The organism is Fulvimarina fulva, from assembly GCF_039652615.1.
Classification (GTDB): domain Bacteria; phylum Pseudomonadota; class Alphaproteobacteria; order Rhizobiales; family Rhizobiaceae; genus Fulvimarina.
Genome location: NZ_JBDJAC010000004.1, coordinates 56,730 through 172,072 on the forward strand (window position 1 = coordinate 56,730; position 115,343 = coordinate 172,072).

The 115,343-nt window shown below is 62.0% G+C and carries 94 protein-coding genes (1 of these 94 only partly in view); 48 read left to right on the top strand and 46 right to left on the bottom strand.

Annotation, left to right across the window (positions count from 1 at the left end; genetic code table 11):
• Positions 1–7 precede the first annotated feature (7 nt).
• Positions 8–3,175: an efflux RND transporter permease subunit gene (locus tag ABDX79_RS07380; RefSeq protein ID WP_346219634.1), complete on the bottom strand. Its 3,168-nt coding sequence runs from the start codon at positions 3,173–3,175 to the stop codon at positions 8–10.
• Positions 3,172–4,578: an efflux RND transporter periplasmic adaptor subunit gene (locus ABDX79_RS07385; RefSeq protein ID WP_346219635.1), complete on the bottom strand. Its 1,407-nt coding sequence runs from the start codon at positions 4,576–4,578 to the stop codon at positions 3,172–3,174. Before ABDX79_RS07385 ends, ABDX79_RS07380 begins: the two co-directional genes overlap by 4 nt.
• Before the next feature lie 88 nt (positions 4,579–4,666).
• Here ABDX79_RS07385 and ABDX79_RS07390 point away from each other — a divergent pair, with 88 nt between their 5' ends.
• Both ABDX79_RS07390 and ABDX79_RS07395 read left to right on the top strand, forming a co-directional pair.
• Complete coding sequence (locus tag ABDX79_RS07390) at positions 4,667–5,275, top strand: TetR family transcriptional regulator (RefSeq protein WP_346219636.1); 609 nt, start codon at positions 4,667–4,669, stop codon at positions 5,273–5,275.
• A 231-nt stretch (positions 5,276–5,506) separates the two neighbouring features.
• Entirely contained in the window at positions 5,507–6,181 is a 675-nt protein-coding gene (locus tag ABDX79_RS07395) for a Crp/Fnr family transcriptional regulator (RefSeq protein WP_346219637.1), read from the top strand.
• 51 nt (positions 6,182–6,232) lie between these two features.
• On the opposite strand, the gene ABDX79_RS07400 is transcribed toward ABDX79_RS07395, so the two are convergent.
• From ABDX79_RS07400 to ABDX79_RS07415, 4 genes are all read right to left on the bottom strand, one after another.
• Entirely contained in the window at positions 6,233–7,516 is a 1,284-nt protein-coding gene (locus ABDX79_RS07400; protein WP_463671131.1) for an ABC transporter substrate-binding protein, read from the bottom strand.
• 146 nt (positions 7,517–7,662) lie between these two features.
• On the bottom strand, positions 7,663–8,694 hold the full coding sequence (locus ABDX79_RS07405) for a phosphotransferase family protein (RefSeq protein WP_346219638.1): 1,032 nt from the start codon (positions 8,692–8,694) through the stop codon (positions 7,663–7,665).
• On the bottom strand, positions 8,691–10,301 hold the full coding sequence (locus tag ABDX79_RS07410; RefSeq protein ID WP_346219639.1) for an AMP-binding protein: 1,611 nt from the start codon (positions 10,299–10,301) through the stop codon (positions 8,691–8,693). The genes ABDX79_RS07405 and ABDX79_RS07410 overlap by 4 nt, the downstream gene beginning before the upstream one ends.
• A complete protein-coding gene (locus ABDX79_RS07415; RefSeq protein WP_346219640.1) occupies positions 10,294–11,508 on the bottom strand; it encodes an acyl-CoA dehydrogenase family protein in 1,215 nt (404 codons plus the stop codon). Before ABDX79_RS07415 ends, ABDX79_RS07410 begins: the two co-directional genes overlap by 8 nt.
• 264 nt (positions 11,509–11,772) lie before the next feature.
• Between ABDX79_RS07415 and ABDX79_RS07420 the strand changes: the two genes are divergently transcribed.
• The 3 genes from ABDX79_RS07420 (at position 11,773) to cbiE (ending at position 15,531) form a co-directional block, all read left to right on the top strand.
• The gene (locus ABDX79_RS07420) at positions 11,773–12,519 is read left to right on the top strand and encodes an SDR family NAD(P)-dependent oxidoreductase (protein ID WP_346219641.1); all 747 of its coding nucleotides are present in this window, start codon (positions 11,773–11,775) and stop codon (positions 12,517–12,519) included.
• Positions 12,520–13,691: 1,172 nt separating this feature from the next.
• Entirely contained in the window at positions 13,692–14,327 is a 636-nt protein-coding gene (locus tag ABDX79_RS07425; RefSeq protein ID WP_346219855.1) for a precorrin-8X methylmutase, read from the top strand.
• Positions 14,317–15,531: a precorrin-6y C5,15-methyltransferase (decarboxylating) subunit CbiE gene (gene cbiE / locus ABDX79_RS07430; protein ID WP_346219642.1), complete on the top strand. Its 1,215-nt coding sequence runs from the start codon at positions 14,317–14,319 to the stop codon at positions 15,529–15,531. Before ABDX79_RS07425 ends, cbiE begins: the two co-directional genes overlap by 11 nt.
• Before the next feature lie 141 nt (positions 15,532–15,672).
• On the opposite strand, the gene ABDX79_RS07435 is transcribed toward cbiE, so the two are convergent.
• The 4 genes from ABDX79_RS07435 to ABDX79_RS07450 all read right to left on the bottom strand — a co-directional run bounded on the left by ABDX79_RS07435 (position 15,673) and on the right by ABDX79_RS07450 (position 18,769).
• Positions 15,673–15,822 carry a YjiS-like domain-containing protein gene (locus ABDX79_RS07435; RefSeq protein WP_346219643.1) on the bottom strand — a complete coding sequence of 50 codons (150 nt, stop codon included), beginning with the start codon at positions 15,820–15,822 and terminating at the stop codon, positions 15,673–15,675.
• A gap of 326 nt (positions 15,823–16,148) precedes the next feature.
• Complete coding sequence (locus ABDX79_RS07440) at positions 16,149–16,316, bottom strand: hypothetical protein (protein WP_346219644.1); 168 nt, start codon at positions 16,314–16,316, stop codon at positions 16,149–16,151.
• Complete coding sequence (gene cydB, locus ABDX79_RS07445) at positions 16,316–17,323, bottom strand: cytochrome d ubiquinol oxidase subunit II (protein ID WP_346219645.1); 1,008 nt, start codon at positions 17,321–17,323, stop codon at positions 16,316–16,318. Before cydB ends, ABDX79_RS07440 begins: the two co-directional genes overlap by 1 nt.
• 12 nt (positions 17,324–17,335) lie before the next feature.
• A complete protein-coding gene (locus ABDX79_RS07450; protein ID WP_346219646.1) occupies positions 17,336–18,769 on the bottom strand; it encodes a cytochrome ubiquinol oxidase subunit I in 1,434 nt (477 codons plus the stop codon).
• 527 nt (positions 18,770–19,296) lie between these two features.
• On the opposite strand from ABDX79_RS07450, the gene ABDX79_RS07455 reads away from it, so the two are divergent.
• Positions 19,297–20,862 carry an ATP-binding protein gene (locus ABDX79_RS07455; RefSeq protein WP_346219647.1) on the top strand — a complete coding sequence of 522 codons (1,566 nt, stop codon included), beginning with the start codon at positions 19,297–19,299 and terminating at the stop codon, positions 20,860–20,862.
• Between the two features lie 18 nt (positions 20,863–20,880).
• Here the strand turns inward: ABDX79_RS07455 and ABDX79_RS07460 are convergent, their stop codons facing one another.
• A complete protein-coding gene (locus tag ABDX79_RS07460) occupies positions 20,881–21,762 on the bottom strand; it encodes a DMT family transporter (protein WP_346219648.1) in 882 nt (293 codons plus the stop codon).
• Positions 21,763–22,235: 473 nt separating this feature from the next.
• Between ABDX79_RS07460 and ABDX79_RS07465 the strand changes: the two genes are divergently transcribed.
• Positions 22,236–22,826 carry a hypothetical protein gene (locus tag ABDX79_RS07465; protein WP_346219649.1) on the top strand — a complete coding sequence of 197 codons (591 nt, stop codon included), beginning with the start codon at positions 22,236–22,238 and terminating at the stop codon, positions 22,824–22,826.
• Here ABDX79_RS07465 and ABDX79_RS07470 read toward each other — a convergent pair whose 3' ends face one another.
• Genes ABDX79_RS07470 through ABDX79_RS07480 form a run of 3 tightly spaced genes read right to left on the bottom strand, consistent with a single transcriptional unit; the run spans position 22,827 to position 25,209 of the window.
• Positions 22,827–23,633 (bottom strand): fructosamine kinase family protein, encoded by an 807-nt coding sequence (locus tag ABDX79_RS07470; protein ID WP_346219650.1) that lies wholly within the window; start codon positions 23,631–23,633, stop codon positions 22,827–22,829.
• Positions 23,630–24,112, bottom strand: a complete 483-nt coding sequence (locus ABDX79_RS07475) for a low molecular weight protein-tyrosine-phosphatase (RefSeq protein WP_346219651.1) — start codon at positions 24,110–24,112, stop codon at positions 23,630–23,632. The genes ABDX79_RS07470 and ABDX79_RS07475 overlap by 4 nt, the downstream gene beginning before the upstream one ends.
• Before the next feature lie 53 nt (positions 24,113–24,165).
• Positions 24,166–25,209 carry an MBL fold metallo-hydrolase gene (locus ABDX79_RS07480; RefSeq protein WP_346219652.1) on the bottom strand — a complete coding sequence of 348 codons (1,044 nt, stop codon included), beginning with the start codon at positions 25,207–25,209 and terminating at the stop codon, positions 24,166–24,168.
• Positions 25,210–25,541: 332 nt separating this feature from the next.
• On the opposite strand from ABDX79_RS07480, the gene ABDX79_RS07485 reads away from it, so the two are divergent.
• Positions 25,542–26,930, top strand: a complete 1,389-nt coding sequence (locus ABDX79_RS07485) for an MFS transporter (RefSeq protein WP_346219653.1) — start codon at positions 25,542–25,544, stop codon at positions 26,928–26,930.
• A gap of 13 nt (positions 26,931–26,943) precedes the next feature.
• Here the strand turns inward: ABDX79_RS07485 and ABDX79_RS07490 are convergent, their stop codons facing one another.
• The 3 genes from ABDX79_RS07490 to ABDX79_RS07500 all read right to left on the bottom strand — a co-directional run bounded on the left by ABDX79_RS07490 (position 26,944) and on the right by ABDX79_RS07500 (position 30,151).
• Positions 26,944–27,678, bottom strand: a complete 735-nt coding sequence (locus ABDX79_RS07490) for an RlmE family RNA methyltransferase (protein WP_346219654.1) — start codon at positions 27,676–27,678, stop codon at positions 26,944–26,946.
• A complete protein-coding gene (locus ABDX79_RS07495; RefSeq protein WP_463671132.1) occupies positions 27,678–29,183 on the bottom strand; it encodes a Ppx/GppA phosphatase family protein in 1,506 nt (501 codons plus the stop codon). Before ABDX79_RS07495 ends, ABDX79_RS07490 begins: the two co-directional genes overlap by 1 nt.
• A gap of 479 nt (positions 29,184–29,662) precedes the next feature.
• On the bottom strand, positions 29,663–30,151 hold the full coding sequence (locus ABDX79_RS07500) for a MarR family winged helix-turn-helix transcriptional regulator (protein WP_346219655.1): 489 nt from the start codon (positions 30,149–30,151) through the stop codon (positions 29,663–29,665).
• A gap of 177 nt (positions 30,152–30,328) precedes the next feature.
• On the opposite strand from ABDX79_RS07500, the gene ABDX79_RS07505 reads away from it, so the two are divergent.
• The 12 genes from ABDX79_RS07505 to ABDX79_RS07560 all read left to right on the top strand — a co-directional run bounded on the left by ABDX79_RS07505 (position 30,329) and on the right by ABDX79_RS07560 (position 45,321).
• Entirely contained in the window at positions 30,329–32,377 is a 2,049-nt protein-coding gene (locus ABDX79_RS07505; RefSeq protein ID WP_346219656.1) for a M3 family metallopeptidase, read from the top strand.
• Between the two features lie 106 nt (positions 32,378–32,483).
• Positions 32,484–33,248, top strand: coding sequence for a CoA transferase (locus ABDX79_RS07510; RefSeq protein WP_346219657.1), 765 nt, complete (start codon positions 32,484–32,486; stop codon positions 33,246–33,248).
• 130 nt (positions 33,249–33,378) lie between these two features.
• Entirely contained in the window at positions 33,379–34,329 is a 951-nt protein-coding gene (locus tag ABDX79_RS07515; protein ID WP_346219658.1) for a 2-dehydro-3-deoxygalactonokinase, read from the top strand.
• 10 nt (positions 34,330–34,339) lie between these two features.
• Positions 34,340–34,948 carry a 2-dehydro-3-deoxy-6-phosphogalactonate aldolase gene (locus tag ABDX79_RS07520; RefSeq protein ID WP_346219659.1) on the top strand — a complete coding sequence of 203 codons (609 nt, stop codon included), beginning with the start codon at positions 34,340–34,342 and terminating at the stop codon, positions 34,946–34,948.
• A gap of 98 nt (positions 34,949–35,046) precedes the next feature.
• Complete coding sequence (locus ABDX79_RS07525) at positions 35,047–35,841, top strand: FadR/GntR family transcriptional regulator (protein ID WP_346219660.1); 795 nt, start codon at positions 35,047–35,049, stop codon at positions 35,839–35,841.
• A gap of 25 nt (positions 35,842–35,866) precedes the next feature.
• Positions 35,867–36,940 carry a multiple monosaccharide ABC transporter substrate-binding protein gene (gene chvE / locus ABDX79_RS07530; RefSeq protein ID WP_346219661.1) on the top strand — a complete coding sequence of 358 codons (1,074 nt, stop codon included), beginning with the start codon at positions 35,867–35,869 and terminating at the stop codon, positions 36,938–36,940.
• Positions 36,941–37,198: 258 nt separating this feature from the next.
• Entirely contained in the window at positions 37,199–38,731 is a 1,533-nt protein-coding gene (gene mmsA, locus ABDX79_RS07535; protein ID WP_346219662.1) for a multiple monosaccharide ABC transporter ATP-binding protein, read from the top strand.
• A 116-nt stretch (positions 38,732–38,847) separates the two neighbouring features.
• Entirely contained in the window at positions 38,848–39,978 is a 1,131-nt protein-coding gene (gene mmsB, locus ABDX79_RS07540) for a multiple monosaccharide ABC transporter permease (protein WP_346219857.1), read from the top strand.
• A complete protein-coding gene (locus ABDX79_RS07545; protein WP_346219663.1) occupies positions 39,975–40,910 on the top strand; it encodes a Gfo/Idh/MocA family protein in 936 nt (311 codons plus the stop codon). The genes mmsB and ABDX79_RS07545 overlap by 4 nt, the downstream gene beginning before the upstream one ends.
• 87 nt (positions 40,911–40,997) lie before the next feature.
• Positions 40,998–42,803, top strand: coding sequence for an IlvD/Edd family dehydratase (locus ABDX79_RS07550; RefSeq protein ID WP_346219664.1), 1,806 nt, complete (start codon positions 40,998–41,000; stop codon positions 42,801–42,803).
• Positions 42,803–43,738 carry a dihydrodipicolinate synthase family protein gene (locus ABDX79_RS07555; protein ID WP_346219665.1) on the top strand — a complete coding sequence of 312 codons (936 nt, stop codon included), beginning with the start codon at positions 42,803–42,805 and terminating at the stop codon, positions 43,736–43,738. The genes ABDX79_RS07550 and ABDX79_RS07555 overlap by 1 nt, the downstream gene beginning before the upstream one ends.
• Before the next feature lie 68 nt (positions 43,739–43,806).
• Positions 43,807–45,321: an aldehyde dehydrogenase (NADP(+)) gene (locus tag ABDX79_RS07560; RefSeq protein WP_346219666.1), complete on the top strand. Its 1,515-nt coding sequence runs from the start codon at positions 43,807–43,809 to the stop codon at positions 45,319–45,321.
• A 61-nt stretch (positions 45,322–45,382) separates the two neighbouring features.
• On the opposite strand, the gene betA is transcribed toward ABDX79_RS07560, so the two are convergent.
• The 6 genes from betA to betI form a co-directional block, all read right to left on the bottom strand.
• Complete coding sequence (gene betA, locus ABDX79_RS07565; protein WP_346219667.1) at positions 45,383–47,065, bottom strand: choline dehydrogenase; 1,683 nt, start codon at positions 47,063–47,065, stop codon at positions 45,383–45,385.
• 3 nt (positions 47,066–47,068) lie between these two features.
• Positions 47,069–48,532: a betaine-aldehyde dehydrogenase gene (betB, locus tag ABDX79_RS07570; protein ID WP_346219668.1), complete on the bottom strand. Its 1,464-nt coding sequence runs from the start codon at positions 48,530–48,532 to the stop codon at positions 47,069–47,071.
• A 79-nt stretch (positions 48,533–48,611) separates the two neighbouring features.
• Entirely contained in the window at positions 48,612–49,799 is a 1,188-nt protein-coding gene (locus ABDX79_RS07575; RefSeq protein WP_346219669.1) for a BCCT family transporter, read from the bottom strand.
• An 81-nt stretch (positions 49,800–49,880) separates the two neighbouring features.
• Complete coding sequence (locus tag ABDX79_RS07580) at positions 49,881–50,525, bottom strand: glutathione S-transferase family protein (RefSeq protein WP_346219670.1); 645 nt, start codon at positions 50,523–50,525, stop codon at positions 49,881–49,883.
• 4 nt (positions 50,526–50,529) lie between these two features.
• Positions 50,530–52,047 (bottom strand): choline-sulfatase, encoded by a 1,518-nt coding sequence (gene betC / locus ABDX79_RS07585; protein WP_346219671.1) that lies wholly within the window; start codon positions 52,045–52,047, stop codon positions 50,530–50,532.
• Positions 52,044–52,634 (bottom strand): transcriptional regulator BetI, encoded by a 591-nt coding sequence (gene betI / locus ABDX79_RS07590; RefSeq protein ID WP_346219672.1) that lies wholly within the window; start codon positions 52,632–52,634, stop codon positions 52,044–52,046. The genes betC and betI overlap by 4 nt, the downstream gene beginning before the upstream one ends.
• Before the next feature lie 138 nt (positions 52,635–52,772).
• Between betI and choX the strand changes: the two genes are divergently transcribed.
• The 10 genes from choX to cobT all read left to right on the top strand — a co-directional run bounded on the left by choX (position 52,773) and on the right by cobT (position 63,966).
• Positions 52,773–53,711: a choline ABC transporter substrate-binding protein gene (gene choX / locus ABDX79_RS07595; protein ID WP_346219673.1), complete on the top strand. Its 939-nt coding sequence runs from the start codon at positions 52,773–52,775 to the stop codon at positions 53,709–53,711.
• 86 nt (positions 53,712–53,797) lie between these two features.
• Positions 53,798–54,640, top strand: a complete 843-nt coding sequence (choW, locus tag ABDX79_RS07600; protein ID WP_346219674.1) for a choline ABC transporter permease subunit — start codon at positions 53,798–53,800, stop codon at positions 54,638–54,640.
• The gene (choV, locus tag ABDX79_RS07605; protein WP_346219675.1) at positions 54,637–55,686 is read left to right on the top strand and encodes a choline ABC transporter ATP-binding protein; all 1,050 of its coding nucleotides are present in this window, start codon (positions 54,637–54,639) and stop codon (positions 55,684–55,686) included. The genes choW and choV overlap by 4 nt, the downstream gene beginning before the upstream one ends.
• Before the next feature lie 266 nt (positions 55,687–55,952).
• Positions 55,953–57,080, top strand: a complete 1,128-nt coding sequence (locus ABDX79_RS07610) for a sirohydrochlorin chelatase (RefSeq protein ID WP_346219676.1) — start codon at positions 55,953–55,955, stop codon at positions 57,078–57,080.
• 11 nt (positions 57,081–57,091) lie between these two features.
• The gene (cobI, locus tag ABDX79_RS07615) at positions 57,092–57,895 is read left to right on the top strand and encodes a precorrin-2 C(20)-methyltransferase (RefSeq protein ID WP_346219677.1); all 804 of its coding nucleotides are present in this window, start codon (positions 57,092–57,094) and stop codon (positions 57,893–57,895) included.
• Positions 57,892–59,730, top strand: coding sequence for a precorrin-3B C(17)-methyltransferase (cobJ, locus tag ABDX79_RS07620; RefSeq protein WP_346219678.1), 1,839 nt, complete (start codon positions 57,892–57,894; stop codon positions 59,728–59,730). Before cobI ends, cobJ begins: the two co-directional genes overlap by 4 nt.
• A 10-nt stretch (positions 59,731–59,740) precedes the next feature.
• Positions 59,741–60,517, top strand: coding sequence for a precorrin-4 C(11)-methyltransferase (gene cobM / locus ABDX79_RS07625; protein WP_346219679.1), 777 nt, complete (start codon positions 59,741–59,743; stop codon positions 60,515–60,517).
• A 9-nt stretch (positions 60,518–60,526) separates the two neighbouring features.
• Positions 60,527–61,825 (top strand): cobyrinate a,c-diamide synthase, encoded by a 1,299-nt coding sequence (locus tag ABDX79_RS07630; RefSeq protein WP_346219680.1) that lies wholly within the window; start codon positions 60,527–60,529, stop codon positions 61,823–61,825.
• Positions 61,822–62,880, top strand: a complete 1,059-nt coding sequence (cobD, locus tag ABDX79_RS07635; RefSeq protein WP_346219681.1) for a threonine-phosphate decarboxylase CobD — start codon at positions 61,822–61,824, stop codon at positions 62,878–62,880. Before ABDX79_RS07630 ends, cobD begins: the two co-directional genes overlap by 4 nt.
• Positions 62,881–62,946: 66 nt before the next feature.
• The gene (gene cobT, locus ABDX79_RS07640) at positions 62,947–63,966 is read left to right on the top strand and encodes a nicotinate-nucleotide--dimethylbenzimidazole phosphoribosyltransferase (RefSeq protein WP_346219682.1); all 1,020 of its coding nucleotides are present in this window, start codon (positions 62,947–62,949) and stop codon (positions 63,964–63,966) included.
• A gap of 21 nt (positions 63,967–63,987) precedes the next feature.
• On the opposite strand, the gene ABDX79_RS07645 is transcribed toward cobT, so the two are convergent.
• Entirely contained in the window at positions 63,988–64,941 is a 954-nt protein-coding gene (locus ABDX79_RS07645; protein ID WP_346219683.1) for an alpha/beta hydrolase, read from the bottom strand.
• Between the two features lie 12 nt (positions 64,942–64,953).
• Complete coding sequence (locus ABDX79_RS07650; RefSeq protein ID WP_346219684.1) at positions 64,954–65,460, bottom strand: GNAT family N-acetyltransferase; 507 nt, start codon at positions 65,458–65,460, stop codon at positions 64,954–64,956.
• A gap of 342 nt (positions 65,461–65,802) precedes the next feature.
• Here ABDX79_RS07650 and ABDX79_RS07655 point away from each other — a divergent pair, with 342 nt between their 5' ends.
• The 3 genes from ABDX79_RS07655 to ABDX79_RS07665 all read left to right on the top strand — a co-directional run bounded on the left by ABDX79_RS07655 (position 65,803) and on the right by ABDX79_RS07665 (position 68,540).
• The gene (locus ABDX79_RS07655) at positions 65,803–66,087 is read left to right on the top strand and encodes a DUF4212 domain-containing protein (protein WP_346219685.1); all 285 of its coding nucleotides are present in this window, start codon (positions 65,803–65,805) and stop codon (positions 66,085–66,087) included.
• A gap of 24 nt (positions 66,088–66,111) precedes the next feature.
• On the top strand, positions 66,112–67,878 hold the full coding sequence (locus tag ABDX79_RS07660) for a sodium:solute symporter family protein (RefSeq protein WP_346219686.1): 1,767 nt from the start codon (positions 66,112–66,114) through the stop codon (positions 67,876–67,878).
• A 164-nt stretch (positions 67,879–68,042) separates the two neighbouring features.
• Positions 68,043–68,540, top strand: coding sequence for a hypothetical protein (locus ABDX79_RS07665; protein ID WP_346219687.1), 498 nt, complete (start codon positions 68,043–68,045; stop codon positions 68,538–68,540).
• A gap of 51 nt (positions 68,541–68,591) precedes the next feature.
• Here ABDX79_RS07665 and ABDX79_RS07670 read toward each other — a convergent pair whose 3' ends face one another.
• Both ABDX79_RS07670 and ABDX79_RS07675 read right to left on the bottom strand, forming a co-directional pair.
• On the bottom strand, positions 68,592–69,557 hold the full coding sequence (locus ABDX79_RS07670) for an AEC family transporter (RefSeq protein ID WP_346219688.1): 966 nt from the start codon (positions 69,555–69,557) through the stop codon (positions 68,592–68,594).
• 133 nt (positions 69,558–69,690) lie between these two features.
• Positions 69,691–70,695 (bottom strand): zinc-dependent alcohol dehydrogenase family protein, encoded by a 1,005-nt coding sequence (locus ABDX79_RS07675; protein WP_346219689.1) that lies wholly within the window; start codon positions 70,693–70,695, stop codon positions 69,691–69,693.
• A 270-nt stretch (positions 70,696–70,965) separates the two neighbouring features.
• Here ABDX79_RS07675 and ABDX79_RS07680 point away from each other — a divergent pair, with 270 nt between their 5' ends.
• Both ABDX79_RS07680 and ABDX79_RS07685 read left to right on the top strand, forming a co-directional pair.
• Positions 70,966–71,607 carry a LysE family translocator gene (locus ABDX79_RS07680; RefSeq protein WP_346219858.1) on the top strand — a complete coding sequence of 214 codons (642 nt, stop codon included), beginning with the start codon at positions 70,966–70,968 and terminating at the stop codon, positions 71,605–71,607.
• Positions 71,608–71,937: 330 nt separating this feature from the next.
• Positions 71,938–72,792 (top strand): DMT family transporter, encoded by an 855-nt coding sequence (locus ABDX79_RS07685; protein WP_346219690.1) that lies wholly within the window; start codon positions 71,938–71,940, stop codon positions 72,790–72,792.
• A gap of 100 nt (positions 72,793–72,892) precedes the next feature.
• Here ABDX79_RS07685 and ABDX79_RS07690 read toward each other — a convergent pair whose 3' ends face one another.
• The 3 genes from ABDX79_RS07690 to pepN all read right to left on the bottom strand — a co-directional run bounded on the left by ABDX79_RS07690 (position 72,893) and on the right by pepN (position 79,692).
• Positions 72,893–74,440, bottom strand: coding sequence for an undecaprenyl-phosphate glucose phosphotransferase (locus ABDX79_RS07690; RefSeq protein ID WP_346219691.1), 1,548 nt, complete (start codon positions 74,438–74,440; stop codon positions 72,893–72,895).
• A gap of 144 nt (positions 74,441–74,584) precedes the next feature.
• Positions 74,585–76,738: a PAS domain-containing sensor histidine kinase gene (locus ABDX79_RS07695; RefSeq protein ID WP_346219692.1), complete on the bottom strand. Its 2,154-nt coding sequence runs from the start codon at positions 76,736–76,738 to the stop codon at positions 74,585–74,587.
• Positions 76,739–77,043: 305 nt separating this feature from the next.
• Positions 77,044–79,692 carry an aminopeptidase N gene (pepN, locus tag ABDX79_RS07700; RefSeq protein ID WP_346219693.1) on the bottom strand — a complete coding sequence of 883 codons (2,649 nt, stop codon included), beginning with the start codon at positions 79,690–79,692 and terminating at the stop codon, positions 77,044–77,046.
• 135 nt (positions 79,693–79,827) lie between these two features.
• Here pepN and ABDX79_RS07705 point away from each other — a divergent pair, with 135 nt between their 5' ends.
• A complete protein-coding gene (locus tag ABDX79_RS07705) occupies positions 79,828–80,766 on the top strand; it encodes a DMT family transporter (protein WP_346219694.1) in 939 nt (312 codons plus the stop codon).
• A 13-nt stretch (positions 80,767–80,779) separates the two neighbouring features.
• Here ABDX79_RS07705 and ABDX79_RS07710 read toward each other — a convergent pair whose 3' ends face one another.
• Positions 80,780–81,643: a DUF1028 domain-containing protein gene (locus ABDX79_RS07710; protein ID WP_346219695.1), complete on the bottom strand. Its 864-nt coding sequence runs from the start codon at positions 81,641–81,643 to the stop codon at positions 80,780–80,782.
• Between the two features lie 227 nt (positions 81,644–81,870).
• Between ABDX79_RS07710 and ABDX79_RS07715 the strand changes: the two genes are divergently transcribed.
• Positions 81,871–82,701, top strand: coding sequence for a transglutaminase-like domain-containing protein (locus tag ABDX79_RS07715; protein WP_346219696.1), 831 nt, complete (start codon positions 81,871–81,873; stop codon positions 82,699–82,701).
• A gap of 773 nt (positions 82,702–83,474) precedes the next feature.
• Here ABDX79_RS07715 and ABDX79_RS07720 read toward each other — a convergent pair.
• Positions 83,475–83,819 carry an endonuclease domain-containing protein gene (locus ABDX79_RS07720; RefSeq protein ID WP_346219697.1) on the bottom strand — a complete coding sequence of 115 codons (345 nt, stop codon included), beginning with the start codon at positions 83,817–83,819 and terminating at the stop codon, positions 83,475–83,477.
• A gap of 827 nt (positions 83,820–84,646) precedes the next feature.
• Here ABDX79_RS07720 and ABDX79_RS07725 point away from each other — a divergent pair.
• Positions 84,647–86,599: an NACHT domain-containing protein gene (locus ABDX79_RS07725; RefSeq protein WP_346219698.1), complete on the top strand. Its 1,953-nt coding sequence runs from the start codon at positions 84,647–84,649 to the stop codon at positions 86,597–86,599.
• 46 nt (positions 86,600–86,645) lie between these two features.
• Here ABDX79_RS07725 and ABDX79_RS07730 read toward each other — a convergent pair whose 3' ends face one another.
• Complete coding sequence (locus ABDX79_RS07730; RefSeq protein WP_346219699.1) at positions 86,646–89,168, bottom strand: ligase-associated DNA damage response DEXH box helicase; 2,523 nt, start codon at positions 89,166–89,168, stop codon at positions 86,646–86,648.
• A gap of 157 nt (positions 89,169–89,325) precedes the next feature.
• Between ABDX79_RS07730 and ABDX79_RS07735 the strand changes: the two genes are divergently transcribed.
• The gene (locus ABDX79_RS07735) at positions 89,326–91,041 is read left to right on the top strand and encodes a mechanosensitive ion channel family protein (RefSeq protein WP_346219700.1); all 1,716 of its coding nucleotides are present in this window, start codon (positions 89,326–89,328) and stop codon (positions 91,039–91,041) included.
• Between the two features lie 55 nt (positions 91,042–91,096).
• Here ABDX79_RS07735 and ABDX79_RS07740 read toward each other — a convergent pair whose 3' ends face one another.
• On the bottom strand, positions 91,097–93,091 hold the full coding sequence (locus tag ABDX79_RS07740) for a TadE/TadG family type IV pilus assembly protein (RefSeq protein WP_346219701.1): 1,995 nt from the start codon (positions 93,089–93,091) through the stop codon (positions 91,097–91,099).
• Between the two features lie 464 nt (positions 93,092–93,555).
• Complete coding sequence (locus tag ABDX79_RS07745) at positions 93,556–94,263, bottom strand: YitT family protein (protein WP_346219702.1); 708 nt, start codon at positions 94,261–94,263, stop codon at positions 93,556–93,558.
• Between the two features lie 111 nt (positions 94,264–94,374).
• On the opposite strand from ABDX79_RS07745, the gene ABDX79_RS07750 reads away from it, so the two are divergent.
• Positions 94,375–95,385 (top strand): ligase-associated DNA damage response exonuclease, encoded by a 1,011-nt coding sequence (locus tag ABDX79_RS07750; RefSeq protein ID WP_346219703.1) that lies wholly within the window; start codon positions 94,375–94,377, stop codon positions 95,383–95,385.
• 145 nt (positions 95,386–95,530) lie between these two features.
• On the opposite strand, the gene ABDX79_RS07755 is transcribed toward ABDX79_RS07750, so the two are convergent.
• The 7 genes from ABDX79_RS07755 to gap all read right to left on the bottom strand — a co-directional run bounded on the left by ABDX79_RS07755 (position 95,531) and on the right by gap (position 104,424).
• A complete protein-coding gene (locus tag ABDX79_RS07755; RefSeq protein ID WP_346219704.1) occupies positions 95,531–95,794 on the bottom strand; it encodes a hypothetical protein in 264 nt (87 codons plus the stop codon).
• Positions 95,795–96,021: 227 nt separating this feature from the next.
• Positions 96,022–96,834, bottom strand: coding sequence for a DUF6030 family protein (locus ABDX79_RS07760; RefSeq protein WP_346219705.1), 813 nt, complete (start codon positions 96,832–96,834; stop codon positions 96,022–96,024).
• A gap of 296 nt (positions 96,835–97,130) precedes the next feature.
• The gene (locus ABDX79_RS07765) at positions 97,131–97,922 is read right to left on the bottom strand and encodes an SGNH/GDSL hydrolase family protein (RefSeq protein ID WP_346219706.1); all 792 of its coding nucleotides are present in this window, start codon (positions 97,920–97,922) and stop codon (positions 97,131–97,133) included.
• The gene (locus ABDX79_RS07770) at positions 97,919–99,115 is read right to left on the bottom strand and encodes a phosphoglycerate kinase (RefSeq protein ID WP_346219707.1); all 1,197 of its coding nucleotides are present in this window, start codon (positions 99,113–99,115) and stop codon (positions 97,919–97,921) included. The genes ABDX79_RS07765 and ABDX79_RS07770 overlap by 4 nt, the downstream gene beginning before the upstream one ends.
• 160 nt (positions 99,116–99,275) lie before the next feature.
• Positions 99,276–101,099: a potassium/proton antiporter gene (locus ABDX79_RS07775; protein WP_346219859.1), complete on the bottom strand. Its 1,824-nt coding sequence runs from the start codon at positions 101,097–101,099 to the stop codon at positions 99,276–99,278.
• Positions 101,100–101,301: 202 nt separating this feature from the next.
• Positions 101,302–103,173 carry an autotransporter domain-containing protein gene (locus ABDX79_RS07780; RefSeq protein WP_346219708.1) on the bottom strand — a complete coding sequence of 624 codons (1,872 nt, stop codon included), beginning with the start codon at positions 103,171–103,173 and terminating at the stop codon, positions 101,302–101,304.
• A gap of 243 nt (positions 103,174–103,416) precedes the next feature.
• On the bottom strand, positions 103,417–104,424 hold the full coding sequence (gap, locus tag ABDX79_RS07785; protein ID WP_346219709.1) for a type I glyceraldehyde-3-phosphate dehydrogenase: 1,008 nt from the start codon (positions 104,422–104,424) through the stop codon (positions 103,417–103,419).
• A gap of 185 nt (positions 104,425–104,609) precedes the next feature.
• Here gap and ABDX79_RS07790 point away from each other — a divergent pair, with 185 nt between their 5' ends.
• Positions 104,610–105,470, top strand: coding sequence for a YihY/virulence factor BrkB family protein (locus ABDX79_RS07790; RefSeq protein WP_346219710.1), 861 nt, complete (start codon positions 104,610–104,612; stop codon positions 105,468–105,470).
• A 4-nt stretch (positions 105,471–105,474) separates the two neighbouring features.
• On the opposite strand, the gene tkt is transcribed toward ABDX79_RS07790, so the two are convergent.
• The 3 genes from tkt to ABDX79_RS07805 all read right to left on the bottom strand — a co-directional run bounded on the left by tkt (position 105,475) and on the right by ABDX79_RS07805 (position 109,042).
• Positions 105,475–107,505 carry a transketolase gene (gene tkt / locus ABDX79_RS07795; RefSeq protein WP_346219711.1) on the bottom strand — a complete coding sequence of 677 codons (2,031 nt, stop codon included), beginning with the start codon at positions 107,503–107,505 and terminating at the stop codon, positions 105,475–105,477.
• 205 nt (positions 107,506–107,710) lie between these two features.
• Entirely contained in the window at positions 107,711–108,112 is a 402-nt protein-coding gene (locus ABDX79_RS07800; RefSeq protein WP_346219712.1) for a hypothetical protein, read from the bottom strand.
• A 3-nt stretch (positions 108,113–108,115) separates the two neighbouring features.
• Complete coding sequence (locus ABDX79_RS07805; RefSeq protein ID WP_346219713.1) at positions 108,116–109,042, bottom strand: hypothetical protein; 927 nt, start codon at positions 109,040–109,042, stop codon at positions 108,116–108,118.
• Between the two features lie 329 nt (positions 109,043–109,371).
• Between ABDX79_RS07805 and ABDX79_RS07810 the strand changes: the two genes are divergently transcribed.
• The 4 genes from ABDX79_RS07810 to ABDX79_RS07825 all read left to right on the top strand — a co-directional run bounded on the left by ABDX79_RS07810 (position 109,372) and on the right by ABDX79_RS07825 (position 111,771).
• Positions 109,372–109,653, top strand: a complete 282-nt coding sequence (locus ABDX79_RS07810; protein WP_346219714.1) for a DUF4164 family protein — start codon at positions 109,372–109,374, stop codon at positions 109,651–109,653.
• A 59-nt stretch (positions 109,654–109,712) separates the two neighbouring features.
• Positions 109,713–110,066, top strand: coding sequence for a cell division protein ZapA (locus tag ABDX79_RS07815; protein WP_346219715.1), 354 nt, complete (start codon positions 109,713–109,715; stop codon positions 110,064–110,066).
• 92 nt (positions 110,067–110,158) lie between these two features.
• Entirely contained in the window at positions 110,159–111,061 is a 903-nt protein-coding gene (locus tag ABDX79_RS07820) for an alpha/beta hydrolase (RefSeq protein ID WP_346219716.1), read from the top strand.
• Positions 111,058–111,771, top strand: a complete 714-nt coding sequence (locus ABDX79_RS07825) for a GNAT family N-acetyltransferase (protein ID WP_346219717.1) — start codon at positions 111,058–111,060, stop codon at positions 111,769–111,771. The genes ABDX79_RS07820 and ABDX79_RS07825 overlap by 4 nt, the downstream gene beginning before the upstream one ends.
• 76 nt (positions 111,772–111,847) lie before the next feature.
• Here the strand turns inward: ABDX79_RS07825 and ABDX79_RS07830 are convergent, their stop codons facing one another.
• Entirely contained in the window at positions 111,848–112,297 is a 450-nt protein-coding gene (locus ABDX79_RS07830; protein WP_346219718.1) for a hypothetical protein, read from the bottom strand.
• Between the two features lie 456 nt (positions 112,298–112,753).
• Between ABDX79_RS07830 and ABDX79_RS07835 the strand changes: the two genes are divergently transcribed.
• From ABDX79_RS07835 to ABDX79_RS07845, 3 genes are all read left to right on the top strand, one after another.
• Positions 112,754–114,364, top strand: coding sequence for a phosphoenolpyruvate carboxykinase (locus ABDX79_RS07835; RefSeq protein WP_346219719.1), 1,611 nt, complete (start codon positions 112,754–112,756; stop codon positions 114,362–114,364).
• 166 nt (positions 114,365–114,530) lie between these two features.
• Positions 114,531–114,962, top strand: a complete 432-nt coding sequence (gene arfB / locus ABDX79_RS07840) for an alternative ribosome rescue aminoacyl-tRNA hydrolase ArfB (protein ID WP_346219720.1) — start codon at positions 114,531–114,533, stop codon at positions 114,960–114,962.
• 378 nt (positions 114,963–115,340) lie between these two features.
• Positions 115,341–115,343, top strand: partial view of a fasciclin domain-containing protein gene (locus tag ABDX79_RS07845; RefSeq protein ID WP_346219721.1) — the start only. It continues 615 nt past the right edge of the window; 3 of the gene's 618 nt are visible here — the first part of the coding sequence; the start codon lies at positions 115,341–115,343; its stop codon lies beyond the right edge, outside the window.

Consider the following 115,343-nt stretch of genomic DNA (forward strand, 5'->3'; position numbering starts at 1 on the left):
AAGGCCGCTATTCGGCTGGAGACAGGGCTTCCTGATTGCCGCCATCGTCCCTGCGGTTTTCGGCCTCCCGCTTCTTCGCCATCGCCTTGTCGCTCGGCGACAGGAGTTTGTAGAAGAGAGGGATGAAGAAGATCGCGACGAAGGTTGCGAACAGCATTCCGCCGATGACGCCCGTGCCGATCGAGTGACGCGAGGCCGAGCCCGCGCCGGAGGAGATCGCCAGCGGCACGACGCCGAGAATGAAGGCGAGCGAGGTCATCACGATCGGACGAAAACGCAGCTTCGCCCCCTCGATCGCCGCATCGAAGGCGCTGAGGCCTTCGTCCCGTTTCAGGACCGCGAATTCCACGATCAGGATGGCGTTTTTCGAGGCGAGCCCCACCAGCGTCACGAGGCCGATCTGGAAGTAGACGTCGTTGTCGATGCCGCGCATGTAGATCGCGAGCAGCGCGCCGAACATGGCGAACGGCACCGCGAGAAGCACGGCGATCGGCAGCGACCAGCGCTCGTACTGGGCGGCGAGGATCAGGAACACCATCAGGATGCCGAAACCGATGGCGATAAGCCCCGTGCCACCCGAGGATATTTCCTGATAGGCCGAACCCGTCCAGGCGATGTCGTAGCCCTCGGGAAGCGTTTCTGCCGCCACCGCCTGCATCGCGGCCAGCGCCTGACCCGAGGAGAAGCCGGGAGCCGGATTGCCGGAGACCTTCGCCGATGTGAAGGCGTTGTAGCGCTCCAGAAGGTCCGGGCCGATGACGCGCTTGACGTTGAGAAGCGTGTCGAGCGGAATCATCGAGCCGTTCGAGGCTTGAACATAGACGAAGCGCAGATCGTCCGGCTTTTCGCGGAAATCGGCCTCCGACTGGAGCGAGACACGGAAGTTGCGCCCGAGCAGTGTGAAGTCGTTCACATAGAGCGAGCCGAAGGTGGACTGCATGGTCTCGAAGATCGAGGAAATCGGAACATTCAGCGCCTTCGCCTTCTGCCGGTCGACATCCACCTGATATTGCGGCACGCTTGCCGAGAAGGTGGTTCTGACGCCGGCAAGCTCAGGCCGCTCGGAGGCGGCGGCAACGAGCGCGTTCGTCGCTTCGAGAAGGTCTGCCGTTCCAGCGCCGCGCCGGTCCTGTACGAAGAGATCGAAGCCGCCCGTGGTCGACAGGCCCTGGATCGGCGGCGGGTTGAAGGCAAGCACCATGGCATCCTGTATGCCGGCATTCATGCCGATGAAGGGGCCAACGAGATTGCGCGCGTCGAGTGAGGGATCGGTGCGCTCCGACCAGTCCTTCAGGGAGACGAAGGCAACGCCAGCTGAAGATTTCTGGGAGCCGGAAAGAAGGTCGAAACCCGCGAAAGCTGTCACGTCTTCCACGGCCGGATGCTGCGAGAGGTTGTCGTAGACCTTTTGCATCACCTCGGTCGTGCGCGAGAGAGACGCTGCCGGGGGCAGGATGGCGACGACGAAGTTGACGCCCTGGTCTTCCTCCGGAACGAGCGAGCCGGGGATCGTCTGGAAGAAATAATACGAACCGCCGATCAGCCCGCAGAAGAGAACGAGCGCCAGGACAGCCCGCCGCATGATGAAGGCGACGCCAGCCCCATAGGCCTGGGTCAGCTTGTCGAACGCAGCATTGAACCAGCGGAAGGGGAGAATCGGCTTCGAGTGCTTGTTCTTCAGAAGCACGCTGCACAGCGCCGGCGTCAGCGACAGGGCGACAATGCCGGAGATCGAGACCGAAACGGCGATCGTGATCGCGAACTGGCGGTACATCGTGCCGGCGAGACCGCCGAGAAAGGCCACCGGAATGAAGACCGCACAGAGAACGAGCACGATCGCGATGACCGGTCCTGCGACCTCGCCCATCGCCTTTGCGGTCGCCTCCTTCGGTGACAGGCCCTCGGTCGTCATGATGCGCTCGACGTTCTCCAGAACCACGATCGCGTCGTCGACGACGATGCCGATGGCGAGCACCAGCCCGAAGAGGGTCAGAAGATTGATCGAGAATCCGAGCGCGAGAAGAACGCCGAAGGTGCCGATGATGGAGACCGGAACGGCAAGCATCGGAATGAGCGTGGCGCGGAAGGATTGCAGGAAGAGATAGACGACGAGGAAGACGAGGACCATCGCCTCGATGAAGGTGATGATGACCTCTTCGATCGAGGCTTCGATGAACTTGGTCGTGTCGTAGGGAATGGCATAGGAAATGCCGTCCGGAAATGATTGGGACAGCTCGTCCATGCGCGTACGCACCGCCGCGAGCGTGTCGAGCGCATTGGCGCCGGGCTGGAGATAGATGCCGATCGGCACCGCCGGGGTGCCGTTATAGGTTCCGTTGAACCCGTAATCCTGGGCGCCGAGTTCCACCCGCGCGACGTCCTTCAGGAGAAGCGACGAGCCGTTCGCGTCGGACCTCAGGATGATGTTCTCGAACGCCTCGGCGTCCGGCAGGCGTCCGGCCGTCGTCACCGAATAGGTGAAGGCGAGATCGGAATTGTTGGGTTCCGCGCCGAACTGGCCGGCGGCGAACTGGGCGTTCTGGTCGCGGATCGCGCCCGCGACGTCGCCGGGCGTCAGGCCGTACTGGGCGAGCGCATCGGGCCGCAGCCAGATGCGCATGGAATAATCGCGTGCGCCGAAGAGCTGCGCCTGGCCGATGCCGGGCAGGCGCTTCAGCTCGTCCATCACGTTGAGCAGCGCGTAGTTCGACACATAGGTCGCGTCGTAGCGCGGATCGTTCGAGGACATGGCGATAACGGCGAGGATCGAGGAGTTCTGCTTCGAGACCGTGACGCCAAGCCGCTGGACCTGCTCGGGGAGCGAGGCTGTCGCCTGCTGGACGCGGTTGTTGACGTTGATCGTCGCCTGATCAGGGTCGGTGCCGGCCGCGAAGGTGACGGTGATCGTCGCCGAGCCCGTCGAGGAGTTCGTGGACTGCATGTAGAGCATGTCCTCGACGCCGTTGATCTGCTGCTCGATCGGCGCGGACACTGTCTGGGCGAGGGTTTCGGCGGACGCGCCGGGATAGGTCGCGCGAATCTGGACCTGCGGCGGCACGAGCTGCGGATACTGCTCGATCGGCAGCGAGGTGAGCGACATCAGCCCGCCAAGCAGGATGAGGATCGAGATGACGGCCGCGAAGATCGGCCGATCGACGAAGAAACGGGCGCTCATTCAATCAGCTCCGCGCGTTTGCGTCCGGCCGGTTGCTGGGGCAGGGGGTTATCCTGAGCAGACCGTGCGGTGGCGCTGTCCGGCAAGGCGGTCTTCGGTACCGGCGGCCCGTCGGCGCGCGCCGTGTCCTGGCTCTCGTCGCCTGACCCGGCTTGCGTCTTTTCAGGCTGATCCGGCGTCCCGGCTTCTCCGCTTTCAGCGCTCGCCGCTCCGGCCTGCGGGGCCGTCTCGTCCAGCGCCTCGCCGCTCGCTCCGCCGTCCTCTTCAGTCTCCTCACCGTCAAGAGGTTGCGGATCGACCGGCGCGCCGGGCCGCACTTTTACGACACCCTTGATGATGACCCTGTCACCCTCCTTCAGGCCGTCAGAAATCAACATCGTCCCGTCGAGTTCACGACCGACCGAGACCGGACTCACCTCAGCGACGTTCTCCGCCGTGAGCGTATAGACGAAGGTTCCTTGTGGACCCTGCATCAGGGCTTCGGTCGGCAGGACGATCGCATCCTCGATCGAAAGTCCCTCGAGCATCAGCCGCACGAACTGGCCCGGCAGGAGCCGCTGGTCGGGATTGGGCAGGACCGCGCGCGACAGGATGGTGCCTGTCTGGCTGTCGATCGTCGTCGAGGTGAAGTCGATCGAACCGGTCTTGTCGTAGGTACTGCCGTCGCCGAAGCGGATCGAGACCTTCAGATCGCCAGGTCCGTTCGCGCCGCTAAGCGTACCGCTTTCAATGAGTTCGCGAATCGACTGCGCCTCCGTATCGGCGGCGGAGAAGTTGACGTTGATCGGATCGAGCTGATCGATGCGCGTCAACAGGTCGCCGCTCTGAAGGAGGCTGCCTTCAGGTACCTGCTCGAGGCTGGTGATGCCGCTCACCGGCGCCTCGACCGTTGCGTAGTCGAGTTGCAGGCTGGCGCTGCGCAATTGGGCGTTCGCCGCTTCGAGGCGCGCCTGGGCAAGTTCGCGGCCCGAGATGGCATCGTCGAGATTGGCCTGGGAGGATGCACCGCGCTGGGCGAGCGCGCGGGCCCGCTCCTCGCTTCGCCGCGCCTGTCCGAGATTGGCCTGGGCCTCCACCACCTGAGCGCGCGCCAGCGCGACCTCGGCCTCATAGGTCGCCGGATCGATCTGGAACAGGAGGTCTCCCTCTTCGACGCGCGATCCCTCATCGAAATCTCGTTGGAGCAGAATGCCGCCGACGCGGGCCCGGACCTGTACTTCGCGAGAAGCGGCGACACGTCCGGCATATTCATAGGCGACCGGAAGTGTCTCGGTGACGACTGTTTCCACGGTCACGGCCGGCGGCGGCTGCGACCCACCCGCCTGTGCGAGCGCCGTGCTGTTGAGGGCGAACAAGAGAACGGCCAGCGTCGCAGGGCCGGCCAACTTTCCGTATTCGAACATCGAGATATTTTTCCTGGTCGGGAGGCCGTAATTTTGTTGCATTGCACGATACATACATGCATGTATGTTCCCAAGCAAGGAGACCGCCGTGCGCCGCACGAAGGATGAAGCCGCACAAACGCGTGAAGCGATCTTGGACGCTGCCGAAGATCTGTTTTACGAAAAAGGTGTTGCTGGAACGTCTCTTTCGCAGATTGCGGCCGCTGCCGGCATGACGCGCGGCGCGATCTATTGGCATTTTGAGAACAAGCTCGAACTGTTTCGCGACATGGTCGATCGGGCCGGGCTGCCCCAGGAAGCCTTCTTCTATCATCAGCGGGCTGAGCCGGCCTCGGTTCGCGAACTCTACGACACGACCATCGAAGCACTCGCCTTTCTGGCCTCCGACGCGCGGACCCAGAGGGTGATGACGATCATGATGTTTCGCTGCGAATATGTCGGGGAAATGCAGACTGCGATGATCCGGCGCGAGAGTGCAGATGAGCATATGCGTGCCGAAATCGCCCGAATTTTCGATCACGCCCTGACGAATCGCAGGGATGGAATGGCGCGTTGCGACGCGCGGGCCATCGCGTCAGCCTATTTCTGTGCCGTCAGCGGTCTGATCAACACATGGCTGAGATCAGAGCATTCGTTCGATCTCGTGGATGTGGGAAGCCGATTGCTGGCAAAACTCGTCTCCGGCCACTTGGACTGACCATGCGCCGGCGCGACAAACGTTCTTGTTCTTGTCGGCTCATTCGGCACGTCCGTCTGCGCTCACCCGGCTGAAATTCGGCGGTATCCGCCTATATGGCGTTTATCGCATGCACGATTTGAACGGGCGCATGCGGCTGTGAGCGGACCGGCTTACGCCCCCGAATGGAGGGTGCAGCCTATCATCGATGACTTATCTTCATATTTTAAGATAAACGGGCTCCTGGCAAATATGGAGCCGGATGACCTTGCCGCGATCGGCAAGTATCTGACGCTCGTCGATCTGAAGCGTGGAGACACGCTGGTCCATCCCGGCACACCGATCGATACGATCATCTTCCCGGTCTCCGGTATCGTCTCGATCATCGCGGCGACCGAAGATAACTACAACGTGGAGATCGGCCTTTTCGGCCGCGAAGGTATGACCGATGGCTCGGTCCTTGCCGATGTCGACCGCGTCCCGCATGAGGTTTTCGTACAGATGGCTGGACAGGGGCTGAAGATCGAGGCGGCCACGCTCTATCGTCTGTCAGAAGAAAGGCCTTTTCTGCGCCGGCAGTTGATGCGCTGGGTCCATATCCTCGCAATTCAAACCGGACAGACCATCGTGTCGAACAGCGCTTTCAACGTCGAGGCTCGCCTCGCACGCTGGTTGCTCATGTGCCAGGACCGCATCGGAGGGAACCGGATCGAGCTGACCCACGAATTCATGGGGCTCATGCTGGCTGTGCGGCGGTCGACCGTTACCCTCACAATCCATGTCATCGAGGGTCTCGGGGCCATCAAGGCCGAGCGGGGTGTCATCACTATTCGTGACAGAGCGGCCCTCGAGGAACTCGCCGGCACCTCTTACGGGATCACGGAGCGCGAATATGAACGCGTGATCGGACCGTTCAAGTCGAAGTAACGCGGCGGGACAGCCCGCCGCGCGTTTTTGTCGATCGCTTCAGCGCTGTGTTTACTGCGCGCTGCCGCTTTCGCTCGATCCACCGGCATCAGAAGAGCCGTTCGAAGCGGCCATCTTCTTGGCCGCTTCACAGCTACCGTCTTCCAGAGACTGGAAGGCCTGATCGCCCGGAATCGTACGAATGATGTTGTAGTAGTCCCACTTGCCCTTGCTTTCCTCAGGGGTTTTCACTTGGGCAAGGAACATGTCGTGGACCATCAGCCCGTCCTCACGGACGCTGCCATTGCGCGCGAAAGCGTCCTCGATCGGCATCGATTTCAGCTGCTTGATGACCGTCTTGGTGTCGTCCGTGCCGGCTTCCTTGACCGCCTTCAGGTACTGAAGCGCGGAGGAGTACATGCCGGCCTGAACCATCGAAGGCTTGGCCCCGGTCTTCTCTTCGTATTTGGCGCTCCACTCGCGGGCTTTCTCGTCCTGATCCCAATAGAAACCGGTGGTCAGCGTGAGGCCCTGTGCGGCGTCCAGCCCGAGCGAGTCGACATCCGTGATGAAGAGCAGCAGCGAGGCGAGCTTCTGCCCGGCCTGGGTGAGGCCAAATTCCTGCGCCTGCTTCACAGCGTTCTGGGTGTCGGTTCCGGCATTGGCGAGGCCGACCACCTGGGCGCCCGAGCCCTGTGCCTGGAGCAGGAAGGAGGAGAAGTCCTGGGTGGGGAAGGGGGCTGCGACCTCGCCGACCACTTCACCGCCGTTCGCCTTCACCGCGTTGGCCGCTTTTTCCTGAAGGTTATGGCCGAAGGTGTAGTCCGCCGTGATGAAGTACCAGGACGTGTTGCCTTCCTTGACCATGGCAACCGCTGTGCCGTTGGCCAGCGCGTCCGTGTCATAGGTCCAGTGGAGACCGGTCTCCGGTGCGCAGTTCTCGTTGGTCAGCGCGTTGGTCGCGCCACCATTGTTGATATAGGCAACGCCCTTCTCGCTGGTGATCTCCTGCAGCGCGATACCGACGCCGGAGTTCGTGCCCCCGAGGATCATGTCGATATTGTCCTGATCGGCCCACTGGCGCGCGATATTGGACCCGATATCGGCCTTACTCTGATGGTCGGCAGACAGAAACTCGATCGGTGCGCCGTTGATCTCGCCGCCCATTTCGTCGATCGCCATCTGAACCGCGGCGATCGTGCCCTGGCCGTCGAGGGCGGAGTAGGGGCCGGACATGTCCACGATCGCGCCGATCTTGACGGCGTTGTCGCTGATCCCGCTGTTGTCCTGTGCATGGGCACCTGCTGCCACGAACGTCGTCGCGCCGGCCAAAAGCATGGTCTTCAACAATTTCATATAAGGGTCTCCTCCCAGAGATTGCGACTGACCGACAGTCATTGTCGGCCAAAGCCAAAGATATCCTACGCACGGCGCCGCATTTCGTCAGCGCCAGCCGGGCTTTATGGTGAACGAGGTTGCCTCTCCTGAAAAGGCTTCGCAGGCTATTTTCTTTCGATGACCTCAAGGGCCCTGATCGCAAGGCGTTTCGCAAGGGGGCCATATCGTTCGGCGTCCGGGTCGGCCGCGTTCCCCCGCCGCGCGCGGTCGGCGATCCCGACGAAGATGACAGCGAATCGGAAGAGCGCGAAGGCGATGTGAAACGCGCTTGGAGGCGGCACTTGCGGCATCGTCTCCCTGTAGCGGGCGATGAACTCGTCTTCCGTCGGGATGCCCAGTGCCGGGATATCGAGATCGAGAATGCCGCCATATTCATCCGAAGAAGTGTGCCAGGGCAGGCAGCAGAAGGCGAGATCCGCCAGCGGATGACCGATCGTCGAAAGCTCCCAGTCGAGCACGGCGACGATATCCGTCCCCTCCGGCGCATACATCATGTTCCCGACCCGGAAATCTCCATGGGCGATCGCCGAGAGGCCGTCGTCCTCCGGCTGGTTTGCCTTCACCCAGTCCGACAGCGTTTCAAGCTCGGGGATCGCCTCGCCGGTCGATGCCTCCAGCTGGCCGCTCCAGAGAGCGATCTGGCGCGCGAAATATTCGTTCGACCGGCCGAATGTGCCAAGGCCAACCGCCTCGTAGTCGGCGGCATGGAGCTTTGCGAGCGTATCGGCGAGCGACAGGTACATTTCGCGACGCGCCTTTGGAGACGCCCCGTCCATGGCCGCCGTGTGGAACACCCGGCCATCGACCTCGTCCATCAGGTAGAACGGCGTTCCCAAAAGCGCGTCATCTTCGTGGTAGAGGATCATCGCCGGCACGGGTACGTCGGTTTTCGAGAGCCCCTCCATCACCCGGTATTCCCGGTCGATCCGGTGGGCGCCCCTGGCGAGTTCGCCCTGCGGTTGCTTGCGCAGCACCATCCGGCGCGCGCCATGGCCGATGCGAAATGTCGGGTTGGACTGCCCACCGCTGATCCGCTTGATGGTGAAGGCGTCGGCGGCTCCGAAACGATCGTCGAGGAAGCGTTTGAGAACGTCCGGATCGATGCCGAGTTTTTCGTCGTCGTTCTGATCGCTCACGGCCTGCTACCTGTCTTTGTCCTGTCTGCCTCTTCGCGCAGCACGTATTTCTGGATCTTGCCCGTCGCGGTCTTCGGCAATTCGCAGAAGGCCCAGGCGCGCGGGATCTTGAAGCCGGGCAGATGGTCCCGGCAGAAGGCCTTGAGCGCGGCCGGTTCCGGCGAGGTGCCGGCCTTCGCTTCGATGAAGGCCATCGGGATTTCGCCCCATTTCTCGTCGGATCTTGCCACAACGGCGGCGATGGCAACGTCGGGATGCTTCGACAGCACGTTCTCAACCTCGAGCGACGAGACATTCTCGCCGCCGGTGATGATCACATCCTTCGCCCGGTCCTTGATTTCGATATGGCCGTCGGGGTGCCTGACCGCGAGATCGCCGGTATGGAAGCCGCCGCCGGAAAATGCCTTCTCGGTTTCCTCGGGATTGCGATAATAGCCGGCAAGCAGCGTGTTGCCGGTGAGAACGATTTCGCCGACCGTCGCGCCGTCCGCCGGAACCTCTTCACCCGCATCGTTTTTAACTCGGATGCGGTTTGCGGACAGATGCCGCACGCCCTGCCGCGCGAGCAGGTTCGCCCGCTCCTCGACGCCCAGTCTCTCTTCGTGTTCGCTCAATTCCCGGATCGTCGTCGGACCATAGCATTCCGTCAGGCCGTAGAGATGGATGAAGTCGAAACCGAGCGCGTCCATTTGCTTGATGAGAGAGGCTGTCGGCGCCGCACCGCCGGTTGCCACCGTGATGCGGCGGCGCGAATCGCGCGTCTCTTTCGCATCGGAATTGATGAGCATGTAGAGAACGACCGGCGCGCAGGAGAGATGTGTGACGCCGTATGCGTCCATCGTCTCGAAGACGGCTTTGGGCTCCACCTTGTCGAGGCAGATATGGGTGCCGCCCGCTGCCGTGATCGACCAGGTATGACACCACCCGTTGCAGTGAAACATCGGCAGCGTCCACAGATAGGCCGTCCGATCGTCGAATTTCAGAGCCGTGATATTGCCGATCGCATTCAGCCATGCGCCGCGATGATGCAGCACGACGCCTTTCGGATTGCCCGTCGTGCCGGATGTATAGTTGAGGGCGATCGGCTGCCATTCGTCGGTGATCTCGGCCATCAGGTCGATGGCCGGCGGCGTTTCGCCTGAAAGAAGCGCCAGCCCGTCTCCGTCATCGCCGTTGTCCGCGAACACCTCGACCGGAACGCCGGCTTCCTCAGCCGCTAAATGCGCCGTTTCAGCCGAGGTCGGATCGGCGAGTATCAGACGGCTTTCGGCATGGTTCAGAATGAAGGCGACGTCCTTCGCCCCGATGCGCGTATTCACCGAATTCAGCACCGCGCCGATCGCGGGGACGGCGTAATGGGCCGCCAGCATTTCCGGCCGGTTAGGGCACATGACCGATACGACATCACCCTTTTGGATGCCGCGGTCCTTCAGCGCTTCGGCGAGGCGGAGAACGATCCCGTGAAACTCGCACCAGGTCCAGCTTCGGCCACGCCAGATGACGGCGCGCTTCGTCGGAAGGGATTTCACCGCTTGGTCGAGGAAGTCGAGCGGCGTCAGCGGATTGAAGTTCGCCGGACGGGGTCTCAGATGCTCTTCATCACGCATCCTCTCCCTCCACGTCCCAGGCCCAGAAATCGGTGCCGAGATCGCCGAGATGACGGTTGAGCACCATTTTGTGCACCTCGTCCGCACCGTCGACCAGCCGGGCCTGCCGGGCATAGCGGTAGATCCATTCGAGGACGGTGTCCGCCGAATACCCCCGCGCGCCGTTGATCTGGATCGCCCGATCCGCCGCCGTGTGGATGAGATTGGCGACGTGGATCTTGGCCATGGAGATTTCCTTCTGACCATAGCGGCCCTGGTCGATCTCCCAGGCCGCCTTCATCACCAGAAGCCGGCCGACCTCGATCTGCATGGCAAGATCGCCGAGCATGACCTGCACGCTCTCGCGATCGATGAGCCTCACCCCGAAGCCCTCGCGGCGTTCGGCATATTCGGTCGCGATCTCGACGCAGCGCTTGGCAAGACCCAGCCAGCGCATGCAGTGGGTGAGGCGTGCAGGCCCGAGCCGCGTCTGAACGACCTTGATGCCCCGTCCTTCCTCGCCAAGGATATCGGAATGGGGGATGCGAAAATTCTCGAACTCGAGTTCGCAGTGCCCGCCATGCTCTTCCGGGCCCATGATCGGAATGCGCCGGACGATCCGCCAGTTGGGCCGGCTCTTGTGGAAGAGGAAGCAGGTATGGCCGCGCCGCTTGTCGTCGGCTGTCTTGGCAAGCAGCATGAAATGGTCCGCCGCTTCCGCGCCGGTGATGAACCATTTGCGCCCGTTGACCACCCAGTCGTCGCCGTCGCGAACGGCCCTGGTCAGCATCATGGACGGGTCTGACCCGCCGCCGGGCGCGGGTTCTGTCATCGCGAAGGCCGAGCGCACCTTGCCCTCCACGATCGGCTTCAGCCAGCGCTCTTTCTGTTCGTCGGTGCCGAGCGCTTCGAGCACCATCATATTGCCGTCGTCGGGCGCTGCACAATTGAAGACCACAGGGCCGAAGATCGAGCGGTTCATCGCCTCGTAAAGAACGGACATGCCGGTCTTCGAGAGGCCCAGACCACCGTTCTCGCGCTTCAGCTGCGGGCACCAGAGGCCAGCTTTCCTGGCCTTTGCGCGCAGGTCGGAGAGCAGCATCTCGTCGATATTGCCGTGTCCATCATAGGCGTCGGACCGCCCTTCCAGCGGCATGATTTCGCTCTCCACGAAATCCGCCACCTTTGTCCGCAGCTTTTCGAGCTCCGGCGAAATTCTGAAATCCATCGAAGCGCCTCCCAACGCGTTCGTATCGCGCGCCATCCAAGAAGCGCTGCGAATGCTGGCCGAAGGGTTCGGCCTTGATTTGCACAATAGGCGCTTGGCCTCGCCTTGCCAGTGAGTTCGTGATGAGGTCATGGGAACGGCCGAAGAAAAGGGCGGCTGTATTGCCCCTGTTGCGGTCCGCGCTTTGTCCTAGCTCGGCTTGGAAAGCATCGCGTTCGCGGATTGCGGACCACTCAATTCGATGCCGAACGGGAGGGCGCAGTCATGCATGTCGATCTCAGTGGAAAAACCGCGCTCGTGACCGGGGCCTCCGGCGGGCTCGGAGAGCATTTCGCCAAGGTTCTTGCCACGTCCGGCGCCGAGGTGACGCTGGCTGCGCGGCGGCTGGCGGCGCTGAAGGAAAATGTCGAGGAGATCACCGGCGCGGGCGGCAAGGCGAAGGCCGCCGAACTCGACGTGACCGATGAGGCAAGCGTCGCAAATGTCTTCGCGGAGGGACCTTTCGACATCGTGGTCAACAATGCCGGTGTCACCCTCACACATGCGGCGATCGAGGTCGAACCCGGTGAGTGGGACAAGGTGGTCGACACCAATCTGAAAGGGGCGTTTCTCGTCGCCCAGGCTGCGGCAAAGGCAATGCGGCAAGCCGAACGGGGCGGCTCGATCGTCAATATCGCCTCAATCCTCGGTCTTCGCGTAGCGGGCGGCGTCATGCCCTATTCGGTCTCCAAGGCCGGCATGATCCAGATGACCAAGTCGATGGCGCTCGAATGGGCTCGCTACGGCATCCGCGTCAACGCGCTCTGCCCCGGCTATATCGAGACGCCGCTCAACGCCGACTTCTTCGCCACCGATGCCGGCAAGGCGCTGATCAAACGTATTCCCCAGCGCAGGCTCGGCCGGAATACCGATCTCGACGGCGCGCTCCTGCTGCTCTCGTCCGATGCCGGAGCCTACATGACCGGCTCGGAACTTGTGGTCGACGGCGGTCATCTCGTCTCGTCTCTCTGAGAAGGTCTTCGCCCGATGCCGACGGTCAAGCTTGCCTCATGCTTGCACGATCGGGAAAGGAGGGCTCAAAGCCGTGGCAAATGTGGCGCTCGCGCTGGACTTTCGCCGCTTTTCCGTGATGCTGGCTTGGCTATGGAGCGCATGGGGACTCGCTATCGAAAGAGACCGGGATCTCCCCGAAAGACACTGCGCTAAGGGTCTGGGAAAACTGAAAGTTATACGGTTTGCCGCTTTTTGATGCCTACGTCGTCGTCGACTGGTCCGCCGCCAATGTGCCGGCGGTCGGCGCGAATTCGATCTGGATGAGCTTTGCCGAACGCGAGAATGATGCGGTGCGGCTGATCGAGACGATCAATATTTCGACACGCGCCGGCGCGATGGCGAAGCTCCGACAGTTCTTCCGCGAGAGGCTGGAGGCGGGACAGCGGATCTTCGCCGGGTTCGATTTTCCCTTCGGCTATCCGCGCGGCGCCGCCGAAGCGATCGCGGGAGAAGCATCCTGGCAGGCGCTCTGGGGTTATCTCGCCGGCAATATCCAGGACATGGATTCCAATCTCAACAATCGCTTCGAGATCGCAGGACGAATCAATCGCGACAAGCTCGCCCACGCGCCGATGTTCTGGGGGCGCCCGGAATTTCAGGATATTCCGGGCCTTTCGCCGAAGAAGCCCGAGCCCTATCCGGATATCTTTCCCGAGAAGCGCCTTTCAGAGGCCCGTACGGATCGCGCCCAGCCGGTCTGGAAGATGCATTACACCGGAAGCGTCGGCAGTCAGGCGATGACCGGCATTGCCCAGCTCGAGAAACTGCGGCGGGACGAGGAATTTGCCGAAAAGATCGCCGTCTGGCCCTTCGAGACGCGCTTTTCGGAGACGATGGACGCGCCGATCGTCCTGGCCGAGATCTATCCGAGCCTCTTCGAGATCGCACGGCAGGGCGGTCGCCCGCTCGATGCCGATCAGGTGGAAACGCTGGCTGAGATCTTCGCCAAGCGCGATGTGGAAAACCGCTTCAAATCCTATCTCTCAGCGCCCTCGGATCTTGCCGCCGACGAGATTGAAACCGTGCTCGCCGAGGAAGGCTGGATCGCCGGCCTTGGCTGGCAGCAGGCCGCTGGCACGGGGGCCTCGTCCTCGCAGGCCGGAAATGGCGGCAAACCGCGCCTCGACTATCTGCGTATCCCCGATCAGATCTATGCCGAGAGCTTTCGCCAGATCCGCGAGGCGGTGGATCTTGCTCCCTTCGACGAATCCGCCCACGAACTCGTCATTCGGATCGTCCATGCCTGCGGCATGCCGGAGGTGGCCGACGGCTTGACGATTTCGGACGGGGCCGTGGAGGCCGGTCGTGCCGCGCTTGAAGCGGGCGCCAGCGTCATCGTCGATGCCGAGATGGTGGCTCATGGCATCATCCGTTCATCGCTGCCAGCCGACAACAAGGTGGTCTGCCGGCTGAACCTTCCCAAGGTTCGCGAGATCGCCCGCCGCGACGAGACCACCCGGTCCGCCGCTCAGATCGATCTCTGGAACGATGTCGTCGAAGGCTCCGTGGTTGCGATCGGCAACGCGCCAACCGCGCTCTTCCGGCTTCTCGAAAAGCTCGACGAGGGCATGGCGAAGCCGGCGCTCATCATCGGCCTTCCGGTGGGTTTCGTCGGTGCGGCCGAGGCGAAGGCCGAACTCAAGGCCAATTCGCGCGGCGTGCCCTTTGTTACCCTCGATGGGCGTTTAGGCGGCAGCGCCATGGCGGCGGCGGCGGTGAACGCTCTTGCCAAGGGGCTGGGCCAGGGAGACAGCGATGGCGGCTGACGCGGCCTGGCTGACGATCATCGGGATCGGCGAGGACGGGCTCTCTACTTTGTCGGATGAGGCGCATATCGCGCTTGCAGAGGCCGATGCGATCTTTGGCGGTGAGCGTCATCTCGCAATGCTGGGTTCAACGCGGGCCGAACAGACCGCGTGGGCTTCGCCCTTCGAAGCCAATCTCGAAGCCATCGAAGACCTTGCCGGCGAGAATGTCGTCGTTCTCGCGACCGGCGATCCGCTCTGGTACGGTGTCGGGGCGACACTCGCCAAGCGTTTCGGGCCCGATGCGCTGCATGTCATCCCGTGGCTTTCCGCCTTTCAGCTTGCCGCTGCCCGCCTTTCATGGCCGCTTCAGGACTGCGCCTGCCTGACCGCCCATGGCAGGCCGGTCGAAAACCTGGTGCGGCACGCAGCGCCTGATGCCCGGCTCATCGTCTTGACCGGCGGGAGCGATGGCCCGCGAGAGATCGCCAAGCTTCTGACGGCTCGTGGCTATGGCCAGAGCAGGCTCGTGGTCTGCGAAAATCTCGGCGGTTACGAAGAACGGGTGCGCGAGACCCGTGCCGCCGACTTCCATCTTGCCGATGTCGGCCCATTGAACACGGTCGCGGTCGAGTGCCGCGCCGGGCTTGCCGCAACGCCGCGCCCGCGTGTTCCCGGATTGCCTGACGATGCCTTCGTCCACGACGGCAAGATGACCAAGCGCGTCATGCGTGCCCTGGCGATCGCGGCGCTTGCGCCCATTCCGGGCGATCTGTTGTGGGATGTAGGCGCCGGCTGCGGCTCGATCGGCATCGAATGGCTGCGCGCCGATGCGCGGTTGTCCGCAATCGCCATCGAGCCGCGCGAGGACCGTTGCGCAATGATTGCGGAAAACGCCGGCTCTCTCGGAGTGCCGGACCTCCAGATCATCTCCGGGCAGGCTCCGGCCGCCTTTGCGGGGCTTGAGGCACCGGACGCGATCTTCATCGGCGGCGGCCTGACCGACGGCATCTTCGATGACTGCTGGGAGAGTCTCAAGCCGGGCGGGCGTCTCGTCGCTCACGCCGTCACGCTCGAATCCGAAGCGATCCTGATCGATCTTCATGCCCGCTTCGGCGGCGAACTCTCCCGCATTGGCGTCGAAAACGCTCGGAAAGTCGGGCCCTACCGCGGCTTCAAACCGTCGATGACGGTCGTGCACTGGCATCTGACGAAGACGCTCTGATCTTTCTGTGTCGCCGGACGAACCCGGCGAGCGCTCGTTTCAAAACGACAAAGCCGGCCTTCGAAGGAAGACCGGCCATAAAGGCGTCGGTATCGTCTTTCCGCTGTGTTGCCTCAAGCCGCTATCGTCCATGAGGCCGTATCAGCGGCGACCCCAGCGAACGGCGTCTTCGATTTCGGTGCGAAGCAGCCCGATATCGGCAAGTTCACGGTCGCCCATCATGCGCAGCTTGCGGACATCGCGGGAACGGGTGCGCATCTGGGCGAATTGGGTGGCGAAAGCGCGGAACATGTGAGGAAACTCCTGTACTGAAAACGAGAACCCGACGCGTCCTCACGCATCGGCGGCAGCTCTTTGGCGAATGAATGAAAGTTCGAAGCGCGTGTCTCGGTCCCTTGAGGATCTTGGCCATCGCGTCGCTCTTGACTGTTTATATAAATAGCATTGGTGATGAAAAGAAGTGCAGTGAATTGCACATCAGATGTGCATTCTCGGCATGGCACGCGTCATCAAATTGCAAGCTTCATCAATTGTCGCCCGGGATGTCGGACCGGCACGCCATGCCTATTCAGGGATCTGATCGGTCATGCAGAGGACGCCTTTGAGGGCGTCAGGTCTTACCCGATCAGCACCGCCCGAATGCCGTAGGCGAGGGCCGAGACCGCCGCGATCCCGCCCAGCCAGAGAAGCACGAACCAGCCGAGCCGCTTGGCAAGCGTATCCGGCATGTCCGGATCGGGGCCCCTCTTTTCGCGCGTGTCTCGCGTCCCGTCCGAGTGCTGCATCAGTGATATCCCGTGTCCGCCGAGACCTTTCCTCGAAACACGTAGTAGGCATAGGCCGTGTAGATGAGGATGAGCGGGATCAGTATACTTGCCCCGACGAGCAGGAAGATCTGCGCGTTTTCCGGCGCGGCGGCTTCGTAGATCGTCACCGTCGGCGGGATGATGAACGGCCAGAAGCAGATGCCGATCCCCACATAGCCGAGGACGAACAGGGAGAGGGCCGAGACGAACGGCCGGATTTCGCCGCCTTTCAGCAGGGAATGAAACAGGCTGAACGCGGCGAAAGCCGTGAACAGCGGTACGGGCATCACATAGAAGAACTCCGGCAACGAGAACCAGCGCGCATAGAACCGTTCCTCCAGGAACGGCATCCAGAGTGAGACCCCGCCGATGGCGCACAGCGTGATGACGCCGAGAAGAACGGCGTAGCGGCGGGCGCGCGCGGCGACGTCACCTTCCGTTTTCATCACCAGCCAGGTCGCGCCGAGAAGGGCGTAGCCGAAGACCACCGCGAAGCCGGTCGCTATCGAAAACGGTGTCAGCCAGTCCCACCAGCCGCCGGCATAGGCCCGTCCTGCGACATCGATGCCCTGAACGAGGGTGCCGAGCGCAACTCCCTGAGAAAATGCGGCAAAGAGCGATCCGATGAAAAACGAGACGTCCCATAGCCAGCGGCCGCGTTCGGTCTTGAAGCGGTATTCGAAGGCGACGCCGCGAAAGATCAGCGCGAGCAGCATGATGATGATCGGCGCGTAGATCGCCGGCATGATGATCGCATAGGCAAGCGGGAAGACGGCGAAGAGGCCGCCGCCACCGAGAATCAGCCAGGTTTCGTTTCCGTCCCAGATCGGGGCGACGGAGTTCATCGCGATGTCGCGATTGGTCCGGTTGCCGAGAAACGGAAACAGGATGCCCGTTCCGAGATCGAACCCGTCGAGGATCACATAGGTGATCACGGCGAAGGCGATGAGAAAGGCCCAGATGACAGTGAGATCGACTGAATACATCTTCTGGTCCTTTTACTCAGCCGGAGTGGTGGTCGGATCCGGCCGCCGCTGGCTTTCGAGCGCCTGAACGGGCGTGATACCGGCCGTGCGGATCGGATGGCGGGCCGGCTCATCGAGATCCCAGGGCGAGGGCTCTCTCGACATCAGCCGAAGGATGTAGAACGTGCCTGCGCCGAACAAAATGAAATAAACGACGATAAACGCAATCAGCGATGTGCCCACCGCCTCCACGGCGACCGGCGAAACGCTGTCGCTCGTTCTGAGCAGGCCATAGACCGTAAAGGGCTGGCGCCCGACCTCCGTGGTGATCCAGCCGGCAAGCACCGCGACGAAGCCCATCGGACCCATGAAGACGCTCGCCCGCTGCAGCCATGTGCTCTCGTAGAGCGTGCCCCTGTAGCGTGCCCAGAGGGACCACAACCCGATGCCGAGCATGGCGAAGCCGAGACCCACCATCAGCCGGAAGGACCAGAAGACGATCCCGACATTCGGCCAGTCCTCGCGTGGAAACGCGTCGAGGCCTTTCACCTCGCCGTCGAGCGAATGGGTGAGGATGATGGAGCCGAGATAGGGAACGGAAACGGCGTGCTTCATCTCGCCGGCTTCCATGTCCGGAATGCCGAACAGGGTCAGGGGCATCGCGCCATCGGTGTTCGATTCGAAGTGCCCTTCCATCGCGGCGATCTTCGCGGGCTGGTGCTCGAGCGTATTGACGCCGTGCAGGTCGCCGGCGAAGATCTGGATCGGCGTGACGATCGCCGCCATCCACATGGCCATGGAGAACATCGTCCGGGCCGCCGCGTTGCTCCGGTTGCGCAGGAGGTGGAATGCGCCGACGCCGCCGACGACGAACGCCGTCGTGAGATAGGCGGCGAGCACCATATGGACGAGGCGATAGGGGAAGGACGGGTTGAAGACCGCCGCCCACCAGTCGGTGGCGACGAACTGCCCGACTTCGTTCATGGCGAAACCGGCAGGCGTCTGCATCCACGAATTCACCGACAGGATCCAGAAGGCCGATCCGAGCGTGCCGATGGCGACCACCCATGTCGCGATCAGGTGCAGCGTCGGCCCCACCTTCTTGCGGCCGAACAGCATGATGCCGAGAAAGCCGGCTTCCAGGAAGAAGGCCGACAGCACCTCATAGGCCATCAGCGGGCCGAGGATGGGTCCGGTCTTATCGGAAAAGACCGACCAGTTCGTGCCGAACTGGTAGCTCATGGTGATGCCGGAGACGACGCCCATGCCGAAGGCGATGGCGAAAATCTTCACCCAGTACCGGAAGATGTCCATGTAGACTTCCCGGCCGGTCGTTGTGTGGAGCGTCAGAACCACCGCGAGATAGGAGGCGAGCCCGATCGAGAACGCCGGAAAGATGATGTGGAACGACACCGTGAAGGCGAACTGGATCCGGGCAAGAAGGACGGGATCGAAACTTTCGAGCATGGCGGGGCATCGTCTCCGGAACTGAAGGGCCGGCGAAACACCTTTTGCGGCGCTGCACCATGATGGAACTAATCGCAAAGCGTCAGGACGTACAGACGTTTGCGACGATTTGGAGCAAGCCTTTCGTCTCGGTGACGCATCGTCGCAGAGCCATGTGCCTGAGGTTCCACGATGGGGAGAAGCCGCTCATTGTCCACAGCTCTTGTCTGTGGAAAGCGTTTTGCCGGCGAAACCAAAAGGCAAGTCGATGCTACAAGGGGTGCGTCGCTGGCGTGGTTGGTGGACCCCGTATCGTCTCTTCCTGACATGCGGAACGACGCAAGGTTTGACACCATTCGATCGACCCCTTCCGGACACCGAGACCGTCCGAAGGGGTCGTTTTGTGTTTGCGGTTTCCACCGGTCGACAATCAGCTGTGGATGGTCACGAAGGCGTTCCCGGACATGCGGCCGTCTCGTGCTAGAAGACGGCGCGCCGGGCTGTCGTCCGCCGGCAGAACCTTCGACCAACATGGAGCCATCAGTCTCGTGACAGTCGCCGTCGATCTCGGAACCACGCATACGGGCGAACCGGCGGAGCTCGATCTCGAAGAGCTCCTGTCGACGCGGCTTCTGGTGCAGGGCAATTCCGGCTCGGGCAAATCCCACCTCCTGCGCCGGCTTCTCGAAAAAAGCGCAGGCTGGGTGCAGCAGGCGATCATCGATCCCGAGGGGGATTTCGTCACGCTCGCCGATCGGTTCGGCCATGTCGTGGTCGACGCCAACAGGACGCCGAACGATCTGGCGCGAATCGCGAACCGCATCCGTCAGCACCGGGCATCCGTCGTCCTGACGCTCGAGGGTCTGGACGCCGATGTTCAGATGCAGTGCGCGGCCGCGTTTCTGAACGGGCTGTTCGAAGCCGATCGCGCCTATTGGTATCCCATGCTGATCGCCGTCGACGAGGCCCATCTCTTTGCGCCGGCCATGTCTGGCGAGCATTCGGAAGAAGCGCGGCGCGCCTCGCTCGGCGCGATGACCAATCTCATGTGCCGTGGCCGAAAGCGCGGGCTCGCCGGCGTCATCGCGACGCAGCGTCTCGCCAAGCTTGCCAAGAACGTCGCGGCGGAAGCCTCCAACTTCCTGATGGGCCGGACCTTTCTCGATATCGACATGCAGCGCGCCGCCGATCTCATCGGCATCGACCGGCGCGGGGCCGAACGCTTCCGCGATCTCGAAACCGGCAATTTCATCGCACTTGGCCCCGCGCTCTTCCGCCGGCCTATCCCGATCCGCATCGGGACCGTCGAAACCTCTGCGCGGTCCGGCCGTCCGACGCTGATGCCACTTCCCGATGTTTCGCCGGACGATCTCGCCGATCTCGTGCTGACGACGCCGGAGCCCGAGCGCACCGCCGAGCGAGCCCTGGCGCGTCGCCCGGAAGCGCGGGTCTCCCAGGCGGTGTCCACCTGTGAGACGCCGCGCGTGGAAACCTCCGAGCTTCTCACCCAGGTGATTTCATCGGGGCCGGCGAATGATGCCGGCGCCCCGATCGACGACGATCCCCGTTCGCCGGAAGAGCGCGCCGAGGCGGTCGACACGATCTTCGCCGAAATGCTGGAGGACCCGGATGCCGCGTTCCGCCCGGTGCCGGTGCTCTATCAGGAGTTTCTCACCCATTGCCGGCTGAAGCGGTTGCGCGGTGCGGAGACCGATATGGGGGCGTTCCGCCGCAGGCTTTCCCTGGCGCGCGCCGGGATCGCCGGTGACGAGACCGATGGCGAATGGGCTGATGTCGTCGCGGTGTCCTCGGAACTGCCCGAAGAGATGCAGGGCGTCTTCATGATGCTGGCGCGGGCGGCGCGCGACGAGGCCGAGTGCCCATCCGACGAGATGCTGGCAAAGGCCTATGGCAGCCATTCGCCGTCGCGGGGCCGGTTCCTTCTGTCCTTCATGGAGGAGCGGGGCCTGATCACCGTGGAAAAGGATTTTCGCGGCAATCGCATCGTCACGATCGCCGCCACCGGTTGGCGTACGAAGCTGCCCGAGGTGACACTCGACAGCATCGACGAAGCCCGCGCCCGCCGCGCGGCCCGGATGGCGCGCAAGGCCTGATCGTCTCGAGGCGCCCGGTCAGCGGTTGCGGATCAGCGGGTAGCGCTGCCACCAGCGCGTCTTCTTGCGCTCACGGATGAAGGTGAAGAGCCCCGAGAAACCGATCAGCGCCATCCCGGCATAGGCGATCGCATCTGGAAACTCGCCGAAGAAGAGGGCTCCGAGCACGGCGGCCCAGACGATCTGGCTGTACTGGACCGGCGCGACATGGGAGGCCGGCGCGAACCGCGTAGCGAAGACGAGCCCCGTCTGGCCAAGCCCGATGCAAAGACCGGCGAAGACGAGAAGCGCCATGACCGGCATCGGATCGGCATAGGTCGGCAGCATCAGCACGCCGTTAAAGACGACCGCGCCAAGAAGCACGCTGCCGATCAGCGTCACCCGCCGTTCGCTGGACCCGATCTTTCGCAATACGAGCACCGTACCAGCGCCGCAGATGGCGGCTGAGATCGCCGCGAGATGACCGGGTCTCAGCTCCTGAAAGCCCGGGCGGACGACGAGAATCACCCCGACAAGGCCCGCGATGACCGCGCTCCAGCGGCGCCAGCCGATCTCTTCCGTCAGGAAGACCGCCGAGAAGACGGTCACGAAGATCGGCAGGAGAAAGATCAACGCATAGGCTTCGGCGAGCGGCAGTGTCGTGAAGGCGACCACGGCGCTCAGCATGCCGACGACGCCGAAGGCGACACGCAACGCGAGAAGAAACGGCCGGTTGGGAATGAAGACGTTGCGCCAGTTGTCGTCCGGGCGCTTGGTGAAGAGCGCCGGCAGGAAGGCGAAGAGGGACGTGTAAAAGCCGATCTCGAAGATCGGCAGTCCGCTTCCGATAGCCTTCAAGGTGGCATCGCCGCAGGCAAAGGCGAAATAGCCGGCGAAAGCGATCAGAATGCCGATTTGCATGAAATTGATGCCACAAGGGAGGATAATCCGCGCCTCAATAGCGGTTTCACAGTCTGACATGAAGCGCGATCGCCTACACGAAGGCTTGATCGTTTCAAAAAGCCGACATCTTGCCGAAGGATCGCATTTTCCAGGCGCCAGACATGAAAAAGGACGGCGAGGGGAAGCCGTCCTTTTTCATCTGCGGGGTATTTGCGATCGGGGGAGATCGCTTGGGGTATATGCGATCGAGGGGGATGATCGCTTGGGGTACTTTGAGAACAATCGCCTTAAGAGTTGGTTCCGGTCGCTGCGAAAAAAATGCGATCCGCCCTCAACTTTTTTGGGGCAGCCGATCGTAGATTGATGCGCGCTCGGCGAATTTCGCCGTTCCGACCTGTTGAAAACGTTACTAAAGGTCGCTGACGATACTGTATTGTCAGAGCCGGATTTCTGCTATCCGAACCTCGGATAACGGTTTCTGGAAATCGCGAATGCCTGCATTGAAGACATCCGTGCTCGACAGCTCTGCGATGCCGGAATCCGCGGACGAGACAGGTCTTGCCAGTGAGAAGAACCGGCGTTTCTCGGCTGAGCTTCTCGTCAGGGGGCAGTCCGAAGCCCGGCGCAAGTTTCCCGAACTTGCTGCAACCCATGTAATTTCGATCAAATTGCCGGGGCACTCCTACCTTGGTCCGCGTGGCTTGAGCCCTGAGCATCAGTGTTTTGTCAGCTTCGACGATATCGACGACCTGAAGGCACCGAATGCACCCGATGTGGAGATGGTCGAGAGGCTTCTCACTTTCGCGCGCGGCATACCGGAAGACGGCAGGCTTCTTGTTCATGGCCTGCTTGGCGTCAGGCGTTCGACGGCGGTCGCGCTTGGTCTCCTGGCGGATCGGTTGCCGCCCGTGGAGGCCGCGCAGGCTCTCACGCCGCTCTGCAGCCAGCCGCCCGATCCCCAGCCGCTGGTGCTGAAGCTGTTCGACGAAGTCTTGGGACATAAAGGCGCCCTTTGCGAAGCTGCCGCGATGCGCTTCGTTCAGGGGCGTGGCGCGATAAGGCGGCGTGTCTCTGGCACCTGATCATACGCTTAGCTGATCGAGCAGACGCTCCGTGTGCCCGCGATATCCGCTGCCGAAAAGGCGAAGATGCACCAGCACCGGCCAGAGCGTATAGATCGCGCGCCGCTCCTCGTGGCCGGGTTCGAGTTCGCCATAGGCCGCGTAGAAGGTATCGCTTGGCGAGCCAAAGAGGTGGAGCATCGCAAGATCGACCTCCGAGTGACCGTAATAACAGGCCGGATCGATCAGGGCGCTGATCTCTGATCCCGAAACCAGCACGTTGCCGGACCAGAGATCGCCGTGAAGCAGGGAGGCTTTCGGCCTCGCCGGCAAACGGTCGGCGATCGTCTTCGACAGCCGTTCGAGGCGCCTGGCCATTGGGCCTGGAACATGCGGGCAGGTGTTGAGGAGCCTGTTCTCGGACCAGAAGCGCGGCCAGTCTTCAGACCAGTCGTTTCGGATTTCGACGGCGCCGAATGCAAAGTCGCAGTTCCAGCCATAACGCTTGCCGGTCGCGGCGTGGAGCGTGCGGACGGCGGCGCCGACGCTTGCCCATGCACTTGAGAGATGTCCGCCTTCGGGCATGATCTCCATGACGAAAGCTGTTTCGCTGACGCCAAGAACGTGTGGGGCAGGGGCGCCGCTGGCCGCGATTGCCTCCAGCATCGCTGCTTCGGCTTCAGGAGATGGCCCGCCCTTGACGATCACGGAGCGCCCGTCTTCAAGATCGATGGACATCAGTTGCGAGAGGCTGCCGCCGCCAAGCGATCGAGAGCCGGCAAGCGTTGCGCCGAGCAGTCTCGCACCTTCCTGCGCCAGGGCGTTCAAGGGGTTCGACCTGTCTTCGTCAGGCTTTGTGCGAGAGCTTGCGCCCCGGCCGTCACGTCCGCCCAGGTCGTCTCGAAGCCTTCCGCCCCGCCGTAATAAGGATCGGCGACAGCCTCGCCGCCACGCCCCTTCACATGATCGAGCAACAGGCTGAGCTTTGCCGTTCCGTCTGCCGGTCTCAGTCGCTCAAGATTGGCGAGGTTTTCGCGATCGAGCGCGATGATATGGGTGAAGTGGTGGAAATCCTCGGGCCTCACCTGCCGCGCGGCATAGTGCGAAATATCGACACCATTGCGTTTCGAAACGACCTGCGCGCGGCTGTCCGGCGGGTTGCCCACATGCCAGTCGCCGGTGCCCGCCGAATCGATTTCGACGTCGAGACCCAGCCGTTCGGCCTCAGCCGCGAGCGCCGCCTGGGCAAGGGGCGAGCGGCAGATATTGCCGAGGCAGACGAAAAGCACGGCGGGGCGATCGGCCATGGGATCTCCTCTCGGTGGGGTGTCTTGTGTGGTCGATGTCCGGCCGTGCGCTATTACGATTTCTCGGCCGCGACTTCCAGCTGATAGCTCTCGGGAATGAAGCGATACCCGCCGTCTTCCATCTTCTCGACGTAGCCCACGGCCGGGAACGGCATGTGATAGCCGATGAAGGGCAGCCGTTCCTCGGCGATCCTGTCGAACACCCGTTTGCGCGTCTCGACGGCCTTTTCCTTGTCGAGATCGAATTTCACATGCCATTCGGGCTTTTGAAGCGAAGCGACGAAGTGGTTCGCCGTATCGGCTGTCAGCATCAGCCGTTGGCCTTCCGATTCGATCTCGAAGATCATGTGGCCCGGCGTATGGCCGAAGGCGGCCATCGCAGTGATCCCGGTCACCACCTCCTCGCCATCGGCAAGGAAGGTGAACTGGTCTTTCAGCGGCACGAGGAGGTTGGCGACCAGTTCCGCATTGCCGGGTTGAGGGCCGTTTTCGGCTTCCCCGGAAGTCCAGTAATCCCATTCCGCACGGCCGGTGACATAGCGCGCATTCGGGAAAACCGGGCTGCCATCGCCCTTCACGAGCCCCTGAATGTGGTCGCCGTGCAAATGGGTCAGCACGACGATCGTCACGGCGTCGGTGCCGTAGCCGGCCGATTCCATGCGTTCCACGAGCTTTCCACGACCGTTTTCCCGGCCGCCTTCGCCGAAGCCCGTATCGAAGAGGATGAGATTGTCATCAAGCTCGACGAGGGTCGGTGTAAAATAGGATATGATGCGTTGCTCCGGCAAGAAGTTCGCCCGCATCAGCTCGGCCATCGCGTCCTGGCTCTGTTCCATCCCGAAGGTCGGGTGGGGACCATCGCCGGGCCGCAATCCGTCGAGCACGGTGGTGATCCGTGCATAGCCAAGGTCGAAGCGGCTCCAGCCGGGCGTCATCATCTGGGATTTGGAGATATCGGCCTCCACCTTTGTATTTGCCGCGTCGTTCGTATCCTGCGCGTTTGCGCCGCCGGTGAGCCCGGCGGTGGCCAAGCCCAGGGCAGAGCCTGCCGCGAGGGCCTGTCGGCGCGTCATCCGCTCTTTCGGTCTGTCGGCCATGGCGGCATGTCTCCCATCGAAATTCGCGTCCTGGTGAAACGGAGACTTTGGTCACGGCCGCCCGCCGGCAAGATGCGGCAATGTGATCGTGATGGAAGGGCGATCCAAAGCCCGCGCGGCACTTGAACGCTTTTTAAATTCGTTATCGCCGAGCGATCAGCGATCAGCGATCAGCGATCAGCGAATTTCGGATTAATCGTTTCGATCCGTTCAACGCTCGGTCACCCCTGCGAGCCGGTGAAGGAGCGCCTATGTTCCGGTTCCCGCTGCCCTTTCACGGCTTCTCTGATCCGCGTTCGCAGACAGCCTTTCCGACCATCAGGAGATGAGGATTGACCCGGATTGTTCCGATCGTGCTGGCCGTCGCGCTCTTTATGGAGACGATGGATGCGACCGTCATCGCGACCTCCCTGCCGGTCATCGCAGCGGATCTGAACACGAGCCCGATTGCGCTCAAGCTGGCGCTGACCAGCTATTACGTGTCTCTGGCGGTCTTCATTCCGATCTCGGGACGGCTGGCCGATCGTTTTGGCGCCAAGAACATCTTCCGGCTTGCGATCGCCGTCTTCATGGTCGGATCGCTTTGCTGCGCGCTTTCTTCCTCGCTCGAGGCTTTCATCGCTTCCCGCTTTCTGCAGGGCATGGGCGGGGCGATGATGACGCCGGTCGGCCGCCTGCTTCTGGTGCGCGCGGTGCCCAAGGGTGATCTCGTCAACGCCATGGCTTGGTTCACCATCCCCGCGCTGATCGGCCCGCTGATCGGCCCGCCGCTCGGCGGTGCCATTTCCACCTATTCCGACTGGCGTTGGATCTTCCTCATCAATCTGCCCATAGGGGCGATCGGCATTCTGCTCGCCACCCGGTTTTTGCCGTTCGTGGAGCGCGTGCGCGGGGTTTCCTTCGACGCGCCGGGCTTTCTTCTTTCGGGCTTTGCCTGCGCCGGTCTCGTCTTCGGCTTCTCGGTCATTTCGCTTCCGGCTCTGCCGCCCATCTTCGGCGTGTTCCTCGTGATTGCGGGCGCGGTGTCCGGCGCCTTCTACATCCGCCACGCGCGTCTGGCCGCGACTCCCGTCGTGCGCCTGAGCCTTCTCCGGATCGCGACCCTTCGTGTCAGCGTCGTCGCGGGGACGCTGTTTCGCGTGGGAACCGGCGCGGTGCCGTTTCTGCTGCCGCTGATGCTGCAACTCGGATACGGCTACACCGCTCTCCAGTCGGGGCTCGTCGCCAGCGCGTCCATGGGCGGTGCCATCACGATGAAGCTACTCGCCAAGCCGATTCTGAGACGCTTCGGTTTCCGCTCCACGCTGATCTGTTCGGCGCTGGTTGGCGGCAGTCTTATCCTTGCGATCGGTCTTGAGACACTGTCCGGCTCCATCATCGCGCTGGTCGCGCTGCTGCTGGTCGGCGGTTTCTTTCGCTCTCTCTTCTTCACCGGCATCAACACGCTGGGCTTTGCCGATCTGTCGACGCAGGAGACGGGCGATGCCACGGCCATGCTGGCCGCGACGCAGCAGGTCTCGATCGCCATGGGTGTCGCCATCGCCGGGATCGTTCTGGAAGCCGGTATGTCGATGATGGGCACGACGACGCCCCAGATCAGCGACTTCGCGCTCGCCTTCACGGCTGCGGGCGTGCTGATGATGATGGCGGCCCTGCCGTTCCTCTCGCTTTCCTCGAAAGCCGGCGACGAAGTTGCGGGACGTTCGGTTCCGGCGGAATGAACGACAGCCGCCGTCAGCCGAGCGGCCCGGCCTCCGGGTCTTCGGCCTTGTCCGCCCCTTGGCTCTCGCGCCTTCCCTTGAAATCCTTGGCGAGGATATAGAGCTCGACCGATCCGTCGCGGCTCGCCGGCGGCTTCACGTGGTGAACCGCCTTGAAATTGCGCTTCAGGAGGTCGAGGAGATCCCGCTCGGTCCCGCCCTGAAACGTCTTGCACAGAAAGTGCCCGCCGGGTCGCAGTGTTCGCACCGCGAAATCGGCGGCGACTTCGCACAGATGCATCGTGCGAAGGTGGTCGGTCTGGCGGTGGCCGATGGTCGGGGCCGCCATATCCGACAGAACGATATCGGGCGCGCCGCCGAGCGTCTCGATCAGCCGATCCGGCGCGTCATCATCGAGAAAGTCCATCAAGAGGATTTCGGTGCCTGAGACCGGATCGACCTCGAGAAAATCGATCCCGACCACGCGGATATCATCGTTCGACGATCCCACCCGCTCGACCGAGACCTGACACCAGCCGCCTGGCGCCGCGCCGAGATCGACGACGCGCTGCCCGGGCTTCAACAATTTGTACCGGTCGTCCATCTCGATCAGCTTGTAGGCCGCGCGCGAGCGATAGCCGTCTGCCTTGGCCTGCCGCACGTATGGATCGTTCAGCTGCCGTTCGATCCAGCGCCGGGACGATGCCTTCAGCCCGCGCTTCTTCTTCACCTTGATGTGGAGGCCGCGGGGATTGTTGGTCTTGGTCATCAGGCGCTCCGTCTGCCCTGCCGGTCCCAGACCCGGTCGGCAATCATCATTTCGATCAGCAAGCCTTCCCTGAGGCCTCGATCGGCGACGCGCAAGGCTCTCGCGGGCCAGACCCGGCGTATGCCTTCCAGAATCGCGCATCCCGCCAGCACGAGATCGGCGCGGTCGCTGCCGATGCACGGATTGGCGACGCGCTCCTCGAAGCTCCATCCGAGGATGCGGTTGACGAGGTCGTCCGCTTCCTGCCGGGTGAGCCAGAGCCCGTCCACCTGCCTGCGGTCGTAACGCTCCAGATTGAGATGGATGCCGGCGAGCGTCGTCACGGTGCCGGAGGTTCCAAGGAGATGGAATTTCGGGGTGTCGATCAGCTTGTCGAGACGATGACGGCCGGGAAAATCCGAGATCATTTCGGTGGTCTCGACGATCATCTTCTCGAACATTTCGGGGGTCACGTTCCGTCCGCCATGGCGTTCGGCCATGGTGACGACGCCGATCGGAAGCGAGGTCCAGGCAACGATCCGGCTTGCGAGCTTGCGTGTCGGCCCGTCTCTCAGATCGAGAAGCGCGATCTCGGACGAGCCACCTCCGATATCAAAGAGAACGGCACCGCGCGTGCTGGGGTCGACCAGTGAACCGCAGCCCGAGACTGCGAGCCGGGCTTCTGCCTCCTGGCTCACGATTTCCAGCTTCAGTCCGGTGTCGCGCTCAACCCGTTCGAGAAACTCGGCACCGTTCGCGGCTGCGCGGCAGGCTTCGGTCGCAATCAGGCGCATATGCGTGACATTGCGTGCCGCAAGTTTCTGAGCGCAGACGGAGAGCGCGGAGACCGCCCGGTCCATCGCGTCGCGCGACAGGGAGCCTGTTCGGCCGAGACCTTCGCCGAGGCGGACGATACGCGAGAATGCATCGACGACGCGGAACTGGCCGGGCCGTGTCGGTACGGCCATCAGCAGGCGGCAATTGTTGGTTCCAAGGTCGAGGGCCGCGTAAACGGGCGGCGGTCCGGCCTGTGTGCGGGCGCCGTTCGCACCGGAATGGCCTGCGACAGGCTTTCTCCCGTCGCCGTTGCGGGTACGAGCAACTTTCTGAGCGGGGTTTTCATGATCGACAGGTTTCGGATCGCTCTGCTGGCTTGGCGTATTGCCTTGCTTCTCAGTCGAACGCGGTTTGCGGCGGCGGATCTTGCGCATGCCCCGCTGGTTGGGCTCGTTCTTCTTCGCCCGCTGCTCCGGTGCTTGTTCGTGTGCGCTCGGATTGCCTGCTGTCTTCGCTGTCTCGCCGGTCTTCTTGTCTGCTGCCGCCTGTTTTCTGGCCGAGGCGCGCTTGCGCTGACGTCGTTTCTGGCGCTTGGACAGCCGTGCTGCCTCAGTACCATGGGCATCGTCGTTCGACGATTCCTCTGCCGCAGACCGCTTGTCGTTGTGGCGATTGATCGGTTTCTCTCCGGACGCGGAGCCGACTGACTGAGAATCAGCGCCTCGCTTTCCATCGAGCGATGTGGCCAAACCACTCCCGTCCGGATGCGGCTGAGCATGAGCCGACCACCCGTCTGGCGTCGAGTTTCGCCGACGGTCGGAATCGTCTTGCCGAGGCGGAGTGCGCGGATGATCGCGCTCTTCCGCTCCGGTTTGCTTCGTATACGGGCCGAAGGAAGGCTTCGCGTCCCGTTTCGATTTCACATGTGACGATCGACTGTGGCGGTTCCCTTCCTTCCCGCTATCCAACTGTTCTCTCCGGCGTCATCTCCGACAATGCCGGAGGGCGCCTCAACTGTTCTTGTGTCGCCTTCGAGTGTATCAAGCCATGGCCGCGAAACAAGGCCGGGTGATCAGCGTCCGGTAAGCCTTGCCGCAAGAGCCTTCGATATGGCCGAAGACAGTGTCTCGGATGCGGCCGGACGCAATGATCAGAAATGTTTCCGCGCGTCGTGCAGGTGTCATGCGAAAAGGTTTGAACCTTGCCGTCGTTTCTTGCGCGAGCCAGATCAGGCGATCGGCACAGCGCCCCGTTCGACGCCGTCCGCCGGGATGATCGGTTCCGTCGTCATGTTCTGACGGACGTGAGCGAGGAGCCGTTCGATTTCCTCGCGTTCGCCTTTGGTAAGCCCGCGTGTGACGCGATCGTAGACTGCGGTCGCGATCGGCCGTGCACTGGTAAAGACAGCGCCTGCCTGTTCCGTGGTATTGATGACCTTGGCGCGCCGATCGTGCGGGTCCGGCGAGCGCTTCACCAGTCCTCGCGTTTCGAGTCGATCCAGATAGGCCGAAAGTGTCATCGGCTCGACACCCATCCGCTCGGCCAGCACAGCTTGACGGCTGCCCTCGTGCCGCGCCACATGAGACAGGGCGCGGATCTCTCCAGGCGTCAGATCGAGGCCTGCTTCGATGACCGCTTTTTCCAGCTGCTGCCTGAAGAGTCGCGCGACGTCCGTCAGGAGAAAGCTCAGGGTGTTTCCGGCATCGTTACTAGGCATTGAATTCTCAAGTCGGTAGGGCGGCGCTGGGCCGACGGGACGGTTAACAAAAGCAGTACCAACTGACTTTTTGCCTGTGAAGTCTGTTTCCAACGTTAAGGTTAGAAAATGCGGGGGCGCTAATCCAGTGTCTTTTCCGTAAGGGAGCGAAATACACCAATGAGTGGAGGTAATGCCTTGAGTCTGAGCGATATGAAGCAGGAAGCAGAGCAGCTCCGGGATCTTCTCGTGCTGACGCAATCGCGAAACGCGGAACGATTTGAAGACGCTTTTAACGCCGCGATCAAAGCGCATTCCGAAGAAGTTGCTGCCATCGTCGCCGCGCCGGACACGCCAGGGTTCTCAAATACAATCAAGGCCCTGGAGGAATCCGGTACTGCGCTGTCAGAAATCTCCCGCGCATTTGCCGTCGTTGCGGGAGCGTCTACCACTGCCGATATTCAGGCGCTGGAACGCTCGATCTATCCTCGGTTGTCACGCCATCTCTCCGCGATCTCCCTGAATCCTGAGCTTTTCGCCCGCGTGGAAGAAGTGGCGGCTGATGAAAGTGCATTGAATCAGGTCTCGCCGCAAGCGCGGCGTCTCACGGAGCGGGTCTACAAGCGGATGGCGCGCTCGGGAGCAAGGCTTGAGGATGCGCAGCGCAAACGTCTCGCCGATATCGAAGCAAGGCTCTCCGAACTCTTCACCGCTTTCGCGCAGAACGTCCTCAAGGACGAGAACGACTGGTTCCTCGAGCTGACGGAAGACGATCTTGCCGGCCTGCGGGCCTGGCTTGTCTCGTCCCTTCGAAGCGCCGGCTCGGATCGCGATAAGGACGGGCCGGTCCTCACCTTGTCGCGCTCGCTGATCGTGCCGTTTCTTCAGCAGAGCGAACGGGCGGACCTGCGCGCGACGGCGTTCGACGCCTGGACGAAGCGCGGCGAGAACGAGGGCCCGTCGGACAACCGCCCCATCATGGCCGAGATACTCAACCTTCGCGACGAAAAGGCGCGGCTCCTCGGTTTCGAGACTTACGCCGCCTTCAAGCTCGACGACCAGATGGCCAAGTCGCCAGACCGGGTTCGCGATCTGTTGATGCGGGTCTGGGAGCCGGCACGGGCCCGCGCCGAGGCCGATGCCCAGATCCTGCAGGCAATCGCCCGTGAGGAGGGGACCAACCGCCCGCTCGCTCCCTCGGACTGGCGTTACTATGCCGAAAAGCGCCGCAGGGCCGAGCTCGATTTCGACGAGACGGCGCTGAAGCCGTATTTCTCGCTGGACCGGATGATCGCCGCCAGCTTCGATGTCGCGAACCGTCTGTTCGGCCTCGTCTTCGAGCCGATGGAGGACATGCCGGCCTGGCATCCGGACGTTCGTGCCTGGAAGGTGCTTCGCGCCGATGGAGCGCTGCAGGGTGTTTTCCTCGGCGATTATTTCGCGCGGTCCGGCAAGCGGTCCGGCGCCTGGATGAGTGTCTTGCGCTCCCAGCACAAGATGGGTGTGGGTGAGACGCCGGTCGTCTACAATGTGTGCAATTTTTCCAAGCCGGCGGCGGGCGAACCGGCGTTGTTGTCGCTGACGGATGCGACGACGCTCTTCCACGAGTTCGGCCATGCCCTGCACGGGCTCCTGTCCGATGTTGAATATCCAAGCCTTTCCGGAACGTCTGTCGCGCGCGATTTCGTCGAACTGCCCTCCCAGCTGTTCGAGCACTGGCTGACCGTTCCGGAAATCCTCGATCGGCACGCGACGCATATCGAGACGGGCGAGCCGATGCCGCGCGAACTCGTCGGCAAGCTGCTTGCGGCACGCACTCTCGATGCGGGCTTCGATACCGTGGAATACGCCGCCTCGGCCATCGTCGATCTCGATCTTCACGAAAAGGCGGGCGAGGATCCGAAGCCGCTCGAGACCGAGCGCGAGACTTTGCGCGAGCTCGGCATGCCCGAGGCAATCGTGATGCGACACCGGACACCGCATTTCGCCCATGTGTTTTCGGGTGAAGGCTATTCGGCAGGCTATTACAGCTATCTCTGGTCAGAGGTGCTGGATTCGGACGCCTTCGAAGCCTTCGGTGAGGCCGGCGACCCGTTCCATGCCGAGACCGCCGAGCGGCTTCTGCGCCATGTCTATTCGGCTGGCGACAGCGCGGATGCGGACGATCTCTACCGCAGCTTCCGCGGCCGCGAACCCGATCCTGCGGCATTGATGCGCAAGCGGGGTTTTGCGGAAAAGATCGCCTGATAAGAAATCCTTTTGATCGATCCGCGATCATGGATTTCCAGGGCGTGTCTCGCTCGCGCGAGACACGCGAAGCGGGCCGACGAAACGCCCGGTTGAGACGCGATAGATGTTCGATTGTCTCGGCTCTGCCGCGCTCCGCTGGCTCGAAGGCGGACGGGATGTCGTGCGCGCGCTCTCCCGCGAAGCCGAAATCCTCGTCGAGAATTTCCGGGTCGGGCGGATGGAGGAGTGGGGGCTCGGCTATGAGGCGCTCAAGGCGATCAATCCGCGCTTGATCATGGTTCGCGTGACAGGGTTCGGCCAGAACGTTACCCAATCGCTCGACCAGCTGCGCGCCATCGTGTCCGAGACGGGCAGGAAGGGCGCGGGCCTTCGCGTCGATCTCGCCACCGCCTTCGACTGCCCCATAGACGGAACTGTGCCGCTCGATGATGTGCGCAGGGTCTTCGCCGAGGCGTTGAGAATAGCGCCGAAGGCCGAGTTCGCCCTCTGCAATACGACCGGGAGGGCCGATCCGATGACGGTTGCAAAGCGCTTTAGATCGGTAATGACTGATGCGTCCGACGAGATCGTCTGGGCCTTTCATGGCCACGACACATTCTGGATGGGCGTTGCCAACGCGCTCTATGCCTTTGATGCCGGCGTCACGATCATCGAGGGCGCGGCGGCCGGGCCGGGCGGCTGTCCATTCGCGCCGGGGACGACCGGCAACACGGCAACCGAGGACCTGCAGTTTGCCTTCGAACAGGGCGGCATCAGCACCGGCATCGACCGCCGGAAACTGCTGGAAGTGGCCGATCGTATCGCCGCTCTTCCCCGCGGCAAGACTGCCATCCATCCGAGGATCGTGCCCCGCGAGCGGACCGTCTGATCGTCTCTGATTTCGTCTCAAGGACGCTTTGCGCTGCAGCGTGCAAGAGCACCGATGATCGGATAAGCCTCGCTTTCTCTCCACTTCGTTCAAGTGGATTTCGGGGTTAAGGGCGAGGTGGTTGACGGGCATGGCCGATGGAGAAGCAAGCGACGCGCTGAGGTCGGACAAAAATCTTAAAGCTGGGCCCGCATGGGTCGCCGTCGATTGGGGCACCACCCATCTCCGCCTCTGGTTGATGGGAACGGATCAAGAGATCCTCGATCACCGCACCTCCGATCGTGGCATGGGCTCACTGCAACGACATGAATTCGAACCTCTCCTCAGAGACCTCCTCGCGGATGCGATGCCTGGGTCCGGGTCGCTTCCCGTCGTTTGCTGCGGCATGGTTGGCGCGCGGCAGGGTTGGGCCGAGGCGCCCTATGTCGCCTGTCCGTGCAGTCCCTCTGCCATCGATCGCGCCGTTGAGATCGAGGCTGCCAATGGTCGGCTCTCCGTGTTCATCCTGCCCGGCGTCAAGCAGCTCGATCCGCCGGACGTGATGCGCGGCGAGGAGACCCAGATCGCCGGCCTGCTCGCCCATTCGCCAGATTTTTCCGGAGCCGTCTGCCTGCCCGGCACCCATTCCAAATGGGCGAATATCGAAGGCGGGCGGATCGAGACCTTCCGCACCTTCATGACCGGCGAACTCTTCGCGCTTCTTTCCGGACAGTCGATCCTGCGCCATTCCGTTGGCGGCGAGGAGCTGGACGAGGCCGCGTTCTCCAGGGCTGTGACGGATGCGCTCGAAAACCCCGCCACCCTTACGGGCGAACTCTTTTCGATCCGTGCCGCGACGCTGCTGAGCGACTGCGCCCCGCCCGTTTCTCGCGCGCGGCTGTCCGGCCTGCTGATTGGTGCCGAAATCGCCGGCGCTCGCGCGTTCTGGGCCGATCAGGAAACGATCGTCATCGGCGAAAGCGCTTTGTCCAAGGCCTATCTCAACGCTCTTTCTATTGCTGAGGCCGAGGCGCGAACCATGCCGGGCGACGGCCTGACCCTTTCCGGCCTCACCGCCGCATTCCGAAATCTGAAAATTTGAGGCTCGACCCATGAACAGGGAAATCATCGCCATTTTGCGCGGTATCCAGCCGGACGAGGCCGAGGCCGTGCTCGACGTTCTCGTCGAGGTCGGCATCACCAAGATCGAGGTGCCGCTCAATTCGCCCGATCCGTTCAAGAGCATCGCGAAAATGGTCTCGAGGGCCGGTGACACGGCGATCATCGGTGCCGGAACCGTGCTCGATGTGGAGGCAGTCGCTGAGCTGAAAGCAATCGGCGCGAAGATGGTCGTGTCGCCGGACGCATTTCCGGATGTGATTCGCGCGACCAAGATGGCCGGCCTACTCTCTTATCCGGGGGTCTTTACCGCGAGCGAATCGTTTTCCGCCCTGCGCGCCGGCGCCGATGGTTTGAAATTCTTTCCCGCCTTCAAGCTGGGAACGGACGGCTTTGCGGCACTTTCCGCCGTCCTTCCGAAAGGCACGAAGACCTACGCAGTCGGCGGCGTCGGGCCGGCGGATTTCAAGGCCTGGCGCGATGTCGGCATCGCCGGTTTCGGCATGGGAACCGGCATCTACAAGCCCGGCATGAGCGCTTCGGATGTTTCCGCAAGGGCGAAGGAGATCGTCGCGGCCTACGACGCCGCATACGCACAATAATCATACAAATAGGCTGACAAGCCTGATCCGACCTCTTGAAACGGCTCTCGTCTTCTGCAATGGTATGACGATTGAATTCGGGTGGGAGGCTCGTTTCCATGTCGAGCATCGCTCGCAAGACAAGCAGGACGGCGGACCTCGCTGGCGAATATGGTCGGCGCATAACCGCCGGGGTTCTCAAGCCGGGCGATCACCTGCCGGTCGAGGCGCAACTTGCGACCGAGTGGGGTGTGTCGCGCACGGTCGTCCGCGAGGCCATGCGGCTTCTTGCGGCCAAGGGACTTTTGCGCGTGGGGCCCAAAGTGGGCACGCGCGTCCTCCCCTTCGAAGAATGGAACATGCTCGATGCCGACGTCATGGCCTGGCACCTCCTGGCCGACGAGCGGCGCACCTTCGTCGAGGCCCTCTATGAAATGCGGCTCATCAACGAGCCTGCCGCAGCCCGTGCTGCTGCGGCTCGAATCAGTTCTACGGATAAGGCCCGGCTCGGCGAGGCTCTCGACGCGATGGGGCGTTACCCGCGCGGCTCCGACGAGCTGATCGCCGCCGATCTCGCCTTTCATCGTATCATTCTGGAAGCGACGGGTAACCCGATCCTGCGCTCGCTCGGTGCGATGATCGAGAAGAGCCTGTCGATCTCGTTCTCGCTTTCCTGGCGGCAGAACCCGCAGGAGGAGACCCTGCGCCAGCACAAGCGCGTCTTTGATGCGATCATCGCCGGGGACGGCGAAGCGGCCGAGCTCTTCATGCGTCGCCTGATCGAAAGCGCTTTCGACGACGTGACGACCGCGCTCTACGCGGAACACCAGAACCACGCGGCCACGCGTGAGGTCCGCACGGATCTCACGCGATCCGGTGAAAAACCCGCATTCGCCCCGGCGGCGGGTGCATGACTGTTCATCAATGGGAGGAAATTCGATGAAGCTTTTGAAGACACTGGCCATCGCTGCTGCAGCGGTCGGCATGCTGGCGGCCCAGCCGTCGGCGACCCTTGCCCAGGACAAGGGCACCGTGGGTATCTCCATGCCCACAAAGTCCTCGGCCCGCTGGATCGACGACGGCAACAACATGGTCAAGCAGTTCAAGGAAGCCGGCTTTGCGGCCGATCTCCAATATGCTGACGACGACATTCCGAACCAGCTGAGCCAGGTCGAAAACATGATCACGACGGGCGTCGATGCCTTGGTGATCGCGGCGATCGACGGCACCACGCTCTCGAACGCGCTTGCCAACGCCGCCGCCTCGGGTATCCCGGTCATCGCCTATGACCGCCTGATCCGCGATTCCGGCGATGTCGACTATTACGCGACCTTCGACAACTTCCAGGTTGGCGTTCTTCAGGGTCAGTCGCTCGTCGACGGACTGAAGGAGCGGTTCCCCGATCAGGAGACGTGGAACGTCGAGCTCTTCGGTGGCTCGCCGGACGACAACAACGCTTACTTCTTCTATGACGGCGCGATGAGCGTGCTGCAGCCGCTGATCGACGAGGGCAAGATCAAGATCGTTTCCGGCCAGACCGGCATGCAGACCGTGGGAACGCTGCGCTGGGACGGTTCGGTCGCCCAGGCGCGCATGGACAACCTTCTGTCGGCGAACTACACGGGCCAGCCGATCCACGGCGTCCTTTCGCCCTATGATGGTCTTTCGATCGGCATCATCTCCTCCCTCAAGGGCGTCGGTTACGGCTCTGGCGACATGACCATGCCGATCATCACCGGTCAGGATGCGGAAGTGCAGTCCGTCAAGGCGATCGAGCGCGGTGACCAGTATTCGACGATCTTCAAGGACACTCGGGAACTTGCCAAGGTCACGGTCTCCATGGTGGAAGCCCTGCTCAATGACGGCGAGCCGGAGATCAACGACACCGAGACCTATGACAACGGCGTCAAGATCGTCCCGTCCTACCTCCTGAAGCCGGTTCTGGTGAAGGAAGGCGACATCCAGTCGACCCTCGTGGACTCCGGCTACTACACCGAAGACCAGCTGAAATAAGTTTAGCTGCCAGCCTTAGAGGGAGCCGGTTCGACGGGTCGGCTCCCTTTCGAGGCGGTTCCCGCCGATTGGCCTGCGGCAGCGTCTCGGGCGGACCTACAGTTGACCGGCCCGCGGCTCGACATCGCGCGAAAAGCGAAACCCTCCGATCTCGCTCCGGGCATTTGCCTGTCCGCATGACGTTCTTTCAAAAGTCTCCGCAGCTCTTGCGACGACGTCATGCTCCAGCGGCTTTCATCCTCACGGGGAGTGCAACCCATGCAACCCATTCTCGAAATGCGCGGCATCACCAAGACGTTTCCGGGCGTCAAGGCGCTCGACGACGTCAACCTGAAGGTGGCCGAGGGCGAGATCCACGCCTTGTGCGGCGAGAACGGTGCCGGCAAGTCGACACTGATGAAGGTCCTGTCCGGCATCTATCCCTACGGGTCCTATGACGGCGAGATCGTGTTTCGCGGTGAGGAATGCCGTTTCTCCGGCATTCGCGACTCCGAACGCCTCGGCATCATCATCATCCATCAGGAGCTCGCCCTGATCCCGCTCCTTTCGATCGCCGAGAACATCTTTCTCGGCAACGAACGCGTTTCCAGCGGCGTCATCGACTGGCGCACCACCTTCGAGCGTACCGGCGAACTTTTGAAGCGAGTCGGCCTGAAGGAAAGCCCGCAGGAGCTCATCACCAATCTCGGGCTCGGCAAGCAGCAGCTCGTTGAGATCGCAAAGGCCCTGTCGAAAGAGGTGAAACTCCTGATCCTCGACGAGCCGACCTCATCCCTCAACGAGAAGGATTCCCAGGCGCTCCTCGATCTTCTCCTGGAGTTCAAGCAGCGCGGCATCGCCTCGATCATGATCAGCCACAAGCTGAACGAAATCGCGAGGGTCGCCGATTCCATCACCGTCATTCGCGACGGCTCCGCCGTCTCGACACTCGATTGCAGCGGCGGCAAGGTGTCGGAGGACGACATCATCCGCGACATGGTGGGCCGCTCGCTTGAGGATCGCTATCCGCCACGCGAGCCGAAAATCGGCGAGACGATGTTCGAGGTCCGGAACTGGACCTCGACCCATCCTCTCCATGCCAGCCGAAAGGTCGTCGACGACGTTTCCTTCAAGGCGCGCGCCGGCGAGGTCGTCGGCATCGCCGGCCTGATGGGAGCCGGGCGCACCGAGCTCGCCATGAGTGTCTTCGGACGGTCCTACGGCACTTATGTATCGGGCGAGGTGCTTCTGCACGGCAAGCCGGTGGATACCTCCACGGTCGAGCGGGCGATCAAGGCGGGCATCTGCTACGTGACCGAGGATCGCAAGGGCTACGGCCTCATCCTCGATGAAACCATCCGCCGCAACATACCCCTCGCCAATCTCGCCGGCATCTCCAACGGACTCGTCGTCGATGATCGCAAGGAAGCGCGGATCGCGAGCGAATATCGCGACCGGCTGCGGATCAAGTCGTCCTCGATCGCCCAGGAGACGGTGAATCTGTCAGGCGGCAATCAGCAGAAGGTGGTGCTTGCCAAATGGCTCTTCGCGGGGCCCGAGGTTCTGATCCTCGACGAGCCGACCCGAGGCATCGATGTCGGCGCGAAATACGAAATCTACGCGATCATCGGGGAGCTCGCCGCACAGGGCAAGGCGGTGATCGTGATCTCCTCGGAAATGCCCGAACTGCTCGGGATCTCCGACCGGATCTACGTGATGAACGAAGGCCGGTTCGTCGGTGAAATGCCGACGGCGGAAGCTTCGCAGGAAAAGATCATGGCGGCCATCATCCGCTCGTCGGGCCGCGGCTGACGCCGGCCCATTCGTTTCAGGGAGGAGACGGACACATGTCCCAGCAAGTCGCAGGCGATACTGACGCAAGCGGTCGCGGTGAGAAGGGTGGTCACCTGGCCTTCCTGCGCCGGCACATGCGCGAATACGGCATTCTGATCGCCCTCGTGGTGATCATGGCCTTCTTCCAGATCGCCACCGACGGCATTCTGATGAAGCCGATCAACCTCACCAACCTCGTGCTCCAGAACAGCTACATCATCATCATGGCGCTGGGCATGCTGCTGGTTATCGTGTCCGGCCACATCGATCTTTCGGTCGGCTCGGTTCTCGGCTTTGTCGGGGCGCTCGCCGCCGTCATGATCGTCCAGTGGGACATGAATTTCTTCGTCGCGAGCATCATCTGTCTCGCAGTCGGCGGAATCATCGGCGCGGCACAGGGCTACTGGATCGCCTATTGGAAGATCCCGAGCTTCATTGTGACGCTCGCCGGCATGCTGGTCTTCAAGGGCCTCACGCTCTGGCTTCTCGCGGGCCAGTCGGTCGGCCCGTTTCCCGCCGGCTTCCAGCTCCTGTCGTCGGGCTTTCTGCCGGACGTCGTCGACATTAAGCGCTTCCATCTCCTGTCCTTCGTCATCGGAGCGGGCGTTGCGGGCCTGATCGTCACGCTTGCGTTGAAACACCGTGTGCAGTCCCGCGCCAGCGGCCATGACGACGAGCCGTTCGGCTTCTTCATTGCGAAGAACCTTCTGATCGCCGCCGCCGTCCTCTACCTCACCTGGCTGCTTGCGACGTTCCGGGGCTTTCCGAACGTCCTTATCGTCATGGCGGTCCTGATCGCAGTCTATTCTTTCGTGACCTCGAAGACGACCATCGGCCGACGGATCTACGCAATCGGCGGCAACGAGAAGGCGGCCAAGCTGTCGGGCATCAACACCGAACGCCTGACCTTCCTCACCTTCGCCAATATGGGCATGCTCGCCGCGCTCGCCGGCCTCGTCTTCGCCGCGCGCCTCAACACCGCGACGCCGAAAGCGGGTCTTGCCTTCGAGCTCGACGTGATCGCGGCGGTCTTCATCGGCGGTGCGTCCATGGCCGGGGGCGTCGGCACCATCGTCGGCGCCGTCATCGGCGCGTTCATCATGGGCGTGATGAACAACGGCATGTCGATCCTCGGCATCGGCATCGATTATCAGCAGGTGATCAAGGGCCTTGTCCTTCTGATTGCCGTGATCTTCGACGTCGTGAACCGCTCGCGTGCGTCATGAGCGATATTCGTCTCGGCCTCGTCGGCGTTGGCAAGATCGCCCGTGACCAGCATTTTCCGTCGATCGAAGCGACCGACGGAATTGCCCTTGCCGCCGCAGCCAGCCGTTCGGCGCGCGTCGACGGCGTTCCGAACTATGCCGATCTCGCCGCGATGCTGGCGGGATCGGACATCGACGCCGTTGCGCTGTGTACGCCGCCACAGGTCCGATATGCCCTGGCGCTCCAGGCGCTGAAGGCTGGCAAGCATGTACTTCTCGAAAAGCCGCCCGGTGCGACGCTGAGCGAAGTCGAGGACCTCGCCGTGGTTGCCCGCGACAGGGGCGTGTCGCTCTTTGCGACCTGGCATTCGCGTTTTGCGCCCGCTGTGGAGCCCGCGAAAGAGTGGCTTTCGAAACGGATGGTGAAGCGCGCGGCGATCATCTGGAAAGAAGATGTCCGGCGCTGGCATCCGGGTCAGGAATGGATCTGGGAGCCCGGCGGGCTTGGCGTCTTCGATCCCGGCATCAATGCGCTGTCGATCGCGACGCACATCCTCCCCACGGCCTTCTTCCTTACCGGCTCGTCCCTGTCCTTCCCGAAAAACCGACAGGCGCCGATCGCAGCTCAGCTTACCTTCACCGACGCGGACGGCCTCGATCTGGCCGCCGATTTCGACTGGCGGCAAGAGGGGCCGCAGACCTGGGACATCAACGTCGATACCGAAGACGGCGGCCGCCTGGAATTGTCCGAAGGCGGCAAGAAGCTTCGGATCGACGGCAACGAGGTGGTCGACGAGCCCGATGCGGAATATCGCGGCATCTATCGGCGCTTCGTCGATCTCGTCGGCTCGGGCACGAGCGATGTTGATGTCGCGCCGCTCCGCCATGTGGCGGATGCCTTCATGCTGGGGCGCCGGGAGAGCGTTGACCCATTCCACGACGAAACCACCTGAACCCCGAACATCGTGCCGGGTTACGCATATATCGGAGGAGAGCCAAAAGGATCGGCCGCCTCCGCCCAACATTGAGAAGGGGTCATCATGTCCGACCGTTCGAACGCATCCGACCGTAAACTGCGCTCACGCGCCTGGTTCGACAATCCGGATAATCCGGACATGACGGCGCTCTATCTGGAGCGCTATCTCAATTACGGCATCAGTCAGGAAGAGCTGCAGTCCGGCAAGCCGATCATCGGCATCGCCCAGACCGGTTCGGACCTCTCGCCCTGCAACCGGCACCATATGGAACTTGCAAAGCGCGTGCGCGACGGCATCGTCGAGGCCGGCGGCATTCCGCTGGAATTCCCGGTGCATCCGATCCAGGAGACCGGAAAGCGGCCGACCGCGGCGCTCGATCGGAATCTCGCCTATCTCGGTCTCGTCGAACTTCTCTACGGCTATCCTCTCGACGGCGTCGTCCTGACGATCGGCTGCGACAAGACCACGCCGGCCTGTCTGATGGCGGCGGCGACCGTGAACATTCCGGCGATCGCCTTGTCTGTCGGCCCCATGCTGAACGGATGGTTCCGGGGCGAGCGCACGGGATCGGGCACGATCGTCTGGAAGGCCCGCGAGATGATGGCGGCGGGCGAGATCGATTATGCCGGCTTCATCAAGCTCGTCGCGTCCTCGGCGCCCTCCACCGGCTATTGCAACACGATGGGCACCGCTTCCACGATGAACTCGCTCGCCGAGGCCCTCGGTATGCAGCTTCCGGGCTCTGCGGCGATCCCCGCGCCCTATCGCGACCGCCAGGAAATGGCCTGGCGCACGGGCAAGCGCATCGTCGACATGGTTCATGAGGACCTGAAACCCACCGACATCATGACGCGCAAGGCCTTCGAGAACGCGATCCGCGTCAATTCCGCGATCGGCGGTTCGACCAACGCCCCGATCCATATCAACGCCATCGCCCGCCATCTCGGCGTTGAGCTCGATATCGACGACTGGCAGACCCTTGGCGAGGACATCCCGCTGCTCGTCAATCTTCAGCCCGCCGGTGAATATCTCGGAGAGGACTACTACCATGCCGGCGGTGTGCCGGCCGTAGTCAACCAGCTGATGGGCAAGGGCCTGATCCACGAGGACGTGATCACCGCCAATGGCCGGACGATTGGCGAAAACTGCCGGGATGCGGCGATCGAGGACGAGAACGTCATCAAGACCTACGACAATCCGATGCGCCCGCGCGCCGGCTTCCGCGTTCTGAAGGGCAATCTCTTCAACTCGGCCATCATGAAGCTTTCCGTGATCTCGGAGGAGTTCCGGAAGCGCTATCTCGAGAACCCGAACGATCCCATGGCGTTCGAAGGCAAGGCCGTCGTTTTCGACGGCCCCGAGGACTATCACCACCGTATCGACGATCCCGCGCTTGGCATCGACGAGCACACGGTCCTCTTCATGCGCGGGGCCGGGCCGATCGGCTATCCGGGTGCGGCCGAGGTCGTGAACATGCGAGCGCCGGATTATCTCATCAAGAAGGGCATCAAGTCGCTGGCCTGTGTCGGCGACGGCCGTCAGTCCGGCACGTCCGGCTCACCCTCGATCCTCAACGCTTCGCCGGAAGCTGCCGCTGGCGGCGGTCTTGCGCTGCTCAGGACCGGCGACAAGGTGCGCATCGATCTCGGCAAGGGAACGGCTGATATCCTGATTTCGCAGGAAGAGCTCGATGAGCGCCGCCTGAAGCTGGAAGCCGCCGGCGGCTTTCCCTATCCCGATCACCAGACGCCCTGGCAGGAGATCCAGCGCGGCCTCGTGGGCCAGATGGAATCCGGCATGTGCCTCGAAATGGCAACGAGCTACCGCGCCATCGCGCAGACCAAGGGCCTTCCGCGGGACAATCACTGATGACGCTTTCACTTTCAGCCGTGAGGCCTTTCCGGGGCGTCTTTCCTGTCGTCCCGACGGTCTTTCAAGAAGATGGCACGCCGGACCTTGAGGGGCAGAAGCGCGCGCTCGACTTCATGATCGATGCCGGGTCCACGGGGCTATGCATCCTCGCGAACTTTTCCGAGCAATTTCTGCTTTCGGATGCCGAGCGCGACGAGCAGCTTGCCCTCACCATGGAGCATGTGGCGGGCCGGGTGCCGGTTATCGTTACCGTCAGCCATTTCTCGACCGATATCACCATCGCGCGGGCGAAGGCGGCCGAGGCGTCGGGCGCTGCGATGATCATGGTCTTGCCGCCCTATCACGGCGCCACGATGCGGGTCGGCGAAGGTCAGATCTTCGCATTCTTCAGCGCGCTGTCGGATGCGATTTCGATCCCGATCATGATCCAGGACGCGCCGATCTCCGGCACGGCCCTGCCGCCGTCGCTCCTTGCCCGGATGGCACGAGAGATCGAGAATGTCGCCTATTTCAAGGTCGAGACGACAGGTGCCGCCTCCAAATTGCGCGAGCTCCTGTCGCTTGGCGGCGAGACGATCGAAGGCCCCTGGGACGGCGAAGAGGCGATCACCCTGATGCCCGATCTCGATGCCGGGGCGACCGGCACGATGACCGGCGGCGGCTATCCTGACGGGATCCGCCAGATCATCGATCCGTTCTTTGCCGGCGAGCGGGAAAAGGCGATGGAAGCCTATGCCCGCTGGCTGCCGCTCATCAATTTCGAGAACCGGCAGACGAGTTTTGCGACGGCCAAGATCCTCATGAAAGAGGGCGGCGTCATCGCCAGCGATGCCGTTCGCCGCCCGGTCATGCCGGCCCATCCCGATACGCGCGCCGGTCTGATCGAACTGGCGCGAACGCTTGACCCCCTGGTGCTTCGCTGGGGCCGATAACCGCCCGCAACGCGTTGCGCGAAAGCGGGTGCAAACCCGCAGACATGAAACAGAAGTGGATATTTCCCATGGCACTCGAACTGACAGGCAAACATCTCGTTGCCGGCGAGTGGGTCACCTCCGACCAGAGCTTCAAGTCCCAGCCGCTTTCGGCCGAGCCGCGCAGCTTTGCCGCCGGAACGCCCGAGCTGGTGGACCGTGCGGCGGAAGCAGCTGAAGAGGCTTTCTGGACCTACGCCTATTCCTCACGTGAAGCGCGTGCCGCCTTCATGGAAACCATCGCCGACGAGATCGAGACACGCGGCGACGAGATCACCGAGATCGGCACCGAAGAGTCTGGTCTTCCCGCTGGCCGTCTTGAGGGCGAGCGTGGTCGCACCACTGGCCAGCTCAGGCTGTTCGCCAAGCATATCCGCGAGGGCGCCTATCTCGACCGGCGCGTCGATCCGGCCTTGCCCGACCGGGCCGCAGGGCCGCGTCCCGAACTGAAGATGCTTCAGCGCCCGATCGGACCGGTCGCCGTTTTCGGCGCATCGAACTTTCCGCTCGCCTTCTCGACCGCCGGCGGTGACACGGCGGCGGCCCTTGCTGCCGGTTGTCCGGTGGTCGTCAAGGGTCACGAAGCCCATCCGGGGACAGGCGAGATCGTCGCCCAGGCGATCCATGCCGCGATCAAGGCGCACGACCTTCATCCGGGCGTCTTCTCGTTGGTGCAGGGGGGCAGCCGCGCGGTCGGCGAGCGCCTCGTCACCCAACCGCTGATCAAGGCTGTCGGGTTCACCGGCTCCCTCGGCGCTGGCCGTGCGCTCTACGATCTTTGTGCCCAGCGTCCCGAACCGATCCCGTTCTTCGGCGAACTGGGTTCGGTCAATCCGGTCTTCGCGATGCCCGAGGCGCTGAAGGCGCGCGGCGAAGCGATGGGGGCAGCCTGGGTCGGGTCGCTCACCATGGGGGCAGGGCAGTTCTGCACCAATCCCGGTCTCGTCTTCCTCAAGGATGGGCCGGAGGCCGATGCCTTCCTTGCTTCCGCCGTGGAGGCTGCGAAGGGCGGCGACAAGCAGGTGATGCTCACAGATGGCATCGCCGCCGCCTATCGCTCGGGCGCCGAGAAGGTCTCGCAGACGGAAGGGGTCAAGGCGCTGGTCGGCGAAGCCAATTCGAGCCGTCATGCCTCGCCCTATATCCTTGAAACCACCGGAGAAGTCTTCGAAGGCAACGAAGCGCTGTCGGAAGAGGTCTTCGGCCCCCTCGGCATCGTCGTCCGGGTCAAGGACGAGGCTGAGATGGAGCGGATCGCCAGGAAGCTCCACGGCCAGCTGACGATCACGCTGCAGATGGACGAGGGCGATGCTTCGGCCGTCGGCAGGGTGATGCCGATCCTCGAGCGCAAGGCCGGACGAATCCTTGCCAACGGGTTCCCGACCGGCGTCGAGGTCGCCGATTCCATGGTCCATGGCGGTCCTTATCCGGCTTCGACCAATTTCGGCGCGACCTCGGTCGGAACGCTCGCGATCCGGCGCTTCCTCCGCCCGGTCTGCTATCAGAACCTGCCAAGCTCGGTTCTTCCTGGCGATCTGCAGTAAAAACCAGCGGGCCTTCGAACGCTCTGTCTTCGAAGGCCCGCCGATATATTGCTTCGGATGCTCAGCGGTCGGAGGTCTTCCAGCGCGGGTTGATCCATGGCTCGGCTTCATCGCGCGGCAGGGTTCGTCCGAGAATATGATCGGCGGCCTTTTCACCGGTCATGATGGAAGGGCCGTTGAGGTTGCCGTTGGTGATGCGCGGGAAGATGGACGAGTCCACCACCCGCAGAGCTTCGACGCCGATGACACGGCATTCCGGATCGACGACGGCGTGAGGGTCATCCACAGCGCCCATCCGGCAGGTGCCGCAGGGATGATAGGCGCTTTCGGCCTCGTCGCGGATGAATTCGTCGATTTCCTCGTCTGACTGAACATTCTCGCCCGGCTGAATTTCCTTGCCGCGATATTCGTCGAAGGCCTTCTGGCCGAAGATTTCCCGCGTGAGGCGCACGCAGTGACGGAAATCCACCCAGTCCTCTTCGGTCGACATGTAGTTGAAGACGATTTTCGGCGCCTGGGAGGGATCGGCGCTGTTCAGTGAGACGCGGCCACGCGAGGGCGAGCGCATCGGGCCCACATGGGCCTGATAGCCGTGGCCTTCCGCCGCTGCCTTGCCATCATAGCGAACCGCGATGGGCAGGAAGTGATACTGGATGTCGGGATATTCGACGCCCGCCCGTGAGCGTACGAAGCCAGCGCTCTCGAACTGATTGGACGCGCCGAGACCGGTCTTGGCGATGGTCCATTCCGCACCGGCATAACCTTTGCCGAAGAGGTTCCAGTGCTTGTAGAGCGTAATCGGCTGGATGCAGGCCTGCTGGATGTAAAGCTCCAGATGGTCCTGCAGATTGCCGCCGACACCGGGCCGATCGGCAATCACTTCGATGCCGTGCTCTCGGAGATGCTCCGCCGGGCCGATGCCGGACAGCATCAGGATCTTTGGCGAGTTGATGGTGGAGGCCGACACGATGACTTCGCGGTTCGCCTTCACGAAACCTTCTGCGCCGCCCTTCGTCACCTCGACACCGACCGCGCGGCCGTTCTCGATCCGCACCCGGTTTGCGAAGCACTGAATAAGCTCGAAGTTGTCGCGCTTCATGGCGGGGCGCAGATAAGCGTTGGCCGTGGACCAGCGTCGGCCTTCCCAGACCGTCTGTTCCATCGGGCCGAAACCTTCCTGCTTCTCGCCGTTATAGTCGTCCGTCGCCTCGAACCCTGCTTCTATCCCGGCGTCGACGAAGGCCTTGAACAGGGGATTGGTGCGCGAGCCGCGACCGACGTGAAGGGGACCATCCTTGCCGCGCCATTCCGGATCGCCGCCATGGCCGCCATCATGCCAGTGTTCCAGCCGCTTGTAGTAGGGCAGCACGTCGGCGTAGCTCCAGCCCGTGGCGCCGGCTTCTTCCCAGTGGTCGAAGTCCTTGGCATGGCCACGCACATAGACCATTCCATTGATCGAGGACGAGCCGCCGATGACCTTGCCGCGCGGGCATGCAAGCCTGCGATTGTTCAGATGCGGCTCCGGCTCGGATTTGAAGCCCCAATCGTAGCGGCTCATGTTCATGGGATAGGAGAGGGCGCCGGGCATCTGGATGAACGGCCCGATATCCGTGCCGCCATATTCGAGCACGATGACCGAATGCTCGCCGCTCTCAGACAGACGATAGGCGAGAGCGGCACCCGCCGAGCCCGACCCGATGATGACGTAATCCGCCTCGGCGAGAATGGTTTGGTTGTTCGACATGGCTTAGTACGGGCTTTCGACAGGGCCCATCCCGACATGCACGGTCTTGAGCTGTGAATAAAATTCCATCGCCGCCTTGCCGTTCTCGCGGCCAAGGCCAGACTTCTTGACGCCGCCGAAGGGCACTTCGACCGGGGTCAGGTTGTAGGTGTTGATCCAGCAGATGCCGGCCTGCAGCTTTTTCGCGACCCGGTGACCGCGTGTGAGATCGTTGGTGAAGACGCCGGCAGCGAGACCGAAAGGCGTGCTGTTGGCGCGCGACAGCGCTTCTTCTTCGGTCTCGAACGGAAATACGGACATGACCGGCCCGAAAATCTCCTCGCGCGCGATCGTCATCTCGTCGGTGACATCCGCATAGACCGTCGGCTCGACATAGGCGCCATCGGCGAACTTTTCGCTACTCGGGATGCCGCCTCCGACGACGAGACGCGCGCCCTCGTTTTTCGCGCTTTTCAGGTAGCCCTTCACCTTTTCAAGCTGGGCGAAGGAGACCATGGGTCCGATCTGGGTTTCAGGATCAAGCGGGTCGCCCAGCTTGATCGCCTTCGTGCGCTCTGCAAGACGTTCGAGGAAGGAATCGTAGATGCCGCGCTGGACGAAGACCCGCGTTCCGTTCGAACAGATCTGGCCGGTCGAATAGAAATTGCCGAGCATCGCGCCGGAAATCGCGTCTTCGAGGCTTGCATCGTCGAAGACGAGGATCGGCGACTTGCCGCCAAGTTCCATGGTCACGTGGCGCATGCCTTCGGCGGCCGCCGCATAGACCTTCGGTCCGGTTTCGACCGAGCCGGTGAGCGAAACCTTCGCGCAGAGGTCGTGTGTGGTCAGTGCCGCGCCCACCTTGCCGAAGCCCTGGACCACGTTGAAAAGTCCGGCTGGCGCGCCGGCTTCATGCACGATCTCGGCCACCTTGAGGGCGCAGAGCGGCGTCATTTCGGAGGGCTTGAAGACCATCGCATTGCCGCAGGCAAGGGCCGGAGCGGCCTTCCAGCAGGCGATCTGGGTCGGGTAGTTCCACGCGCCGATGCCGACGCACACGCCCAAAGGTTCGCGGATCGTATAGGCGAAGTCCGCTCCAAGCGGCACGCTCTCACCCGAAAGCGTCGCAGCAATCGAAGCGAACCATTCCAGCGCATCCGCGCCGGAGGTCGCATCGGCGACGATCGTTTCCTGAATGGGTTTGCCGGTGTCCAGCGTCTCCAGTTCGGACAGGCTTTCGTTCCGCTCGCGGATGATGTCGGCTGCCTTGCGCAGCACTCTCGCGCGCTCGACCGGTGTCCATTCCGCCCATTCGGCCTGGGCCTTTGCGGCGGATGTCATTGCCTTTTCGATGATGTCGGGCGTTGCCGCGTGAAGCGTCGCAATCGTTTCTCCGGTCGCCGAATAGACGCACTCGAAGGTCTCGCCGTTCTTGTCTTCAACATAGGCGCCGTCGATGAAATGGCTGGCTGTGGGCTGGGCTCTCATGGGGTGTTCTGGTGTCCTGCCTGTCTGAATGGAAGCCGGGGCGCCATAAACCTCCCGGCGATTGCTGCGTGGGTTTGCGTCACAGGTCGAGTGCCTCCTTCTTATAGGCGCCCCTCGGATTGCTGATGACATCGCGTGCCTTGAAGACGATCATCGCGATGACCGAGACGTAGAGGGCGATGACGATGGCACCGATCCACTCGATCTCCAGCCATTGGCTTTCGAACATGATCGTCAGGATGAAGAGGACAGCCGTGTTGCCCGCGATGTAGGTCCACTTGCCGAACCGCTGGGCCGTCAGGCCAAGATTGTCGGTATACAGGCGGATGAGGCTGTCGAGGGAGTTGATGACGAAGGTGGTTCCGACGATCACCATCGCGATGTTGACGAGGCCCTCGGTCGTGAGATCGTTCAGATAGTAGTAGTAGAGGACCGCAAACCAGATCGCGAGCGGGATCGACGGAATGATCATTAGGGCGGCCAGCATGTGCTGGGTCTTCATGCCGCCAACGAAGCGCGAGGTGAACTGGCCGATCATCACTGACCAGGCGAACCACCAGAAGAGATAGAACTCGTGATAGTCGGTGATCGGCAGGACGAAACGGTGGATGTTTGCGAAATAGCCGCCGATGCCGGAGATCGACTGGCCGAATTCGCTGAACGACATGCCACCATAGATCCAGAGCCCGACGATCAGAAGCCCGAACATCACGGACGATCCGATCGACAGGACCCGGACATATTTGATGTCGGTCGAGGAATAGCTCGCGGCGAGAATGACCGCGAAGACGATGACGTAGAAGGTCGTGACGACGCTTTCCCCGTCGCCGATCGTCGGCAGATAATAGGGCAGGTAGACGAGGAAGAGAGAGGCCGTGAAGGCGCAGGTCGTGACGATGACGACGTTGTTGACGATTCGTACGACCGGGCGCTCAAAGAATTTCAGGCGCGGTTCGATCGCGCAGAAATAGAATGTCGTCAGGAAATAGAACGCCCAGATAAGGAAACCCCAGAAGCCGAATTCCAGCGCGAGCGGGTTGGTGAAAGAATAGGCAGGGTTCTCGCCGGTATTGGCGTAAAGAGGGAAGTCGAATGCCAGCGGAAACATGATGAGGCCGACATCGAGACCGGATGTAAAAAGAATAGCGATGAAGACGAACAGTGGTTGTGGGTCTGTTCCGATGAGGCGAAAATTCCACCACCTGATGGTGCAGAATATGACAAGTGCGAAGGCCAAGAGAACGCCAAACGAAATGAGATAAGTCACCGTGCATCTCCAATTGAAAGCGCGTCTTAAGGCAAGTGAAGCAATGCCCGGTCTCGCTGATTCAAGTACACTTGGCGCAGCTCAGGCAATTCGCAATGCTTCGTAAGACACCATGACATGCTCGGCATAGGCTGGACGCCGGGAAAGCCTTTCATAGTATGCGCTCAGGTGAGGGCGCTCTTTCCGGGACATCTCCACCGTGAAATAGCGGAAGAGAAGCGAGCCCAAGACGATGTCGGCGAGTGTGAAATCGGGACCTGCCAGATAGTCTTGCTGCGAGAGCTTCGCTTCCGCGATGTCCAGCCGGCGATCCAGCGCCGCGATCGCCTTTTCGAGTGCTGCCGTGTCGCGTGTTTCGGGCTTCGTTCGGATGATGCCCATGAACACGGGCACCTGAAACGCCGAGGCGACCTCGATCTTTGCCCATTCCGCCCAGCGGTCGACCTGCGCGCGCCTTCTCGGATCGTTCGGCCAGAACGCGCCACCATCGCCGTATCGCGCAGCCAGATAGCGCAGGATCGCGCCTGCTTCCGAAATCGGTTCGTCGTCGCCATCCTTGATGACCGGAACGAGTCCCATCGGGTTCATGGCGAGGAAGTCGGGCGTATCGGTGCCGCCGAAGCGCTGGCCGAAATCGAGGCGCTCATGAGAAACGCCAAGCTCCGCAATGAGCCACATCACCGGCTGGACGTTGTTGGAATCGGCGCGTCCGTAGACGGTCAGCATCGGCTCAGTCTCCCTTCGGATAGCGCTGTGAGGCTTCCAGGACGTTGAGATCCATGTGGTTGCGCATGTAGCGCTCGGAGGCGTTCTTCAGGGGCTGGAAATCCCAGGGGTAATAGTCGCCATTGCGAAGGGCCGGATAGACGATCCAGCGCCGCGCCTGGCTTTCGCGAACATCCGCGTCGTACCGCGCCATGTCCCAGCGCTCGCCGACCTCTTTCGCGAAGCGCTGCACGACGTCGGTATGGCTGGTGTCTTCTGCGAGATTCTTCAACTCGTGCGGATCGGCATCGAGGTCGAAGAGCTGGGGCGGGTCGAGCTCGCAGTGGTTGTATTTCCACTTGCCTTCGCGCAAGGAGACGAGGGGCGCCTCAGAGCCCTCGGCGGCATATTCCATACGCACGGGATTGGTGCGGTCCTTGCCGTTCGCCACGGGCAGGAGGCTCTCGCCGTCCGTCCACGGCATGATGCCGCCGAGATCGATCCCGGCGAGGTCGGCGAGGGTCGGTGTCACATCGATGGTCGAGACCGGCGTGTCGACCCGTCCCGCCGGCATCTGGGGCGCCGCGATCATCAGAGGAACGCGCGAAGAGCCCTCGTAGAAGCTCATCTTGAACCAGAGGCCACGCTCGCCGAGCATGTCGCCGTGGTCTGAGAGGAACAGGACGATCGTCTCCTCGTCCTGCTCGGTGCCTTCGAGTGCCTCGAAGATCTCGCCGATCTTGTCGTCGAGATAGGAGATGTTGGCGAAATAGGCCCGGCGCGAGCGGCGGATATCGTCCTCGCTGATCTCGAAGTTCGAGCGATCGTTCGCATCGAGAATGCGCTGGGAATGGCGGTCCTGCTCTTCGTAGGGGATTGCTGGAACCTTGGGTAGCAGATGCTCGCAGTCGTCGTAGAGATCCCAGTATTTCTTGCGCGCCACATAAGGATCGTGCGGATGGGTGAAGGAAACGGTCAGCATCCAGGGCCGGTCGTCTCCGCGTCGTCCCAGATCGTAGATCTTGCGCTTCGCTTCGTAAGCGACTTCGTCGTCATATTCGAGCTGGTTGGAGATCTCGCCGATTCCTGCGCCCTTGACCGAGCCCATGTTGTGGTACCACCAGTCGATCCGCTCTCCCGGCTTGCGATAGTCCGGTGTCCAGCCGAAATCGGCCGGATAGACGTCGGTGGTCAGCCGTTCTTCAAAACCATGCAGCTGGTCCGGCCCGACGAAATGCATCTTGCCTGCAAGCGTCGTCTGGTAGCCGGCCCGGCGCAGATGATGGGCATAGGTCGGAATGTCGGACGCAAATTCCGCGGCATTGTCGTAAACCCGCGTTCGCACTGGCAGCTGGCCCGACATGAAGCTCGCCCGGCCCGGCGCGCACAAGGGCGAGGCCGTATAGCTGTTGCGAAACCGCGTGGAGCGTGCCGCAAGCTTCTTCAGATTGGGCGTATGAAGGAAATCCGCCGGACCGTCCGGAAACAGCGTTCCGTTCAGCTGGTCAACCATCAGGATCAGGATGTTCGGCTTCTTCGTCATACGGCGTTCTCCGTTCTGAGGGCTTTGTCGAGATAATCGAGGACCAGCGCCGCTGCGTCCTGGCTTTTCGGGGCCCGCTCCTGAAGGGCGGAGCGGATGTAGAGGCCGTCGATCAGCGAGGCGAGGCCCTGGGCCGTTCGCCGGGCCGCCTCCTCGCTCATGAGCTGGCGCAGGGCGTGGACGAGGTTCGAATCGAGCCGGCGGGCATAGACCTTGAGAAGCCGCCGGGCGTTGGTGGAGCGGTTCGCCTCCACGTAGAAGGCGAGCCATGCCGAAACGATCGCCGGGTCGAACTGCTCAGCTTCGAAGGAGGCACCGATAATCGCCTCGACCCGGTCTCTCGGCCCCTTCGCTGCCCTAAAGCGCTGGAGCACGGACTGGCCGAAATCATCGAGGATCTGTCGCATGGCGGCGTAGAAGATCTTTTCCTTCGAGCCGAAATAGTGATGCGCGAGAGCGGAGGAGACACCGGCCCGGCGCGCGATGCGCCCGACGGTCACGTCGAGGGAGCCGGATGCGCCGATCTCGGCGATCGTGGCTGAGATGAGCGCTTCGCGCCGCACGGCCTCCATTCCGATCTTTGGCATCGATTCTCCATCACTGATGTAAATCTGGGCAGCCCATTTATGGTGCTGCTGTTTACATCAATATCGCAATCGGTTTTAATTGACTGATCAATCAAAAACAACCGGCGCCGATCCGCCGGCCTTTGACAGGGAGAATTCATGCGAAAGACTCTTGGAACGATTGCACTCGCGTTTCTTGGCACCACGGCGCTTGCCGGCGTGGCCAATGCGCAGATCTCTGAGGCCTGCCAGACGGTGACCATGTCCGATGTGGGCTGGACCGACATCACGACGACCACGGCCGCCACGAAGCATATCCTGGAGGGGTTGGGATATCAGGTGGACGTGAAGGTGCTTTCCGTTCCGGTGACTTTCGCATCGCTCGAGAGCGACGATGTCGATGTCTTCCTCGGCAACTGGATGCCGGCGCAGAATGCGGCGATCAGCCCCTATCTCGAATCGGGCGAGATCGAAACCGTATCGACCAATCTCGAGGGTACGAAGTATACCCTCGCCGTTCCGACCTATCTCTATGACGAGGGTCTCAAGACCTACGACGATATCGCGAAGTTCCGCGACGGGCTGGACGACAAGATCTACGGGATCGAGCCGGGCAACGAGGGCAACGCTTACCTCGTCTCGCTGACCGAAGAGGACAAGCACGGCCTGTCCGGTTTCGAGGTCGTCGAGAGCTCCGAACAGGGCATGCTGGCCATGGTTGGCCGTGCCTACGCCAAGAAGGAGCCCATCGTCTTCCTCGGCTGGGAGCCCCATCCGATGAACGCGAACTATGACCTCAAATATCTCACCGGCGGCGAAGACTTCTTCGGCGGCGAAGGCACGGTGCATACGGTTGCACGGAAGGGCTACATGGAAGAGTGCCCGAACGTCGCGAAGTTCCTGAAGAACGAGAAGTTCTCGCTCAAGATGGAAAACCAGATCATGGGCCAGATCCTCGACGATGGTGAGGAAGCCGGTGCTGCAACCGAAGTCTGGCTGAAGGAAAATCCGGGCGAGTGGGAAGGCTGGCTCGATGGCGTGACCACTGTTCAGGGCGAACCCGGTCTTCCGGCCGTCAAAAAATCGCTCGGAATGTAAGCCGGGTGGCTCGATTGAACCAGTTCAGCCCTCGTCGTTTCGGCGGGGGCTTTTCTTCAAGATATTGAGGGTGGGGGCGCTGGGGCGTGCACTGGCTGACTGACTACAAGATTCCGATCGGCAAAACCGCCGAGCATGTGTTCGACTGGCTTCAGACAAATGGAGGCTGGTTCTTCGACGGCATGGCCGATTTCGGGGGCTGGTTGATCGACTGGCTCCTCTGGGTTCTCCAGACACCGAATCCCCTCGTCGTCGTCGCCGTCTTCGGCGCGTTCAGCTTCTGGCTCCAGCGCAGCTGGAAGCTCACCCTGTTCGTCATTCTCGGGTTTCTCTTCATCATCAACCAGGGCTACTGGGAAGAGATGACCGAGAGCCTCACGCTGGTCCTGTCGGCCTGTATCGTCTGTATGGCGATCGGCGTGCCGATCGGCATCGCCGTCGCGCACCGACCGAAGCTCTATTCCTTTCTGCAGCCGGTCCTTGATCTGATGCAGACCCTGCCGACCTTCGTCTATCTCATTCCGGCGATCGTCTTCTTCGGCATCGGCATGGTGCCGGGACTCCTCGCAACCGTGATCTTCGTGCTGCCGGCGCCGATCCGCCTGACCTATCTCGGCGTCTCCTCCACGCCGAAATCCCTGCTCGAAGCTGCGGACGCCTTCGGCGCCACAGGTTCGCAGAAGCTCTGGAAGGTGGAGCTTCCCTACGCCCTGCCGCAGATCATGGCCGGGCTCAACCAGACCATCATGCTCTCACTGTCCATGGTCGTGATCGCCGCGCTCGTCGGCGCTGATGGTCTCGGGGTTCCGGTCGTGCGTGCGCTTAACCAGGTCAACACCTCACTCGGCTTTGAATCAGGCTTCATCATCGTCGTCGTCGCGATCATCCTCGATCGCGTGCTGCGTCTCGGTCAGAGGAAGAAGGCATGAGCCAGGCAATCCTGTTCGACGATGTGAACATCGTCTTCGGCAACCGTCCCGAAAGCGCGCTGCCATTGATGGATGCGGGAAAGACACGCGCGGAGATCCAGGCTGAAACCGGCCAGGTGCTGGGCGTCCATGCCTGTTCGCTGGAGGTGAAGGAGGCCGAAATTCTCGTCCTCATGGGGCTCTCGGGCTCCGGTAAGTCGACGCTCCTGCGCGCGGTCAACGGTCTCAACCCCGTCTGCCGCGGCCGTGTTCTCGTCAATGACGGCTCCGGGATGGCGGACGTCACCAACGCGTCGTCCAAGAAGCTCCGGGACATGCGTCTGTCGCGCGTCTCCATGGTGTTCCAGCAGTTCGGGCTTTTGCCTTGGCGCAACGTGATCGACAATGTCGCTCTCGGCCTCGAACTCTCCGGCATGTCGAAGAAGGAGCGTGAGGAAAAGGTTCGCAAGCAGCTGGACCTCGTGGGCCTCGGCGACTGGGCCGAGCGTAAGGTGGGGGAACTCTCGGGTGGTATGCAGCAGCGTGTCGGCTTGGCCCGTGCATTTGCCACCGACGCGCCGATCCTTTTGATGGACGAGCCGTTTTCGGCCCTCGATCCGCTGATCCGCAGCCGGTTGCAGGACGAACTTCTCGACCTTCAGAAAAATCTGAAGCGGACGATCCTTTTCGTCAGCCATGATCTCGACGAGGCCTTCAAGCTGGGCGACCGGATCGCGATCATGGAGGGCGGCCGGATCGTTCAGTGCGGTACGCCGTCGGACATCATCCAGAACCCTGCGGATCAGTATGTCGCGGACTTCGTGGCGCAGACCAATCTTCTCGAAATCCTGCGCGCGCGAGACGTGATGAGCGACGACGACGGGACGCCTGCGTCCGAAGGTGGCGCCGTTCAGCCCGACACGCCGATTCGCGAATTTCTGGAGCGGCTCGGCCGGGGCGCCGTCATTCGGGTGGAAGACGGGGGCAGGCCTGTCGGCCTCATCCGTCCCAACGACATTGTCGCGGCGGTCTCGCCCGGCGCCGGAAAGCGTGACGCCGCCGCCTGAAACGCGGCCGGTCGCCGCATGGCCTTCGCCCTGTGCGGCGAAGGTGCCTATCCCGGTTTGACGCGGACCGTCATTGCCGATAACCACGCTGCGAAACGAACGACGGTGCCCGGCCGGACCGGGCTGAAACGCATTCCGGTGCGGCTGACCCAAGCAGGGGGCCAAGACGGAGCTGTCGGACTGCATCTTACGGCCGCGCTGTAAAAGCGTGCCTCCGATCCTCCGGCATTGATTGCGGTGCGCAGCGCCGCGCCAGGAGGATGAGAATGAAAGCCTTGATGCTGTGCGGCCATGGCAGCCGCGACAAGGGTGCGATGGAAGAATTCGGCGGTCTCGCCGAAAAGCTGCGCCACAACCTCCCCGACTGGACCACCGAACACGGCTATCTCGAATTCGCCAAGCCCGTCATCCGTGACGGTCTCGACAAGCTCCGGGAAGCAGGCGCGCACGAGATCGTCGCCCTGCCTGGCATGCTCTTTGCCGCGGGCCACGCCAAGAACGATATCCCCTCGGTCCTCAACACCTACGCCGCGGCGAACGGCGTTACCATCCGCTACGGCCGCGAACTCGGCATCGACCTCAAGATGATCCGCGCTGCCGGCGAGCGCATCAAGGAATGTCTCCGCGCCGATGGCTGGAACGAGGGCGACCCCCTGCACGATACCATGCTGGTCGTCGTCGGGCGCGGTGCATCCGACCCGGACGCCAATTCCAACGTCTCCAAGGTCATGCGCATGCTCTGGGAAGGCATGGGCTTCGGCTGGGGCGAAACCGTCTATTCGGGGGTCACCTTCCCGTTGGTCGAGCCGGGCCTCACCCATGCCGCGCGCCTTGGCTACAAGCGGATCGTGGTCTTCCCGTATTTTCTCTTCACCGGCGTTCTCGTGCGCCGCATCTACGACCAGACAGACAAGGTCGCGGCGAGCCACCCGGACATTGCGTTCCTGAAAGCGCCCTATCTCGGCGCCCATGATCTGGTGGTGGAAACCTTCGTCGAGCGGCTTCACGAGGTGCTCGAAGGCGTCAACAACATGAACTGCCAGATGTGCAAGTACCGCGAACAGGTGCTGGGCTTCGAGGCGGAGGTCGGTCTCGCCCAGGAAAGCCATCATCATCACGTGGAGGGTGTCGGCTCCTCGGCCGACTGCCAGCTCTGCGACGATGTCTGCACCGGGGCCTGCCGCGCTGTGCCGGAGCCGGGTCCCGTGCCGGGGGGCGCACAGACCCACTCGCACGATCACGGCGATGGGCATACCCACTCCCACGGTCACGACCATTCCCACGAGCACAGCCATTCACATGGACATGGTCACAGCCATTCTCATGGGCACGACCACCACCATCATCCCTATCCCCATGCCGATCATCCCCTCGGCCCGAACTCGATGCGCTGACGCCGACCTTCATGATCGACGACACTCAGCCGAAGACCGGCATCCTCTACGGCCTCGGTGTCGGACCGGGTGATCCCGAACTTCTCACCCTGAAGGCCCATCGCATCCTGACCTCGTCCCCGGTCGTCGCGTATCCGAAGCCCGATACGGGGGAGAGCTTCGCGCGCGCCATCGTCGCCGGATTCCTGAAGCCCGAGCAAATGGAGATCGCCATCGAGGTCCCGATGCGCGTCGAGCGTTTTCCGGCAGCGGAGATCTATGATGGTGCGGCGACGAAGATCGCCGCGTGCCTCGGTGAGGGGAAGGATGTTGCAATCCTTTGCGAGGGAGACCCGTTCTTCTACGGCTCCTTCATGTACCTCTTCGAGCGTCTAGCCGGGTGCTTCGAGACGATCGTGGTGCCTGGCGTTTCCTCGGTGATGGCCGCAAGCGCTGCGTCGGCGCGCCCGCTTGCCGCGCGGAACGACCGGCTGACCGTCATTCCCGGCCCGCTGGGCGATGACGAACTGATCGCGCGGATCGAGAGCGCGGAGGCCTTCGCCATCATGAAGCTCGGCCGCCATTTTGCGCGGATTCGGAAGGTGATCGATCGCATGGATCTTACGGACCGGTGCCGCTATTGCGAACGCGTGTCGCTGCCGGAAGAAGTTGTCCTGCCGCTCGTCGAAGCGCCCGAGACCGCGCCCTATTTCTCGATGATTCTCGGTTATCGCGGCTCTGAGCCGGCGATCGTCAACGCTGCGATGCGGGCATACGAACAGGCTCGCGAAGCCCCGGACCCCAGCGTCTCCTTCAACCCGTGGAGGGGACAATGAGCGCATCGAGCCATTCGAACACGAGACCGGCGGTCGTCATCCTGTCGGACACCGCGAAGGACCTTGCGAGGACAATTGCCGAGGCGCTCGGTGGAGACGTTCACGGGACAACGCGGCGCGTTTCAGAACCTGCGGTTCCTTTTGATAATGCCGGCGATCACCTCCGTTCGCTCTTCCTGTCCGGCACCCCGATTGTCGCCGTCATGGCCGCCGGCGCCCTGATCCGCCTACTCGCGCCCGTTCTGTCGGACAAGATGTCCGAGCCGCCGGTGTTGAGCGTTGCGGAGGACGGAACGAGCGTCGTTCCGCTGCTTGGCGGGCATCACGGCGCGAACACGCTGGCCCGGACCATCGCACGCAGCACGAGAGGCCATGCGGCGATCACCACGGCGGGCGACCTTGCCTTCGGCATCGCGCTCGATGCGCCGCCGGAAGGCTATGTCTTGGAGAACCCGGCGGACGCCAAGGCGATCATGGCAGGCCTTCTGGCCGGGGCGTCGGTGACCATCGACGGCGAGGCGGACTGGCTTCGCGGCGCAAGGCTTCCGGTCTCTGACGAGGCCGAGTTCGCGCTGACGGTGACCAATGCCGACCGGCACGCGCGCGCGAATGAACTGCTCTACAGGCGCAAGACCGTCGTTCTCGGCATGGGTTCGGAGCGCGGCGCGCCCGCCGATGAGGCGATCGCGCTTGCCGAGCGCGCGCTTGCGGAGGCCGGCCTCAGCCCGCTGTCTCTGGCGGCGGTCGCCAGCGTCGACCTGAAAGCGGACGAAGCGGCGATCCACGCGGTGGCCGAACACTTTGGCGTGCCGGCCCGCTTTTTCACGGCCGATCGTCTGGAGGCTGAAAGCGAACGGCTTCAAAACCCGTCGGATATCGTTTTTGCCGAAATCGGCTGCCACGGTGTCGCCGAAGGCGTAGCGCTGGCCGGAACCGGTTCTGACAGCCGTCTGGTCCTGCCGAAAATAAAGTCGAGGCGCGTGACGGCGGCGCTCGGGGAGGCGGCTTCGCCGGTCGACCCGGACATGATCGGCCGGGCGCGCGGCACACTTTTCGTGGTCGGCATCGGGCCCGGTCAAACCGAATGGCGTTCGCCGGAGGTGAACCGCATGATCGCGGCCTCCACCGATCTCGTCGGCTATTCGCTCTATCTCGATATTCTCGGCCCACTTGCTGCTGACAAGACGCGCCACGACTTCGACCTCGGCGCAGAGGAGAAGCGCGTTCGTCACGCGATGGAGCTGGCAGGCGAGGGCAAGACGGTCTCGCTGGTCTGTTCCGGTGACGCGGGCATTTATGCCATGGCGACGCTGGTCTTCGAACTTCTCGACAAGGGTGATCTTTCCGATGGCGCGCGCCGTATCGCGGTTCAGTGTTCGCCCGGAATTTCCGCGCTTCAGGCCGCAGCCGCCCGCGCGGGCGCGCCGCTCGGCCACGATTTCTGCACGATCTCCCTCTCCGATCTGCTGACGCCCTGGGAGGATATCCAGCGCCGTGTGAAGGCTGCAGCGGAGGGCGATTTCGTCATTGCCTTTTACAATCCAGTGTCGAAGAAGCGTCGCACCCAGCTCGCCTATGCGCGCGACGAACTTCTCAAGCATCGTCCTGCCGATACGCCTGTAATCCTCGGCACCAATCTCGGTCGTCCCCAGGAGGCGATCCGGATCGTGCCGCTCTCAGAGCTTCAGGTCGATGATGTGGACATGCTCACGGTCGTTCTCGTCGGCTCGTCCAACACCAAGCTCGTGCGGACCGGCGACGGCAGGAGCTGGGTCTACACGCCGCGAGGCTACGCCCGAAAGGACGGAAGCCGGATTGTGACCAAGGCCTTATGAGGATGACAGTATGACAGTCCATTTCATCGGGGCCGGACCGGGTGCGCCGGACCTCATAACCGTGCGCGGCCTGCGGCTCATCGAAGCCTGTCCCGTCTGCCTCTATGCCGGCTCGCTGGTACCGAAAGAGGTGGTCGAGGCTGCGCCGAAGGATGCTCGCGTTCTCGATACGGCCCCCATGACCCTCGACGAGATCATCGCCGAGATGGAAGCAGCCCACGCGGACGGTCTCGATGTCGCGCGGGTGCATTCCGGCGACCCGTCGCTCTATGGCGCGACGGCCGAGCAGATGCGCCGGCTCGATGCCGCAGGCATTCCCTATGATGTGACGCCGGGTGTGCCGGCCTTCGCGGCGGCTGCGGCGGCTCTGAAGACCGAACTCACCGTGCCCGAGGTCTGTCAGACAGTCATCCTCACCCGCACGGCGATGAAGTCCTCGTCCATGCCCGAGGGGGAAGAACTGTCCACTCTCGCAAAGAGCGGCGCAACCCTCGCCATCCATCTGTCCATTCGGAATATCCCGCACATCCAGCGCGAGCTCATGCCGCTCGAAGCCTATGGCGCGGACTGCCCGGCGATCATCGCCTATCGGGTCGGCTGGCCGGACGAGACCTTCATCCGCGCGCCCCTTGGCGAGCTGCATCGCAAGGCCCGGGACGCGAAGCTCACCCGCACGGCGCTGATCTTCGTCGGCCGGGCGCTTGGCGCGAAGGATTTCATCGACTCCAAGCTCTACGACGGAAATCAGGTCCATCTCCTGCGCCCCAAGCGCAAGACGGTTGCCTGACGCGGCTTCATGAGCGGGCTTCTCATCGCCGCGCCGGCCTCGGGTGCCGGCAAGACCACCATCACGCTGGCGCTTCTTGCCGCGTTGAAGGCACGCGGCGTGAGGCTGGCTTCCGCAAAAGCCGGTCCCGACTATATCGATCCCGCCTTCCACTCGGCTGCCGCCGGGCGTCAAAGCGTCAATCTCGACCCCTGGGCCATGCGACCGGCGTTTCTTCGGTCTTTGGCGGCGGAAATCTCCAAGGGGGCGGATGCTTTCGTAGTCGAGGCGATGATGGGGCTCTTCGACGGCGCCGCGGACGGCGGCGGCTCTGCGGCCGATCTCGCCGAGCATCTCGAACTGAATACCGTTCTCGTCGTCGATTGCGCCAAGCAGAGCCATTCGGTCGCGGCCCTTGTTTCGGGCTTCGCGAATTATCGACCCTCGACACGCATCAAGGGTCTCATCCTCAATCGCGTCGGCTCCCCGCGGCATGAGACCTTGCTGAAAGAGGCGCTCGGGCCGCTCGAAATTCCGGTCCTTGCAACGATCCCTCGTTGCCAGGAGCTTGCACTGCCGGAACGCCATCTGGGCCTTGTTCAGGCCGGAGAACACGCCGATCTTGTGGAGTTTCTGGACCGGGCCGCCGCCATCTTCATAGAGCATGCGGACCTCGAAGCCTTGAGCGATCTCGCGCTTCCGGTCTCCGGCGAACCCTCGCCGCAACCAGCCCGATTGCCGCCACTCGGCCAGCGAATCGCCATTGCACGCGATGACGCCTTTGCTTTCATCTACCCGCATCTCCTGGACGGCTGGCGAGCAGCCGGTGCCGAACTCTCCTTCTTCTCGCCGCTTCAGGACGAGGCACCGGACGAGACCTGTGACGCGATCTACCTGCCCGGCGGTTATCCTGAACTCCATGCTGGCAGACTCGCAGCAGCAGCCCGCTTCAAATTCGGTGTCATGGACACGACCTTGCGCGGCGCGACGGTCTACGGCGAATGCGGAGGCTATATGACCCTTGGAGAAGGGCTTATCGATGCTGGCGGTCACCGCCATGAGATGCTTGGCCTACTTCCGCTCGTCACGAGCTTTGAAACGCGCAAGCTTCATCTCGGCTATCGCAGGGCAAATCCCCTTACGAATGAACCCTTCGCGGGGCCAATGACGGCCCACGAATTTCACTATGCGACGATTGTCGAACAGGGTGACGGCCCGGCACTCTTCGAAGCGCAGGATGCGCGCGGCGATCAGCTTGGGGTCTGCGGCCAGATCGCAGGCAATGTTTGCGGCTCTTTCCTGCATCTCATCGATCTGGCGGCGTCATGACAGGTGCAAAGCCTCTTCCCATGGTCCATGGCGGCAATCTCGACGCCGCGATCGCCCGCTTTGGTGGAACCCGCGCTGATTGGCTCGATCTTTCGACGGGCATCAATCCGGCTCCCCCGGTTCTTCCGGCAATGGAGCCTGCCGACTGGTCGCGCCTACCGGAGGAAGTCGCGGAGCACAGTCTGATCGAGGCGGCACGGGCCTTCTACGGCGCGCGGCAAGAGGCTGGCATTGTCATCGCCCCCGGAACGCAAATCCTCATATCGCTTCTGCCCTTCGTGCTCGATCGCGGGCCGGTCGCCATCCTTGCGCCCACCTATTCGGAACATGCTGAGGCCTTCGGGGCCGCCGGCCATGATGTCCGTCGTTTCGGTGATGTCTCCGAGATTCCCGCCGAAGCGCGCCTTGCGGTGCTGGTCAATCCGAACAATCCGGATGGCCGGCGCTTCGAGCCCGATGTGCTGCTGAGGCTGGCAGATCGGTTTGCGGAGAAGGGCGGCCTGCTCATCGTTGACGAAGCCTTCGCCGATACCGAGCCTGAAATCTCGCTTGCGACCCATATCGGCCGCGAGGGACTTTTGGTCTATCGCTCATTCGGCAAATTTACAGGGTTCGCGGGCCTTCGGCTGGGTTTTGCCCTGGCCACCCCTCGTCTTGCGCAACAACTCGCCACCCGGCTCGGCCCATGGGCGATTTCGACGCCGGCGCTGACGCTTGGCGAGACCATTTTGACCGATGGTGCGATGCTCTATCAGCTGAGGCGCGACATCGCCGCTCAGTCCGAGCGCCTTGGCCGCATTCTGGCTGGCATGGGCCTCGCCATTGTCGGGGAAACCGCGCTCTTCAAAACGGTTAGTCATCCCCATGCGCCGCGCCTGCACCAGGCGCTGTGCGAACGGCACATCCTGACACGCGCCTTCGACTACGCGCCCACCTGGTTGCGCTTCGGAAATCCGAGGGACGATGCAGCAGGAGAGCGTTTGGAAAAAGCTCTTGGCGAAAGTCTTGCCGAGATCGGCCCGTCACCGGGTGACGTATCTGCCGAGCCGGGATAGAACCCGACCCGATCTTAGTCCACCGCACCCGGCGCCAGCCTTTTCATATCCGCCTTCAGGAGCCCCATGTCCGCTTCCGGCCTTCCCTTCGATGATATCCGCGAACTCGTCGCCAATCTGCCCGCCGCCGATCGCAAGGCGATCCGAGCGAAGCGGGACCGCGAGGCGCAGCTGACCAAGCCGCAGGGCTCCCTCGGCCGGTTGGAGGAGCTGTCGGAATGGGTGGCTGCCTGGCGCGGTTCGCCAACCATTCTTCGTCCCGTCGTCACCGTCTTTGCGGGCACGCATGGCGTCACCAAGCAGGGCGTTTCACCCTATCCCTCGGAGGTCACCCAGCAGATGGTGACCAATTTCGCCTCGGGTGGCGCGGCGATCAACCAGATCTGCGCAGCCTATGATCTGGGGCTCAAGGTCTTCGATCTGGCCCTTGATTATCCGACGGGCGATATCAGCGTCGAAGCGGCGATGGACGAAAAGACCTGCGCTGCGACCGTCGCCTATGGAATGGAGGCGCTGGCCGGCGAGCCCGATCTCATCTGCCTTGGCGAAATGGGGATCGGGAACACGACGGTCGCAGCAGCTGTCTATTGCGCGCTTTTCGGCGGCGATCCGGCCGATTGGGTCGGGCCGGGCACGGGGATGGACGAGGCCGGCCTGAAACGTAAGGCGGAAGTTGTCGCCCGTGCCATGGACACCCATCAGGGCCACCTGAAGGACCCGCTGGAAGTGCTTCGCCGCGTCGGCGGCCGGGAATTCGCCGCCATGGTCGGCGCGATTCTCGCCGCACGCACCCAGCGCGTTCCGGTGATTATCGATGGCTTCGTCGCAACGGCCGCAGCGGCCGTCCTGCACAAGATGGAGCCCTCGGCTCTCGACCATTGCCTTTTCGCGCACGTTTCCGCCGAGCCGGGACATATCAAGGCCCTCGGCATGATGGACAAGGTGCCGCTTCTGGCGCTTGGAATGCGTCTGGGTGAGGGGACAGGTGCGGCGCTTGCCGCCGGCATGGTCAAGGCCGCGTGTCAGTGCCATACGGGCATGGCCACCTTCGAGCAGGCGGCCGTTTCCAACAAGGCCGGCTCGTGACACGTCAGCGCGATCTTGTTTTCAGCCGACCTGCTGATTCAGCCATGAGATGAAGCCGCGCACCGCCGGTTCCCTCATCGCTTTGGTTTCGTGGAAGGTCTCGTGTCGCGCGCCCTCGACGATCGTCAGGGTAACTTTGCTCAGGCCCTGGCTTTCAAGCCGGGCCTTCAGCCAGGACAGCGCTTTGCCGCCTTCCGTCGCCGGGTCCTCGGAACCGCCGAGAAGATGGATCGGCAGGCCTTTCGGCAAGCGGGCGATCGCCTCCTTGCTTCCGCCCATACGGACCATCGCGACCACGTCCTCCATCATCGAGACGGTCGGCGTAAACCCGCATAAAGGGTCCTCGGCGAAAGCGTCGACCGCGTCTGGATCGTGGGACAGCCAGTCCTGATCCCTGCGCCGGTTCTTGATGGATTTTTCCCAGGGCTCAAAGACAAGACGCCGGGAGAGCATGCTCGCGACATCCGAGCCCTTGAAGAACTTCTCAATGCCAAGGCCGAAGAGGCCGGCCTTTGTTTGCCAGCCGCCCCGAAGGTCCGAGTTCCAGACGGCGAGACCGGCGAGCCCATCGCCATGGCGCTGCGCAAAGTTCATCGCGACGAGCCCGCCCATGGAATGCCCGAACACGAAGATCGGAACGTCTGGATATGTGCCGCGGGCGTAATCCAGAACGTAGCGACAATCGCGCAGAACCGCATCCATTCCATCGTGTCGGGCGAAACGCCTAAACGGTGCGTCCCGCGCTGTCGTCGAGCCATGCCCGCGATGATCGTGCGCGAACACTGCAAAGCCTTCTACCGCAAGTGCTTCAGCAAAGGCTCGATAGCGCCCCGCATGCTCCGCCAGCCCGTGAAACACGAGAATAACGGCGCGCGGCTCTGTTGGCACAGTGCGATAGAGGTTAAGGGAAGCACCTGTCGGACTGTCGATCGTCAGGCTGTCGGATTCGATCATGGCGTCATGGGATTGCGCCATCACAGTTTCGGTTCACGCCCAGAGAAACGCCACTTTTCCAATCGTCTCGCCTCCAAAAATCTCGGTCCCCTGGGCCATGTCGGAGCCGCCGAGCGCCCGATAGAACATGATTGCCCGTTCGTTCTCTGCAAGCGTCCAGACCGCGCATCCCTTGCCGCATTCGCTCGCCAGCTGGTGACGCGCGGCTGCAAAGAGCCTGCGTCCAAGACCGACGCCTTGGAAGTTCGGATCGAGATAAAGTTCGTAAATCTCACCGTTCGCGGGCAGCGCGTGCGTCCGGTTGCGCCCAAAGGTCGCGTAACCGACGATACAGCCACCGAATCGGCAGACGAGAACGCGCGTCCCGGAATTGATCAGGCGCCCCCACCAGAGCGAATCGCGGCGTGCGATCATCGCGTTGAGGCTGCGAAAAGGGATGATGCCCGTATAAGCGTGACGCCACGACGCGCTGTGAACCCGTTGGAGACAAGCTGCGTCGATTTCCTCCGCATACCGGATATCGGTGATCGTTGTCGTCATCGCAGCTCTCGGACCAACGTACCGGGCCGTCGCGCTCCGGTTTGCAGATTTTCTTGGGCGGCTGATATCGTAGCGCCGGATGAGCCGGCTGTCAGCCCTTTATAGGACCGAGTGATCAAGGTTCGTCGTCGAACGCACCACCTCCACGGTCTTGGACTTTAGTCGAAATATCCGGTCGTCCGACATGGGAAAACAGTGGGATCAATGGATAGAGGCCGCTCATACGCAGGATAGCGCACTAAAAACCGCTGGTCTCTCCCCGGAATAAATACTTAAGGCATCTTTACTGATCGGGTCATCCTTATGCTAAAGACTGAGAAGTGTGAATGGGAGGAGTTTCACATGAGTAACTCGAATTCGTCGGCGAGCTCGCAGAGCCGCAACGCCGACGCATACTGGAAAGCCAATGTTCGCCTGATGACCGGCTGCCTGATCGTCTGGGCACTGGTGTCTTTCGGATTTGCGATCCTGCTGCGGCCGCTGGTCAGCAGCATCGGCGTCGGCGGAACCGATCTCGGTTTCTGGTTCGCCCAGCAAGGATCGATTCTCGTCTTTATCTTTCTGATCTTTTTCTATGCGTGGAGGATGAAAGCCCTCGATCGCAAGTTTGATGTCGACGAGCAGTAATCGGGAGAGGGAGGACACCACCTGATGGATCAATATTATCTCAATCTGATTTTTGTCGGCGCGACCTTCGCGTTGTATATCGGCATCGCCTTCTGGGCGCGTGCCGGCTCGACCGACGATTTCTATGCCGCGAACCGCGGCGTTCATCCCGTCACGAACGGCATGGCGACGGCTGCGGACTGGATGTCGGCCGCATCGTTCATCTCGATGGCGGGCCTCATCGCCTTCAACGGCTACGACGCTTCGGCCTATCTGATGGGCTGGACCGGCGGCTACGTGCTGCTCGCGCTTCTGCTTGCGCCCTATCTTCGCAAGTTCGGTTCGTTCACGGTTCCCGAGTTCATCGGTGATCGTTTCTATTCGAAGTCGGCCCGCCTGATCGGCGTTCTCTGCCTGATCGTTGCTTCGGTCACCTACGTGATCGGCCAGATGACGGGCGTCGGCGTCGCGTTCTCCCGCTTCCTCGAAGTGTCGAACACGACCGGTCTTCTGATCGGTGCGGCGGTGGTGTTCTTCTACGCCGTTCTCGGCGGCATGAAGGGCGTCACCTACACGCAGGTCGCCCAGTACATCGTGTTGATTTCGGCCTTCACGATCCCCGCGATCTTCATTTCGCTTCAGCTGACCGGCAACTTCCTGCCGCCGCTCGGCCTGTTCTCGGATTTCAAGGCGTCCGGACAGCCGCTGCTTGCAACGCTCAACACCGTTCTCGGTGATCTGGGCTTTGCCAGCTACACCGCACAACAGGATACGGATCTCAACCTCTTCCTGTTTACCCTGACGCTGATGATCGGCACGGCGGGTCTGCCCCACGTTATCATCCGCTTCTTCACCGTTCCGAAAGTGTCCGACGCTCGTTATTCGGCAGGCTGGGCACTGGTGTTCATCGCGCTCCTCTACCTCACGGCCCCGGCCGTCGGTGCCATGGCGCGCCTCAACATTATCGATACGGTGTACCCGAACGGTGTTGGCGAGCAGTCGCTCGCCTATGACGATCGCCCGGAATGGATCAAGAACTGGGAACTCACGAACCTGATCACGTTCGACGACAAGAACGGTGACGGCAAGATCCAGATCTACAACGACAAAAACCCGGACTTCCAAAGCCGGGCGCAGGAACTGGGCTGGAACGGCAACGAGCTGGACGTCAACAACGACATTCTGGTCCTCGCCAATCCCGAGATCGCCGGCCTTCCCGGCTGGGTGATCGCTCTCGTCGCTGCCGGTGGTCTTGCCGCCGCGCTCTCGACGGCAGCAGGCCTTCTGCTCGCGATCGCCGGCTCCGTGTCGCACGATCTCGTCAAGGGCGCGCTCGCTCCGAACATCTCGGAAAAGGGCGAGCTGATGACGGCCCGCATCGCCATGGCCATCGCAATCGCCGTCGCCACCTATCTCGGCCTCAATCCTCCGGGATTTGCCGCGCAGACGGTGGCACTCGCCTTCGGCATCGCTGCCGCCTCGATCTTCCCGGTTCTGATGATGGGCGTCTTCTCCAAGACGATCAACAACACCGGTGCGGTCGCAGGCATGCTGGTCGGCCTCATTACGACAGTTGTCTATATCTTCCTGCACAAGGGATGGTTCTTCGTTCCCGACACGAACAGCTTCACGGATGCCAATCCGCTGTTCCTGTCCGTGAAATCCACCTCTTTCGGTGCGATCGGCGCGCTGTTCAACTTCGCCACGGCCATCATCGTGTCGAAGATGACCGCAAGCCCGCCGCAGCGCATCCAGGAAATGGTCGAGTCGCTTCGCGTTCCGCGCGGTGCGTCGACTGCGACAGGACACTGAAGCAGGAAGACCTTACCGCTCTTTGAGAAAGACGGCCCGCCCCTGAAAGGCGGGCCGTTTTCTTGTTGACCCGGCGCGTGCGACGCGCTCCAACCGCGTTTTAAGCGGCAGCCTGCAAGGGCAGCGCCGAATCTGCACCAAACCTTTGGAACGTCAGCGAATTCATGGCCCTGGAACTCTTCGCCGCGATCGCGCTCGCCCTCAGCGTCGGCGGCATCGTCTATTTCCTGCGCAAGATATCCGGCGGACGCCTGCCGAAGACGACGATCCCGCTCTTCGCGGCGCTCGCTCTTGTCGGGTTCGCGGTCTGGGGCGATTACAGCTGGGCGTCCCGCACGGCTTCGGCCCTGCCGGACCGGCTCGTCGTCGTCGACGAGATAAGCCAGTCCAATCTCTGGCGGCCCTGGAGTTTCATTTTCCCGGTTTCGGAGCGATTCGTTGCCGCTGATATCGGCGGCGCACAGCGAAACGAGAACGATCCCGGCAAGGTGCGTGTGGAGCTTTATTATATGGAGCGCCGGGTACCTGCCCGGCGTCAGACCGTCGTGATCGATTGCAGCGCGAAAGCGGCAGCGCCCGACGCAGGCGACAATGCCACCCAGCTGAGAGACCGTGTCTGCGCTGCGGTCGCGATGCCGGAGACCGCGCCTTCCGCCGGATGACGGGAAACCCGGCTGAATAGGCCGGGGACGGTATCGAAGCTCTCGTGAAGGCTATCCGGCCGAAAGCACCGTCAGCCAGCCGCTTAACGTGAAGACGGCCAGGATCGTCGACAGAAGGATGGTCGTTGCCGCCAGCTTTTCTCCGGTCCCGAAATAGGCAGCAAAGAGGTAGGCGTTGACGCCTGCCGGTGCGGCGGCGGTCAGGACCGCTCCTTTCAGCCAGAGATCGGTCAGACCGAGTTCGGTGCCGATCAGCCAGACCAGCCCCGGCTGCACGATCAACGAAATGAGGGCGATCACGGAGGCGGAAAGGATGTCGCCTTTCAGCCCATAGCGCGTCAGGGACATACCGAGCGCGAACAGCGCAACCGGTCCTGCCGTGGAGGCGATCAGCTGGGTGATCTCGTCGAAATGACCGCCGAGCGGCAGCCCGGTCGCGCGCCAGAGAAGACCGCAGGCAATGCCGATGACGATCGAATTGGTCGCCAGATTGCGGCCGGTCCGGCGAAAAATGGCGCCAAGGGTCGGGCGTTTCCTGACGCCATCGGCCTCTTTCGCGTCGAGCTGAATGGCCCGTTCCACCATCAGCGTCGAAGCGATCATCATCACCGGCAGATGGATCGCGATGATGAGCAGGAGCGGCTCCAGCCCCCGGTCTCCATAGGCGCGTTGCAACGTCGGCAGGGCGACGAAGACGGTGTTGGCGAAGCTTGCGGAGATGCCGGCGATGACGCCGGTGCGGTGATCGGCTTTCGCGATCCAGCGGACGGCGAGCGTGCCCATGGTCCAGGCCAAAGAGACGCTGCCGAAATAGGCGAGCCAGAGAAAGCCGGGATTGGCATCGCCGAACGAGGCTTGCGACAGGGAGCGAAAAAGCAGCACCGGCACCGCAACGACGAAGACGAATTTCGCCAGTGCCTGCCCGACATCCTCCGACAGGAGTTTCGCCCGAGCGACCAGATAGCCGACGGTGATCAGGCCGAACACGGGTACGATGATGTCGAAGATCGTCTGCATGATGTCCTTGCGCGAAGCGCTTCCCCTTCGCGGTAGACCTTCGCAGATGCGAAATCAATTGACGCAGCGTCCGCAGGTCGAGGCGGACGCTGCTGCGCTTTGCATCACATTCGACCGAAAGCGGATCGCGCGATCAGATCGACAGGCAGATCTTCCCGAAATGCGCGCCGGCTTCCTGATGCCGGAAGGCGTCCGCGATGTCGGCGAGCGGGAAGGTCTTATCGATCACAGGCCGAATTCCGGTCGTCTCCATCGCCCGCACCATATCAGCCTGCATGGCCCGCGAGCCGACGATGAGGCCCTGCAGCCGCTGTTGCTTCGCCATCATTTTCGCCGTCGGGATTTCGCCGGAACGACCCGTGAGAACACCGATCAGGGCCATGTGACCGGCGATGCGGCAGGCCTCGATGGATTGGTTGAGTGTCGCTGGACCGCCGACCTCCACCACGTGATCGGCGCCGCGACCGCCGGTCATTTCGCGGATGGTACGGCCCCAGTCTGCATCGTTCTTGTAGTTCACCGTGGCATGGGCGCCCATCTCTTCCAGCCGGTCTCGCTTTTCGTCGGATGACGAAGTTCCAAAGACCCGCGCACCCATGGCTCGCGCAATTTGCAGCGCCCAGATGGAAACGCCGCCGGTGCCGAGAATCAGAACATCGTCGCCGGCCTTCAGCCCGCCCTCGACGACGAGCGCCCGCCAGGCGGTGAGCCCGGCCGTCGTGATCGTCGCGGCTTCTTCATGCGACCATCCCTCAGGCGCTTTCGTGAAGGCGGTCGCAGGAAGCGTCACGGCTTCGCGGGCATAGCCGTCGACACCGTCGCCCGGCGTCGTCGTGAAATCGCCGATCGGGGCAGGGCCTTCGAGCCAGAAGGGGAAGAAGGTCGAGACCACATGGTCGCCGGGTTTGAATTCGGCATCGGCACCGGCCGCTTCCACGACACCGGCTCCGTCGGACATCGGAATGCGGCCATCGACCGGGTTCATGGCCCCGGATACGACGCCGTAATCGTGGAAATTAAGGGATGAGGCATGGAGGCGGACACGAACCTCGCCAGGCCCCGGCTCGCGCGCTTCCTCGATATCGTGAAGGGCAAGGCGGTTCAGGCCGCCCGGTGCGGTGATACGGATGGCTTTCATCGGGAGATTCCTTGTTCGATGGTTTTTTAGCGAGGCGGCGGAGACCGGAAGCGGGTCGGCGATGACGACCAGAAGGCCGGCATAAAGCCTTGGTAAGTGGAAATATCGTGCCGGCAATCGCCCTGCGCTTGAGTTGAGGCAAATGCGGGAGCCTTGGATTTGTTGCAAAGGAGGGGGCTCGATGCCCTTTTCGCCAATCGCTCTTGGTGCAATGACTATCGCCGGCTCGTCGGGTGACGAAGCCAACTCTTTCGGCGATTGGGGACCGTGATGGAATTTGCCGCGCCACTTCTCACCTATGCAGTCGCGCTTGGAATAGCGGCGGCGATCCCCGGGCCGGGCGTCGCGGCTCTGCTGGGGCAGTCGCTCGCCGGCGGACTGCGCGCCTCGCTGTTCTTTCTCGTCGGCCTTGCGCTGGGGGATGTGGTTTATCTGACCTTCGCGGTCGCCGGCCTCGCCGTCATCGCCCAGGCTTTCGCGGGCGCTTTTCTGGTGGTGAAAATTCTGGGCGGTGCGTATCTCGTCTATCTTGCCTACAAGATCTGGACGAGCGATGCCGAGGCGATGTCTATCGGACGGAAGGCCAATTCATCGGGCCTTGCAGCGGCTCTGACCGGATTCACGGTCACCATGGGCAATCCGAAGACGATCATCTTCTACCTCGCCCTCCTGCCCACGGTCGTTGACCTCAAGGCGATCGCCCCCGCGCAATGGAGCGCGCTTTGCGTAGTGACAGTGGCCGTGCTGGCCGTAACACTCATCCCCTATGCGATTCTGGCGGATCGGGCGCGCTCCATCCTCGGGCAGTCGAGTTCGCTGCGCAGGCTGAACCGTTTTGCCGCCAGCTTTATCGGCGCGGCGGGCGTTCTTATTCTGGGGCAGGCTGCGAGCGCGATGGCCCGGCGCAGCTAACGACGAACGATTGGCTCAGGCTTCGAGGGCACTATCCGGACCAGCACCGGAGAAACGGTGAGTGATCAGCTGAGGCCGCATGATGACGGAGTGATCTGTTTTTCAAAAGGCACTTGTTCATCGGAGCGATTTCGCAATGCGAGCCCATCCATGGCCGGCTTTCAGCGACCCTGTTCCTCGTCAATCGAGGCGGGATTTGCCGGTCGGCTGGCTCCGGCAAGAGTCGCGTGCTAGCGCGCTCTTTGTTCGCACCACCGGCCGGGCGCATTCGCAGGCTTCGAAAGGACCAGTCCCATCTCCCGCTTTCTCTGGCTCTTTCCTCCGCTTTTCGTGCTTCTCTGGTCGACGGGTTTTATCGGCGCCCGCTATTCCATGCCTTATGCCGAGCCGTTTACCTTCCTGACGCTTCGATTCTCTTTGGCGCTGGCCATCCTTTGTGGTCTGGCTGTTTTATTGCGCGCGGCGACGCCGACCCGGTCTCAGGCGCTGCATTCCATGATCGCCGGCAGTCTCATTCACGGCGCCTATCTCGGCGGTGTCTTCTACGGCGTGCGCCATGGGCTCAATGCAGGCATCGCCGCACTCATCGTCGGCCTGCAACCAATCCTCACCACGATCCTTGCCGGCATTATTCTGGGAGACCGGATCAAGCCGCGCCACATCGTCGGACTCGCATTGGGGCTCGCCGGCATCACGCTGGTGATCCTGCCCAAGCTGGGGCAGGGCGGCGCGATGACCGCCCAGAACCTCGCGCCGGTCTTTGCGGCGGCGTTCGGGATCTCGCTCGGCACCATCTGGCAGAAACTCTTCGTCACAGGCGTCGATCTGAGGGCAGGCACGGCGTTCCAGTATCTTGGCGCGGTTATCCCGGTCGCCCTGGTCGCCGCGCTGAGCGAAAGCTGGCAGATCGAATGGACGGGGGATCTCATCTTCGCGCTTCTCTGGCTCACGCTCGTCCTGTCGATCGGCGCGATCTTCCTCATGATGGTTCTGATCCGCGAGGGGGCGGTCTCCTCGGTCGCATCGCTGATGTATCTCACACCGGGCGTGACCGCGGTGATGGCTTATTGGCTGTTCGATGAGACCCTGACGCCGATCCAGCTGATTGGCCTTGCGGTCGCTGCAGCCGGTGTCGCGGTTTCGACGCGGGAGTGGAAGCGGCGTCAGGTGCCACCGACCGCCTGATATTGAGCCCTGCTAGCGTTGAGACGTTCAAAGCGGACGCGAAGACAACCATCCGAACGGCCCAGCTGCGGCACCGATCGGATGCCGAAAGCCCGCCGGGTCAATAAGCGCCGTCTGTCTTCCTCAGCATGCTGATCGGCGTCATCATCAGGATGTAGAAATCGAGCGCGAGCGACCAGTTCTCGATGTAGTGGAGATCGTGCTCGAAGCGCCGCTTGAGCTTCTCGGGCTGGTCGATCTCGCCCCGCCATCCCTTGATCTGCGCCCAGCCGGTGATTCCCGGCTTCACTTTGTGACGCCCGAAATAGCCATCGACGATGGCCGTGAAGGTCTCGTTCTTGCTGGACTGGGCGTGCAGCGCATGGGGGCGCGGGCCGACCAGCGAAAGGTCACCGCGCAGCACGTTGAAGAGCTGGGGTAGCTCGTCGATCGAGGTCTTGCGAATGAAGGCGCCAACCCGCGTCACGCGGCTGTCGTTCTTCGTCACGATCTGTTTGGCTTCCGGATCGGAGAACTCGTTGCGGAGCGAGCGGAACTTGAACACCTCGATGATCTGGTTGTTGAAGCCATGGCGCTTCTGACGGAAAATGATCGGGCCGGGGGAGTCGAGCTTGACCGCGATCGCAGCGATCAGCAGAACCGGCGACAGAAGAACGATCGCAAGCGAGGCGAAGACGAAATCGAACACCCGCTTTGCGATCCAGTCCCAGTCGGCGAGCGGCCTGTCGAGCACGTCGATCATCGGAATGTTTCCGATGAAGGAATAGCTGCGCGGGCGGAACTGTAGCGCGTTCTCATGAGCTGAAAGCCGGATATCCACCGGCAGCACCCACAGTTTTTTCAACAGCGCCAGCAACCGCTCCTCGGCCGAAAGCGGAAGGGTGACGATCAGCATGTCGATCCGCGTTCGCCGGGAGAACGTGACCAGTTCGGGAATCGTGCCGAGCTTTGGATATCCCGCGACGATCGGCGGAGAGCGCCGGTCGTTTCGGTCGTCGAAGATGCCGCAAATGCGGATGTCGGAATCGGCCTGGGCTTCGAGACCGCGGATGAGGTCTTCGGCATTGCGCCCGCCACCGACGATCACCGCCCGTCGCTCCATCCGCCCGTCGCGCGCCCATTTGCGAATGAAGGAGCAAAGCGTGACGCGGACGATGCTGAGGGCGATCACGCCGCAGACGAACCAGCCGGCGAGAAACACGCGGGAATGATCGGCGGTCCCGTAAATGAAGAAGATTGCAGCGGTCACGCCCATGATGACTGCGCCCCAGGCACCCGCGACCCGCCAGTGGGCGAGCATCGATTGCCTGAGGAAATTCGGCTTGTAGCCGCCGATCAGATTGATCGTCAGCACCCCGAGCGCAGAGCCACTCAGAATGATCATGACATAAGAGGAGAGCAGGCTTGTTCCGAGTTCGACGTAGAAAACAAGAAAGAGCGAACCGATCGCGGCCAGGAGGCCAAATTCCACCAGCCGAAGATAGCCGGCGAGGAGCCTCGGTGTGATGAAGTCGGTTCGGTAGTGGTCGGCGATCCTCGCTGCAAGCGCGTTCAATTCGGCGTTATCGTGATCGGCCGATGGCTCGCGGGGAGCGAGCGTGCGAAGCTGCACGCCGTCGAAATTCGCAATCGGATCGGTCTGACGCACCACGGGCCTCCAACGCACCCAGGGCCCGAAACATGAGAATTTCGGATTCAACCCATACGGCGCGGATCGTCTCAATTGAGATGAGCATTAGAGGGAGTGAGCTAATATTTGCTCAATAACGCGGTGACGGGTCTTCAGGCTGGATCAGGCAGCGGTCTTGTGCATTTCGATCGTGTTTGGAAAGCGGATCGCGACGATTGTGCCTTCTCCGAGCGTTGAGGCGATGCGGAAGCGGCCGCTATGGATTTCGGTGAGCGAGCGGGCAATGGCAAGGCCCAGTCCGGTTCCCTTCTTCGTGCGGGTCCATTCGCTCTCGGTTTGCTCGAACGGTCTTCCGATCTTCGCCAGGTTCGATGACGATATTCCCTCGCCGCGATCGGTAATGCTGAGAAGCACCGAACCGCCGCGCTGCTTCACAGAAACCCGGACTTCGCCGCCGGTATCGCTGAACTTCACCGCATTCGACATCAGGTTCAGGAGGATCTGGCTGACCGCGCGTCGATCCGCATAGACGTCCAGCTTTTCAGGCTGCTCGACGACGAGGTCGATACCGCGCTTTTCGACCGATGCCTCGATCATTCGTGCGGTTTCCTGCACCGCCTCCGTCAGATCGAAGACCCGGCGCAGGATGGTCGTGCGGCCGGTCTCGATCCTCTGCATGTCGAGGATATCGTCGATGAGTTGCAGGAGGAATTCTCCGCTTTCATAGATGTCGTTCGCATAGGAACAGTACTTTTCCGAACCGATCGGCCCGAGCATCTGCTGGCGCATGATATCGGAAAAACCGAGGATCGCATTCAGCGGTGTCCGCAATTCATGGCTCATATTGGCAAGGAAGGTGGTCTTTGCCCGGGACGCCGCTTCCGCCTTGTTCTTCTCGATCCTGAAGCTCTGGTTCAGCTCTTCCAGCTGAGCCGCCTTTCGCTCCGCATCGCCTCTGGTCTCGCTCAGGGCATGGATGATGTCGGTCAGGCGCCGCTCGGATTCGTGCAGCCGGGTTTGGTGCATCTTGAGCTGGGTGATATCGGCACCAATCGCGATAAAGCCGTCCTTGGTGCGGCGTTCGGAGAGAAGCAACCAGCGTCCGTCCGGCATCTTGATCTCGAATGCGCCGCCGTCCTGATTGGACGCGCTTCCATTGACCCTCGCACTCTCGATCGGCTTGCGCGACTTCTTCATCACTTGGGACAGATTGGTCCCCGGCCTCGTGTCTTCTTCGCCAAGACCGAAGACGGATCGATATTTCGAATTGGCAAGGATGATGTCGTCGTTGTTGTCGCAGAGAACGAAGGTCTCCGGGATGTTCTCGATCGCGCTGTGAAGCTGGTGATGGGCCTCTTTCGTCCGTTCCGCCAGGGCCTGCTGCTCGCTGACGTCGACCGCAATTCCTACCAGATGGCATTCGCCGCTCGGCGTATGGGTTGCTTCCGCTCGGGCGCGCAGCCATACGAAATGTCCATCATTATGACGGAGGCGAAACGTCTTGTCGAAGCTTGCGACATTGCCCGCGATGACCCGGCACAAGCCGCTTCGCACGCCGCTATCGGCAGGGTGAAGGCGCGCTTCAAGTTCGGCGAACCCGATCGATTTGGCGCTGGGTGGAAACCCCAGAAGTTCATAGAGCGAGCGCGACAGCTGGATCTCTCCGCGCGAGACATTCCAGTCCCACAGGCCGGAATGCCCGAGGCTCAAGGCGGTATCGACCAGATCATGGGTCTCGAGATAGGCGTTTTGTGCTTCCGACGCTCGGCTGGCTTGCCGGAAATAGGCAAGGACAATTGCGAGAACCACGATGCTTGTCATGGAAAACAGCGTCACATTGATCGCAAGGGCGTTTCGCCAGGGCGATAGCGCCGGCCGCAGGATCTGACCGGCAGTCGCGAGGCCAAGGCCCTTCGCGAGTTCGATGCTCGAGGTTTCGATCGCTTCTTCGTTGAGGAAGCCTGGAACGGTGGTGGTGCCGCGTCCAAGCTGGATCGCAGTGCGCGACAGCGAGAGCCGTGTCACCAGATCCGATCCGATCAGATATTCGAAGCCGGGTGTCGCCGCGACGATTGAGCCGTCGGTCGAACTGATGACGATGAAGCGTCCGGCTTCAAGCAGGCCTTCGGGAAGCCGGCTCGTTAGAAGGGCGTCGAGGGTATTGACTTCACCCAGTTCTTCCGCAAGGAGCGCGCTTTCTGCTGCGAGGAAGCGTGTCGCAAGGTTGAGATCCTGCGTGAAGTCGTGCTCGATCTCTGCGCGATGCTCGATGAGCGATCCGAACCGCACGACGGCGACGAGCGCCAGAAAGATCACCAGCAGCGCAGGAATGGCGCGACGAAAGAAACGCTCCGTCGATGCTATCTGGCTGTTATTCCATTGGGAAAATGGGGCTGGGAAAGCACCGAATTCTGGCTGGTCGTGGAGGATTCCCTTGAATTTGGAATAAAGGTCCCCCGCCGACGCGAATAACGCGTCTGCCCGCATGTCTGGAATCCTCGTTGCCGCACCTCGCGATTCGGTTGCGCCACACAGCCGAATCACATTGATATCAACAGACGCGAATCAACTTGTCCACACCTTTCCAAAGAGTAAATTTTTAATCACTTAACTTGACACGGTCAGCCCAAGGTTCTGTCCACAATGTCTTTGAGGTCCTTGGAGAGCTGTGGCATTTTTGCAAGCCGAAGGAGGGCCTCTTTCGCCTTTGACTGACGTTCGAACTCCAGAAGCCGGAAAGCCCTGAACGCGGTGGCCATGCGGGCGGAGATCTGGGGATTGATCGCGTCAAGCTCGACAAGGCGGTCGCTGAACCACGCATAGCCACGGCCATCGGCTCGGTGGAATGCGGTCGGGTTCATGCCGGCGAACGACCCGATCAACGATCGAGCCCGGTTGGGATTCTTCAAGGTGAAGCGCGGATGCTTGTAGAGCGCTTCAACCCTTTCGAGTGTAGCAACGTCGGGAGCCGCTCCCTGGAGCGCAAACCATTTGTCGAGAACAAGGGCCTCGCTCTCGTAGCGTTCGTAGAAGATATCAAGCGCACGCTGCGTCATTTCGTGGTCGGGATACCGGAAGACGAGTATCGCAAGCGCCGCTTGCCTGTCCGTCATGTTCGTGGCGCCGGTCATGCGCTCGAAGGCGCGATCCGGCGTGCCTTCGGCAACTGCGACGTAGCCGAGAGACCCGTTGGCGAGCGCGCGCTTTCCGGCGCTTTCGGCATCGGGCGAAAAGGGTGCGTCGGCGGGGGCTGCATTCATCAGCCGCTCAAAGACGGCCGCGCCCTTCGATGCGATCGTTTCGCGCGCGGCCGTCGCGACGGCAAAAACGCGATCCGGATCGACATTCTTTCCGATCAGGCGTGCGATCTCCGTCTCCGCCGGCAGATTGAGAACCTGAGCGCGGAAGGCTGGGTCGAGTGCGTCGTCGCCGGCCGTTTCGACGATTGCCGTGACGAGGTCCGCGCCGAGCGGGTTCTCCGCGACATTACCGGACGCGCTTCCTGCTTCGGCAAGGCGTTCGCCGATCAGGTCGTTCAGGATGCGCCAGCGGTTGAACGGGTTCGGGTCAAGGCGGGCAAGCGCCAGGCGATCGGTCTCGGACTGTTCGTGAACGAGATTGACTGGTGCCGAGAAATCGCGAAGCACCGAGAGATAGGGCTTGCCGCCGACATTCTCGAAGACGAAGCTTTCCTGGCTGTCGGACAACTGGATCACGTCATCGCGGACATCGCCGCCTTCAGTGGGTTCGACCGCCCGATCTTCGCCGTTCGGGCCGACGAGACCGAACTTGACGGGCATCAGCATCGGCCTCGTGCCGGTTTTGGCCGCGCCTTCCTCAAGCTCCTGGGTGAGGGTCAGCGTGTAGCGGTCGTCGTTCGCGTCGTAGTGTTCGCTGACCGTGAGTGTCGGTGTTCCCGCCTGATGATACCAAAGCGCGAAATTCGACAAATCCGCTCCGGTCGCATCCTCGAAGACCTTGACGAAGTCCTCGATCGTCGCGGCATCGCCATCGTGTCGCTCAAAATAAAGGTCCATGCCCTTTCTGAAATCGTCAGGCCCCACGAGGGTCGCGATCATCCGCACCAGTTCGGCGCCCTTGTCGTAGACGGTCGCGGTGTAGAAGTTGTTGATCTCGCGATATTCGCTGGGCCGCACAGGATGCTGGAGCGGCCCCTGATCCTCCGGAAACTGCATGCTCTTCAGGCGGCGGACCGATCCGATCCGCTGAACAGTCCGCTCGCGCTCGTCGGCGGAAAATTCCTGATCCCTAAAGACCGTGAGGCCTTCCTTGAGGCAGAGCTGGAACCAGTCGCGGCAGGTGATGCGATTGCCGGTCCAGTTATGAAAATATTCGTGGGCGATGACGGTCTCGACACCGGCATAGTCCTGATCCGTCGCGATATCCGGGTCCAGCAGGACATATTTGTGGTTGAAGACGTTGAGGCCCTTGTTCTCCATCGCGCCCATGTTGAAATCGGCGATGGCGACGATGTTGAAGACGTCGAGATCGTATTCCCGGCCAAAACGCCGCTCGTCCCAGGCCATCGAGCGCTTGAGGGCGTCCATCGCGTATTCCGCCTGATGGGACCGGCCCTTGTCGGTATAGATGCCGAGCGTGACGGCCTTGCCGCTCGCGGTGGTGAAGCTGTCGCCGACGTGCTCCAGATCGCCGGCCACCATCGCGAAGAGATAGGAGGGCTTGTTGAAAGGATCGTCCCAGACAGCGTAGTGCCGCCCGTCGTCAAGATCGCCGGTCTTGCCCGGATTGCCGTTCGACAGGAGGATCGGCGCGGCCTCCTTCGGAGCCTCGATCCGCACGGTGTAGGGGATCAGAACATCCGGCCGGTCGTAGAAATAGGTGATGCGGCGGAAGCCTTCAGCCTCGCATTGGGTGCACCAGATGCCATTGGAGCGATAAAGGCCCATCAGCTTGGTGTTCTCTTCCGGCACGATCTTGGTGCCGACCTTCAGGACGAAGTCCTCTTCGGCCGGCAGGTTGCGGACGGTCAGCCGGTCGGGGCTCGCCTTATAATCGCTTTCGGCGACGGGCTCCCCGTTCAGCCTCAGATCGGTGAGCGTGAGTTCGTCGCCGTCCAGCACCAGCGGTGCATCCGCCGCCGTACCCTCGCGGCGCCGGATGCGGATCTCGCTGTCGATCTCCGCCGAGCCCTCGAACAGCCGGATCGTAAGAGAGACGCCCTTGAACACAAAGTCGGTCTCGGAATAGTCGGCGAGCCTGACGGTCTGACCGGTCTCGGTGCGCAACATGGGCAGCTCCTTTTCTTTCTTGCCCCGTAGGTAGACACGCCTTCGCGATTTGCAATTTCGCAAGCGCTTTCGTTATCGAGCAGCGGGGCGCGGGTATCGCGGCTCTTCCAGAATTCGCTTTGCAAGGCCGCATCCATGCTCCAAGGCTCCGCCGAAACCGAGAGCCCGATCCTCGGCGTTTCGCTCAAGCTTGTCTCGATCCTTTCCTTCGTCGCGATGCAGACTGCGATCAAGGCGGCGGGTGAAGAGGTGCCGGCGGGTGAGGTCGTCTTCTTCCGCTGTTTCTTCGCGCTCCTGCCCGTCGCGGTCTATCTCGCCTGGCTCGGCGATCTGAGAACGGCGTTTTCCACGAACGATCTGAAGGGACACGCCATTCGCGGGATGATCGGCGTCTGCGCCATGGGCCTTGGCTTTTTCTCGATCACGCGGTTGCCCTATCCCGAATGGATCACGATCAACTACGCGACCCCGCTGATCACGGTGATCTTCGCGGCGCTCTTCCTTGGCGAGCGGGTACGCGCCTACCGCTGGACGGCGGTGGTGATCGGGCTCCTCGGCGTTGCGGTGGTGACGGTGCCGAGCCTCACGGTCGGCAGCGAGGCGCTTTCGGGGCCGCATGTGACCGGTATCGTCGCCTGTCTCGTCGGATCGGTCTTCGCGGCGGTGGCGATGATACAGGTGCGAAAGCTTGCCCAGACCGAGAAGACTGCGACGATCGTTCTTTATTTCATGCTGGCCGCGACCGTCATCTCGGCCTTTACCGCGCCGTTCGGCTGGATCATGCCGTCCGCGTCCCAGGCGATCTTTCTCGTGCTTGCCGGCATTCTGGGCGGCATCGGGCAGCTTCTGCTCACCGCTGCCTATCGCTTTGCCGACACCTCCACCGTCGCGCCGTTCGAATATTCCTCGCTGATCCTTGCGATCGCGATCGGCGCGCTGGTCTTCGGGGAGGCGGTCAACCCCTCAACCCTCATCGGCGGTGCGATCGTGATCGCGGCCGGCATCTTCATCATCTGGCGGGAGAGCCAGCTCGGGCTGAAGCGGCGCAAGGACCGCCAGACGCGGACCTATTGAGCCCCATTCTGCCTCAGCCGTGCCTGGCGCGAATATCCGCAAGCACCTCGGTGTCGATACTCGCATCGTCGCGGATGCGGTTGTCGTAGTTCTCCTGACCCATGAAGCGGGCCATGGCGGCGATTTCAGCATCGCCCCAGAGCGTGTCCGATGGTTCGGTCAGAAGTCCGGTGCGCGTCAGAAGCTGGCGCAGATAGCCGGCGATCTCGGCAGTGATCGGGACGACGTTGGTCTCGTTCGAAGGAAAATAGCTGAGGCGATGAAGCTGGTAGCACCGCGCGAGCTCCTCGATGGGGGCCGCGTGGTCGTAGACCTGGATATCGACCATCCGGCCCGAGCGGCCGCCATACCCGCCGCCGGCCTTGACGACGAGAACGCCCGCCGCCTGAACCCCGCGAAACTCCCCGCCTGCATCGCGCCCTGCGCCAAGCGCCGCGATGAGCCGGGTGGCAAGATCGCCGCTCGCCGTCTCGAAGGCGTTCACCATGGCGGCGAGCACGCCGGTGTTCGACAGTGAATTGCCGATGGCGATCGATTGCTCGCCCTTGAGGCCGCCGCTTTCGCCCTGCCATGTGCCGATCTCCGCGCCGGTGTGATGGGCGCTTGCGCCAGCCCGGTTCATGACCGCGATCTGTCGCTGGCCTTCGGACGCATCGCCGCGCGTGAGGATCGAGATCACGTCTTCCGGCGAGGCGCCGAGACGCAGAAGGTCGAGACCGTCGCGGCCGTGATCGGGGTTCGAGAAGGCCTGGGTGTGGACCATGCCGGCGGTGGCATCACCGTGCAGCACGATGGACGCAACGCCCGGAAACTTCGACTGGACCGCCCCGCCGATGGCGCCTGTCTCGGGATCGTATCCGATAATGGAATAGGTCATGCTTCTCGTGTCCGGTCGTTTATAGTCGTTCGCATACCATCTGGCGCACCATGCGGCGACGAAAACGCGGCGGGCCGGGGTTCCCAAACGAAATATCGGTTGCATTCGCGCGGCGGAACCCGCATGGCTGAGTGATCGCGTCCTTTCTTACCCGCTGCAATCGTTCTCGCGCGGGATTCTCGTAACCTGACGCACCCGGCACCAATTACACCAACGAGTCCAAGCTCATGCGCATTCAACTGGGTTGCCAGCTCACCTACGAGCTGGCGCAGCCAACGCCCATGATCGTCAATCTGAACGTTCATTTCTCCAAGGCCGGCCTTCTCGAAGCGCCGGACTTCCTGCGCGTGACGCCCTTCGTGCCGATTACCAGCTATCGCGACAGCTTCGGCAACTGGATCAACCGCTTGGTCGCGCCGGCGGGCACCTTCTCCCTCGGCACCGATACGATCATCCACGACGACGGCCAGCCCGATCCGGTGGGGTTCGGCGCCTATCAGCATCCGGTCGAGGAGCTGCCGTCAGAGGTGATGGTCTATCTTCTCGGCAGCCGCTACTGCGAAACGGACATCCTGTCCAACGAGGCCTGGCGCCTGTTCGGCCATATCGAGAACGGCTGGGACAAGGTGCAAGCGGTCTGTGATTTCGTGAACGGCCATCTGCACTTCGACTACATGCAGGCAAGCGCCACCCGCACGGCGGCGGAAGCCTATAACACCGGCGTCGGCGTGTGCCGCGACTATGCCCATCTGGCGGTCGCCTTCTGCCGGGCGCTCAACATTCCGACGCGCTACTGCACCGGCTATATCAGTGACATCAACCTGCCAAAGCCCTGGGCCGAGCAGGATTTCTGCGCCTGGATGGAGGTCTATCTCTCCGGCCGGTGGTGGACCTTCGACCCGCGCAACAACGCACCGCGCTGGGGCCGGGTGTTGATCGCGATCGGCCGCGATGCCTCCGACGTGCCGCTGACCCACACCTTCGGCGCGAACACGATGACGGGCTTCAAGGTGTGGTGCGACGAGGTGCCGGACGGCCAGTTCGTCGCTCGGCGCTGACCGCATCCTGATCGGCGGGCACGGTTTTTCGTTCCCGCGCCGCTTTTGAGCGGCCGGGGTGTGCGTGATGTCTCGGTCTCGCGCCGTCCAATGGGGGCGGCGAAGCGCCGGAGGCGAGCCCTCCGAAACTTTAGTCTATTCGGCTCACCTCCGGCGCTCCGCACGGGTTTTGTCGCTCTCGCTTCGCCGATCGCTCCAGCTTTGCCCGATGCCCGCCCCGCCGGCACGCCGGCCTCGTTCGAAGAGGCGGGGGATGCCGGTTCGAGGTATGGCTTCGGGCGTGGCCCAAACCATCGGCGGCTGTTGGTGCTTCACGGGATGCCTTGACGGCTTCCCGTTTAAGCGGACCGATCCGCACCCGCGCCGTAATACGCGAGGGACCAACGGAGCCGCGAGGCGTCCGGGGTGCAGCTCCTCCGGAAGAAGCCGCACCGCAGACCCGCAAGCCACTCAGCCCGAAGCGATCCCGGCGATCACCCGTGCCCGATGGGTGCGTGGCGAGGGGGATTATGCGGTTGGGGGTTGGGGCGGGGATAAGAATTTTCGGGCTGTCGAGATGCCTGCGGCATGCGCTTTCCTTCCTCCTGAGGGAGAGAAAGCGATTTCTTCGGCTTAGCGCCGCAGGCGCTAAACGTTAGAAATCGCAAGAGAGGGGTTCGGGGAGGTTCGGCTGGATTCCGTGGGCAGGTCAGATCGCGAACCCCCCTCTTGTCTTTTCTGAAGTTTAGCCCGCGCTTCGCACGGTCTAAGCCTTCGAAACGACTTTCTCCCCCTCAAGGGGGGAGAGGGGTGCCAGACGCTTTCTTCGCAATCCTCTCTCTCGCGATTGCGGCGATGCGCTCCGCTACCCGGTCGACATCCTCGATCACGTCGTCATTCTCGATGCGAAGGGTCCGATAGTCGGCGCGGGCGAAGGCGGTGTCGCGGTGGCTGTCATGGGCGGCGTTGGCGGTGAGGCCGGTGTGCTGCCAGCCGTCGAGTTCGACGATCAGCCGGGCTTCGTGGCAGACGAGATCGGCGATGAAGCCGAGCATCGGAACCTGCCGGCGGAATCTGAGGCCGGGCAGTCGACCCGCCCGGATGCGATGCCACAGGATACGCTCCGCGTCCGTCGGCATCTCCGCATCTGACGCGCGTACCCTCGATGCTCCGGCTTGACGTCGCGATGGGACGGCATGGCACCATCTTCCGAGTGTCGATCCTGCGATCGTAGATGATGGCGAGGGGCGCGTGAAGCAGGGTGTGAGTTGCGAGCGAAAAAACGCGCTTTGTGCCGAGGCTCCAGCGCCGCGCACCCTCTCTCCCCGTGAGGGAGAGAAAGCGATTTCTTCGGCTTAGCGCCGCAGGCGCTAAACGTTAGAAATCGCAAGAGAGGGGTTCGCGGGGGTGCGGCCGGGTTCCGTGGGGAGGAGAGATCGCGAACCCCTCTCTTGCCATTCTCAAGGTTTCGTCCGAGCTGCGCACGGCCCAACTCCTTGGAATGGCTTTTTATCCATGAAGAAAAAGAAGAAGAAAGGTGCGCTGACTTTTTCTGCAATCGCGGGACCAACCAGCGAAAGTTTGGCTGATTAAGTCGCCCAGTTCGTTATAAACCAGTGCAACCACCGCTCGATCCTGTTGATCTCTGAGATAGCTTCGCGAACGTCGAAATGCTCTTCATATAGAACAGCTGTCGTAAGCTCCTGCGAGAGGCGATGAGTGGTGCAACATCAGAAGTGTGCTCGTAAATAGGGTAGGAAGGTTGCATGCACCGCAAGCGCAGAGGTTGCAATCTTATCTATCTTCCGATTTGCTCAGACTTTCTATCATGGGAGTCGTCTATTAGATCTTACTCAGCCGCTTATGAGGTGAGGCATGTGAGAGATGATCATACAGCAAGTTTTCGGCTTGATGTTTCGCGGCTAAAGCGCCATCTATGAGTAAAATATAGGCAAGGAATTGATCTATGCTATTCGAATTTCTTACTAACTCCGTTTTATCCATTGGTGCAAAGAAGCTCACCGAAAGGCTTATTGACAGGGTACCATTACCTACGAAGCAAAAACAATTAGATAGCGACCAAGTATTTAAAGCATTATCCGCTCACATGGAGTCTAATTATGAACGTTGCTATTATATTAAAACAATATTACGGGATAAAAAAGAATTGTTTTCCGATATTTATTCGGACCAGGGGTTCATTCTTCCGAACGGCGAGAGAATTAATCAAAATCAATTAGCCGATTTCATCAAAAACGGAGAACCAGTTATTTTGCAAGGAACTGGCGGTGGTGGAAAGTCGATGTTTACCCGCTATATGTGGTTGTATTTGTTGGCGGAAAGCGATTCGGTCTACCCGATATTTCTAGAACTTCGCAATCTCAATGGCCTCTCAAACAGCAATGTTGATAGGAAAGATCTCGAAACGTATCTTTATCACTCGATTATAAACAATTCGGCGCATCTGAGCCAAAATCAATTTATTGATCTGCTTCGCGATGGAAAATTTACGTTTTTACTGGACGGATTTGATGAGTTGAATCATCAAATCCGTGACTCTGTTCAGAGATCGGTTGTCGAATTTAAATCTTTGTACAAGCGATGTAATGTTGTTGTAACAAGCCGTGAAGATGAACGTTTTGTTGGATGGCATTTATTTTCGACTGTAAAAATGGCACCTCTTACAAAAGACGAATGCATTAAATTATTACGGAAAGCGCCATTCGATCCAGACCAAAGAAGGAAGATGATAGAGAAGGTCGATGCTGAACTTTTTGAAACGCATTCAACCTTTTTGAGTAATCCGCTTCTCGCGTATATGACGCTTGTGACATATTCATATAATCCGAATTTTACAGACAATATGTTTCAATTTTATGAGCTGGCTTTCGATGCGCTTTATTACAGACACGACCTTACAAAAGGTGGAGGATTTTCAAGGGAATTCTATACTACGAAGGATAAGGCGAAGTTTCAAAAGTTTCTCTCATATTTTTGTCTCCGTACCTACTTTGACGAAAAAATTGAATTCTCTCCAATGACTCTCCGCGATTATTTGCAAGAGGTGAAAAAAATTGAGAACGATGATTTTTCAATCTTTAATATCGACGATTTTATAAAAGATATTATGGAAAACGTGTGTTTATTGAAAAAAGATGGTATTGATTTTACGTTTGTCCACAGAAAGTTCCAAGAATACTTTGCAGCATATTGTATTGCGCGCGTCGCAAGTAGAAACGTGGAGAGACTATTTGAGAAATTTTCTTATAGATACACGGATGACGTTTTGCCTATGGTGTATGATTTGAAACCCGATTTATTCAGAGAGAAATATATATGCGAAATTAGAAAGAAAAATATAAAATTTTTCTCGCTAAAAACACCAAAAAACATTGTTCAAAAATTTGCAGATATTACTGAATTTGCGTTCGTTATTGAATTTACGGATTTGCCGCAAGAAAGATCACGTAAAAAAACGGGAGCCAAATTCGAACTTAGATCATTTTTTCCGGAATTCATCGCAGTCAGGACATCCGGTGATTTGAACGAAGCGGAACGGGTTCTATCACGCGTGTATAATAGACCTGAGGCATCGAGCACTCAGATCGTTGATAATGATGAGGGAATGGAATATCCGTCTGCCCGCGAAGACCAGGTACTTCTTCACAAGGTATGCCACCCCTATCTTCGCGAGTCGCGAAAATACATCATTCGATATCAGAACAATAAGCTTCGATTGTACATTGTTGTTAATAATGAAGAGAGAGAAATAGTAGATTCGATTTTTGAAACCGAGAGTGAAAAGATGTTTTTACATCGATATATCCGGAGGAAGGCAAAGAGGTTTCATAATTTTGTTAATCGCGAAGCGGCGAAATATGAGTCAGTCTCTGAGAGTTTCGATGACTTTTTTGGTTGAAAATTACGATAGATATGATCTGGCTCCATGAGGATGAGTATTTACATTACCCCAACGCCTCCGCCACCATCGCATCCTCGAACACGTCGTCTCGCGCTTCGCCCTCGACCCGCTCCCGCCCGATCTCCAGCATCACCGGCACGGCGAGTGGGGAGATGCGGTCCAGCGGCTTGTGGACGATGTGCTGCTTGATGCGGGCGAGAAGGTCCGACACGCGGGCGACATCGAGAAGGCCGGTGGCCGCATCCGCCCAGGTGGCTTTGAGGAGGATATGGTCCGGCTCGTGGGCGCGCAGCACGTCGTAGACGAGATCGGTCGACACCGTGACCTGTCGGCCGGTCTTTTCCGCGCCCGGCTGGTTGCGCTGGACGAGCTGGGAGATGACGGCGCACTGGCGGAAGGTGCGCTTCAAAAGCCATGAATCGCCCATCCAGGCTTCCAGATCGTCGCCCAACATATCCTCGTCGAAGAGATCGTCGAGGCTGAGGCGGCCATCGGCGATCATGGCGGTGAGGTCCGCCTTGCACCAGACGGAGATGGCGTAGTCCGTTGCGACGAAGCCGAGGGGTTTGGCGCGGGCGCGCTCCAGCCGGCGGGTGAGGAGCATTCCGAGGGTCTGGTGGGCGAGGCGCCCCTCGAAGGGATAGATCACGAGATAGAACTGGTTGCCCCGCGGAAAGGTCTCGACCAGAAGATCGTTGGGGCCGGGGATGAGGGACTTTTCCGCCTGAAGGCCGAGCCAGTCGCCCACCTGTTCGGGCAGCTCCGACCAGCGTTTCGGATCGGCGAGCATGGCGCGCACTTCCGCCGCGAGATAGGTGGTGAGGGGGAATTTCGATCCGCCCCAATAGGGCACCTTCGGTTCGGCCCCCGGCGCGCGGGTGACGAGACAGCTCGTCTCGAAGATGCCCTCGAAGCGCAGCACCTCGCCGCCGAAGAGGAAGGTGTCGCGCGGCTCCAGCGTTTCGAGAAAGGCCTCCTCGATCTTGCCGAGGATGAAGCCGCCGCGCTGGATGGAGGTCTTCGTTTTCTTGCGGACGACACGGACATCGAGGGTCTGGGCCTCGATGATGGTGCCGGCGTTCATCCGGTAGGCCTGCGCGATCGACGGATGGGTGATGCGGAAGGTGCCATCCTCCGTGCGGCGGATCTTGGCGTAGCGCTCGTAGACGCGGAGCGCATAGCCGCCGGTGGCGACGAAATCGACGATCTGCTCGAACTCCTCCCAGGTGAGGGCGGCATAGGGCGCGGCGCTGGTGATCTCGTCGTAAAGGGCATCGGCGTGAAAGGGCTCGGCGACGGCCATGCCGAGAACGTGCTGGGCGAGCACATCGAGCGCGCCGGTGCGAAGGGGCGGGGTGTCCTGGTCGCCGAGATAGTTGGCGTTGAGCGCGGCCTGGCACTCCATCACCTCGAACCGGTTGGAGGGCACGAGTATGGCGCGGGAGGGCTCGTCCATGCGGTGGTTGGAGCGGCCGATGCGCTGGGCGAGGCGCGAGGCGCCCTTCGGTGCGCCCACATGAACGACGAGGTCCACATCGCCCCAGTCGATGCCGAGATCGAGGGTGGAGGTGGCGACGACCGCGCGCAACCGGTTCTCGGCCATGGCCGCTTCCACGCGCCGGCGCTGCTGCACATCCAGCGAGCCGTGATGGAGCGCGATGGGCAGCGTCTCGTCGTTGATCTTCCACAGCTCCTGAAACAGAAGCTCGGCCTGGAAGCGCGTGTTGACGAAGAGCAGCGTGGTGCGGTGGGCTTTAATCGTCTCGTAGATCTCGCCCATGGCATAAAGGCAGGTATGGCCCTGCCAGGGCACGCGCTGTTCCGATTTCAGGATGGTGATCTCGGGCTTCGCGCCGCCGGTGACCTGGATGAGGTCCGCCCTGTTGTCGGCTCCGGGCGACTGGGGCACCAGCCAGCGGCAGAGTTCATCCGGTTCCGAGACGGTGGCCGAAAGGCCGACGGTCTTCACGTTCGGCGCGAGGGTGCGCAGGCGCGAGAGACCGAGCGCGAGAAGGTGGCCGCGCTTCGAGGTGACGAGGGCGTGCAGCTCGTCGAAGATCACGTATTTGAGGTCCGCGAAGAAATCCCGCGCGCCCTTCTGGGCGATCAGCAGGGAGAGCTGCTCGGGCGTCGTCAGCATGATGTCGGGCGGCTTCAGCTTCTGGCGCTGGCGGCGAACCTGTGAGGTGTCGCCGGTGCGGGTCTCCAGCGTGACGGGCAGGCCCATCTCGGCGACGGGACGCTCGAGATTGCGGCGGATATCGGTGGCGAGCGCCTTCAGCGGCGAGATGTAGAGGGTGTGGACGCCGCGCGGCCGGGTGCCGGGCTTGGGGCGCGGCTTCGTTGCAAGATCGGTGAGCGAGGGCAGGAAGCCGGCGAGCGTCTTGCCGGCGCCAGTGGGCGCGATGAGGAGGACGGAGCAGCCGGCCTGAGCCCGCGACAGAAGATCGAGCTGGTGCGGCCGCGGTGCCCAGCCATTCGCCGCGAACCATTTCAGAAACGGCTCGGGGAGGGTCGCCGGGGCGGTGGTCTCGGCATCGAGGATCGGGGCGGTGCGGTCGTTCACGGGGTGTTCAAGCTTTCCTTCGTCGGCGAACGGACATGGACAGCGCCGCCGCAAGGGCAATGTGTAGCACCGAAGGGATTTCGTCGTCCCGGCTGGTTCGTCGCGGGCCGGGCCGGGCGCGGTTTTCGGCAGGCCTGCCTGCCGCTTGGGAGTTTGAATGCGGCCGATCACCATTCTCGCTGCGTGTCTTTGCCTCGTATGGGCGACGCTCGGTGCCCATGCCCAGTCGTCGGGTTCGGGGTCGTCCAGCCCGGCAACGCGCTGGTTCGAGGTGGAGAGCCTCAATGCCGGCCTGCCGCCGATGCCGCGTTTCGTCGATCGCGACACGCCGCGCGGCATGATGGAGACGTTCTGGTTCGCAGCTGAGGTCAAGGACTGGGACCGGGCAATGTACACGCTCAACTTCAACGAGATCTCGCCCGAGATCCGCGCCGAGGTGGCCCCGCTTCTCACCGAACGCCTCTTCGACATCCTGCAGCGCGGCTATGTACTGGACTGGGGCACGTTCTCCGACCGTCCCGACGCGCTGGATGCGATGGCATCCTCCAAGAACCCGATGGCGGGCGAGCCGCGCCGCTCGATCCGCATCGCGACGCTCGACCTGCCGAACCGGCCGGCCTCGATCCGCATCGAGCGGGTGAAAACGCCGAACGGCGACCCGGTCTGGGTGTTTTCCGACGAGACGGTGGTGAACATCAACCAGCTCTACGAGGTGTACGGACCTTCGGAGCTCGAGAGGGCGATGCCGAAATTCCTGCAACAAAACGCCTTCTGGACGCTGAAATGGTGGGAGGTGGTGGCGATCCCGCTGGTGTGCTTCGCCGCGTTCATGTTTGCTGCCTGGGCGTATCATGCGGTCGGCCGGGCGCGTCGGCGCAAACCCCATCCAATGGTGAAGAACATCCTGGATTCGGTGCAGATCCCCGTGGCGCTGTTCGCCTTCGTCGGCACCTTCTTTCTGGTGAAAGAGTTTTTGTTCACCTTTTCAGGTCCGGTCAGCCGCTTCGTCGATCCACTTCAGATATTCCTCCTGGTCGTCGCGCTGGCCCTGATCGCGGTACGGATCGTCGATGCCGTGCTCGAACGGCTCGTCACCGACAATATGGAGGACATCACCCAAAACCAGGACGCGGACACCCGCGATCTTTACACCAATATTTCGGCCGTGCGGCGCATCGCGGTGGTGGTCGCGATCCTCGTCGGCGCGGCACTGATCCTGATCCAGACGGATGCGTCCAATACGCTCGGCTTTTCTCTGCTCGCTTCAGCCGGCGCGGTCGGCCTGATCCTCGCCTTCGCGGCGCGCACGGTGCTGTCGGACATCATGGCGAGCCTCCAGATCGCCATCGCCAAGACCGCGCGCATCGGCGATGCGATCCTCTGGAAGGGGGACTGGTGCTATGTGGAGAAGATCAAGTTTACCCATGTCCAGGCGCGGTCCTGGGATCATCGCAGGCTGATCATTCCGGTGTCGGAGCTGGTGTCCAACACATTCGAGAACTGGTCGAAGCAGGACCCGAAGATCGTGAAGCTAGTGGAACTGCGGCTCGACCACCGGGCGGATGTGGACGCGTTGCGCGAGGTGTTCAACGAATTCGTGGAGTCCGAAGAGGATATCACCGACAAGTCCGAGGCGAAGGTGCAGGTGGTCGGCCACGACCACACCGGCATGCTGGTTCGCTTCCTGGCGCCGGCTCCGGACCCTGCCAAGGGCTGGGACATGCAATGCCGCATGCGCGAGCGTGTCCTGTCCTATGCCGCGAAGCTGGAAGACAAGGTCGGCAAGGAGCCCGCGGGGCAGGCGGCCTATTTCCCCCGCGAGCGCGAGGTGCTGGTGGGCGAGTTCGACCAGGCGAAATCGGAAAACGCCTGATCGAAAGCACGGCATACCGAAGGGATAGGATGGTTATCGGATGCCGCGCCGTGTTCTATCGCGCAATGCGCAGGGAGGAGATTTCCTCGGTGATCTTTCCGAAGGCGGCCAGCAGCTCGGTTTTGTTCTTGGCGTCGAAATAGAGCTTCTTCGTTGGATCGTTGAGGCTGTTCGAGGCGCATCCTTTCAAGAGCGATTTCACAGGGGAGTTGTCATCGACGTCGAAAGCGATCGTCACGAGCAGGATTCCGTCATTGCCGTTCGGCTTGCGGTTTTCGGTCTTGACGTTCGTGCAGAGCCTCTTTGTTGAGGTATCCATCGCGTTGACGAGGCCTTGGCCGCTCTTGTCGGAGGTTCCGGCAGTTTGGAGCAATCGCCCGTTCTTCAAGCTGTTGGGCCCGTTCTGGACAGAAGCATAGCCGAACGTGCCGAAAATCGAGTCGTTCTCGTTGCTGACGTCGACCGCCGCGCCGCTGCTGATGTAGGACGGATTGTAGGTATTGGCGCCATCGGTCATCAGGATGATGGCTTTGAGGTTGGACGCGTCGGAATAGGCGGTGCCTTCCGTGAACGGTTCGCCCGGCGAAAGAACTCGCCAGCCCCAGGCGAGGCCTTCGGCGATATTCGTCGCGCCTTCGGCAACGAGTTCGTCGATCTTCGTCTTGACCGTGTCGTAGTCGCTGGTCAGCTGCGTGACCGGCCGGGTACTGCAGCCCTTGTTCGGTCCCTTGTCGGCCGCCGAATAGATATTGGACCGAGTGCTCATCAGATATTTGTTGACGTCTCCCTGACCGCCGCGCCGGATCGAGTCCCGCGAATAGCCTTGGCCGGTCGGTTGGTCGCCGGATGCGTCCCATTCGCTCGATGACACTTCGTCCGGCTCCTGGTAAGCGCCGCCGAACATGCCGGAGACATAGTCGTTGTCCATCGAAGAATTCCAGGACCGTTCGTCTGGGGCGAAGGATGGCACGAAGTAGGTGTCGGGATCGCTCGAGGAGGGGGGGGCATCCGAGATCGCCAGACTGCCCGGACGTGACTCCACGCAGCCTCTCCAGCCCTCGGGAAACCGCTTGGAGCCGTCCATGTAGGTTTTGGAGGGGTTTGGCTTGCAAGTCCGATTCCAAAAAGAGCCGCTGCAACTCTCATTGCCGGAAACGACCCTGGCGTTGTCAAAGATCCACTGGCGGGTCAGGACCTGACCATCGGACTTGCGGATCCATCGCCGGCTTCCCTGCTTTTGGGCGAGCTTTTTTCCGTCGTAATCGACCCAACGTTGCCAGTCGAGATTTTCGTGATGGATGGACGACTCGCCGTAGCGATCCATCCAGCTCGCGTTCTGATTGGCCTTTCCGACATTGACCATGGTGGAGAACGGCACGATCCCGACCTTGACCCTCTTGGTTGTGCTGTTGGGCTTGTTCACGGACATCAGGTTTTCCGCAAGGCTGGTCGCCGCATCTTTCAGCGTGTCGAGCTTCGAGAGCCCAGGGGGCGCTGTGACATTTGGAATACCCTCCTTCCAGCGCATCGAGCCCGAATTGTCGAGAACGAACGCAAGTTCGAGAGAGCGAACTTCGTACGCGATGTCGCTGGTGGTCTTGATCTCGAAGGTTTCCCAGTCGAGTTTGCCGTTGCTGAGCGTTTTCAGAGCCGAACCAAAGACGGGCTTGTAATCGCGCGTCGCCGAGAATTGCAACAAGCGGTTTCCATTGTTATCCACTGTGCCGTGATAGTCGATCTTTGTATCTCCGCGGCGTTCATCTCCCATATTGGCGAAGAAAGAGACGCTTGCGATGGTTCTGATCTTGCTTGAATCTTCCGTCATTGCGCCGCGGGCCGCCGTCAGCGCGGCCTGATCGAGAGACGCCTGCATTGTCTTCTTTGCCATCTCGGCGCCGACAAGATCCAAGGCGGCGCCAGCCCCGATGAAAAGCACCGGCATGACCAATGCGGTGATCATCGCGAAATTGCCCGATCGATCCTTGCGGAAGCGGGAGAGCGATCCGGTGCCGGTTGGGCGAGCCTGGCGCCGCAGGACGATGTGAGACATCTCAGTGCTCCACTTTTTCATCCCCTTGTGTCGGAAAATTCTTTCCGAAAGCCTGAATATGCAGGCGGCCTATCGATCAGATCATCGTGATGGTTGATGATTGACTACTGACGAATGGACGATCTGATTGAAAAACGATGCGATCGCGCGGCCTCAAATCCCCGGTCTCCGGCGCAAGGCATTGCGTGCCGGCAAGGCGTTGAGCGATTTCGGAGTTGCATTTCGTTCAATCTTCCGCCGAGCGCCTGCTCAACGGGCTCTGTGAAAGAACCGGTTGGGCAAAGCGGCATCGAAATCTCTCTCATACCGCCGGACAAAGGAATTGACCCAAAGGTCAATTCTCGTCCGACGATTGGCTCAGGCGCCGCTCGGTATCACACCCGAGGGTGCTGCCTGGTAGGAGCGCGAGATCAATTCGACCTGCAGGCAGGTCCGGCGTTCTGGATGAAGCTGCAGGCGCCGCGCTATTTCGCGAGATATCGGTCGGTCCGGTGGTTTATCGCAAGGAAGCCGTTGAGACAGAGCGCGCCGAGGATCGAGTAGAGCACCGAGACCCAGTCGACGACGACGAAGGCAAGGCCGAGGATCACGAGGTCGATCGAGAGCTGGGTCAGGCCGGCACGCCAGCCGAACTTGTCCTGCAGGAAGATGGCGAGGATGCCTGCACCGCCAAGGCTTGCACGGTGGCGGAAGAGGGCGAGCAGCGCAAAGCCGATGAGAAGCCCGGCGGTGATCGCGCCGACCGTCCGGTCGATCTCGCCGAAGGTGAAATAGTCCGGCTGCACGGCCGTCGCGATGGACAAAAGCGCGATGGCGATGAAGGTCTTGATGGTGAAGGCGCGGCCCATACGCATCGCGGCGAGGATGTAGAAGGGCAGATTGATGAGGAAGAAGGCGAGGCCGACATTGAGGCCGGTCGCATAGGACGCGATGAGGGCAAGACCTGCGACGCCGCTTGTCAGAAGGCCGAGATGGGCGAGGATTGCGATGCCGAGGGTGGCGAGGACCACGCCGGTGACGATCGCCTGGGCATCTTCGAGCGGCGTGTGATTGGTCGGCGTCGCGTGCCAGTCGCCGAAGCGCCAGCGGATCGGGTGAACCGCCTCGGCAAAGCCCTCCGCGGTCTTCGGATCGAGGTGGGACTGGGTTCGGGACCTGGCTTCGTCGGCCATCTGCAAGGGCTCATGCTGCACTGCGATGATTGAGATTAAGCGCAAGGCCCTCAGAATACCAGCGGCGATCGGCCCCTGTGGCAGCGCACCGTCGCCCCTATCTGGTGGGGCATGAAACCCGACGATCTTCTTCATCCGACCCGCGCGGGGCTCTATTGCCCGCCCGGCGATTTCTACATCGATCCGGTGGGAAAGGTGGACCGCGCCCTCGTGACCCATGGGCATGCTGACCATGCGAGGCCGGGCAACGCCAAGGTGATGGCGACGCGCGAGACGCTGGACATCATGGCGATACGCTATGGCGAGGGCTTCTGCGATGAGAGACAGGCGGCCGCTCTGGGTGAGGCGACGAAAATCAACGATGTGACGGTCAGTTTCCATCCGGCCGGCCATGTCTATGGTTCGGCGCAGATCGCGGTCGAATGGAAAGGTATGCGGATCGTCGCTTCAGGCGACTATAAGCGGCGGCGCGACCCGACCTGCGCGGGCTTCGAGCCGGTGAAATGCGATGTCTTCATCACCGAGGCGACATTTGCCCTGCCGGTGTTCCGCCACCCCGATACGGCGTCGGAGGTGGACAAGCTGCTTGCCTCCATGCGGCGCTTTCCCGAGCGCGCACACATCGTCGGCGCCTATGCGCTGGGTAAGGCGCAACGTGTGATCCGACATGTACGGGAGGCCGGCTATGATCGCCCGATCTATATCCACGGGGCGCTGAAGAAGCTGTGCGACTTCTATCAAAGCGAGGGGATCGATCTTGGCGACCTCAGGCCGGCGACGATCGAGAATGGCAGGAAAGGCGATTTCGCGGGCGCCCTGATTGTCGGGACGCCCTCCGCCTTCGCCGACAAATGGGCGCGGCGGTTTCCCGATCCGGTGGCAAGCTTTGCATCGGGCTGGATGCGCGTGCGCCAGAGGGCGCGCCAGCGCGGCGTGGAACTGCCGCTCATCCTGTCGGATCACTCCGACTGGGACGAGCTGACGCAGACGATCAAGGATGTCGAGGCTCAGGAGGTCTGGGTAACCCATGGAAGGGAGGAAGCGCTGGTGCGCTGGTGTGAGCTCGAAGGCGTCGCGGCGCGCCCGCTCCATCTGGTGGGATATGAGGACGAGGCGGAGTAGCAAGCCTCCGCCCTCCTGATGAAATGGCGGCTATCGCTGGTTCCTGCACGGTGCTGGCGATCACCTGTCATCAGACGAACGGTTCAAGCGCCGCTCGGGCTCCCGGCAGCCTTATGAAACCGTTGGTTTCAAAGGCCCCTCGGACTTATTCGGGAACTTTCACGCCATCGTTCTGCATGGGCTCGCTCCCCTCCGGCGTCACGATATCGCTCGCAGCATTCGTCGCGTTTTCCGGCGCGTCCAGCGTTTCGGTCTGCTCGAGACTACCGTCCGGCGAGGTTGCGATTCCGATGCCGGCAACGAGGACGTATCCGAAAACGATGAGAGCAACGCCGACGATGAGAACGATCAGGACCGATCGACCCGAACGTCCCTGCTTGGCGTCGGTTTCCTTGAGATTTTTAGCCATTACCTATGGTTTTCCAACATTCGTTTGTGCCCGCGTTCAGGCCTGCTTGGTTAGTCTGAACGATGGTGTGACGGCAATGTTTCTCAAGGTCGAAATCAAACCAATTTGAACCTGGCCGGAACGGCAAAACGCCACAGGGCCGGGCACTGAGACACCCGCGAGCGGTTTGAACGGCCGCAAGGCGTTCAAAGATAAAGACAAACACACCGAGACTGAGACGGTCCGCTTTACGGGCGTCTCTGCACCAGTCGTTCGTCCTTTTCGTCGGATTTCTTTTGGATAACGAGATTGAAGCGGTTCGCCGCGCCGATCTCGCGCTCGAAGTTGAAGGCGAGGGCGCCGGACGTGCCCTTGGCGTCTTCAAGCCTTGCAACGCTTTCGACGAAACCTGACGGCGCGGTCACCTCGCCGAGAGCGAGCGCTTCGTCGAGCTCCTTTGTCAGGACGCCGGTCGCGTCCTCGGCTGCCTTTTCGTCTTCCAGTTCGAGCTTGAAACGAATGGTATCGACTTCCGAGCCCGCCGGACCGCGTGCGATCTGGGCGATCGAGAAGCCTTCGCCCTCCTGATTGCCGTAGCACTCGTTCTCGCCGTCAAAGAGCGGGCTCTTGTCCCACTCGGCGCCCTGTCCGATGGTCTGGCAGACCGTCTCGGGCGATGCCGCGAGAATGCCGGTCTCTTCTGTCTTCTGCTGCGTGGGCTGCTTGACCGGCTCGGGCTTCGTGCGTTCGAGGGCGACGGTCTTGAGGAGGCGCGGCTTGGCGGCCGTGATCTCGGTCGCGGCCGGAGGCTGAAGATTGTTCATATTGGCAGCGCCCGCGACCTGCCGTTTCGTTTCGGCGTTGATGGCGGCGAACTGGACGGTCTGAAAGGCGTCGCTCGTTCGTACCGCGAAGGCGACGCCCGTTATGGCGACTGCGAGAAGCATGAAGCGGAAGGTCGTCGTGCCGAGGAACTGGAGAACGATTTCGCCGGGCGTTCGGTGATCGCCCAGAATGCGTTTCAGGGCAAGGAAGCGCTCTCTTCCATTCCATCGATTCACGGTCGAAGTCCTCCTTGCGAATGATCCGGCGCATGGCTCCGGTGGAACCAGACGCGAAAGGTGCTTCTTGCAGGAAGTTAAAGAAGCGTTGACGGTGAGAGTCCAATCGTCAGGGCCTTTTCAGACCCGATCCGACGTTTCCTCCAGGGTGCTGTGACCGATAGGCAACGAATTCGTCCAGAAGAGGGCGAAGGGCGCAAACGCCGAGGCCGCATGTCATCGGCGCAAGCTTCGCACCGGTTTGGTCTTGCCGGGACAGATGTTTCGACGCGGGACCACCCGAAAGGCCGGGCGGTTCAACGACGATCGATCACGAAATCCAGGAGGTGGTTCGCATAATAGACGTAGCCGTCGGCGGAGGCATGGAAGCCATCTCGCGAAAAGCCCAGCGGCTCGACGCGGGGAAGCGTCGTCGAAACGATCGCGCCTCGTTCGAAACAGAGCGCGGTGCCCATGCGGCGAATGATGCGGGCGCGAAGTTCGAGAACATGGGCGAGCGCGCGGGGGAGCGCCGGAACGCGCTTCATGTCGACCGGCGGCGACCACACGATACGGGCCTCCGGCCACTTCGCCTTCAGCGCATAGAGAAGCGTGCCGAATCCCTTCTTGAAGCGCCGCGCGCCGTGAAAGTTCTTGGCATCGTTGGTGCCGATCATCAGGACGATGTGGGTGAAGGCCTCGCGAGCGAGATTTGGCACCACGTGGTCTCTGACATCGGCGGAAACGGCGGAATTGGAGCCGGCGGTGCGCCAGAACACCGAGCGGCCGGTGATGGCGAAGATGCGCTCGGCAAGCTTCGGGCCGAGCGAATCCTCGATCCGGTCGACGCCAACGCCGGCAGCGCTGGAATCGCCGATCACGAGAAGACGGACCGCTGCATCCTTGACGGTCTCAGCGCCGACGAGCCCGGTGAGGGGACCGCGGGGCGGACCCATGCGCATGATGCGCTTTCGTGCGCGCAGGCCCTGCCAGATATAGACTGGCAGCATCAGCCAGGAGATGAGGGCCGTCTTGCCGGAGGCCGCGATGCCGCCGGCAGCAAATCCATCGAAAGGAGGGACGACCTCCTCGAAGCCCACTTGGCTCATCCCTTCAAAACCTCCACTCCGGGGAGGGCCTTGCCTTCCATCCATTCGAGGAAGGCGCCGCCCGCCGTCGAGATGTAACTGAAATCGTCGCTGACGCCGGCCTGATTGAGCGCTGCCACCGTGTCACCGCCGCCCGCGATGGAAACCAGTTTTCCGGCCCGCGTCAATTCGGCGGCGTGTCGCGCCGCGCCCATCGTCGCCTCGTCGAAGGGTTCGATCTCGAAGGCGCCGAGGGGACCGTTCCAGACGAGGGTCCTGGCGCTGTCGAGCCGGGCGTTCACGGCCTTGAGGGATTCGGGGCCGGCGTCGAGGATCATCATGTCCTCGGGCGTTTCCTCCACCGGGACCGTTTCCGGAGAGCCACCGGAGCGCAATTCGCGGGCAACGACCGCATCGGTCGGAAGCAGGATCTCGCAGCCCTTTTCCTCCGCCCGTTTCATGATCGAACGCGCAGTGTCGGCAAGGTCATGCTCGCAAAGGGACTTTCCGACATCGATGCCCTTGGCTGCAAGGAAGGTGTTCGCCATGCCGCCACCGATAACGAGGCAGTCGACCCGATCGATGAGATTGGTGAGGACGTCGATCTTGGTCGACACCTTCGAGCCGCCGACGATCGCGACGACCGGCTTTTCCGGTGCTTCGAGACCGGCCTGCAGGGCCTCGATTTCCGCCTGCATGGTGCGACCGGCATAGGAGGGCAGATGATGGGCAACGCCCTCCGTCGAGCCATGGGCGCGGTGGGCTGCCGAGAACGCGTCGTTGACGTAGATGTCGCCGAGGGAGGCAAGGCTCTCCGCAAACTCCGGCTCGTTCGCCTCTTCACCGGCATGGAAGCGGGTGTTTTCGAGAAGAAGCACATCGCCGTCCTTCAGCATCTCCACGATGCCGGCGGCGACCGGTCCGATGCAATCGTCGGCGAACCCCACCGGTTTGCCAAGACGCTCCGACAGAACCTCGGCGATCGGCTTCAGGGAGCTGTCGGGATCGGGCTTGCCCTTCGGGCGTCCGAAATGGGCGAGCAGGATGACGCGGGCGCCTTTTTCGGAAAGTTCGGAGATGGTGGGCAGCACGCGATCGATGCGGGTCGCATCCGTGACCTTCCCGTCTTTCATGGGCAAATTGAAATCGACGCGCACGAGGACGCGCTTGCCCGTCACATCCGCGTCGTCGATGGTTCTGAACTGGAAGGTCATCTGAAGGTCGAACTCAATTCTTAAGGGTTTGCTTGGGGCCTCGGTGGGGAGGCGCGTTTCGGTGTGTGGCTTCTTTTTACGGTTTTGCCCGCGCGTGCGGCAAGCGAAGATATCGTATCGGGGCGAGCCGGACATGGGGAAGTCCGTGCGATCAACCCGATCACCGCTTTTTGCCCGGCGCCTCGTCGTCCGACTTCGGTGACTTGAAGAAACGCCGGATCTTCGACCGAGCGTCTTTCATGCGCTTGATGGCCGGCAGGAGCTTGTCGTCCGGCGGGGAGAGCGAAAGGCCTGCGCTGACGACCGCATTCTCGGAGCCGGTTTCGCGGACGATGAGCTCCACCGATCCGATCGGCACGCGGTCGCCATAGGACGGAAGCCCGCCCAGCCGGCGGGACATCAACTCCGCGACGGTCAATTCGCTTTCGTCCTTGGTGAGCGTGAGTTCATAGGCATCCGCGAGCGAGACAGCCGAGGAGGACGGATTGATGGTGAACTCGCCATAGAATTCCTTGTCGTCCTCCGCGACCGGCGCCCGGCTTGCAAAGAGTCGATCGAGGAGTGGCGAAAAGCGCGGCGAAATGAACAGATAGACGTAGTCGCCCTGCTGGAGGCGCCCGGCATACTGATAGCGCATGGAGCGTCCATTGCGGATGACCAGGGAAGGCCTCGCCCAGCGGGGCACGCGCGCGCCGGTCGCGACGGGACTGCCCTCCACCACGCGGTAGGAGAGAAGTTCGTGATCCGCCGAGCCGGGAAGTTCGAGCTCGAACTTTTCGAGCGGACCGATGCGCGGCGGAACGGTGAGCTGAAGCCATTTCGCGACGCTGGCGAGCGTCCAGCCCTGCAGAAGGAGGGAGATCAGGACGATGACGAAGGCGATGTTGAAGAAGTCGCTCGAGGCTTCGAGCCCCGAAAGAATGGGCAGGATGGCCAGAAGGATCGAGACAGCGCCGCGCAGTCCCACCCAGGATACGAACAGCTTTTCACGTTTGCGGAAATCGAACGGGATGAGACAGAGCCAGACGGCGATCGGCCGTGCGAGGAAGATCAGGAAGAGGGCGAGCGCCACGCCGGGCACGAGGATCGCATCGAAGTTGCGAGGGGTCGCGAGCAGGCCGAGAAGGAGGAACATGATGATCTGGGCAAGCCATGTCATCCCGTCCTGAAACCGCTTGATCGAGGGCGCGCGCTTCAGATCGGCGTTTCCGGCGTAAAGGCCGGCCACGTAGACGGCAAGAAAGCCGGAGCCGCCGAGCGCACCCGTCAGCGCGAAGACGGCGAGAGCCAGCGCCATGATGAGGATCGGCAGGAGCGCGCGGTCGATCGTGAGTTTGGCGATGAAGAACTCGATGCCTCTGCCCCCGATCAGGCCGGCGATGATGCCGAGGCCCATCTGCTGGACAAAACCCAAGAGAACGCTGAACCCGAGCTGTTCGAAGCCGCCGCCCTGTCTGAGCAGTTCGACGATCGCGATCGTCAGGAAGATCGCCATTGGATCGTTCGTGCCGGATTCGATCTCGAGAAGCGAGCGAACCCTGTCGCGAAGCGTGATGCCGCTGGTCTTCAGAAGGAAGAACACGGCGGCGGCGTCCGTCGAACCCACGATCGCCCCCAGCAACATGCCCTCCAGAAGACCAAAGCCCATTATGTAGTCTGCAGCGAGACCGAAGATGACGGAGGTGACAAGGACGCCGATCGTTGCGAGCGTGATCGCGGGCGCAGCAGCCTGCCGGAACGTCGAGAACGGCGTCTGGAAGCCGGAATCGAAAAGAATGATGGCAAGCGCCAGGGTTCCGATGAAGTAGGCGAGACCCGCATCGTCGAATTCGAGGCCGAGACCGTCGGTCCCGGCAATCAGGCCGACCGAGAGGAATAGCAGAAGCAGCGGTGCGCCTATGCGAGAGGCGATGAGGCTCGAAAAGGCCGCCAGAAGCACGAGCACCGTGCCGACGAGAATGAGGAGATAGAGGTTTTCGAGCATCGGCAATCAATGATGCCGCCAGATCGGCGGCGGTCGTGGTGGGGTGGGGCCGCTTCTTGTCGACGGGTATCAACACGATATGCGCTTTCGCCCCGATGAGGCCAACGACTTTTTGCATTGCAAATGGGAAAACGGGCCGCTGGTGAGCGACCCGTTGATATTCAGTCGATTTGCGCGGGGGCCGAGCCCGGATGATCGGATTCTAGAACTTGAAGCCGACGGAGACGCGGCCTTCGTGACTGTTGTCGATTTCGTCGCCGAAGCCGAAGGAATAGGCGGCCGAAACATTGGTGTTTTCGCTGAGCTGGCTCATGGCGCGTGCGCCGAGCACGACGCCGCGTCCCGGCAGTTCGTCGAAACCTGCGGACCGGACCCTGTTGGGGCTGCCGACGATGCTGGATCTGATGGAATCGTCGTTGCCGAAAAGCTCGTCCTCATAGGCGATCGAGGCGGTGAGTGTCGCGGCGCGGCCAGCGACCATTGCGTCATAGGACAGATCGACGCCGACGTTTCCGTAAAGCGCGTCCCGATCATAGTCCTGATAGGCGATGCGGGCGCCGATGCCGGTCTCGGTGAAGCCGTCCACGTCGAAGTGAGCATAGGTGAGCGCAGCGTTCGGCGTGACGGTGAGCTGGCCCATCGCGATGTCGTAGCCGGCCGCAAGGCCGATATTGGCAACTGCAGCGTTCGTATCGCCCGCCGCGTTGACGACGGTGGGGATCAGCGTTCCGCGCTCGATATTGTCGAAGTCGACATGGGCGATGCCCGCCGAGGCCGTGACATAGGCCGCGCCCATGACCGCCGTGCCGTAGATGTCGGCGGCGAAGGTCATCGTGTCGAAGGCGAAGCTCGAATCGTCGATATCGCCAGCGCCGAAGGAGACCTTCGTGCCGACCATGAAGCTCTCGCCGAGGGGACGCTCATAGCCGAGCGAGATGCCGGCGGAGGCATAGTCGTAGGAGCGGATGGCCGAGCCGCTATCCCGGTCGTAGACCAGCCCGTTGACCTCGCCGTAGAGGCCGCTGAAGGTGGTGCCGTTCCGCGATGCCAGCGCGAAGTCGTGGCCCCGGTCATAGCTCGCATTGGCGCTCTGGAGACGGTCGGCGAACGCGGTCTCCGACATGGCCCCGGCCGAGGCGGCCTGGCTGGAGGCCGTCACATAGTCGAGGACGAGGGCGGAATAGAGCTGGTGTCCCGCTGCGGTCGGGTGGACGTCGTCGAAGTAAAGATAGGTGTTTTGAACTTGAGGACTGGTCGAACAGAGCCGGCCGGTTGTCCGCTGGAAACAGGCGTCGGTGACGTTCGAGAAGCCGAATCGGCCGGGATCGGCGGTGATCGCATCCGACAGCCGGCGAACGTCGACATAGTAATAGTCGCTGCCGGGATTTGCGGCGGCCGTTGCGAAGATGCCGTTCTGGAGCTGCGAGTTGAAAGCGTCCGTTGCCGTCGAGCCGAGGAAGCTGGCGCCCGGATTGCTGTTGAGAAGCGGGATGCCGCCGAGATTCGGCAGGTTGAGAACGACGACGCGCGGCGCGTTGAGGCGCCCGAGAAGTGCCGCGGCTCCGCTCACATCCTGCGCCGCCTGGCGCGAGCCCGCGCTCACGCTGGCGAAACTTGCGTTCGGCGCGCCGACTGCCGCGAAGATGTCGTTCGCGCCGGCATAGAGCGTCACGAGGTCATTGGCGGCGAAGACGCCGTCCTGGGCCGCGAAGAAGCCGATCTGGGTGTAGATATTGGGCGGCGAGGAGACGCGGGGCGACGCGGTTGCGCCGCCGAAGGCATAGTTCTGGTTGGCGTTCGGATTGACGGGCCGCCGGGCGACGGAGGCGGCACCGGCTTTCTGCATCGCGCCATCGAGGCGCTCGGTGAAGACCGGACCGTTCGAAAAGCGACCGTCGAAATAGGGTGGGGAAGGCGGGGCAGGGGGGACGCCAGCGACCGCTGCGAGATTGCCGTTGTCGCTCAGGCTGTCGCCGAACGAGATCACCGAGCCGATGTCCTGCGCGTTCGCGAGAGACATCCCGAGTGCGAGCGTCGCAGCGCCGGCGAGTGCCCATGTTCTGACGTGATGCATGTTCCCAACTCCTCCCAAAGTCCTTGAGGAGACGGAACAGCTCTTTCAGCGATCGGGCAAGCGTCAAAACGCGTCTTGCGAGCGCGGAGCATGCGAATGGAAGGCCTATGTTGCGCGCACTCCACATCTGTTGCGCGTGAGCCATAGACCGCTTTTGAGATGCTGAGGTTAACGGGGCGCATGACGCGAAAACGGCGCCGCTCTTTCGAACGGCGCCGTTTTTGAAATGCTCCGTGACGTCGATTAGCCGGCGTTGTGCATCGCGATCGCGGTGTCCGACATGCGGTTCGAGAAGCCCCATTCGTTGTCATACCAGGACAGGACCGAAACGAGCGTTCCTTCCATGACCTTGGTCTGATCCATGTGGAAGATCGAGGAATGGGGATCGTGGTTGAAGTCGATCGAGACGTTCTTGTCGTTGGTGTAGCCGAGAATGCCCTTCAGCGGACCGTCAGCGGCGGTCTTGATGGCGTTCTTGATCTCGTCGACGCTGGTCTCGCGCTTGGCGATGAACTTGAGGTCGACGACCGAAACGTTCGGGGTCGGAACGCGCATGGCGAAGCCGTCGAGCTTGCCGTTGAGTTCCGGCAGGACGAGGCCGACGGCCTTGGCGGCACCGGTGGACGTCGGGATCATCGAAAGGGCGGCTGCGCGGCCCCGGTAGAGATCCTTGTGCATGGTGTCGAGCGTCGGCTGGTCACCCGTATACGAATGGATCGTGGTCATCATGCCCTTCTCGATGCCGATGGCCTCGTTGAGGACCATGGCGACCGGCGACAGGCAGTTCGTGGTGCAGGACGCGTTGGAGACGACCTTGTGCTCGCTCGTCAGCTTCTCGTGGTTGACGCCGTAGACGACAGTGAGGTCGGACTCGGTGCCCGGGGCAGAAATCAGGACCTTCTTTGCTCCGGCTTCGAGATGGGCGGCAGCCTTGTCGCGCGCGGTGAAGAGACCGGTGCATTCGAGCGCGACGTCGACGCCGAGATCGCCCCAGGGCAGGTTCTTCGGGTCACGCTCGGAGGTGACGCGGATCGGGCCGCGACCGACATCGATCATATCGCCGTCGACCTTCACCTCGCCGGGGAAGCGGCCATGGACCGAATCGTAGCGGATGAGGTGGGCGTTGGTCTCGACCGGACCCAGATCGTTGATGCCGACGACTTCGATATCGGTGCGTCCCGACTCGATGATGGCGCGAAGAATATTACGGCCGATGCGGCCAAAGCCATTGATTGCGACGCGAACTGCCATTGGTAGAGGTCTCCCCGGATTGTCAAAAGTCTTCAACACTGCCGGGCTTGCGACCGGACGTTGGTAGTCCACGTAATGCCAAGCCCTCTCGCGATCAATGCGCAAATGCCATCAGCTTTCCTGATGGTATGACCGTGTTTCGCTGATGGTGAGGGTTCGCCGGGTGAGAAAGGGAACGGCCTCGCATGCAGACCATCCTCAGTCTCTTCAAGGCGGCCATCATCGGATGGTGGAACGACCGGGCGCTCAGCCTTGGGGCGGCGATCTCGTTCTACGCGCTGTTCTCGCTCGGGCCGGTGCTGCTCGCAAGCGTCACGATCGCCGGACTTTTCTTCGGCCACGATGCGACGCGGCTCGCGGTCGTCGGCGAGGCCGGGTCGCTGATCGGGAAGGATGCGGCGAACTCGATCGATTCGATGTTGAGCGCCGCGATCCAGTTCGGCCCGGACACGTTCTCGATCCTGTTCGGCGTGGTGATGTTCTTCGTTCTGGCGACGGGCGCGATCGTCGAACTGCAGGACGACCTCAACATCATCTTCAAGGCTCAGCCGTCAGGCGGAAATTTCTGGGGCATCGTGCGCGGGCGCCTGATCAGCCTTGCCCTGGTGTTGACCCTTGGCTTCCTGCTTCTGATTTCGCTGGTGATCGATGCCGGGCTGACCGCGCTGTCGAGCTATATCCTCGCCCGCTTTCAGGACCTGACCGTGCTGGTCGTCGGCCTCAACGTCCTGTTCAGCTGGGCGGCCGCGACGTCGCTGTTCGCCCTGATCTTCCGGCTCCTGCCGGACAAGCGGCTGGAATGGCTGACGGTGATCGTGGGGGCCGCCCTGACGGGCCTGCTCCTGGAGATCGGGAAGTTCGCCATCGGGCTTTATATCGGCGAGAGCGGAATCACCACCACCTACGGCTCGGCGGCTTCGCTGGTGACGATCCTCCTTTGGATCTTCTACACCTGCCAGATCCTGCTCTTCGGCGCCGAATTCACCTGGGCCTATTCGGTGAAGCGCGGCACGTCCGCGGGCGAACCGGAGCCGAAAAAGAGCTGACCGATCACGCCTCGCCCGCTTCGCCTTCGCCTTCGCGGTCCTCAGGCTCCGGCTTCAGGCGCTCGCGCACCTGACGAACGACCTCGTCCGCCGTGATGCCGAAATGCGCATAAAGTTCGCCGGCCTTGCCGCTGGCACCGAAGCCCGACATGCCGAAGAACAGGCCTTGGCGGCCGATGATGGCGTCCCAGCCCTGCCGGACCCCTGCCTCGATCGCAATCTTGAGGGACGGATCGTCGAGGAAGGCAGCGCGGTACTGCTCGTTCTGAGCCTCGAACAGTTCGAGGCAGGGCACCGAGACGACACGTGTCGGATAACCGTCCTGTTCCAGCGTCTTCTGGGCCGCGACCGCGATCTGCACTTCCGTGCCCGTCGCAAAAAGTGTGACCTTCGCCTCGCCATGGGCCGAGACCAGCTCATAGGCCCCGCGCACAGATTTGTTCTCGTCGTGCTCGTCCGTGCGCAGAGCCGGCACCGCTTGGCGAGAGAGCGCGAGAACCGTCGGCCGGTTCTTCGAGTGAAGCGCGAGAGACCAGCATTCCAGAGTCTCGACGAGATCGGCGGGCCGCATAACCGCGAGATTGGGGATCGCACGCAGGGAGGCGAGGTGTTCGACCGGCTGGTGGGTCGGGCCATCTTCGCCGAGCCCGATCGAATCATGGGTCAGCACGTAGACGACGCGCAGTCCCATGAGCGCAGTCAGCCGGATCGCGCCCCGCGCGTAATCGGAGAAGACGAGGAAGGTGCCACCATAGGGGATGACGCCGCCATGCAGCGCCATGCCGTTCATGATGCCTGCCATCGCGTGCTCGCGAATGCCGTAATGGATGTAGCGGCCGCTGAAATCCTCCGAGGTCAGGATTTTGAGCTCTTCGTTGAGCGTGTTGTTCGATCCGGTGAGGTCTGCCGACCCGCCAAGGGTTTCCGGTACGATCGCGTTGACGACTTCGAGCGCCATTTCCGAAGCCTTGCGGGTCGCAAGAGACGGTCGCGTCTCATTGGCGCTGCGCTTGGCGCGCTCGATCCGCTGCTGGAGGCCGCTCGGAAGATCGCCGCGATGGGAGCGATCGAATTCGCCGCGCTCTTCGGCAGACAGGGCGGCGTGCCGCTCTTCCCATTTGCGGCGGGCCGCCGCCGATCGGAGGCCAGCGATGCGCCACTGGTCGATGATGTTGGCGGGCACTTCGAACGGCTCGTGCGGCCAATCGAGGGTCTCGCGCATCGTCTTCAGCTCATCCTCGCCGAGCGGCGAGCCATGGGCTTTCGCGGTGCCTGCCTTGCCGCTCGCACCGAAACCGATGGTCGTGCGACAATCGACGAGGCTTGGTTTGTCGGAAGCGTTGGCTGATTTGATGGCGGCGGCGATCTCTTCCTGATCGTGACCATCGCAGGAGAAAGTGTCCCATCCGCAGGCCTGAAAGCGCGCGTGCTGATCGGTCGAGTCGGCGAGGGAGACCTTGCCGTCGATCGTGATGCCGTTGTTGTCCCAGATCATCGTGAGCTTGGAGAGCTTCAGGTGACCGGCAAGCGAGATCGCTTCCTGGGAAATGCCCTCCATCAGGCAGCCGTCGCCGACAAAGGCGTAGGTGCGGTGATCGACCATCTCGTTGCCGAAGCGCGCGGCGAGGTGGCGTTCCGCGATCGCCATGCCGACGGCGTTCGCGATGCCCTGCCCGAGCGGGCCGGTCGTGGTTTCGATGCCGGCGGCATGGCCGTATTCGGGATGGCCGGCGGCTTTCGAGCCGAGCTGTCGGAAGCTGCGGATCTCATCGATCCCGATGTCCTTGTAGCCGAGCAGAAAGAGCAGGCTGTAGAGCAACATCGAGCCGTGCCCGGCCGAAAACACGAAACGATCGCGGTTCGGCCAGTCCGGCATGGTCGGATCGAACCGCATGAAGCGCGTAAAGAGAACGGTCGCGATGTCGGCGGCGCCAAGGGGCAGACCGGGATGGCCGGACCCTGCGTTCTCAACGGCATCGGCACTGAGGAAGCGGATGGCATTTGCCATGTCGCGCGCGTTTTCAGGACTGGTCATGGAAGCGCTCTTATAGCTCGACGGCTCAAACGATCATCGTGGACGGCCATCTTTTCGGCGTTGACGGGGAGACATCACAGGCCCGAGAGGCTGTCAACGTCGCCCGCAATCTCGCGTGGAGGGTTCAATACAGCGATCGGGCTGGAAAATCGAACCCCGACCAGATCGCCGGGTCTGGGGTTCGCAGATGCGGCTTTGCGAAGGGTCAGGTCGCGGTCATGGGCGCGATCAGCTCGCCGTCCTCGAATTCAAGGACCGTTTCGGCGGCGCCGGGTTCCTGCTTCAAGGCGGCCAGGACATCTGCGTAGGACGGGTCTTGCCCGAAACAGAGGACCGTCAACTCCGGAATCCGCGCGGCGAAGATCGGCTCGATCGCGTCCGGGAGATTTTCTCTCGGCACCACCCAGCCGAGGCCCTGATGGGGAAGCTCGATCACCCGGGCGCCGGCTTTCGACGCGATCGCGGCGGCTGTCGATCCGCGGGGCGAGGGAACGGGGACGAAGACCAAAGACTGCGCATCTTTGGCGAGCGCCATGAATTTGGCGTCGAACGCTCGCCTCAGGGCCGTATCGCCATCATTTTCGGGCCATTCGAGCAGCTCTATCATGCCTCAGAGGCCCTTGATGAAACCGTGACGCGCCAGCTTGAGGAGGCCTTTCAGCATCTCCTTGCCGGCTGGCGTATGCCTCAGGATCTTCTCGACGCCGACAATCCGGCCATTGGCCTGAAGCTGGCCGCTATGGGTGACGAAGCGCAGGATGCTCTGTCCGGCATTGTTGTTGATGTTGATGATCGTCATGCCGTCTCCGGCGCGGCTGGACGGATAGGCCATGTTGAGGCGGCCGATCGTCGCGCCGCCGCTGGTGCCTTTGACGGTGCGCGTGGCGAATTGCGTGACGCTCGTCCCGGGTATGTGCAGGATCCGCACGGATCCAAGCGAGCCGACGGCGACCGATGACACGAGAAAAATGCCCTTGCCGATGGCCTCGCCCACCGTGGGATCGGCACCTGCAAGGCGGGCGCCAGCTGCTCCGATCACGCCGGCCCCTTCGCCGAGGATATTGATACCCCGGCCGCGATTGGCCCCTGAGAGCTGCGTGATGCCGTCGGTGATCGTATTGACGCCGAGTGCGGTGACGACGACGCCCGCGGTCGTCGTGCCGGGTTCGGGTACGATGATGCCGATGACGCCGACGCCGGTCTCGATGACGCCGAAAATAACCTTGCCGCTTCCCCATGCGATCCGCGAAACGAGGCCCTCGCGGACTTTCGTGATCTTCGTCTCGATCGCCTCGTTGAGATTCTTCGCAAGGTTCGAGGTGCTGAGCGCTTTGCCCCAGAAGGTTGAATCGAGCTTGATGAGCCGGCGGGCCTCGTCGACCTCCCAGCCGTCCAGATCGATAAAGGGGTGGATCTCGATGGAATAGCCGAGGCCGCCGGCGTTCCGATCCGCAATGGTTTGCAGCAGGATGAGGCCCGCATTCTCTCCATAACGATCGACATAGGCGTCGAGAACGCTGTCAATGTGTGCAGCCATACCGAACTGTACCAATCTTCGTTCAGCAAGACGGAGCCTTGCCGACTTCTTGTCCCTTTACCGAGGCGCGCCGGGCCTCACGCATACTCGGCGCGGCCGGCCTCGATATCCCTTGCGTGCACTCCGGCACTGGAGATCAAGTATCGGGCGTTTCCGACGTCGGCGCAATTCCTCGCTGACGCCAGGGTAAAGGCCGGAACTTTGGCCGGATGATGGGCCCTGAATCCGTTTTGCCGCATCGTGAGCTTCGCCCCGGCTTTCCCGCGGCCTTTCGGCGGGTTAAACCGAAAGGCAAGTGGGACACTTCAGCGAATCAAACGGACCGGAACATGGCGGCGGACGGTGATTTCGAGCGTAGCGAGGCGCGATTGAAGGCAGCCGTCGACGCGCTGTCGGCGGCGATCGACACACGGATCGCCCGTGAATCTGTGCTGGTCGACACGGAGGCCGCCATGCAGCGCATGACCGCCGACCGGGGACGCCTTGCGCGCGAACTCGATAATGCGCTCGCCCGTAGCGAAAGGCTGGAAAAGGCAAACCGGGAGGTGTCGCATCGGCTCGTCGATGCGATGGAGCGGGTGCGCGAGGTGATCGCACCAAGCGAGGAATAAAGCGCTGGCCGGTAAGATCCGGCCTGAACGAGACCAGACGAGGGAAGAGTTGGACCGCGATGCCGCAGGTGGTCGTAACGATCGACGGGAAGACCTATCGCATGGCTTGCGGGCCGGGCGAGGAGGACCATCTGCACGATCTTGCCTCGGGGATCGAGGAAAAGATCCAGGGTCTGAAGGACGGCGTCGGCCAGATCGGTGACCAGCGGCTGACGATCATGGCGGCGATCATGACGGCGGACGAGTTGGCGGATGCCCAAAAGCGCTTACATAAGCTGGAAGACGAAAATCGGGCCCTGAAGGGCAGTATCGCTTCGCTTGAAGAGCGGATGGCCGACCTGCGCGCCCGCTTCGTCAGAGCGATGGACAAGGCCTCCCATCTGATGGAAACGCTGACGAGCCGCATCTCCTGACGCGTCATCGGCGTATGTTCGCAAGTCGGATCGTCCGCATTCGCTGCGGCGTTTCGAGCGCGATCTGAATTCTATGGCAGCGAGATGAGACCATGAGCGTAGCGGACAAAGACGGGTCCCTGAAAACCAGAGCCTTCAAGGGGATCACCCCCATCATCTGTTCGCTTTATGCCCTGATGCTGGCCGGCTGCGCCAGCGCGCTGAACGCGGTGACGAGCGGCGCTGGGTACAGTGTCGTCGAGAATGTGCGCTACATGTCGGGCGCGCGGGGCACCCTCGATCTCTACGTTCCGGAGAGCGCCGGCCCGAACGCGCCCGTGGTCGTCTTCGTTCATGGCGGAAGCTGGGATACGGGCTCGAAAGACATCTATCTCTTCGTCGGACAGTCGCTGGCGAGCGAGGGGATCATCGTCGCGGTGCCGAATTACAGGCTTTACCCCGAGGTCCAATTTCCCGGCTTCGTCGATGACGCGGCCAAGGCCACCGTTTCGGTCGGTCAGTGGGCGAAGCGCGGCGAAAACGGCATCCCGGCTGGAAACCACCCGCTTTTCCTGATGGGCCATTCGGCCGGGGCCGAGATCGCCGGTCTGCTCGCGACAGACGGGCGCTATCTCGCCCGCCAAGGCAGCTCCATCAATGGGCTCGCCGGGTTCATCGGCCTGTCCGGCCCATACGACTTCCTGCCGCTGACCGACGAGCGCTATATGCGCATCTTTCCCGAAGCGACGCGGCAGGCGAGCCAGCCGGTGAATTTCGTGAACGGCGACGAGCCGCCGATGCTGCTGATCCATGGCGCGGCAGATACCGTGGTCGATCCGAAGAACACCCGGTCGCTGGCGGCCAAGACGCGGTCGACCGGTGTCGCGGTCTCCGACCGGATCGTGCCCGGCGTCGACCATACCGGCACGATCAAGGCCTTTGCGACGGCCCTCAAGCTGGGCGATCGGTCGATCCGCTCCGAGGTGATCCAATTCGTCAAGCAAAGATCCCGATGACCGACGTGTCGATCAAGACCGCGGCCGATCTTTCCACCTACTCGCCGCCTGATTTTCCGCCTGCCGAGACGCTTGTCGGCCGAACCGTGCGCCTTGAGCCGATCAACGACGACAGGCGGTTTGGAGAACTCTGGGACGCCTATTCAGCCGATGAAGCCGGCGCCTTGTGGCGATGGCTGCCGAGCGGGCCGTTTGAGACGGAAGCGGACTATCGGGACTACGCGTCGACGACCTATTTCAAGGATGGGCACCGCTTCTATGCGTTCGTGCCCGAAGAAACCGGCCGCGCGGCCGGCGCCTGCGCCCTGTTTCGCGCCGATCTGCCGAACGGCGTGATCGAGATCGGGCATGTCTGTCTGGCGCCTTCCATGCAGCGGACGATCGCCGCGACAGAGGGCTTCTTCCTGTTGGCAAGGCTCGTGCTCGGCACGCTCGGCTATCGCCGGTACGAATGGAAGTGCAACGACAACAACGGGCCGTCGAAGCGGGCCGCCGAGCGTCTCGGGTTCAGTTACGAGGGCCTGTTTCGTCAGCACCAGATCGTCAAGGGCGAGAACCGGGATACGGCCTGGTATTCCATGCTCGACCGGGAATGGCCGGCGCTGGAGCCGGCCTATGAGCGCTGGCTCGATGCTGCGAACTTCAACGCGGACGCCAAGCAGTTGACGCCTCTCGGCGTGTTGACCGCCGAGGCGCTCGGCAAGGCTTGAACGGTGTCCGGTCCCCGGCGCACCATTTAAGGATTTGATCGGTGATGGAGCGGCTCGTTCGCCTGGACGGCTCTTGTCAGCCGTTGGCCGAGACGATCGTGACCAGGGCTTCCGACGGGTAGATGCTCTCGTAGAGAACGCCATCGCCCGGCATGAAACGAAGCACGGGCTGTTCCCGGTCATCGGCCATTTCAAGCGTGCCGTCGGCCATCTTGCGCCATTTGGCGACCCGGCCGATCGCCGGCGAGCTCTGGCAATCGGGGCCGATGGGAGCAGCCTTGAACTCTTCGGAAAGGCCGTCCGGATTGACGATCCGGCAGCTTGCGCCGCTTCTGAGATCGATCATCCGCATGCCGGAGGCGGGCTGTTGAACGCTCGGTACCGGCACGCTCGAGGTCGTGCGCGGATCGATGAGGGTTGCGCCGGCCCGGGTCGTTTCGGCCGGAAGCGGCGCGCCCTGAAGATTGGCGACGAGAACGACGGCGGCAATACCTGCACCGGCAGCGGTCGCGACGAAGTTCATCATATTGGCCTCTCAAAATACGCTGTACCTGTTTGAGCGCCATTATCGACCTGCAATCCTTAAGCGAAGGTTGAGACAGGGAATACTTTGTTAGGAATGTTCGGTGCCGGGGCGTAATCCTGCCGGCGACGGCCCTCGTCAAAGGGCTGGCAAAGGCAGATTTGCCGGGGCAAAATATCTCACTTTAGTGGATTATTCTGCCGCTCGCCTCATGCGCGGGGCGCAAGCTGTGCAAAAGCGCAGTCCCTAAATTTCTATTCTTTATTTTTGAAACGATTTAATTTGGCCTCTAACCGTTTGAATTGCTCGGGGTGCAAATAAAATCGATTGAAGATCTGGTTTTTCTTCGCGTTTCTCCGTAATACTGTTGTCACAATCGATCCCCTGCGCTAGCCTTTTGCTCGAGAGGCGGCTCGTTTTCAAACGAGCCGTATGCGTTTTACGAGCGGGATGGACGTCATGAACGAGATCGGGATACGGAATGCCGACGCGGGGATTGAGACGACGGGGCTTTCGAACCTCAAGTCGATCCGCTGGAACTTGTCAGAGGCCGAGCTGGTCGAAATCGCCGTTCGCCGCGGCGAGGGCCAGCTGACAGCGCACGGCGCGCTGAACGTGACGACCGGCAAGCACACCGGCCGCTCCGCCAAGGACAAGTTCGTCGTCCGCGACGAGGCAACCGAGAACGTTGTCTGGTGGGACAACAACAAGCCCATGTCCCCCGAAGCGTTTGGCCGGCTCCATGACGACTTCAAGTCCCATTCGGAAGGCAAGGATCTCTTCGTTCAGGACCTAATCGGCGGCGCCGATCCTGCGAACGCCATCAAGGTTCGTGTCGTCACCGAATTTGCCTGGCATGCCCTGTTCATCCGCAATCTCCTGATCCGTCCGAGTGCGGAAGAGCTGAAAAGCTTCGTGCCGGAGATGACGATCATCGATCTGCCGTCCTTCACGGCTGACCCCGAGCGTCACGAATGCCGGACCGAGACGGTCATCGGCTGCGATCTGGAAAACCTCACGGTCCTCATCGGCGGCACCTCCTATGGCGGCGAGATGAAGAAGAGCGTCTTCACCGCGCTCAACTATCGCCTGCCGAAGACCGGCGTGATGCCGATGCATTGCTCCGCCAATGTCGCAGACGACGGCTCGTCCGCGGTCTTCTTCGGCCTGTCGGGCACCGGCAAGACCACGCTTTCGGCCGATCCCGAGCGCACGCTGATCGGCGATGACGAGCACGGCTGGGGCGAAGACGGCATCTTCAACTTCGAAGGTGGCTGCTACGCGAAGACGATCCGTTTGTCCGAAGAGAGCGAGCCGGAAATCTTCAGCACGACGCGCCGTTTTGCGACCGTTCTCGAAAACGTCGTCCTCGATGAAACCCGCGTGCCGGACTTCAACGACGGGTCCCTCACCGAAAACACCCGCGCGGCCTACCCGCTGCATTACATTCCGAACGCTTCGAAGACCGGCCGAGACGGCCATCCGTCCTCGATCGTGATGCTGACGGCGGATGCCTTCGGCGTTCTGCCGCCGATCGCCCGTTTGACGCCTTCGGAAGCGATGTACCACTTCCTCTCCGGCTACACGGCGAAGGTCGCGGGCACGGAAAAGGGCGTGACGGAGCCTGAGGCGACGTTTTCGACCTGCTTCGGTGCACCGTTCATGCCGCGCCATCCATCGGAATACGGCAATCTCCTGCGCGATCTCATCGCCAGACATGATGTGGACTGCTGGCTCGTCAATACGGGCTGGACGGGCGGCGCCTACGGAACCGGCAATCGCATGCCTATCAAGGCAACCCGCCGGCTTCTCGCCGCCGCGCTCGACGGCTCCCTCAAAGGCGCACAGTTCCGCACGGACCCCTATTTCGGCTTTGCCGTGCCGGTCTCGGTCGATGGTGTCGAGGATCGCATCCTCGATCCACGTGCGACCTGGAGCGATCCGGCAGCCTATGATGCCCAGGCAAAGCGCCTCGTCGAGATGTTCCAAGAGAACTTCCACCGGTTCGAGGACTCGGTCGACGGTTCGGTTCTCGAAGCCTCGCCAAATTTTAAGATGGCGGCTGAGTAAGGTCGCCTCCTTAAATTCCACCTCCCTTCCGAAGCGGCCCGCGCGTGATGCGCGGGCCGTTTTCGTTCGTGCTTCTTGAAAGCTGCGATGAAGCGCGGACTCCACGCGCCGGCCGCGCGGCCTATAACCTGAAGGGCGCTCCCGATCACCGCCCGGATACCCATGAATGCCCGATCCCCTCGAAATCACGCGTCGGATCACGATTCCCGATTATGAGCTTTCAGAGCAGTTCCTGACCGCCGGCGGGCCGGGTGGCCAGAACGTCAACAAGGTGGCGAGCGCGGTGCAGCTGCGGTTCTATGCGGCCCGGTCCGGCGCGATCAGTGCGGATGCCAAGCAACGACTGATGCGGATCGCCGGGCGGCGGGCGACCAAGGATGGCGAAGTGCTGATCGAGGCTTCGCGCCACCGCACCCAGGAGCGAAATCGCGAGGATGCGCGCGATCGATTGCGCGACCTGATCCTCGAAGCGCTGAAACCACCCCCGCCACCGCGCAAGAAGACGCGTCCCTCGCGCGGCGCGATGGAGCGACGGCTGAAGGCGAAGAAGGGGCGAGGGCAGATCAAGGCCATGCGGGGCCGGGTCGACGACGGCTGAGCGGAGCGCGCTGATGGAGATGGCGTACACCGTTCCCTGCGCACGGCGTTGAGCCAATAGCTCGGTCTGCACGCGAACCGTTGCATGGGACTGGAGAAGCCGTTCGCTCGAGCGAGCGACAGTCGAGCGGCTGCACCAATCCGCCGCGACCTCTCAAAAATACGCGATTTGCGCTGGCCCGTTTTTGTTACGGAGTAGAGTTACGAAGCCGATTACGACAGTCGTATGTCGAGTTTGAACGTTTTCGTGAAGAAATATTCTGAAACCATTACTCTCGGTTTCGCGTATCTTCCATAATCCTTCAACGCGAAGGGTGCCTGACATCTTCGCGACCCGAAGAGCAGGAAACAAGAATTCAGGCCGAGGAGGTCAATTATTATG

Excerpts from the sequence above, each read along its gene's own strand:
- ABDX79_RS07770 (WP_346219707.1), bottom strand. The coding sequence starts at position 99,115 with ATGACCTTCCAGTTCAGAACCATCGACGACGCGGATGTGACGGGCAAG.
- ABDX79_RS07765 (WP_346219706.1), bottom strand. The coding sequence starts at position 97,922 with ATGAGCCAAGTGGGCTTCGAGGAGGTCGTCCCTCCTTTCGATGGATTT.
- ABDX79_RS07655 (WP_346219685.1), top strand. The coding sequence starts at position 65,803 with ATGAGTAACTCGAATTCGTCGGCGAGCTCGCAGAGCCGCAACGCCGAC.
- mmsA (WP_346219662.1), top strand. The coding sequence starts at position 37,199 with ATGCAACCCATTCTCGAAATGCGCGGCATCACCAAGACGTTTCCGGGC.
- ABDX79_RS07415 (WP_346219640.1), bottom strand. The coding sequence starts at position 11,508 with ATGGATTTCAGAATTTCGCCGGAGCTCGAAAAGCTGCGGACAAAGGTG.
- ABDX79_RS07500 (WP_346219655.1), bottom strand. The coding sequence starts at position 30,151 with ATGCCTAGTAACGATGCCGGAAACACCCTGAGCTTTCTCCTGACGGAC.
- ABDX79_RS07805 (WP_346219713.1), bottom strand. The coding sequence starts at position 109,042 with ATGGCTGCACACATTGACAGCGTTCTCGACGCCTATGTCGATCGTTAT.
- ABDX79_RS07745 (WP_346219702.1), bottom strand. The coding sequence starts at position 94,263 with ATGGCCGACGAAGCCAGGTCCCGAACCCAGTCCCACCTCGATCCGAAG.
- ABDX79_RS07510 (WP_346219657.1), top strand. The coding sequence starts at position 32,484 with ATGTTCGATTGTCTCGGCTCTGCCGCGCTCCGCTGGCTCGAAGGCGGA.
- ABDX79_RS07735 (WP_346219700.1), top strand. The coding sequence starts at position 89,326 with ATGCGGCCGATCACCATTCTCGCTGCGTGTCTTTGCCTCGTATGGGCG.
- ABDX79_RS07820 (WP_346219716.1), top strand. The coding sequence starts at position 110,159 with ATGAGCGTAGCGGACAAAGACGGGTCCCTGAAAACCAGAGCCTTCAAG.
- cobM (WP_346219679.1), top strand. The coding sequence starts at position 59,741 with ATGACAGTCCATTTCATCGGGGCCGGACCGGGTGCGCCGGACCTCATA.
- ABDX79_RS07740 (WP_346219701.1), bottom strand. The coding sequence starts at position 93,091 with ATGTCTCACATCGTCCTGCGGCGCCAGGCTCGCCCAACCGGCACCGGA.
- ABDX79_RS07380 (WP_346219634.1), bottom strand. The coding sequence starts at position 3,175 with ATGAGCGCCCGTTTCTTCGTCGATCGGCCGATCTTCGCGGCCGTCATC.
- ABDX79_RS07490 (WP_346219654.1), bottom strand. The coding sequence starts at position 27,678 with ATGACCAAGACCAACAATCCCCGCGGCCTCCACATCAAGGTGAAGAAG.
- ABDX79_RS07665 (WP_346219687.1), top strand. The coding sequence starts at position 68,043 with ATGGCCCTGGAACTCTTCGCCGCGATCGCGCTCGCCCTCAGCGTCGGC.
- ABDX79_RS07670 (WP_346219688.1), bottom strand. The coding sequence starts at position 69,557 with ATGCAGACGATCTTCGACATCATCGTACCCGTGTTCGGCCTGATCACC.
- choX (WP_346219673.1), top strand. The coding sequence starts at position 52,773 with ATGCGAAAGACTCTTGGAACGATTGCACTCGCGTTTCTTGGCACCACG.
- ABDX79_RS07720 (WP_346219697.1), bottom strand. The coding sequence starts at position 83,819 with ATGCCGACGGACGCGGAGCGTATCCTGTGGCATCGCATCCGGGCGGGT.
- ABDX79_RS07440 (WP_346219644.1), bottom strand. The coding sequence starts at position 16,316 with ATGCAGCACTCGGACGGGACGCGAGACACGCGCGAAAAGAGGGGCCCC.
- ABDX79_RS07515 (WP_346219658.1), top strand. The coding sequence starts at position 33,379 with ATGGCCGATGGAGAAGCAAGCGACGCGCTGAGGTCGGACAAAAATCTT.
- ABDX79_RS07790 (WP_346219710.1), top strand. The coding sequence starts at position 104,610 with ATGCAGACCATCCTCAGTCTCTTCAAGGCGGCCATCATCGGATGGTGG.
- ABDX79_RS07705 (WP_346219694.1), top strand. The coding sequence starts at position 79,828 with ATGCTCCAAGGCTCCGCCGAAACCGAGAGCCCGATCCTCGGCGTTTCG.
- ABDX79_RS07420 (WP_346219641.1), top strand. The coding sequence starts at position 11,773 with ATGCATGTCGATCTCAGTGGAAAAACCGCGCTCGTGACCGGGGCCTCC.
- ABDX79_RS07545 (WP_346219663.1), top strand. The coding sequence starts at position 39,975 with ATGAGCGATATTCGTCTCGGCCTCGTCGGCGTTGGCAAGATCGCCCGT.
- betA (WP_346219667.1), bottom strand. The coding sequence starts at position 47,065 with ATGTCGAACAACCAAACCATTCTCGCCGAGGCGGATTACGTCATCATC.
- ABDX79_RS07400 (WP_463671131.1), bottom strand. The coding sequence starts at position 7,516 with ATGAAATTGTTGAAGACCATGCTTTTGGCCGGCGCGACGACGTTCGTG.
- cydB (WP_346219645.1), bottom strand. The coding sequence starts at position 17,323 with ATGTATTCAGTCGATCTCACTGTCATCTGGGCCTTTCTCATCGCCTTC.
- ABDX79_RS07645 (WP_346219683.1), bottom strand. The coding sequence starts at position 64,941 with ATGGCGCAATCCCATGACGCCATGATCGAATCCGACAGCCTGACGATC.
- ABDX79_RS07525 (WP_346219660.1), top strand. The coding sequence starts at position 35,047 with ATGTCGAGCATCGCTCGCAAGACAAGCAGGACGGCGGACCTCGCTGGC.
- ABDX79_RS07480 (WP_346219652.1), bottom strand. The coding sequence starts at position 25,209 with ATGGCCGACAGACCGAAAGAGCGGATGACGCGCCGACAGGCCCTCGCG.
- pepN (WP_346219693.1), bottom strand. The coding sequence starts at position 79,692 with ATGTTGCGCACCGAGACCGGTCAGACCGTCAGGCTCGCCGACTATTCC.
- ABDX79_RS07815 (WP_346219715.1), top strand. The coding sequence starts at position 109,713 with ATGCCGCAGGTGGTCGTAACGATCGACGGGAAGACCTATCGCATGGCT.
- ABDX79_RS07630 (WP_346219680.1), top strand. The coding sequence starts at position 60,527 with ATGAGCGGGCTTCTCATCGCCGCGCCGGCCTCGGGTGCCGGCAAGACC.
- ABDX79_RS07450 (WP_346219646.1), bottom strand. The coding sequence starts at position 18,769 with ATGCTCGAAAGTTTCGATCCCGTCCTTCTTGCCCGGATCCAGTTCGCC.
- cobD (WP_346219681.1), top strand. The coding sequence starts at position 61,822 with ATGACAGGTGCAAAGCCTCTTCCCATGGTCCATGGCGGCAATCTCGAC.
- chvE (WP_346219661.1), top strand. The coding sequence starts at position 35,867 with ATGAAGCTTTTGAAGACACTGGCCATCGCTGCTGCAGCGGTCGGCATG.
- ABDX79_RS07800 (WP_346219712.1), bottom strand. The coding sequence starts at position 108,112 with ATGATAGAGCTGCTCGAATGGCCCGAAAATGATGGCGATACGGCCCTG.
- ABDX79_RS07650 (WP_346219684.1), bottom strand. The coding sequence starts at position 65,460 with ATGACGACAACGATCACCGATATCCGGTATGCGGAGGAAATCGACGCA.
- ABDX79_RS07395 (WP_346219637.1), top strand. The coding sequence starts at position 5,507 with ATGGAGCCGGATGACCTTGCCGCGATCGGCAAGTATCTGACGCTCGTC.
- ABDX79_RS07710 (WP_346219695.1), bottom strand. The coding sequence starts at position 81,643 with ATGACCTATTCCATTATCGGATACGATCCCGAGACAGGCGCCATCGGC.
- ABDX79_RS07560 (WP_346219666.1), top strand. The coding sequence starts at position 43,807 with ATGGCACTCGAACTGACAGGCAAACATCTCGTTGCCGGCGAGTGGGTC.
- cobJ (WP_346219678.1), top strand. The coding sequence starts at position 57,892 with ATGAGCGCATCGAGCCATTCGAACACGAGACCGGCGGTCGTCATCCTG.
- ABDX79_RS07550 (WP_346219664.1), top strand. The coding sequence starts at position 40,998 with ATGTCCGACCGTTCGAACGCATCCGACCGTAAACTGCGCTCACGCGCC.
- cobI (WP_346219677.1), top strand. The coding sequence starts at position 57,092 with ATGATCGACGACACTCAGCCGAAGACCGGCATCCTCTACGGCCTCGGT.
- ABDX79_RS07520 (WP_346219659.1), top strand. The coding sequence starts at position 34,340 with ATGAACAGGGAAATCATCGCCATTTTGCGCGGTATCCAGCCGGACGAG.
- ABDX79_RS07780 (WP_346219708.1), bottom strand. The coding sequence starts at position 103,173 with ATGCATCACGTCAGAACATGGGCACTCGCCGGCGCTGCGACGCTCGCA.
- tkt (WP_346219711.1), bottom strand. The coding sequence starts at position 107,505 with ATGACCAGTCCTGAAAACGCGCGCGACATGGCAAATGCCATCCGCTTC.
- ABDX79_RS07435 (WP_346219643.1), bottom strand. The coding sequence starts at position 15,822 with ATGTTCCGCGCTTTCGCCACCCAATTCGCCCAGATGCGCACCCGTTCC.
- ABDX79_RS07675 (WP_346219689.1), bottom strand. The coding sequence starts at position 70,695 with ATGAAAGCCATCCGTATCACCGCACCGGGCGGCCTGAACCGCCTTGCC.
- ABDX79_RS07475 (WP_346219651.1), bottom strand. The coding sequence starts at position 24,112 with ATGGCCGATCGCCCCGCCGTGCTTTTCGTCTGCCTCGGCAATATCTGC.
- ABDX79_RS07580 (WP_346219670.1), bottom strand. The coding sequence starts at position 50,525 with ATGCTGACCGTCTACGGACGCGCCGATTCCAACAACGTCCAGCCGGTG.
- ABDX79_RS07385 (WP_346219635.1), bottom strand. The coding sequence starts at position 4,578 with ATGTTCGAATACGGAAAGTTGGCCGGCCCTGCGACGCTGGCCGTTCTC.
- mmsB (WP_346219857.1), top strand. The coding sequence starts at position 38,848 with ATGCGCGAATACGGCATTCTGATCGCCCTCGTGGTGATCATGGCCTTC.
- ABDX79_RS07460 (WP_346219648.1), bottom strand. The coding sequence starts at position 21,762 with ATGCAAATCGGCATTCTGATCGCTTTCGCCGGCTATTTCGCCTTTGCC.
- ABDX79_RS07680 (WP_346219858.1), top strand. The coding sequence starts at position 70,966 with ATGGAATTTGCCGCGCCACTTCTCACCTATGCAGTCGCGCTTGGAATA.
- ABDX79_RS07830 (WP_346219718.1), bottom strand. The coding sequence starts at position 112,297 with ATGATGAACTTCGTCGCGACCGCTGCCGGTGCAGGTATTGCCGCCGTC.
- ABDX79_RS07775 (WP_346219859.1), bottom strand. The coding sequence starts at position 101,099 with ATGCTCGAAAACCTCTATCTCCTCATTCTCGTCGGCACGGTGCTCGTG.
- betC (WP_346219671.1), bottom strand. The coding sequence starts at position 52,047 with ATGACGAAGAAGCCGAACATCCTGATCCTGATGGTTGACCAGCTGAAC.
- gap (WP_346219709.1), bottom strand. The coding sequence starts at position 104,424 with ATGGCAGTTCGCGTCGCAATCAATGGCTTTGGCCGCATCGGCCGTAAT.
- ABDX79_RS07555 (WP_346219665.1), top strand. The coding sequence starts at position 42,803 with ATGACGCTTTCACTTTCAGCCGTGAGGCCTTTCCGGGGCGTCTTTCCT.
- cbiE (WP_346219642.1), top strand. The coding sequence starts at position 14,317 with ATGGCGGCTGACGCGGCCTGGCTGACGATCATCGGGATCGGCGAGGAC.
- ABDX79_RS07825 (WP_346219717.1), top strand. The coding sequence starts at position 111,058 with ATGACCGACGTGTCGATCAAGACCGCGGCCGATCTTTCCACCTACTCG.
- ABDX79_RS07410 (WP_346219639.1), bottom strand. The coding sequence starts at position 10,301 with ATGCGTGATGAAGAGCATCTGAGACCCCGTCCGGCGAACTTCAATCCG.
- betB (WP_346219668.1), bottom strand. The coding sequence starts at position 48,532 with ATGAGAGCCCAGCCCACAGCCAGCCATTTCATCGACGGCGCCTATGTT.
- ABDX79_RS07465 (WP_346219649.1), top strand. The coding sequence starts at position 22,236 with ATGCCTGCATTGAAGACATCCGTGCTCGACAGCTCTGCGATGCCGGAA.
- ABDX79_RS07610 (WP_346219676.1), top strand. The coding sequence starts at position 55,953 with ATGAAAGCCTTGATGCTGTGCGGCCATGGCAGCCGCGACAAGGGTGCG.
- ABDX79_RS07750 (WP_346219703.1), top strand. The coding sequence starts at position 94,375 with ATGAAACCCGACGATCTTCTTCATCCGACCCGCGCGGGGCTCTATTGC.
- choV (WP_346219675.1), top strand. The coding sequence starts at position 54,637 with ATGAGCCAGGCAATCCTGTTCGACGATGTGAACATCGTCTTCGGCAAC.
- ABDX79_RS07725 (WP_346219698.1), top strand. The coding sequence starts at position 84,647 with ATGCTATTCGAATTTCTTACTAACTCCGTTTTATCCATTGGTGCAAAG.
- ABDX79_RS07810 (WP_346219714.1), top strand. The coding sequence starts at position 109,372 with ATGGCGGCGGACGGTGATTTCGAGCGTAGCGAGGCGCGATTGAAGGCA.
- betI (WP_346219672.1), bottom strand. The coding sequence starts at position 52,634 with ATGCCAAAGATCGGAATGGAGGCCGTGCGGCGCGAAGCGCTCATCTCA.
- ABDX79_RS07755 (WP_346219704.1), bottom strand. The coding sequence starts at position 95,794 with ATGGCTAAAAATCTCAAGGAAACCGACGCCAAGCAGGGACGTTCGGGT.
- ABDX79_RS07835 (WP_346219719.1), top strand. The coding sequence starts at position 112,754 with ATGAACGAGATCGGGATACGGAATGCCGACGCGGGGATTGAGACGACG.
- ABDX79_RS07660 (WP_346219686.1), top strand. The coding sequence starts at position 66,112 with ATGGATCAATATTATCTCAATCTGATTTTTGTCGGCGCGACCTTCGCG.
- cobT (WP_346219682.1), top strand. The coding sequence starts at position 62,947 with ATGTCCGCTTCCGGCCTTCCCTTCGATGATATCCGCGAACTCGTCGCC.
- arfB (WP_346219720.1), top strand. The coding sequence starts at position 114,531 with ATGCCCGATCCCCTCGAAATCACGCGTCGGATCACGATTCCCGATTAT.
- ABDX79_RS07715 (WP_346219696.1), top strand. The coding sequence starts at position 81,871 with ATGCGCATTCAACTGGGTTGCCAGCTCACCTACGAGCTGGCGCAGCCA.